At 71.6% G+C, this 114,884-nt stretch carries 100 protein-coding genes (2 of these 100 cut by a window edge); 41 read left to right on the top strand and 59 right to left on the bottom strand.

Annotation, left to right across the window (positions count from 1 at the left end):
* The 18 genes from KUA19_RS15785 to KUA19_RS15700 all read right to left on the bottom strand — a co-directional run.
* A protein-coding gene (locus tag KUA19_RS15785; RefSeq protein ID WP_217396749.1) for a GntR family transcriptional regulator crosses the window boundary here: on the bottom strand, positions 1-461 show its 5' portion. The gene continues 226 nt to the left of window position 1, outside the view; the window shows 461 of its 687 coding nt (coding positions 1-461); its start codon is at positions 459-461; its stop codon lies beyond the left edge, outside the window.
* Between the two features lie 30 nt (positions 462-491).
* Complete coding sequence (locus KUA19_RS15780; RefSeq protein WP_217396748.1) at positions 492-1,802, bottom strand: enolase C-terminal domain-like protein; 1,311 nt, start codon at positions 1,800-1,802, stop codon at positions 492-494.
* Positions 1,799-3,313, bottom strand: a complete 1,515-nt coding sequence (locus KUA19_RS15775) for a sugar ABC transporter ATP-binding protein (protein ID WP_217396747.1) — start codon at positions 3,311-3,313, stop codon at positions 1,799-1,801. Before KUA19_RS15775 ends, KUA19_RS15780 begins: the two co-directional genes overlap by 4 nt.
* Positions 3,310-4,332 carry an ABC transporter permease gene (locus KUA19_RS15770; RefSeq protein ID WP_217396746.1) on the bottom strand — a complete coding sequence of 341 codons (1,023 nt, stop codon included), beginning with the start codon at positions 4,330-4,332 and terminating at the stop codon, positions 3,310-3,312. Before KUA19_RS15770 ends, KUA19_RS15775 begins: the two co-directional genes overlap by 4 nt.
* Positions 4,329-5,372: an ABC transporter permease gene (locus tag KUA19_RS15765; protein WP_217396745.1), complete on the bottom strand. Its 1,044-nt coding sequence runs from the start codon at positions 5,370-5,372 to the stop codon at positions 4,329-4,331. The genes KUA19_RS15770 and KUA19_RS15765 overlap by 4 nt, the downstream gene beginning before the upstream one ends.
* A 143-nt stretch (positions 5,373-5,515) precedes the next feature.
* Positions 5,516-6,562 carry a sugar ABC transporter substrate-binding protein gene (locus tag KUA19_RS15760; RefSeq protein WP_217396744.1) on the bottom strand — a complete coding sequence of 349 codons (1,047 nt, stop codon included), beginning with the start codon at positions 6,560-6,562 and terminating at the stop codon, positions 5,516-5,518.
* Between the two features lie 216 nt (positions 6,563-6,778).
* Positions 6,779-8,224, bottom strand: a complete 1,446-nt coding sequence (locus KUA19_RS15755) for a glycoside hydrolase family 99 protein (protein WP_217396743.1) — start codon at positions 8,222-8,224, stop codon at positions 6,779-6,781.
* 13 nt (positions 8,225-8,237) lie between these two features.
* Positions 8,238-11,057, bottom strand: a complete 2,820-nt coding sequence (locus tag KUA19_RS15750; RefSeq protein WP_217396742.1) for a PQQ-dependent sugar dehydrogenase — start codon at positions 11,055-11,057, stop codon at positions 8,238-8,240.
* Positions 11,058-11,132: 75 nt separating this feature from the next.
* Positions 11,133-13,247, bottom strand: coding sequence for a ThuA domain-containing protein (locus KUA19_RS15745; RefSeq protein WP_217396741.1), 2,115 nt, complete (start codon positions 13,245-13,247; stop codon positions 11,133-11,135).
* Positions 13,248-13,304: 57 nt separating this feature from the next.
* Positions 13,305-16,565 carry a galactose-binding domain-containing protein gene (locus tag KUA19_RS15740; RefSeq protein WP_217396740.1) on the bottom strand — a complete coding sequence of 1,087 codons (3,261 nt, stop codon included), beginning with the start codon at positions 16,563-16,565 and terminating at the stop codon, positions 13,305-13,307.
* A 332-nt stretch (positions 16,566-16,897) separates the two neighbouring features.
* The gene (locus KUA19_RS15735) at positions 16,898-20,032 is read right to left on the bottom strand and encodes a fascin domain-containing protein (protein ID WP_254549442.1); all 3,135 of its coding nucleotides are present in this window, start codon (positions 20,030-20,032) and stop codon (positions 16,898-16,900) included.
* A gap of 131 nt (positions 20,033-20,163) precedes the next feature.
* Entirely contained in the window at positions 20,164-21,492 is a 1,329-nt protein-coding gene (locus KUA19_RS15730) for a polyprenyl synthetase family protein (protein WP_217396739.1), read from the bottom strand.
* Positions 21,489-22,865, bottom strand: coding sequence for an alkaline phosphatase family protein (locus KUA19_RS15725; RefSeq protein WP_217396738.1), 1,377 nt, complete (start codon positions 22,863-22,865; stop codon positions 21,489-21,491). The genes KUA19_RS15730 and KUA19_RS15725 overlap by 4 nt, the downstream gene beginning before the upstream one ends.
* Before the next feature lies 1 nt (position 22,866).
* Complete coding sequence (gene eboE, locus KUA19_RS15720) at positions 22,867-23,985, bottom strand: metabolite traffic protein EboE (protein WP_217396737.1); 1,119 nt, start codon at positions 23,983-23,985, stop codon at positions 22,867-22,869.
* Positions 23,985-24,833, bottom strand: a complete 849-nt coding sequence (locus KUA19_RS15715) for a TatD family hydrolase (protein WP_217396736.1) — start codon at positions 24,831-24,833, stop codon at positions 23,985-23,987. The genes eboE and KUA19_RS15715 overlap by 1 nt, the downstream gene beginning before the upstream one ends.
* Positions 24,833-26,152 carry a TIM barrel protein gene (locus KUA19_RS15710; protein WP_217396735.1) on the bottom strand — a complete coding sequence of 440 codons (1,320 nt, stop codon included), beginning with the start codon at positions 26,150-26,152 and terminating at the stop codon, positions 24,833-24,835. The genes KUA19_RS15715 and KUA19_RS15710 overlap by 1 nt, the downstream gene beginning before the upstream one ends.
* A complete protein-coding gene (locus KUA19_RS15705) occupies positions 26,149-26,988 on the bottom strand; it encodes an SCO3242 family prenyltransferase (RefSeq protein WP_217396734.1) in 840 nt (279 codons plus the stop codon). Before KUA19_RS15705 ends, KUA19_RS15710 begins: the two co-directional genes overlap by 4 nt.
* Positions 26,975-28,114: an inositol-3-phosphate synthase gene (locus KUA19_RS15700; RefSeq protein WP_217396733.1), complete on the bottom strand. Its 1,140-nt coding sequence runs from the start codon at positions 28,112-28,114 to the stop codon at positions 26,975-26,977. Before KUA19_RS15700 ends, KUA19_RS15705 begins: the two co-directional genes overlap by 14 nt.
* 444 nt (positions 28,115-28,558) lie before the next feature.
* Here KUA19_RS15700 and KUA19_RS15695 point away from each other — a divergent pair, with 444 nt between their 5' ends.
* The 11 genes from KUA19_RS15695 (at position 28,559) to KUA19_RS15645 (ending at position 43,047) form a co-directional block, all read left to right on the top strand.
* Positions 28,559-29,731, top strand: coding sequence for a ThuA domain-containing protein (locus KUA19_RS15695; RefSeq protein ID WP_217396732.1), 1,173 nt, complete (start codon positions 28,559-28,561; stop codon positions 29,729-29,731).
* Positions 29,732-29,861: 130 nt separating this feature from the next.
* Complete coding sequence (locus KUA19_RS15690; RefSeq protein ID WP_217396731.1) at positions 29,862-30,353, top strand: SigE family RNA polymerase sigma factor; 492 nt, start codon at positions 29,862-29,864, stop codon at positions 30,351-30,353.
* Complete coding sequence (locus KUA19_RS15685; RefSeq protein WP_217396730.1) at positions 30,350-31,387, top strand: hypothetical protein; 1,038 nt, start codon at positions 30,350-30,352, stop codon at positions 31,385-31,387. The genes KUA19_RS15690 and KUA19_RS15685 overlap by 4 nt, the downstream gene beginning before the upstream one ends.
* A gap of 191 nt (positions 31,388-31,578) precedes the next feature.
* Positions 31,579-32,271, top strand: coding sequence for a class I SAM-dependent methyltransferase (locus KUA19_RS15680; protein WP_217396729.1), 693 nt, complete (start codon positions 31,579-31,581; stop codon positions 32,269-32,271).
* A gap of 488 nt (positions 32,272-32,759) precedes the next feature.
* Complete coding sequence (locus KUA19_RS15675) at positions 32,760-34,511, top strand: ATP-binding protein (protein ID WP_308167462.1); 1,752 nt, start codon at positions 32,760-32,762, stop codon at positions 34,509-34,511.
* A gap of 10 nt (positions 34,512-34,521) precedes the next feature.
* The gene (locus KUA19_RS15670; protein ID WP_217396728.1) at positions 34,522-35,682 is read left to right on the top strand and encodes an exonuclease SbcCD subunit D; all 1,161 of its coding nucleotides are present in this window, start codon (positions 34,522-34,524) and stop codon (positions 35,680-35,682) included.
* 64 nt (positions 35,683-35,746) lie between these two features.
* Entirely contained in the window at positions 35,747-38,224 is a 2,478-nt protein-coding gene (locus KUA19_RS15665) for an AAA family ATPase (protein WP_217396727.1), read from the top strand.
* A 24-nt stretch (positions 38,225-38,248) separates the two neighbouring features.
* Positions 38,249-39,202, top strand: a complete 954-nt coding sequence (locus tag KUA19_RS15660) for a hypothetical protein (protein ID WP_217396726.1) — start codon at positions 38,249-38,251, stop codon at positions 39,200-39,202.
* 144 nt (positions 39,203-39,346) lie between these two features.
* On the top strand, positions 39,347-40,246 hold the full coding sequence (locus KUA19_RS15655) for a DNA-3-methyladenine glycosylase family protein (RefSeq protein ID WP_217396725.1): 900 nt from the start codon (positions 39,347-39,349) through the stop codon (positions 40,244-40,246).
* Positions 40,247-40,324: 78 nt separating this feature from the next.
* Positions 40,325-41,629, top strand: coding sequence for an MFS transporter (locus KUA19_RS15650; protein ID WP_217396724.1), 1,305 nt, complete (start codon positions 40,325-40,327; stop codon positions 41,627-41,629).
* Positions 41,630-41,727: 98 nt separating this feature from the next.
* The gene (locus tag KUA19_RS15645; protein ID WP_217396723.1) at positions 41,728-43,047 is read left to right on the top strand and encodes an MFS transporter; all 1,320 of its coding nucleotides are present in this window, start codon (positions 41,728-41,730) and stop codon (positions 43,045-43,047) included.
* 24 nt (positions 43,048-43,071) lie between these two features.
* Here KUA19_RS15645 and KUA19_RS15640 read toward each other — a convergent pair whose 3' ends face one another.
* Complete coding sequence (locus KUA19_RS15640) at positions 43,072-43,608, bottom strand: P-loop nucleotide/nucleoside kinase family protein (protein WP_217396722.1); 537 nt, start codon at positions 43,606-43,608, stop codon at positions 43,072-43,074.
* Between the two features lie 616 nt (positions 43,609-44,224).
* Here KUA19_RS15640 and KUA19_RS15635 point away from each other — a divergent pair.
* Positions 44,225-44,662, top strand: coding sequence for a hypothetical protein (locus tag KUA19_RS15635; RefSeq protein WP_217396721.1), 438 nt, complete (start codon positions 44,225-44,227; stop codon positions 44,660-44,662).
* 45 nt (positions 44,663-44,707) lie between these two features.
* Here KUA19_RS15635 and asnB read toward each other — a convergent pair whose 3' ends face one another.
* The gene (asnB, locus tag KUA19_RS15630) at positions 44,708-46,576 is read right to left on the bottom strand and encodes an asparagine synthase (glutamine-hydrolyzing) (protein WP_217396720.1); all 1,869 of its coding nucleotides are present in this window, start codon (positions 46,574-46,576) and stop codon (positions 44,708-44,710) included.
* A gap of 190 nt (positions 46,577-46,766) precedes the next feature.
* Here asnB and KUA19_RS15625 point away from each other — a divergent pair, with 190 nt between their 5' ends.
* The 4 genes from KUA19_RS15625 (at position 46,767) to KUA19_RS15610 (ending at position 51,931) form a co-directional block, all read left to right on the top strand.
* A complete protein-coding gene (locus KUA19_RS15625; RefSeq protein WP_308167461.1) occupies positions 46,767-47,459 on the top strand; it encodes a response regulator transcription factor in 693 nt (230 codons plus the stop codon).
* On the top strand, positions 47,456-49,147 hold the full coding sequence (locus KUA19_RS44560; RefSeq protein WP_217396718.1) for a sensor histidine kinase: 1,692 nt from the start codon (positions 47,456-47,458) through the stop codon (positions 49,145-49,147). The genes KUA19_RS15625 and KUA19_RS44560 overlap by 4 nt, the downstream gene beginning before the upstream one ends.
* Before the next feature lie 150 nt (positions 49,148-49,297).
* The gene (locus tag KUA19_RS15615; RefSeq protein WP_217396717.1) at positions 49,298-50,362 is read left to right on the top strand and encodes an ATP-dependent DNA ligase; all 1,065 of its coding nucleotides are present in this window, start codon (positions 49,298-49,300) and stop codon (positions 50,360-50,362) included.
* Positions 50,363-50,398: 36 nt separating this feature from the next.
* A complete protein-coding gene (locus KUA19_RS15610) occupies positions 50,399-51,931 on the top strand; it encodes an alpha/beta hydrolase (RefSeq protein ID WP_217396716.1) in 1,533 nt (510 codons plus the stop codon).
* Positions 51,932-51,983: 52 nt separating this feature from the next.
* Here the strand turns inward: KUA19_RS15610 and ligD are convergent, their stop codons facing one another.
* Positions 51,984-53,012, bottom strand: coding sequence for a non-homologous end-joining DNA ligase (gene ligD, locus KUA19_RS15605; protein WP_217396715.1), 1,029 nt, complete (start codon positions 53,010-53,012; stop codon positions 51,984-51,986).
* A gap of 29 nt (positions 53,013-53,041) precedes the next feature.
* On the opposite strand from ligD, the gene msrB reads away from it, so the two are divergent.
* From msrB to KUA19_RS15590, 3 genes are all read left to right on the top strand, one after another.
* Positions 53,042-53,455, top strand: coding sequence for a peptide-methionine (R)-S-oxide reductase MsrB (gene msrB, locus KUA19_RS15600; RefSeq protein ID WP_217396714.1), 414 nt, complete (start codon positions 53,042-53,044; stop codon positions 53,453-53,455).
* A 55-nt stretch (positions 53,456-53,510) separates the two neighbouring features.
* Complete coding sequence (locus KUA19_RS15595; RefSeq protein WP_217396713.1) at positions 53,511-53,675, top strand: hypothetical protein; 165 nt, start codon at positions 53,511-53,513, stop codon at positions 53,673-53,675.
* Between the two features lie 78 nt (positions 53,676-53,753).
* Positions 53,754-54,236, top strand: coding sequence for a DUF4231 domain-containing protein (locus tag KUA19_RS15590; protein WP_217396712.1), 483 nt, complete (start codon positions 53,754-53,756; stop codon positions 54,234-54,236).
* Here the strand turns inward: KUA19_RS15590 and KUA19_RS15585 are convergent.
* On the bottom strand, positions 54,233-54,598 hold the full coding sequence (locus KUA19_RS15585) for an ArsC/Spx/MgsR family protein (RefSeq protein ID WP_254549500.1): 366 nt from the start codon (positions 54,596-54,598) through the stop codon (positions 54,233-54,235). The two genes, KUA19_RS15590 and KUA19_RS15585, sit on opposite strands and share 4 nt — an antisense overlap.
* A 108-nt stretch (positions 54,599-54,706) precedes the next feature.
* Between KUA19_RS15585 and KUA19_RS15580 the strand changes: the two genes are divergently transcribed.
* From KUA19_RS15580 to KUA19_RS15565, 4 genes are all read left to right on the top strand, one after another.
* Positions 54,707-56,131 carry a SigE family RNA polymerase sigma factor gene (locus tag KUA19_RS15580; protein WP_217396710.1) on the top strand — a complete coding sequence of 475 codons (1,425 nt, stop codon included), beginning with the start codon at positions 54,707-54,709 and terminating at the stop codon, positions 56,129-56,131.
* Between the two features lie 74 nt (positions 56,132-56,205).
* Positions 56,206-56,790: a DinB family protein gene (locus KUA19_RS15575; RefSeq protein ID WP_217396709.1), complete on the top strand. Its 585-nt coding sequence runs from the start codon at positions 56,206-56,208 to the stop codon at positions 56,788-56,790.
* A gap of 22 nt (positions 56,791-56,812) precedes the next feature.
* On the top strand, positions 56,813-57,229 hold the full coding sequence (locus tag KUA19_RS15570; RefSeq protein WP_217396708.1) for a hypothetical protein: 417 nt from the start codon (positions 56,813-56,815) through the stop codon (positions 57,227-57,229).
* A 56-nt stretch (positions 57,230-57,285) separates the two neighbouring features.
* Positions 57,286-58,059, top strand: coding sequence for a class I SAM-dependent methyltransferase (locus tag KUA19_RS15565; protein ID WP_217396707.1), 774 nt, complete (start codon positions 57,286-57,288; stop codon positions 58,057-58,059).
* Between the two features lie 7 nt (positions 58,060-58,066).
* Here KUA19_RS15565 and KUA19_RS15560 read toward each other — a convergent pair whose 3' ends face one another.
* From KUA19_RS15560 to KUA19_RS15545, 4 genes are all read right to left on the bottom strand, one after another.
* Positions 58,067-58,360, bottom strand: a complete 294-nt coding sequence (locus KUA19_RS15560) for a hypothetical protein (protein WP_217396706.1) — start codon at positions 58,358-58,360, stop codon at positions 58,067-58,069.
* A gap of 85 nt (positions 58,361-58,445) precedes the next feature.
* Positions 58,446-58,718 carry a hypothetical protein gene (locus KUA19_RS15555; protein ID WP_217396705.1) on the bottom strand — a complete coding sequence of 91 codons (273 nt, stop codon included), beginning with the start codon at positions 58,716-58,718 and terminating at the stop codon, positions 58,446-58,448.
* 81 nt (positions 58,719-58,799) lie between these two features.
* Positions 58,800-59,762 (bottom strand): phosphotransferase, encoded by a 963-nt coding sequence (locus tag KUA19_RS15550; RefSeq protein ID WP_217396704.1) that lies wholly within the window; start codon positions 59,760-59,762, stop codon positions 58,800-58,802.
* A 40-nt stretch (positions 59,763-59,802) separates the two neighbouring features.
* Positions 59,803-60,009 (bottom strand): hypothetical protein, encoded by a 207-nt coding sequence (locus KUA19_RS15545; RefSeq protein WP_217396703.1) that lies wholly within the window; start codon positions 60,007-60,009, stop codon positions 59,803-59,805.
* 219 nt (positions 60,010-60,228) lie between these two features.
* On the opposite strand from KUA19_RS15545, the gene KUA19_RS15540 reads away from it, so the two are divergent.
* On the top strand, positions 60,229-62,064 hold the full coding sequence (locus KUA19_RS15540) for a glycoside hydrolase family 3 protein (protein WP_217396702.1): 1,836 nt from the start codon (positions 60,229-60,231) through the stop codon (positions 62,062-62,064).
* A 100-nt stretch (positions 62,065-62,164) separates the two neighbouring features.
* Positions 62,165-62,668 (top strand): hypothetical protein, encoded by a 504-nt coding sequence (locus KUA19_RS15535; RefSeq protein WP_217396701.1) that lies wholly within the window; start codon positions 62,165-62,167, stop codon positions 62,666-62,668.
* A gap of 71 nt (positions 62,669-62,739) precedes the next feature.
* Here KUA19_RS15535 and KUA19_RS15530 read toward each other — a convergent pair whose 3' ends face one another.
* Complete coding sequence (locus KUA19_RS15530; RefSeq protein ID WP_217396700.1) at positions 62,740-63,393, bottom strand: MBL fold metallo-hydrolase; 654 nt, start codon at positions 63,391-63,393, stop codon at positions 62,740-62,742.
* Between the two features lie 63 nt (positions 63,394-63,456).
* Between KUA19_RS15530 and KUA19_RS15525 the strand changes: the two genes are divergently transcribed.
* From KUA19_RS15525 to KUA19_RS15515, 3 genes are read left to right on the top strand one after another with little or no spacing between them, the layout of a single operon-like run.
* A complete protein-coding gene (locus KUA19_RS15525; protein ID WP_217396699.1) occupies positions 63,457-64,287 on the top strand; it encodes an alpha/beta fold hydrolase in 831 nt (276 codons plus the stop codon).
* Positions 64,280-64,846: a TetR-like C-terminal domain-containing protein gene (locus KUA19_RS15520; protein ID WP_217396698.1), complete on the top strand. Its 567-nt coding sequence runs from the start codon at positions 64,280-64,282 to the stop codon at positions 64,844-64,846. Before KUA19_RS15525 ends, KUA19_RS15520 begins: the two co-directional genes overlap by 8 nt.
* A gap of 40 nt (positions 64,847-64,886) precedes the next feature.
* Positions 64,887-65,384: a methyltransferase family protein gene (locus KUA19_RS15515; protein ID WP_217396697.1), complete on the top strand. Its 498-nt coding sequence runs from the start codon at positions 64,887-64,889 to the stop codon at positions 65,382-65,384.
* On the opposite strand, the gene KUA19_RS15510 is transcribed toward KUA19_RS15515, so the two are convergent.
* A complete protein-coding gene (locus KUA19_RS15510) occupies positions 65,381-66,034 on the bottom strand; it encodes a GntR family transcriptional regulator (RefSeq protein ID WP_217396696.1) in 654 nt (217 codons plus the stop codon). The two genes, KUA19_RS15515 and KUA19_RS15510, sit on opposite strands and share 4 nt — an antisense overlap.
* 385 nt (positions 66,035-66,419) lie before the next feature.
* On the opposite strand from KUA19_RS15510, the gene KUA19_RS15505 reads away from it, so the two are divergent.
* Both KUA19_RS15505 and KUA19_RS15500 read left to right on the top strand, forming a co-directional pair.
* A complete protein-coding gene (locus KUA19_RS15505; protein ID WP_217396695.1) occupies positions 66,420-67,478 on the top strand; it encodes a 3-deoxy-7-phosphoheptulonate synthase in 1,059 nt (352 codons plus the stop codon).
* 51 nt (positions 67,479-67,529) lie between these two features.
* A complete protein-coding gene (locus KUA19_RS15500) occupies positions 67,530-67,901 on the top strand; it encodes a VOC family protein (protein ID WP_217396694.1) in 372 nt (123 codons plus the stop codon).
* A gap of 117 nt (positions 67,902-68,018) precedes the next feature.
* Here the strand turns inward: KUA19_RS15500 and KUA19_RS15495 are convergent, their stop codons facing one another.
* Together KUA19_RS15495 and KUA19_RS15490 are read right to left on the bottom strand one after the other, a co-directional pair.
* Positions 68,019-68,267 carry an SCO4848 family membrane protein gene (locus KUA19_RS15495; RefSeq protein ID WP_217396693.1) on the bottom strand — a complete coding sequence of 83 codons (249 nt, stop codon included), beginning with the start codon at positions 68,265-68,267 and terminating at the stop codon, positions 68,019-68,021.
* Positions 68,268-68,299: 32 nt separating this feature from the next.
* The gene (locus KUA19_RS15490; RefSeq protein ID WP_217396967.1) at positions 68,300-69,490 is read right to left on the bottom strand and encodes an FAD-dependent oxidoreductase; all 1,191 of its coding nucleotides are present in this window, start codon (positions 69,488-69,490) and stop codon (positions 68,300-68,302) included.
* A gap of 91 nt (positions 69,491-69,581) precedes the next feature.
* Between KUA19_RS15490 and KUA19_RS42825 the strand changes: the two genes are divergently transcribed.
* Positions 69,582-70,061, top strand: a complete 480-nt coding sequence (locus KUA19_RS42825) for a MarR family transcriptional regulator (RefSeq protein WP_217396692.1) — start codon at positions 69,582-69,584, stop codon at positions 70,059-70,061.
* 75 nt (positions 70,062-70,136) lie between these two features.
* Positions 70,137-70,685 carry a hypothetical protein gene (locus KUA19_RS15480; protein WP_217396691.1) on the top strand — a complete coding sequence of 183 codons (549 nt, stop codon included), beginning with the start codon at positions 70,137-70,139 and terminating at the stop codon, positions 70,683-70,685.
* Between the two features lie 99 nt (positions 70,686-70,784).
* On the opposite strand, the gene KUA19_RS15475 is transcribed toward KUA19_RS15480, so the two are convergent.
* Genes KUA19_RS15475 through KUA19_RS15465 form a run of 3 tightly spaced genes read right to left on the bottom strand, consistent with a single transcriptional unit; the run spans position 70,785 to position 74,320 of the window.
* Positions 70,785-71,381: a TetR/AcrR family transcriptional regulator gene (locus KUA19_RS15475; RefSeq protein ID WP_308167460.1), complete on the bottom strand. Its 597-nt coding sequence runs from the start codon at positions 71,379-71,381 to the stop codon at positions 70,785-70,787.
* A 34-nt stretch (positions 71,382-71,415) separates the two neighbouring features.
* Positions 71,416-73,563: a YhgE/Pip family protein gene (locus KUA19_RS15470; protein WP_217396690.1), complete on the bottom strand. Its 2,148-nt coding sequence runs from the start codon at positions 73,561-73,563 to the stop codon at positions 71,416-71,418.
* 40 nt (positions 73,564-73,603) lie between these two features.
* Positions 73,604-74,320, bottom strand: coding sequence for an ATP-binding cassette domain-containing protein (locus KUA19_RS15465; RefSeq protein ID WP_217396689.1), 717 nt, complete (start codon positions 74,318-74,320; stop codon positions 73,604-73,606).
* A 121-nt stretch (positions 74,321-74,441) separates the two neighbouring features.
* Here KUA19_RS15465 and KUA19_RS15460 point away from each other — a divergent pair, with 121 nt between their 5' ends.
* On the top strand, positions 74,442-74,885 hold the full coding sequence (locus tag KUA19_RS15460) for a GNAT family N-acetyltransferase (RefSeq protein WP_217396688.1): 444 nt from the start codon (positions 74,442-74,444) through the stop codon (positions 74,883-74,885).
* 159 nt (positions 74,886-75,044) lie between these two features.
* Here KUA19_RS15460 and KUA19_RS15455 read toward each other — a convergent pair whose 3' ends face one another.
* The 10 genes from KUA19_RS15455 to hemE all read right to left on the bottom strand — a co-directional run bounded on the left by KUA19_RS15455 (position 75,045) and on the right by hemE (position 87,924).
* Positions 75,045-76,037 (bottom strand): LacI family DNA-binding transcriptional regulator, encoded by a 993-nt coding sequence (locus KUA19_RS15455; protein ID WP_217396687.1) that lies wholly within the window; start codon positions 76,035-76,037, stop codon positions 75,045-75,047.
* 27 nt (positions 76,038-76,064) lie between these two features.
* Positions 76,065-77,855 carry a glycosyl hydrolase family 28-related protein gene (locus KUA19_RS15450; protein ID WP_217396686.1) on the bottom strand — a complete coding sequence of 597 codons (1,791 nt, stop codon included), beginning with the start codon at positions 77,853-77,855 and terminating at the stop codon, positions 76,065-76,067.
* Positions 77,856-78,022: 167 nt separating this feature from the next.
* Complete coding sequence (locus KUA19_RS15445) at positions 78,023-79,648, bottom strand: glycoside hydrolase family 13 protein (RefSeq protein ID WP_217396685.1); 1,626 nt, start codon at positions 79,646-79,648, stop codon at positions 78,023-78,025.
* A gap of 86 nt (positions 79,649-79,734) precedes the next feature.
* Positions 79,735-80,622: a carbohydrate ABC transporter permease gene (locus KUA19_RS15440; RefSeq protein ID WP_217396684.1), complete on the bottom strand. Its 888-nt coding sequence runs from the start codon at positions 80,620-80,622 to the stop codon at positions 79,735-79,737.
* Positions 80,623-80,633: 11 nt separating this feature from the next.
* Positions 80,634-81,572: a carbohydrate ABC transporter permease gene (locus tag KUA19_RS15435; RefSeq protein ID WP_217396683.1), complete on the bottom strand. Its 939-nt coding sequence runs from the start codon at positions 81,570-81,572 to the stop codon at positions 80,634-80,636.
* A gap of 86 nt (positions 81,573-81,658) precedes the next feature.
* On the bottom strand, positions 81,659-83,011 hold the full coding sequence (locus KUA19_RS15430; protein WP_217396682.1) for an ABC transporter substrate-binding protein: 1,353 nt from the start codon (positions 83,009-83,011) through the stop codon (positions 81,659-81,661).
* Positions 83,012-83,537: 526 nt separating this feature from the next.
* Positions 83,538-84,596, bottom strand: a complete 1,059-nt coding sequence (locus KUA19_RS15425; RefSeq protein ID WP_217396681.1) for a LacI family DNA-binding transcriptional regulator — start codon at positions 84,594-84,596, stop codon at positions 83,538-83,540.
* Positions 84,597-84,724: 128 nt separating this feature from the next.
* Positions 84,725-85,429 (bottom strand): hydrogen peroxide-dependent heme synthase, encoded by a 705-nt coding sequence (hemQ, locus tag KUA19_RS15420; protein WP_217396680.1) that lies wholly within the window; start codon positions 85,427-85,429, stop codon positions 84,725-84,727.
* Between the two features lie 18 nt (positions 85,430-85,447).
* Positions 85,448-86,857: a protoporphyrinogen oxidase gene (gene hemG / locus KUA19_RS15415; protein WP_217396679.1), complete on the bottom strand. Its 1,410-nt coding sequence runs from the start codon at positions 86,855-86,857 to the stop codon at positions 85,448-85,450.
* The gene (gene hemE, locus KUA19_RS15410) at positions 86,854-87,924 is read right to left on the bottom strand and encodes a uroporphyrinogen decarboxylase (RefSeq protein ID WP_217396678.1); all 1,071 of its coding nucleotides are present in this window, start codon (positions 87,922-87,924) and stop codon (positions 86,854-86,856) included. The genes hemG and hemE overlap by 4 nt, the downstream gene beginning before the upstream one ends.
* Positions 87,925-88,028: 104 nt before the next feature.
* On the opposite strand from hemE, the gene KUA19_RS15405 reads away from it, so the two are divergent.
* Positions 88,029-88,592, top strand: coding sequence for a DUF3000 domain-containing protein (locus KUA19_RS15405; protein WP_217396677.1), 564 nt, complete (start codon positions 88,029-88,031; stop codon positions 88,590-88,592).
* 139 nt (positions 88,593-88,731) lie between these two features.
* Positions 88,732-90,093: a ribonuclease D gene (locus KUA19_RS15400; protein WP_217396676.1), complete on the top strand. Its 1,362-nt coding sequence runs from the start codon at positions 88,732-88,734 to the stop codon at positions 90,091-90,093.
* Here KUA19_RS15400 and KUA19_RS15395 read toward each other — a convergent pair.
* Together KUA19_RS15395 and KUA19_RS15390 are read right to left on the bottom strand one after the other, a co-directional pair.
* Complete coding sequence (locus tag KUA19_RS15395) at positions 90,000-91,025, bottom strand: hypothetical protein (protein ID WP_217396675.1); 1,026 nt, start codon at positions 91,023-91,025, stop codon at positions 90,000-90,002. The genes KUA19_RS15400 and KUA19_RS15395 overlap by 94 nt on opposite strands.
* Positions 91,022-91,348, bottom strand: coding sequence for a PadR family transcriptional regulator (locus KUA19_RS15390; RefSeq protein WP_217396674.1), 327 nt, complete (start codon positions 91,346-91,348; stop codon positions 91,022-91,024). The genes KUA19_RS15395 and KUA19_RS15390 overlap by 4 nt, the downstream gene beginning before the upstream one ends.
* Positions 91,349-91,519: 171 nt before the next feature.
* On the opposite strand from KUA19_RS15390, the gene KUA19_RS15385 reads away from it, so the two are divergent.
* The 3 genes from KUA19_RS15385 to KUA19_RS15375 all read left to right on the top strand — a co-directional run bounded on the left by KUA19_RS15385 (position 91,520) and on the right by KUA19_RS15375 (position 95,850).
* Complete coding sequence (locus tag KUA19_RS15385) at positions 91,520-92,716, top strand: thiolase family protein (RefSeq protein WP_217396673.1); 1,197 nt, start codon at positions 91,520-91,522, stop codon at positions 92,714-92,716.
* Complete coding sequence (locus tag KUA19_RS15380) at positions 92,713-94,740, top strand: 3-hydroxyacyl-CoA dehydrogenase NAD-binding domain-containing protein (RefSeq protein WP_217396672.1); 2,028 nt, start codon at positions 92,713-92,715, stop codon at positions 94,738-94,740. The genes KUA19_RS15385 and KUA19_RS15380 overlap by 4 nt, the downstream gene beginning before the upstream one ends.
* A gap of 714 nt (positions 94,741-95,454) precedes the next feature.
* Positions 95,455-95,850: a VOC family protein gene (locus KUA19_RS15375; RefSeq protein ID WP_217396965.1), complete on the top strand. Its 396-nt coding sequence runs from the start codon at positions 95,455-95,457 to the stop codon at positions 95,848-95,850.
* 2 nt (positions 95,851-95,852) lie between these two features.
* Here the strand turns inward: KUA19_RS15375 and KUA19_RS15370 are convergent, their stop codons facing one another.
* From KUA19_RS15370 to KUA19_RS15315, 12 genes are all read right to left on the bottom strand, one after another.
* Positions 95,853-96,257, bottom strand: a complete 405-nt coding sequence (locus KUA19_RS15370; protein WP_217396671.1) for a VOC family protein — start codon at positions 96,255-96,257, stop codon at positions 95,853-95,855.
* On the bottom strand, positions 96,254-97,396 hold the full coding sequence (locus KUA19_RS15365) for a HAMP domain-containing sensor histidine kinase (protein WP_217396964.1): 1,143 nt from the start codon (positions 97,394-97,396) through the stop codon (positions 96,254-96,256). Before KUA19_RS15365 ends, KUA19_RS15370 begins: the two co-directional genes overlap by 4 nt.
* A 20-nt stretch (positions 97,397-97,416) precedes the next feature.
* Positions 97,417-98,097, bottom strand: a complete 681-nt coding sequence (locus KUA19_RS15360; protein ID WP_217396963.1) for a response regulator transcription factor — start codon at positions 98,095-98,097, stop codon at positions 97,417-97,419.
* Between the two features lie 96 nt (positions 98,098-98,193).
* Positions 98,194-99,486 carry a PQQ-binding-like beta-propeller repeat protein gene (locus tag KUA19_RS15355; protein ID WP_217396670.1) on the bottom strand — a complete coding sequence of 431 codons (1,293 nt, stop codon included), beginning with the start codon at positions 99,484-99,486 and terminating at the stop codon, positions 98,194-98,196.
* 22 nt (positions 99,487-99,508) lie between these two features.
* On the bottom strand, positions 99,509-100,795 hold the full coding sequence (locus KUA19_RS15350; RefSeq protein WP_217396669.1) for a PQQ-binding-like beta-propeller repeat protein: 1,287 nt from the start codon (positions 100,793-100,795) through the stop codon (positions 99,509-99,511).
* Positions 100,792-102,111 (bottom strand): outer membrane protein assembly factor BamB family protein, encoded by a 1,320-nt coding sequence (locus tag KUA19_RS15345; protein WP_217396668.1) that lies wholly within the window; start codon positions 102,109-102,111, stop codon positions 100,792-100,794. The genes KUA19_RS15350 and KUA19_RS15345 overlap by 4 nt, the downstream gene beginning before the upstream one ends.
* A gap of 1 nt (position 102,112) precedes the next feature.
* Complete coding sequence (locus tag KUA19_RS15340) at positions 102,113-103,432, bottom strand: outer membrane protein assembly factor BamB family protein (RefSeq protein WP_217396667.1); 1,320 nt, start codon at positions 103,430-103,432, stop codon at positions 102,113-102,115.
* A 43-nt stretch (positions 103,433-103,475) separates the two neighbouring features.
* Positions 103,476-104,792, bottom strand: a complete 1,317-nt coding sequence (locus tag KUA19_RS15335; RefSeq protein WP_217396666.1) for a PQQ-binding-like beta-propeller repeat protein — start codon at positions 104,790-104,792, stop codon at positions 103,476-103,478.
* Between the two features lie 46 nt (positions 104,793-104,838).
* Positions 104,839-106,197 carry a PQQ-binding-like beta-propeller repeat protein gene (locus KUA19_RS15330; RefSeq protein WP_217396665.1) on the bottom strand — a complete coding sequence of 453 codons (1,359 nt, stop codon included), beginning with the start codon at positions 106,195-106,197 and terminating at the stop codon, positions 104,839-104,841.
* 121 nt (positions 106,198-106,318) lie between these two features.
* Positions 106,319-108,256 (bottom strand): 1-deoxy-D-xylulose-5-phosphate synthase, encoded by a 1,938-nt coding sequence (dxs, locus tag KUA19_RS15325; protein ID WP_217396664.1) that lies wholly within the window; start codon positions 108,254-108,256, stop codon positions 106,319-106,321.
* Between the two features lie 92 nt (positions 108,257-108,348).
* Positions 108,349-109,575: a class I SAM-dependent RNA methyltransferase gene (locus tag KUA19_RS15320; RefSeq protein WP_217396663.1), complete on the bottom strand. Its 1,227-nt coding sequence runs from the start codon at positions 109,573-109,575 to the stop codon at positions 108,349-108,351.
* Positions 109,568-111,589 carry an APC family permease gene (locus KUA19_RS15315; RefSeq protein ID WP_217396662.1) on the bottom strand — a complete coding sequence of 674 codons (2,022 nt, stop codon included), beginning with the start codon at positions 111,587-111,589 and terminating at the stop codon, positions 109,568-109,570. The genes KUA19_RS15320 and KUA19_RS15315 overlap by 8 nt, the downstream gene beginning before the upstream one ends.
* A 108-nt stretch (positions 111,590-111,697) precedes the next feature.
* On the opposite strand from KUA19_RS15315, the gene KUA19_RS15310 reads away from it, so the two are divergent.
* From KUA19_RS15310 to KUA19_RS15300, 3 genes are all read left to right on the top strand, one after another.
* Positions 111,698-112,363 (top strand): potassium channel family protein, encoded by a 666-nt coding sequence (locus KUA19_RS15310; RefSeq protein WP_217396661.1) that lies wholly within the window; start codon positions 111,698-111,700, stop codon positions 112,361-112,363.
* Positions 112,364-112,376: 13 nt separating this feature from the next.
* The gene (locus KUA19_RS15305) at positions 112,377-113,069 is read left to right on the top strand and encodes a potassium channel family protein (RefSeq protein ID WP_217396660.1); all 693 of its coding nucleotides are present in this window, start codon (positions 112,377-112,379) and stop codon (positions 113,067-113,069) included.
* A gap of 142 nt (positions 113,070-113,211) precedes the next feature.
* Positions 113,212-113,739, top strand: a complete 528-nt coding sequence (locus KUA19_RS15300) for a hypothetical protein (RefSeq protein WP_217396659.1) — start codon at positions 113,212-113,214, stop codon at positions 113,737-113,739.
* 72 nt (positions 113,740-113,811) lie between these two features.
* On the opposite strand, the gene KUA19_RS15295 is transcribed toward KUA19_RS15300, so the two are convergent.
* Together KUA19_RS15295 and KUA19_RS15290 are read right to left on the bottom strand one after the other, a co-directional pair.
* On the bottom strand, positions 113,812-114,504 hold the full coding sequence (locus tag KUA19_RS15295; protein WP_217396658.1) for a DUF3159 domain-containing protein: 693 nt from the start codon (positions 114,502-114,504) through the stop codon (positions 113,812-113,814).
* Positions 114,501-114,884, bottom strand: the 3' portion of a protein-coding gene (locus KUA19_RS15290) for an OB-fold nucleic acid binding domain-containing protein (RefSeq protein WP_217396657.1). The gene runs 6 nt beyond the window's last position; only the last 384 of its 390 coding nucleotides appear in the window; its start codon lies beyond the right edge, outside the window; the stop codon is at positions 114,501-114,503. The genes KUA19_RS15295 and KUA19_RS15290 overlap by 4 nt, the downstream gene beginning before the upstream one ends.

The following is a 114,884-nucleotide window of genomic DNA, read 5'->3' as shown; positions in this document are numbered from 1 at the left end:
GCCTGCGCGATCAGGTCATGGAACGCGGCGTCCAGCTTGGTGAACGCGGCGTGCGCCCGCCACGCGTCGGAGTCGGGTGCGGCGGGGGCGGCCTCGGGCGCCGCGTCGTGGACGATGCGGTCCCGGGCGTCGCCGGTGGCCCGCTGCGCGGCCCAGCGGGCGGCGGCCGACTCCAGCAGGATGCGCATGTCGAACATGTCCATGAACTCCTGCCGGGTCAGCAGCGGCGACACCGTGTACCCGGCGAGCGCGCGCTTGCGGACCAGGCCGTCGGATTCGAGCCGAGCCAGGGCCTCGCGCACCGGGGTGGCCGAGACCTCCAGTTGCCGGGCCAGCGCGTCGATGTTGATGCGGTCGCCGGGGGCGAGGGTGTGCTCCATGATCAGTGCGGTCATGGTCTCGTAGACGTCGTCGCCCAGGGTCGATCGGCGCAGGCGCGGGATCGGAGCGGGTTGGGCCATGGGAAACATCCTAGGTTCGTCCATCCACGATCATGAGAGTGCGCGACCGCGCCAGGCGACGCCGTCGGGGTACGCGAACCGGGCGAGCGTCTCCGGGCGCAGCTGCGCCGAGAAACCCGGCGTGAGCGGGACCCGGTACACGCCCCGGTGCACCACGGCCGGGTCGACGAAGTGCTCGTGCAGGTGGTCGACGTACTCGATGGCGCGGTCGGTGAGGTCGGCGGAGACGGCCACATAGTCGAAGATCGCCAAGTGCTGGACCAGTTCGCACAGGCCCACTCCCCCGGCGTGCGGGCAGACGGGGCGGTCGTAGGCCGCGGCCAGCAGCAGGATCGCCACGTTCTCGTTGACGCCGCCGACCCGGCACGCGTCCAGCTGCACCACGTCGACGGCGTCGGCGCGCAGCAGTTGCTTGAACATGACCCGGTTGGCGACGTGCTCGCCGGTGGCGACCCGGATCGGGGTGCCGCCGGGTCCGGCGGTGCCCAGGGCGCGGCGGATGTCGGCGTGGCCGAGGATGTCGTCCGGGCTGGTCGGCTCCTCGATCCACCAGGGGTCGTACGGGGCGAGCGCGGTCATCCAGGCGACCGCCTCGTCGACGTCCCAGCGCTGGTTGGCGTCGACGGCGATGCGGACGTCGGCCCCGACCGCCTTTCGCATCAGCGCGAACCGGCGGAGGTCGTCGTCGAGGTCGGCGCCGACCTTGAGCTTGAGCTGGCTGTACCCGTCGGCGACAGCCTCCTGCGCCAACCGCGTGATCTTCGCGTCGTCATAGCCGAGCCACCCGGCCGAGGTGTTGTACGCCGGATACCCGCTCGCGATGATCGCCCTGGTCCGCTCGGCCCGCCCCGGCTCGGCCGCGGCGAGGATGTCGGCGGCCCGCGCGCGGGGCAGCGCGTCGGACAGGTAGCGCCAGTCGACCAGGTCCAGCAGCTGGTCGGAGGGCATCTCCGACAGCAGCCGCCACACCGGCTTGCGGGCGAACCGGGCGGCCAGGTCCCACGCCGCGTTGATCAGCGCGGCGGCGGCCAGGTGCACCACGCCCTTCTCCGGGCCCAGCCACCGGGTCTGCGAGTCGTGGGTGAGCCGCCGGGCGAACTCGCCCAGGTCGTCCACGCCCTGCCCGATCACCAGCGGGGCCAGCGACTCGATCGCGGCGCGGCAGATCTCGTTGCCGCGACCGATGGTGAAGGTGAACCCGTGGCCCTCCAGGTCGGTGTCGGTGGACAGCACCACGTACGCGGCGGAGTAGTCGGGGTCGGGGTTCATCGCGTCGGAACCGTCCAGATCCCGGGAGGTCGGGAAGCGGATGTCGTGGGTCTCGACGGCCCGGATCCTCATCGGACCTCCTGCGGCAGCGGCGCGTGGACGAGGCGGATGATGCGCTGCGACATCTCGTCGTAGGCGCGGGTGTTGGGCAGCGTGCCCCGGATGCGGCGATCGGCCATGACCGCGATCCGGTCGGCCAGCGTCACGATCTCGGGCAGGTCGGAGGAGATCAGCAGGATCGCCTTGCCCTCGGCGGCCAGGCCCGCCAGCAGCTCGTGGAAGGCGGCCTTGGTGCGTACGTCGATGCCGACGGTGGGCTCGTCGACGATGAGGATGTCGCAGTCGGCCGCCAACCACTTGGCCAGGCTGACCTTCTGCTGGTTGCCGCCGGACAGCTGCCCGGCGAGCTGGCGCGGCGAGGCGAGGCGGATGCCGAGCAGGTCGGTGTAGCGGGCGACGAGGTCGCGTTCGGCGCGGTCGGCCAGCAGCCCGGCCCGGGACAGGCGTCGCCACACGGTCACGCCGACGTTGCGGGTGATCGGCTGCTCCAGGAACAGGCCTTCGCCCTTGCGGTCCTCGGGGACGTAACCGATGCGGTGCTCACGCAGGGCCTGTCCGACGTTGGTGATGCGGGCGGGCACGCCGTGCACGGCCACCTCGCCGGAGGTGATCGTGTCCAGGCCGAGCAGAGCGCGGGCCAGTTCGGTGCGGCCCGCGCCGACCAGGCCGTACAGTCCCACGATCTCGCCCTTGGCGACGGTCAGGTCGAGGTCGCGGTGGCCGTGGCCGGTGCTGACGCCGGTCAGCGCCAGCGCGGGCACGGCGTCGCGGTCCACGCTGCGGCCGCCGAGCTCGACCGCGGCGTGCGCCCGGCCGACCATCAGGTCGACGATCTGGTCGCGGGTGTAGTCGGCCAGCGGCTGCCCCTCGGCGACGCTGTGGCCGTCGCGCAGCACGGTGACCGTGTCGGCGACCGCGAACACCTCTTCGAGTTTGTGGCTGACCAGCACGACCGCGTGGCCGGTGGCGGTCAGCCGGGCCACGATGCGGTAGAGGCGGTCGGCCTCGTCGCCGGTGAGCGAGGCGGTCGGCTCGTCCAGCAGCAGCACCCGATTGTCCACCGACAGCGCCTTGGCGATCTCGACCAGCTGCGCCTGCGCCACCGACAGGTCCCCGACCCGGGTGTCCGGGTCGAGGTCCAGGTCGAGCAGGTCCAGGCAGCGCCGGGCCTCGGCGCGCATCCGGCCCCGGTCCACCATGCCCAGCCTGCGGGGCAGGTGCTGCAGGGCGATGTTCTCGGCGACGGAGAACTCCGGCACCAGGTTGCGTTCCTGGTGCACGACGCCGATCCCGGCGCGCAGCGCCTCCAGCGGGCTGCCGAAGCGCACCGGGACGCCGTCGAGCAGGACCCGTCCGGCGTCGGGGCGGTACACCCCGGTCAGGATCTTTACCAGGGTGCTCTTGCCCGCGCCGTTCTCGCCCAGCAGCGCGTGCACGCTGCCGGGCCGCACGGACAGGGTGGCGCCGGACAGGGCCCGTACGCCAGGAAAGGACTTGGTCAGGCCCTCGGCCAGCAGCGTCACGACGACCTCCGGGAGAGTTTCTGGCGTACGGCGCCGACCAGCACCGCACCGAGCACCACCGCCCCGACGATCAGGTCGACCCAGCGCCGGTTGATGCCGAACTGGGCCTGGGTCACGTCGACCAGTCGCACGATGAACGCGGCGACGCTGGTCCCGAGCACGCTGACCACGCCCCCGGCCAGCGCGACGCCGCCGATGATCGGAGCGGCGAAGCTGGGCAGCAGCAGGTCGTCGCCGATGGTGGCGTTGACCGAGCCCGACTGGGCCAGGGTGAGCACCGCGGCGACCCCGGCGAGCAGGCCGGAGACGGTGTGCGCGACCAGGATCGACCGGTCGTTGGAGACGCCGGACAGCCGGGCCGCGAACGGGCTGCCGCCGCTGGCCAGCAGGTGCCGCCCGGCGACGGTACGCGCGAAGAACAGCCACACGCCCACCGCCACCAGCACGGCGATTCCGAACACCACCGGCATGCCGAGCACGGACTGCTGCCCGAACCGCTGCAGGCCGGGCGAGTAGTCCTGGTAGGTGCCGGGCCCGTGCACGCCGTAGCGCAGCCCGTCGACGATGGTCATGGTGGCCAGGGTGACGATGAAGGCGTTGATCCTGGTGCGTACCACCAGGATGCCGTTGATCAAGCCGACCAGCGCGCCCAGCAGGAGCGCGCCTGGCACCGCCAGCACCGCGGGCCACCCCGCCTCCAGCATGAGCCAGGCCGACACCATGGCGCAGAAGCCGGTGAGCACGCCCACCGACAGGTTCATCTGCCCGATCGCCAGCACTGTCATCTGGGCCAGCCCGATCACCATGGGCACCGCCAGGAAGCGGAAGAACGCGGCGAGCGTGCCGGCGGTGAGCATGTTGCCGTCGGTGGCGATGGTCAGTGCCACGAACCCGATCAGCGCGATCGTCACCAGGGTGAACTCGGAGCCGCGCACGGCACGCCGCCAGCCGCGCCGGGGCGCGGGCGCCGCGGTGGGCTCGGCGGCGTTCTGCGCGGCCAGGGTCTCGGCGGCGGTCATGCCGGAACTCCCCGCTTCTCGGCCACCACGTGGCGCACCCGGTCCAGCGACAGCGCGAGCAGCAGGATCAGGCCGATGTAGAGCTTCAGCTCGTCGACCTGGAACTGCAGCAGGTTCAGCCCCTTGTAGATGACCTGCACGATCGCGGTGCCCAGCACCGTGCCCAGCACGCTGACCGCGCCGCCGACCAGCAGCGTGCCGCCCAGCACCGGGGCCAGGAACGACGGCAGCAGGAAGCCGTCGCCGATGCTGGCGGAGAAGGCGCCGTTGTTGGCGGCGAGCAGGAACCCGGCCAGGCCCGCGAGCACGCCGGACAGCGCGTGCGCCTGGATGATCCGGGCCCGCACCGGGATGCCGGACAGCTTCGCGGCCTTCTCGTTGGCGCCGGTCATCAGCACCTCGCGGCCGACTCGCGACCACCGGAACACCAGGCCGACCAGCAGCACCGCGACCAGCGCGTACGGGACCTGCAGCGGGATCGGCGGGCCGCACACGTCACCCACGCAGTAGTCGGCGAAGGTGTCGCTGCGCATCTGCGCCATCCCGGCGGGTTGGCCCGCGAAGGCGACGCCCGGGGTGAAGGTGGCGTACAGCAGGGAGACCAGGCCGATCAGGGCGAAGTCCAGGGCGAGGGTCACCACGAAGGAGTTGACGCCGGTGGCGGTGATGATCAGACCCGCCAGCGCGCCGAGCAGACCCGCCGCGGCCATCCCGGCCAGCAGCGCGACCGGCAGTGACACGTCGAACCGGTCGTGCGCGAGCCCGGCGGCGAACGCGCTGAACGCGGCCATCCGGCCCACGGCCATGTTCATGTGCCCCAGCGACAGCACCGACAGTTGGGCCAGGCCGACGACGACGTACACGCTGATGTCGGCCTGCAGCGGCACCAGGGTCAGGTAGGTGTTGAGGAAGCCCGGTCGCAGCGTCGAGAAGAGCGCGACGAGGGCAACCAGGAGCACGACCAGGCCGATGCGGGGGTTGGCCCACAGCGGCAGTGATCGGGGCGGCGCGGCTGGTGCGGGTGGGGCGGCGTCGGTCACGGCGGTCTCCGGAAGGGGTCGGCGACGGCGCGGCGCCGTCGTTGATCGTCCAAGTTGCCGGGCGATCGGGCGTATCTTGCGAGGTCATTCGCCCGATTGCCCGGCAACTTGTGACCAGGCGGCGGCGCCGCGCCGGGGTGGGGCTACTTGCAGGTGAGGTACTTGGTGTCGAAGTCCTGCTTCAGGGAGTCCGTCTTGGTCTGGCGGTCGGCGTCGTAGGTGCCGACGTTGGCCGTGGTGACCACGAAGGATCCCGAGTCGATGATGACGCCGGGGGTGGTCATGGTGCAGCCTCCGGCGAGCTTCTCCAGCGCGTACGAGCCGACGTAGCCCTGCCCGAGCGGGTTCTGCAGCACGGTCGCCGCGACCGAGCCGTCCTTGATCCCGGCGATGATGGTCGGGTCGTCGTCGATCGCGATCACCTTGATCGGCAGTTTGGCCTGCTTCACGCCGCCCGCGGCGGCCACCGCCGGGTTGTACGCCGTGGTGACGATGCCGTTGACCTGGGTGCCCTTGGCCGCGAGCAGGTCGGCGACGGCCTTCTGCGCGGTCTGCAGGTCCTTGTCGATGTCGGTGATGGTGTCGAGCAGCTTGACCTTGCCGCCAGTCTCGTCGACGGCCTTCTGCACGCCCGCGATGCGGCGCTGGGTGTTGGAGTCGACCTTGTTGCCGGTGAGGTGGACCAGGTTGCCCTGGCCGCCCATGGCCTCGATCGCCGCCTTGGCCGCCTTGTACGCCGCCTCCTGCACGTCGGTCGACAGGCAGAAGTCGGCCTCGTTCTTGTCCCCGGCCGGGCAGCTCGCCAGCGAGGCGACGTGGAAGCCCTTGCCCTTGAGGTTGGTGAAGGTGGCGTTGATGTTCTCCGGGGCGACGCCGAAGATGCCGAACGCGTTGTAGCCCTGCGCGGCCAGCGAGGTCAGCACGTCGTTCTGCTTGGTCTGGTCCCAGCCGGCGGTCTCGTTGTAGGTGACGTCGCCGAGGCCGAAGTCGGCCTTGGCCTTGTCACCGGCGGTCTTCCACGGCTGGAAGTAGGGGTGCGCCCCGCCGGGCACGAGCGCGACCTTGACCTGGGTGGGGGTGAGCGCGGAGGAGCCCTTGCCCGGGTCGTCCGCCTTCTTGGTGCACGCGGCGGCGACGGTGAGCAGCATCGCGACGCCGATGGTGGAGCCCAGTCGAACCAACGGTCTCATGACCGGTTCCTCCCTGGTGAATGATCGGGTTTCGGAGATTGGGCAGCTTTGGAAATCCACGATCCTATAGGATATTTCCTAGATGTTTACTCGGTCATACTCACGGCGTCAACCCTTCACGGGCGCGCAATTGTCGATGATCACTTGCATAGCCTCCGAACAGCACGAACGCCCGGACCAACCGATGTGGTCGGTCCGGGCGCTTCCGGCGTTAGGTCAGCTCGTGGCCAGGTCGAACTTTTCCCAGGTGCCGATGGCGGTGCGGTTGGCGATCAGCGGGCTGGCCCCCGCGTTCTCGGCGGTGACGTAGCGGCCGTTGACCTGCGCACGCAGGCTGAAGCTGCCGTCACCGTTGTTGACCAGGGCGAACGTCTCCCACGGGCCGACCGCGGTGCGGTTGGCGATCAGCGGGCTCGCCCCGGCGTTGTCGGCCGTGACGATCAGGCCGTTGGCCTTGGAGCGGAGTGCGATGTTGCCGCCGCCGAGGGTGAGCTGGTCGTACTGCTCCCACAGGCCGATGGTGGTGCCCTTGGCGATCAGCGGGCTCGCACCGGCGTTGTCGGCCGTCACGAACCTGCTGTTCGCCCTGGCCCGCAGCGCGAGGAAGGACTGCTGCGGGGGCGGGCTGAACCGGCCCACCCAGTAGCGGGTGCGGTCCAGGTACGCCGTCTGCGACGCGGTGCCCGTGGTGCCGTAGGCGCCGACGTACGTCAGGTAGCCCTGGCCGCCGGGCGGGGTGGCGCTGGCGGGCTCGATGACCGAGCCCTCGTGCCACTCGTTGAACGAGGTGATCGAGACCCAGGTGGGTGGTCCGCCGTTGGCCGTGGCCAGGGCGTTGCCCCACTCGCGGTCGTAGGTCACCCCGTTGTCCCGGTTCAGGGTCGGGGTGGTGTTGCCCGGCACGGCCCGGTCGTCGAGGTACCCGGGTCCGACCGAGGGCGCCCAGACCAGGCCGTTGGCCTTGCAGAACGCCGAGGCGTTCGCCCAGCCCGGCGCGGACGCCCCGGCGATCGCGTCGTACGTGTACATCCCGCCGAACCCGGCCACCTTCGAGGTGTCCGTGGTCTGCGCCAGGATGATGTTGCCGCTCTTGAGCGGGGCGATCGCCGACCAGTCGGTGATGCGCAGGCTCTCGAACACGTAGAACGCGGGCCGGTTGCCGTGCGCGGCGTCGCGGTAGTACGCCGCGTGGCCGCCGTAGCGGGAGTTCAGGTAGTTGACGTCGGAGACGGTCGAGGCCGCGGTGCGCCCCGAGTACGGCTCCAGGTGCCAGGCCACCTTGATCCCCTGCCGGTTGGCGGCGTCGAGCACCATGGGGACCAGCCCGTCCTCATAGGAGCCCTGGCCCCACCAGCTGTAGACGATCACGCCGACCCCGGCCTGGGCGATCCAGGCCATGTGCTGGTCGACGGCCGCGACCGCGCCCGAGTCGTACGCCCCGAGCACCGGGTACAGGTTCGCCCCGAGGTCGTTCGGCGGGGTGTGCCCACCCTGCTGCCAGTGCCGGTACGACCCGTTCACCGTCGGGCTGCCGTACCAGGAGTAGTAGAAGATGTGCACGTTCGGCGAGACGGGCAGCGCTGCCTGCGCCGGGGCGGGCAGGCCCACCGCGAAGCCCAGCAGCAGCGCGCACGCCGCGAGTAATCGGAACAGTTGCTTCATGGCGCGGCCCTCCTCACGAGGTGACCAGGTCGAACTTCTCCCACGCGCCGATCGCGGCGCGGTTGGCGATCAGCGGGTTGGCCCCGCTGTTCTCTGCCGTGACGTACTGGTTGTTGGCCTGGGCGCGCAGGCTGACGCTGCCGTCGCTGTTGGTGATCAGCGCGAACGTCTCCCACGGCCCGACCGCGGTGCGGTTGGCGATCAGCGGGTTGGCCCCGGCGTTGTCGGCGCAGACGTACATCCCGTTGACCTTGGCGCGCAGCGCGATGTTGCCACCACCGAGGTTGACCAGGTCGTACTGCTGCGCCAGCGCCACCGTCGTCGCGTTCGCGATCAGCGCGGTGCTGCCCGCGGTGACGTACTTGCTGTTCACCCGGGCCTTCCAGGTGGTCACCGGGCCGGCGCCGCCGGTGGTGAACGTGATCGCGTCGACGTCGAACAGGTTGCCCGCGCCGCCCTTGAACACCAGGTACAGCGAGGTGGCTCCGCCCGGGGCGCCGGACAGGCTGGCGGTGACGTTGGTGAACGTCTCCCAGCTGCCGGTCACCGGCACGGTCACCGTGCCCAGCAGCGTGCCGGTGGCCGAACCGGTGCGCACCTCGATGGTGCCGCCCGCGCCCGCCGAGGCGGCCCGGACGGTGATCGAGGTGGCGTTGGACAGGTTGTACGGCGTGTACGCGATCCAGTCGCCGTTCTCGATGAATCCGGCGGTGCGTCCGCCCTCGGCCGCCGCGTGGTCGGCCAGCTGCACGCCCGACTGCGAGCTGAAGTGCTCGCCCTGCCGGTGCTTGGGCTGCAGGGTGCGGATGCTGTGCGAGACCAGCCCGCCGTTGTCGGTGTAGCTGGCGTCGAAGACCCCGAAGATGTTGGCGGCCGCGTCGTGCTCGCCGTCCACCGGGACGGTGATCGAGCCGGTGCAGCCGGTCTTCGAGGTGATCTGGTGCGCGTGGCTGTCGTGGCCAAGCGAGTAGGTGACCGTCACCCGAGCACAGTTGATCGTGCCGTCCTCCGGGTCGGAGGCGCTGACCTGGAACGGGATGGTGTCACCGAAGTTGAACAGCTGCCCGTCGCCGGGAAGCTGCAGGTTGACCGTGGGTGCGGTGTTGCCGACCGTGATGACCAGGCTGGCCGTGCCGGACAGGCCGCCCGGGTCGGTGACCTTCAGCGTCGGGGTGTACGTGCCGTTGGCGCTGTAGGTCTTGCTCGGGTTGGCCGCCGTCGAGGTGGTGCCGTCGCCGAACGTCCACAGGTAGCTCAGCGCCCCGCCCTCGGGGTCGGAGCTGCCCGCCGAGGAGAAGTTGACGGTCAGCGGCGCCGGGCCCGAGGTCTTGTTCGCCGAGGCGACCGCGACCGGGTTGCGGTTGGCGCCCGCGATGTACTCGACCCGGAACAGGCCCGCGTTGTTGGAGCCGGTGCCGTAGTCGAGCACGTACAGGGCGCCGTCCGGGCCGAAGGCCATGTCCATGACCTGGGTGCCGGTCCACGGGAAGGCCGAGATCTCGCCGGGGGTGCCGTCGGTGTTGACCGCGATCGCCTTGATCCACTTGCGGCCGTACTCGCCCGCGAAGTAGCGGCCGTCCAGCGACTGCGGGAACTTCACGGTCGAGGTCGACGAGGCGTTGTAGCGGTAGACCGGGCCGCCCATCGGCGACTCCGAGCCGGTGCCAAACTCCGGCGGGGTGCCCGCGTCACCGGCGTACCGGATCCAGGCGGACTTGGCCGCGGGCAGGGTGCCCAGACCGGTGTTGCGGAACGAGTTGTTGGTCGGGCCGCCGGCGCAGTTGTACTTGGCGCCGGTGCTGTTGGTGGCGAAGTTCCACTCGTTGTACGTCTCGGTGGTGGTGTTCGTGCCGGTGCAGTACGGCCAGCCGTAGTTGCCCGGCGCGGTGATCCGGTCGAACTCCACCTGCCCCTGCGGACCCCGGTTGGCGTCGGTGGTGCCCGCGTCCGGCCCGTAGTCGCCGAGGTAGACGATGCCGGTGGCCTTGTCCACGCTCATCCGGAACGGGTTGCGGAAGCCCATCGCGTAGATCTCGGCCCGGGTGTTGGCCGTGCCCGGCGCGAACAGGTTCCCGGACGGGACCGTGTACGTCCCGTCGGCCTGCGGCTTGATCCGCAGCACCTTGCCGCGCAGGTCGTTGGTGTTGCCCGCCGAGCGCTGGGCGTCGAACTGCGGGTTGCGGTTGGTCCGCTCGTCGATCGGGGCGTACCCGGCCGAGTCGAACGGGTTGGTGTCGTCGCCGGTGGTCAGGTACAGGTTCCCGGCCGCGTCGAAGTCGATGTCACCGCCCACGTGGCAGCACTGGCCACGGTCGTTGTCGACGGTCAGCACCACCTTCTCACTGCCGAAGTTGAGCGTGTCGTCGGCGTTCAGGGTGAACCGGGACAGGTTCAGGTGGCCCTTCCACGCGTTGAAGTCGGTCGCGGTGCCGGTGGTCGGCGCGTCCCCGGCCGGGGTGCTCAACGGCGGGGAGTAGTACAGCCAGACGTAGCGGTTGGTGGCGAAGCCGGGGTCGACCGCGACGCCCTGCAGGCCCTCCTCGTCGTGGGTGTACACGCTGAGCTTGCCCGCGACCTTGGTGTTGCCGTTGACGTCGGTGACCCGGACTGTGCCGTCGCGGGCCGTGTGGATGACCGACCGGTTCGGCATCACGGCCAGCGACATCGGTTCGCCGAGCTCGGCCGAACCGGTGGCCAGTGACACCTGCTGGTAGTCGGCGGCCGGAATGGGCGCGGCCTGCGCGGTGGTCGGCGCACCGGCCGACACGACCACGGTGGCCGCGAACGTGGCGACGGCGGTGAACCACAGCCGCCGCCGAGGGATGTGCCTCATGCGGTTCCTTCCGGTGGGGGTGGCCCCGGTGCGATCGGGCTCGCGCCGGGGCCGGGGGTTGGGAAAGGACGGGAGCTAGCTGCCGTAGACCTCGAGCTCCCAGAGGGAGTAGCCGTACTGGGTGAGGGCGCGCTGGGTGCCGTAGACGCGCACGTAGCGGCCGGTGCCGGTGAGGGTGACGTCGTCGACGCCACCGTCACCGGTCGTGGTGCTGTAGACGGTGGTCCAGGTGGCGTTGTCGGGCGACGTCTGGAGCTGGTACGCCTTGGCGTACGCCGCCTCCCAGGTCAGCCGCACCCGCTGGACGCTCTTGCTCGCGCCCAGGTCCACCGAGATCCACTGCGGATCGGCGTAGGCGCTGCCCCAGCGGGTGGTGGTGCTGCCGTCGACGGCGTTCGCGCCGACCAGCACGTTGCCGTTCTCGACGCTGGAGACGGCGGTGGGCCGGTTGCGCGAGAGCAACTGCGCACCGGTGACGGGGGTGCCGTAGACGTTGAGGTCGTACAGCGAGTAGCCCCAGGCGGTGGCGCGCTGGGTGCCGTACATCCGCACGTAGCGGCCGGTGCCGGTGAGCGTGATGTCGTCCACGCCGCCGTCGCTGCTCGTGGTGCTGTAGACGGTGGTCCAGGCGGCGTTGTCGGGCGACGTCTGGAGCTGGTACGCCTTGCCGTAGGCCGCCTCCCAGTTCAGCCGCACCCGGTTCAGCGCGTAGGTCGCCCCGAGGTCGACCGAGATCCACTGCGGATCGGCGTACAGGCTGCCCCAGCGGGTGGCCCCGTTGCCGTCGACGGCGTTCGCGCCGACCAGCACGTTGCCGCTCTCCACACTGGACGTAGCGGTCGGCTTGCCCTGCGCCACGTCGGTGGGCTGCGGCTGCGTGCCACCGGCCTTGATCCGGATGTTGCGGTAGTTGATGTCGGCACCGGCGCCGTCGTTCTGCACGCCGATGTACCCGTTGGCGATGGCCCGGGTGCTGGTGTAGTCGTTGATCTTCACGCCGTTGAGCCAGATCTCGACCCGCTGGCCGTGCACGCCGATCTCGTACGTGTTCCACTGCCCCGGCGGGTTGAGCGCCGCCGCGCGGGCCGTGGTGTCAGGCGCCTTGAAGCTGTACACGCTGCCCGTGGTCCGGGTGACGTCGGCGTCGGTGGCGTCGATCTGGATCTCGTGACCCTGGTTGACCGCGTTCCACGGGTCACCCAGCGGATCGGGGAAACCGATGAAGACGCCGCCGTTGTCGTCGCCCGGCATCATCCAGTCGAGCTTCAGCGAGTAGTCGCTGAACGTGCGGACCGGATACCACAGCAGACCCATCCCGCCGAAGGAGGTGAGCGTGCCGTCGGCCAGGGTGAACCCGCCCGGACCGGCCATCCGCCACTGGTTGAAGCTGTTCTGCGTACCATCGAACAGCGCCGTGTAGCCGGTCTCCGGGCGGCAGTCGGCGGGCTTGGCCCCGGCCGCGATCTGGATGCCGCCCAGCAGCATGGTCCGGAACAGCGGGTCGGCGTAGGTCTCCTCGGTGTGGCCGAGGCCGGTGTACCAGGAGCGGCCGCCGCCGTAGTTCTGGCACCAGGTGATCGGGTGGTCGCCCATGGTGCCGCCCGAGTACGACGACTCGACCAGGCTGGCCAGCACCTTCGCGTTGGCGCGCGGATTGGTGCGGTAGTTGTACCACTCGTCGGTGCGGGTCCAGGTGCTCGGCAGGTGCGAGGTCGAGATGTTCGCGCGGTCCTCGACCGCGATCGTCGCCTGCTGCGTGGCCGGGTGCGAGGCGAACCAGGCCCCGACCAGGCCGCCGTACCAGGGCCAGTCGTACTCGGTGTCGGCGGCGGCGTGCACGCCGACGTAGCCGCCGCCCGCGGCGATGTAGTTCTGGAACGCGGTCTGCTGCGTCGCGTCCAGCACGTCGCCGGTGGTCGACAGCCACACCACCGCCTGGTACTGGGCCAGGTTCGCGGCGGTGAACTGGGTCGCGTCCTCGGTCGCGGTGACCGAGAACCCGTTGGCCGCGCCCAGTGCCTGGATCGCGGCGATGCCGTTCGGAATGGACGAGTGCCGGAACCCGGCGGTCTTCGAGAACACCAGCACCTTCGTCAGCGGCGCGGCCGAGGCCGTGGTGGCCGGAGCCGCCGCGGCCAGGCCCGCCACCAGCGCGGCGCCGGTGAGCAGGGACAAGATTCGCCTCTTCATACCTTCTCCTCGGGAGGTGGGCAGGCGGCTCGGGCGGCCGCCTCCCCGGGTGCGGTTTCAGGAGCCGTAGACGTCGAACTCCCACAGCGAGTAGCCCCACTGGGTGCCGCGCTGGGTGCCGTAGACGCGCACGTAGCGGCCGGAGCCGGACAGCGTGATGTCGTCGCTGCCACCGTCACCGGTGGTGGTGCTGTAGACCGTGGTCCAGGTGGCGTTGTCGGGCGAGGTCTGGAGCTGGTACGCCCGCCCGAAGGCGGTCTCCCAGCTCAGCACCACCCGGCTCAGCGACCGGGTCGAACCCAGGTCCACCGAGATCCACTGCGGGTCGCTGTACGCGCTGCTCCAGCGCGTCGTGGCGTTGCCGTCCACCGCACTGCCGCCTACCGTGCCGTCGGCGACGCTGGAGACGGCGGTGGGCCTACCGCGCGACAGCAGCGTCGACGTGCTGGTCGGAGTGCCGTAGACGTTGAGGTCCCACAGCGAGTAGCCGTACTGGGTCAGCCCGCGCTGGGTGCCGTACACCCGCACGTAGCGGCCGGTCCCGGTGACGGTCAGGTCGTCGACTCCCCCGTCGCCGGTGGTGGTCGACCAGACCGTGGTCCAGGTGCTGTTGTCGGGCGAGATCTGCACCTGGTACGCCTTGCCGTACGCCGCCTCCCAGTTGATCCGCACCCGGTTCACCGCGTGGCTCGCGCCCAGGTCCACGGAGATCCACTGCGGGTCGGCCGCGTACACGCTGCTCCAGCGGGTGGCGGAGTTGCCGTCGACCGCGTTGGCGGCCACGTTGGTGCCCGCCTCGGTGCTGGACACCGTCACCGGGCGACCCTGGGCGCGATCCGGGTTCGTGTCCGGGGTGCCGACACCCGCGCCGGTGAACGTGTAGCTGTCCACGTCGAACAGCGCGCCCGTGCCCGTGCCGGAGAAGACCAGGTACAGGTCGTGCGTGCCGTCGTCGGGGCGGGTGACCGTGCCGCTGACCTCGGTGTAGCTGTCCCAGCCGCCGGTGCCGGGCACGGTCAGCCGGGCGACCTCGGGGCCGGTCGGCGAGTCGTACCGGAACGACAGCGTGCCCCCGGCGGCGGCCGAGCTCACCCGGGCCTTGACCCCGGTGATGCCCTTCAGGCTGACCGCGTGGTGGCGGACGTTCTCACCGTTCTGGATGTCGCCGAGCCGCTTGCCGCCCTCGGCCGCCGCCTGGTCGACCACCTTCGGCCCGTTCAGGGTCACGAAGTGCTCGGCCTGCCACTGCTTGGGCCACAGCGTCAGCTGCTTCTCGCCGGTCAGCGCGACGGTGCCGCTCGCGCCGCGATCGGTGTAGCTGCCGCGCAGCACGAAGAACAGCACCGAGTCCGGTCCGGCGTGCACCGGGCCGGTGTTGACGGTGAAGCCACAGCCGGTGCCCTGGCCCTCCTCGTGCGCGTGCTCCTGGTGCCCGAGCGCGGCTCGGAGCACCACGTTGGCGCAGGCGATGGTGCCGTCCTGCGGGTCGGTGGCGCCCGCGGTCGAGGTGAGGTTCTCGCCCCAGTTGAACAGGCCGCCGTCCGGCACCCCGCCGACGGTCACGGTCGGCCGGTCGTTGCCGACCACGATCGGGACCAGGGTGGTGCCGGAGCGGCCGGTGCCGCCGTTGACGGTCAGCCGGGCCCGCTTGTCGCCGACCGTGGGGTACGTGTAGCTCGGGTTGGCGGCGGTGGCGTCGGTGGTGCCGTTGTTGTCGAAGTCCCAGGCATAGGTCAGCGGGTCGCCGTCGGGATCGGAGCTACCGGCGCCGTTGAACTGCACCGTCAGCGGGGCCAGGCCGTTGTCCCGGTTGACCGTGGCCACGGCCAGCGGCGAGCGCCCGCCCGCCACGTAGTTGATTTTGTACAGGCCCGCCGCGGCGTCGCCGGAGAAGTAGCCGTTGCCGTACTCGAGCACGTACAGCGAGCCGTCCGGGCCGAACTCCATGTCGATCGGGTGCACCAGCGGCATGCCGGAGACCACGGGCTCGATCACGGTCGGGTTGCCGGTGGCCGGGTTGCCGTTGTCGAACTGGACCTCCTTGATCCAGCTCCGGCAGTACTCCGTGATGATCAGCTTGTTGTCGTAGTAGGCGGGCCACTTGTACGGCGAGTTCAGGCCCGCGTTGTAGTGGTAGACCTCGGCGTGGTTGGGCGAGCCGCAGCCGCCCGGGTTGTCCAGCGCGGGCCACTCCCGGCTGCCGCCGTGCTGCTCCCACACCAGGGCGCTCCGGGTCGGCGGGAGCTGCTGCAGACCGGTGTTGCGCGGCGAGTTGTTGACCGGGCCGGTGGCCCCGCCGCACGGGAACCAGCCGCGCGGGGCGTTGGCGGCGAAGTCCCAGTCGTTGTAGGCGACGTTCGGGCCGCCGCAGTACGGCCAGCCGTAGTTGCCGGGGCTGGTGGCCCGGTTGTACTCGTCGTAGGCGGCCGGGCCCCGGTTGGCGATGGTGGTGCCCGCGTCCGGCCCGACCTCGCCCCAGTACAGGGTGTTGCCCGCCTGCTTGTCGACCCAGATCCGGTACGGGTTCCGGTTGCCCATGGTGTAGATCTCGGGCCGGGTCTGCGCCGTGCCGACCGGGAACAGGTTGCCCGCCGGGATGGTGTAGGTCCCGTTGCTCTCCGGGTGGATCCGGTTGATCTTTCCGCGCAGGTCGTTGGTGTTGCCCGCGGTGCGCTGGGCGTCGTACTGCGCGTCGCGGTCGGTGCGCTCGTCGATCGGGGCCATGCCCGCCGAGTCGCCGCCGGAGTTGGTGTTGTCGCCGACGGCGAAGTACAGGTTGCCGTTGGTGTCCCAGGTCATCGACCCGGCCGAGTGGCAGCACAGCCGCCGCTCGGTCGGCCACTCGATCAGCTTGGTCTCGCTGGCCGCGTCCAGCACCAGCGTCGAGGTGTTGAAGGTGAACCGGGAGATCCGGTTGACCAGCGGGGTGACCGCCGGGGAGTAGAACAGGTAGACCCAGTGGTTGCTGCTGAACTGCGGGTGCAGCGTGATGCCGATCAGGCCGTCCTCGAAGCGGGCGTCCAACGCCAGCGTCAGGGCCACGGTCGTGGTCGCGGTGGTCGGGTTGTACAGCCGCACCTGGCCGCCGCCGGAGCTGGTGCCCCGGTTGATGTACAGGACCTTGCCGTCGGGCAGCACGGACAGCTCGATCGGCTCGCCCATCGACAGGCCGCCGTCGAGCTTGACCTTCTCGAAGCTGGTGGTGGCGGGTGGCGCGGCGACCGCCGGTTCAGGGTCGGCGGTGACGGCGACGGCGAGCGCTGCGATCAGCAACGCGGCCGCACCCGCGGCCAAGCCCCGGTTTGGACTTCGGACCATGGGAACACTCCGGTGGGGTGGGGGTGGGGTGGTCGTGCGTGCCGAGGACGCACGGACCACCCGCACCCCTGAGCCGGAAGACCGGCGGGGTCCGGAGCGACGGCGACCAGGCGGATGGCATTCGCGATCCCTCGGTACGTCCGGGGTCGACCCGGGTGCGGCAAGTCCTGCCTGCACCCGGGGCGGGTCCCGGCCTCGGAGCCTGGTCGCCGAAGACCGCTCCGAGAGTCGTTGACGCGTGGGCCGGTCGGCCCCGCGAGCTGGGGGTCAAGTTGCCTGGCAATCGGGCGAATCAAGCACCCGCATTCGCCCGATTGCCAGGCAACTTCGTGCTACTGGGTGATCATGTCGAACTTCTCCCAGGGGCCGATGGCGGTGCGGTTGGCGATCAGGGCGGCCGCGCCGCCGTTCTCCGCCGTCACGTACCGGTTGTTGACCTGTGCGAGGAAGCTGACCGTGCCGTCGGAGTTGCGGACCAGCGTGAACGTCTCCCAGGCACCGGCCGAGGCCCGGTTGGCCAGCAGCGGGTTGGCCCCGGCGTTCTCGGCGCAGACGTACTGGCCGTTGGCGCGTGCGCGCAGCCAGACCGAACCGCCGCCCCGGTCGACCACCTCGAACTGCTCGGTGGTGCCGACCGTGGTCTTGTTGGCGATGAGCGCGGTGGTGGCGTTGGGCGCGGACACCCACTGCCCGTTGGCCTGTGCTTTCAGGCCGACGTACGTGGTGCCCGGCGGCGTGCCGCCGGTGGTGACCCGCAGCGCGTCCACGATCGCCACCGAGGTGGCCTTGTTCACGATGCGGATGGTGTGCTGCCCGTTGGTCAGGCCGGTCTTGGACCAGACCACCTGCTGCACCTGGCGGGCACCGCTGACGTTCAGGTTGACGTTGGCCTGGAACACGTTGTCCAGGTACACGTCGACGTTGCCCATGTCGCTGAACCGCTCGGACAGGTACTCGATCCCGGTGCCGGTGAACGTGTACGACGCCGCCGCGTTGACCGTGGTCGTGTGGTGGGTGTCGTCGTTGTAGTCGCCGTAGCCCCGGTTCGTGGTCTGGAACCAGCCCGCGTCGTAGGTCAGTACCGTGTCGTTGACCAGCCCACCGGCCGCGCCGCCGGGAATGCCCAGCGTCGAGGCGGTGTTGCGCAGCGACTTGACGTCGTTGTTGGGGCTGCCGGTGAGCGTGGTGGCACTGTAGTCGGTCAGCGGCTTGGCGGTGCGCTCCAGCACGTACACCGTGTTGGCGGCAGTGCTGAAGGTGACCTCGGCGGCCGCGGACGTGGTGATGATCGCGTTGTCGGAGGTGCGGCGCACCCGGACCTGCTGGGTGCCCCACGGGTTGACCACCCGCGCGTCCTTGCCGAACTGGCTCTTCAGGCCGACGTACTTGATGTCACCGGCCTCGCGCTCCGAGCTGACCAGGAAGCCGTCCTGGGCCAGCAGCGTGAACTTGGTGACCATCGAGGAGTCGGTCGGCACCGCCGGGAACACCCGGATCTTGCCGTTGTAGCTCTGCAGCAGCGACTCGTTCATCGCCACCAGGTGGATGCCCAGGTATTCGAAGACCCCGTTGGTGTTGTTGGTCATGCCGTTGGGGTAGTTCTGGTAGCGCTGCAGCATCAGGCGCATGCCGCTGAGCACCTGGTCGCCCAGGCCCAGCCGGGCCGCCTGCGCGTGGTCGTTGGCCCACACGTTGCTGTACGGGTTGGGCCGCACGTTCCACGTGTTCAGCGCGGTGTTGTAGTCGGCGGCACCGATGCCGGTGCGGTCGTAGGGCCAGATCAGCTCAGCCGACACGTTCTCGCCGTTGCGCTGCTGCGCCGTCGGCGGGTCGTGCGGCAGCCAGGCGTTGTTGCTCACCTGGTACGGCCACAGGTTGTCGACCAGGTTCTGCCAGCCCGCGCGCAGCCCCGAGTCCAGCCCGAGCTGGGTGCTGACCTGGATGGTCAGCGGCGCCAGCAGCCGCACCGCGGCCAGGTCGGTGATCGCGTTGTGCACGTCCCAGTAGGTCTCGTGCGCGTTCGACGTCGGCATCTGGTACTTGCCGCCGCTGAGCTGGAACCGGTTCTGGTAGAACCGCAGCGCCTCCCGCATGTACGGGTACGCGACGTCACGCAGGTAGGTGAGGTCGTTGGTGTACTTGTACTGCAGGTACATGTTGTACGCGGCCTCGGTGCCGGTGGAGTAGATGTCGTTGACGTAGTCGCTGCCGACGGTGCCGCGGGCGTTGCCGTCCCAGCCCATCGTCTCGGGCACCCAGAGCGAGTCGGTGCCGTAGCGCGTCTGCGTGTACGCCTTCAGCGCGTTGAAGTTCCTGCTGTAGAGCCGGTTGAACCCGGCCATCAGGTCGGCGTGGTTGCCGGCGAAGAACGAGTTGTAGACGTCGCGCTGGTTCCAGTACCAGTAGCCGTTGCTCCACTTCGTCTGGTCGCCGGTGGCCCGGAACACGCCGTTGATGAAGTGGTACGGGTAGTTGCCGTACCCGCCCGCCGCGATCATGTACGTGGCCAGGTAGTACACGTTCTCCAGGTAGTCGGCGTCGCCGGCGGAGTTCGAGTACTGCACGAACGACTTCTGCCAGAACGAGTGCCAGAAGTTCTTGTAGTTGGTGAGCGTCGTGCCGTAGCCGGTCGACTTGACCGAGGCCAGCTGGTTCTTGGCCTGGGCGACCGAGTCGAGGTTGGGCGAGTTGATCCGGCTGGCGGCGGTGAACCAGACGGTGTAGCTGCTGCTGGGGGTGATGCTCAGCCGCACCCGGGTGCCGTTGACCACCGATGTCGAGTACGACGCCCCCTCGACCGTGGCGGCGAAGGTGTAGCCGAAGTTGTTCGGGTCGGCCTGACCCCGGCTGAACCAGGCGGCGCTGGTGTCCGAGCCGGTCTGCACCGTGCGCCAGGTGGTCAGGTTGGGCACGTCGGCGCTGTTGGAGACCCCGTTCGGGTCCCACAGGCTCAGTTCGAGCGTGGCGCTGGAGACGCCGCCGCGCGAGTCGTCGACGTGGATGCCCATCACCTCGGAGTTGGGCGCCCCCAGCACGGTGACGGTGCGGTTGCCGTCGTACTTCGTGGTCAGCGTGCCGTCGTAGAGCGACAGGCGCTGCTGGTAGGTGGTGTAGCCGGAGTCGAGCGACGGGCTGGTGTTGAAGTTCAGGTTGCCCGCCGCGAACGCCGACTGCTGCGACAGGTCGACGCCGGAGACCTGCATGGTCAGGCCGTTGGCCGACCAGGCCATGGCACCGGTGCGGCCGTTGCCGACGGTCAGGCCGTAGAGCGGGTTGGTGTTGGGCTTGTTGTAGACGAGGTCGTGCTTGGACAGGTAACCGGCATAGTCGACGTTCAGGGCGCCGGTGCCGGAGTTGAAGGCGGCGTCGGTGGGCGAGGCGGCGGCCGGGCTGGCCGGGACCGCGGTGAGCAGGCCCGCAGCCAGCACGGCTGCCGCGGCCAGACGCGCGGCGGTGCGTGGGCGCATGAGCTGGACCTCCCGGGGACGGGATCGGGTGAGGGTGTCAGCTGTGTTTCCGGAATCACATCTATGAAATATCCTATAGGATCTACAGTCGTGATCGGAAGTAACTTGAAACACCGTGAAATTTCGGCCTATCAACGGGATCGGTGTACCGCGGCGTCCGCCAGCCCCGACAGCTCCCGCCGTGCCTGTTCCGTCAACTCCCACGCCGCCAACGCGTACCGGGCCCGTCGGTGCGCCGAGCCAATCCGCCGCTCCACCGCCGCCAACGCCCCGCACCCCGTCATCACCTCCCGCACCCGGGCCGCCCCCGCCTCATCCAGCTCCGGCTCCCCCACATGCGTACGCAGCACCTCCCGGTCGGCCCCCACCGCCCGTGCCCATGCCTCGGCCAGCAGCATCGTGGGCTTGGCCTGCCGCAGATCGTCCAACACCGACTTGCCCGTCTCGGCGGGCTCACCGAACACCCCCAACACGTCGTCACGCAGCTGAAACGCCCGCCCCAGCGGCTCCCCGAACGCGGCGCACGCCACCAGGTCCGGCTCCCCCGCCCCCGCGAGGACCGCCCCGATCTGCAGCGGCCGCACGATCGAGTAGCGCGCCGTCTTCAGCCGCACCACCCGCAAAATCCGCCGCCCGTCCGGCCCGCCCTCCCACGCCCCACAGCCCGCTTCAAGTTGCCGGGCAATCGGGGGAATGCGGGGCGCTGATTCCCCCGATTGCCCGGCAACTTGAGCGGCGGACCGTGGCCCGGCGGTGGTTGGGCCGGGTTCGGCCGGTGGGCGGTGGCCGGTGGCGGTGCCGAGCAGGTCCAGGTACTCCCCCGCCATCGCCTCGGCGCGCATCAGCGCGAACAGCGACTGGGCCGCGCGCAGCCGATCGGCCGGGGCACCGCAGGCCGCCAGCAGCTCCTCGGCCCACATCGCGCACAGGTCGCCGCAGAGCATGGCCGCACCCCGCCCGAACGCCGCCGCGTCACCGCCCCAGCCGCGCCCGGCGTGCCGCTGCGCGAACTCCTCGTGCAGCGACGGGCGGCCGCGGCGGAAACTGCTGGCGTCGATGATGTCGTCGTGGATCAGCGCGAAGCAGTGGAACAGCTCCAGCGCCGCCCCGGCGACCACGGCCTGCTCGTCCTCGCCCGAGGCACCGGTGCCCGACTCCGCGCCGAGCCGACCCGGCTCGGCCAGGCCCGCCAGTACAGCCGCGGCGTCGAATCCGCCCGGTCCCGGGACGTCCATGCCCGCACCGCGCGCCGATCCGCTCGCGCCGCCGGTGCCGTGCCAGGCCCAGTAGCACAGGGCCGGGCGTAGGCGTTTGCCGCCGTGCAGCACGAATCGGCGGGTGGTGGCGAGCAGGTCGCGCAGGTCGTCGTCGCGGCCGAACACCGCGCGGGCGGTGAGGAACCGGGCCAGCGCCGCGTCCACCCGTGCGGGCAGCGTCGGCACGGCCGGGGCCAGCGTCATGACTCCATCACCCCCGCCAGCCGTAGCAGCAGCGCCTTGACCTCGGTCGCGGCGATGCGGTCGACCGCCCCGGCGGGCTCGGAGCACAGCAGCAGCGGCGCGTCCTGGTCGGACGGTGGCAGCAGGCCGTGTGAGCCGCGCACCGCGTGCGCTCCGGCGTCGAGGCCGATGACGTTCATGCGGTAGCGGAAGCCGAGCTTCTTGCGTACCAGCGCCTTGGCGGCACGGGCCTTGGCCGCGCCCGGGTTGGCCGGGTCGAAGAACAGCTCGGCGGGGTCGTAGCCGGGCTTGCGATGGATCTCGACGTGGGTGGCGAAGTCGGGGGCGCGGGCGTCGTCGAGCCAGTAGTAGTACGTGAACCAGGCGTCCGGTTCGGCCAGCAGCACCAGCTCACCACTGCGCTCGTGGGCCAGCCCGTGCTCGGCCTTGCCCGCCTCGTCGAGCACCTGCGCCACGCCGGGCAGCCCGGCGCAGAGCTTGGCGACCTCGGCGGCGTCGGCGGGGTCCCGGACGTACACGTGGGCGAGCTGGTGGTCGGCGACGGCGAAGGCACGGCAGGTCCAGGGGTCGAGGTACTCCATGCCGTCCTGGGTGTGCACCTTCAGCAGGCCTGCCTCGCGCAGAGCGCGGTTTACGTGCACCGGGCGCGAGACGTCGGTGATGGCGTACTCGGACAGGGCCACGATCGCGGCGCCCCGGGCGGCCGCCGCGTCCAGCAGCGGGCCGAGCACCTCGTCCAGCTCGGCGGCGGCCTTGGCCGCCTGCGGCCCGGACGGGCCGAAGCGCTGCAGGTCGTAGTCGAGGTGGGGGAGGTAGACCAGGGTCAGGTCGGGGCTGCGGGTCTGCATGACGTGTACGGCCGCCGCCGCGATCCACGCCGACGACGCGATCCCCGCCCCCGGCCCCCAGTAGCTGAACAGCGGGAACTCCGGCAGCTCGTCGTGCAGCTCAGCGGGGACGGTGTAGCAGTCGGGGTCCTTGCGACCGTCGGCGCGGTAGATCGGCCGGGGCGTGATGGTCCAGTCCACGTCGGCGCCCATGGCGTACCACCAGCAGATGTTGGCCACGGTGTAGCCGGGGCGCTCGCGCCGGATCGCGTCCCACACCCGCTCGCCCTGGACCAGCGCGTGGTGCTGGCGCCACAGCAGCACGTCGCCGAGGTCGCGGAAGTACCAGCCGTTGCCGACGATGCCGTGGTCGGTCGGGGCCAGCCCGGTGATGAAACTGGCCTGGACGCTGCAGGTCACGGCGGGCAGCACCGGGTCGAGCCGGGCGGTGAAGCCCGTCGCGAACGCCGCGCGCAGCCGGGGCATGTGCGCCAGCAGGCGCGGGCTGAGCCCGACCACGTCGAGCACCACCACGGGACGGTCCATCTCAGTTCACCCCACAGGTCGACATCTGGGCACGGGCGAACGCGAGCTCGGCGGCGATGCCCGCGGCGAGTCCGGCGTCGTCGGTCGGGCGGGCCGCCTTCGGCAGCACCTCCCAGGTGTACGTCTCCACCTCGAAGTGGTCGCACGAGCTGCCCGCCAGCAGCGCCGCCAGCCCCTCGGTGAGCACCGGTGTGCTCGCGGCCAGCGGGGCGGGCGGGGCGGCGTGCAGCGGCGCGTGGAAGTGCACCCGCCACGGGCCGACCGCCGAGGAGGCCAGCGCCTGCGGCAGGTCGTCGAAGACGGCCCCGCCCGCGCTGCGGGTCTGGTGCAGGAACCGGGGTTCGGCGTACGTCGCGAGCACCTCGGCCGCGTTCTGCGGGTCGTCGACCTCCAGGGCCGCCGACACCTGCACCTTCACCACGGGCACCCCGGCCGCTTCGAGCTTGGCCACCGCGTCGCGCGGGTCCTCCCAGGCGCAGGCGAGGTGGGCCAGGTCGACGCAGATGCCGATGCGGTCGCTGCCGACCCCCGACAGCGCCGCCACGGCCTGGTCGATGTTCTCCACCACGCAGCCCGGCTCGGGCTCCAGCGCCACCCGGATCTCGCGCTCACTCGCCGCCAGGGCCTGCCCGAGCGCCCGCAGCTGCGCCCGCGCGGCCTGCCAGCGGGGCCGGTCCCACGGCTCGCGCCAGGCCAGCGGCAGCGTCGAGATCGAGCCGCGCGCCGCGTCGTCGGGCAGCAGGTCGGCCAGCACGATCGCGAGATCCTGGGTGTAGCGCAGACGGCGCGGATCGGTCCAGTCCGGATGGTAGACGTCGTGCTTGACCACCGGCGCGTGGAACGCCTGGTACGGGAAGCCGTTGAGGGTCACCGTCTCCAGCCCGCGCGCGGCCAGTTCGGCGCGCACCTTGCGCCGCAGCGCCACGTCGGCGGCGAGCGCGGCGGCCACCGGTGCGGCCAGCCACAGGCCCAGCCCCAGCAGGTCGGCGCCGAGGTGCTCGCGTACCGGGACCGCGAAGCGGTCCAGCTGCGCCAGCACCCCGGGCAGGTCGTCGGCCGGATGCACGTTCGTGCAGTACGCCAGGTGCACGGTCGAGCCGTCGGCTCTGCGCAGCCGCATCACGACCCCCCGCGAAGGATCGAGTTGCCCGCGTACGTCGCCCCGTCGGTGAGCCCGTCGAGGTCCAGCCGCTTGGACTGCCCGTAGAACTCGACCGGGTTGCGCCACAGCACCCGGTCCACGTCGTCGTCGCTGAACCCCGCCGCCAGCATCGCCTCGCCGGTGCGCAGCGTCAGCAGCGGATCGGACTTGCCCCAGTCGGCGGCCGAGTTGACCAGCATCCGCTCCAGGCCGTGCTCGCGCAGGATGGCGACCATGCGGTCCGGCGACATCTTGGTGTCGGGGTAGATGGAGAAGCCCATCCAGCAGCCGGAGGCGGCCACCTCGGCGACGGTCAGCTCGTTGAGGTGGTCCAGCACCACCCGGCCGGGTTCGATGCCGGACTCCTTGACGACGTCGATGCTGCGCCGGGTGCCGACGAGCTTGTCCCGGTGCGGGGTGTGCACCAGCGCGGGCAGGTCGGCCTCCAGCGCCATGGCCAGCTGGGCGGCGAAGACCTCGTCCTCGTCGGCGGTCATCGAGTCGTACCCGATCTCGCCGACCGCGACGACCCGGTCCTTGGCCAGGTAGCGCGGCAGCAGCGGCAGCACCTCGCGGCAGCGCGGGTCGTTGGCCTCCTTCGGGTTCAGCGCGATGGTGCAGTGGTGCCGGATGCCGAACTGGCTCGCCCGGAACGGCTCCCAGCCCAGCAGCGCGTCGAAGTAGTCGGTGAACGAGCCCGGGTTGGTGCGCGGCTGGCCCAGCCAGAACGCGGGCTCGACCAGGGCGAGCACGCCCGCCGCGGCCATCGCCGCGTAGTCGTCGGTGGTGCGTGAGGTCATGTGGATGTGCGGGTCGAAGATGCGCATCACAGCAGCCTTTCCAGCAGGCGTACGGCGTCGGCGGGCATGGTCCGGCCGGCGGCTTCGCGCTCGCGCCGCAGGCCGTCGAGCATCCGGCCGAGCTCGGCGTCGGCCCGGCGGTCGAGGTCGTGCACCTGCGCCAGCGGCAGGCCCATGAAGACGCTCTTCAGCACGGCCTGACGCCACTCGGCGTCGGTGAGCAGCTGCGCGCCCTGGCCGAGCGCGGCGGCGACCAGCCGGGTGTCGTTGCTGCGCAGCGCGTCGCGCAGCAGCTCGGCCGAAGGCCAGGCGCGCAGCACGGCCCGCTTCTCGTCGTTGTCGCCGTAGCGGTACAGGTCCATGGCCTGCTCGGGCGAGAGCAGGGTGGCCTGCAGCAACCGGATCCGGGCGTCCTCGGCGCCGTCGCCGCCGACGTGGCGGCGGGTGGCGGGCAGCAGCACGGCCAGTGCGGCCGGGTCACGGCGCACCCTGGCCAGCGCGTCGCCAAGCCACTGCGCCGCGCGTAGGAACGTGATCGACCGGGCGGCGACGTCAGGGGCGGCGTGCGAGTGCCGGGCCAGCTCGACCGCGACGAGCCCGCCGTAGCCGGTGTCGGCCAGGGCCCGCAGCACCGGCGGGAAGTCGATCTCACCCTCGCCGAACTCCAGGTGCTCGTGCACGCCCCGGACCATGTCGTCGATCTGCACGTTGACCAGGTGCGGTCCGGCCTGCCGGACGCACTCGGGCACGTCGGCGGGCTCGTTGGCCCGGCAGTGGCCGATGTCGAGGGTCAGCCCGAGCCCGTCGCCGACCCGGTCGCGCAGCTCGCGCCAGGTGGCCAGGGTGTCGACGAGCATGCCCGGTTCGGGCTCGAACCCGACTACGACCTGCCGCTGCCCGGCGTAGGCGAGGACCTGGGCGCAGCCGTCGGCCAGCCGGTCCCAGGCCACGGCCTCGGGGACGTGCGCGGGGCGCACGCCCGACCAGCAGGACATCGCCTGGGCGCCGAGGTCGGCGGCGATGTCGACGGCCCGCTTCAGGAAGTCGATCCGGGGGGCCGGGTCGTCGTGCAGGAAAGTGGGGCTGTGCTTGCGCCGGGGGTCGAGCAGGTAGCGGGCGCCGGTCTCGATGACGACGGTCAGGCCCAGCTCGGCCAGCCGGTGCGCGGTCCGGTCGACCTGGGCGCGCAGGTCGGGGGCGTACGGGTCGAGGTGGCCGTGGTCCAGCGTCAGCGCCACGCCCTGGTAGCCGAGTTCGGCGATGATCGCGAGGGCGTCGTCGAGGCGGTGGTTGGCGAAGCCGTTGGTGCCGTAGCCGAAGCGGACACTGTCGAAGCGGATGCTCATGTCGGCGACACCGCCTTGGCCAGCCGCGCCCCGGCCGGGGCACCGGCCGCGACCAGCGCCCCGGTCAGCGGCCGCCCCGACGCGGCGATCAGCGCGCCCTGCAGCGCGGGCAGCGAGGTTATCCCCGCGCCGACCGCGGCGCGCACGCGTCCGGCGGCGGGATCGCGTAGCACGTCGCGCTGCGCCCGTCCGAATCTGAGCGCGTACCAGGCGGCCAGGCCGACCGGGGCCCAGCCGCGCCGACCGGTCGCGGCGTACGCGACGGCGGCGGTCCCGGCCAGCGTCAGCGCGGGCAGCGACCGGTCGGCTCCGGTGACCTCACGCCGCGACAGCGCGGTCACCGCGTAGGTGTGCGCGGCGACGGTCAGCGCCGGGCGCACCGCGTGGCGCATCCGGCCGGTGCTGGCGCCCAGCAGCACGTCCAGGCCCCGGCACACGGCCATGGCGGCGGGACCGGCCGCGGTGTTCTTGGCCTTCACGTCGTACGCCCAGACCGCCGCCGCCAGCGCGGTGGCCGTGCCCAGCGTGCGGCGCCCGCCCGCCGCGGCGGCCAGCGCCAGCCCGGCCGCGGTCAGCCCGCCCGCGATCGCCAGCGCGGTGTTCGGCGCGATCCGCCCGGACGGAATCGGCCGCTCGGGGCGCTCGATCGCGTCGAGGTCCCGGTCGGCCCAGTCGTTGGCGGCCATCCCGGCCCAGTACAGGCACACCGACGCGGCGGCCACGCCCGCCGTACGCCCGTCGAGGCTGTTCGCGGCGGCGGCGCCGGCGACCGCGTCGCCGGGCACCGACAGCGCGGCGGGCGCCCGGACCAGTTCGGCCAGATCACGCAGCCGCATCCCAGCCCCCCACCCATTCGCACAGGTCGCGCCACTGGTCGGCCAGCCCGTGCGGGACGTCGCCGAGCGGGTCCTTGAAGAAGAAGGCGAGCTGCGGCAGCGGGCCGGACAGCCCGTGCGCGTGCGCGGCCGCGGTCAGCCGAGCCAGGTCCAGCACCAGCGGCGCGGCCAGGGCCGAGTCGCAGCCGTGCCAGGTGAACTCCAGCCGCATCCGGCTGCCCAGGAACCCGCTGAACGTGATCAGGTCCCAGGCGGTCTTGAGGTCGCCGATGTCGGGCACATAGTCGATGCGGGTGTGGCCCTCCGGCTCGTAGCCCAGCGTCTCCTTGAGCACCCGCTGCTTGCTGGCGACCTTCGCCGCGTTGGCGTCGGGCCGGGCCAGGTTGGCGCCGTCGCCGCCGCCGAGCAGGTTGGTCCCGGACCAGGAGCGCACGTGCAGGTTGCGCAGCGCGAACATGGGCGCCAGCACCGACTTGAGCAGCGTCTCGCCGGTCTTGCCGTCGTGCCCGGCGTAGGCCACCCCGGCCCGCAGCGCCAGTTCGTGCAGCGCGGGCAGCCGCGCCCCGGTCGACGGCGTGAAGTCGACGTACGAGCACCCGGCGGCGAACGCCGCGTACGCGTACAGCGAGCTGGGCGGGAGCACCTGCTCGGTGTGCAGCGCGGCGGCGAGGGTGTCGGGGTCGGCGTGCGCGGGGTGCGGCACCGCCGCCGCCTCGGTCGAGGCGACGTTGACCACCACCACGTGCGCCAGTCCGTGCCTGCCGCGGAACTCGGCCAGGTCGGCGGTGATGCGCTGGGCCGTCTCGTGCTGGGTGGCGCCGTGCGGGGCGCAGCGCACCTCGGCCTCCACGACGGCCAGCTCGTCGGCGACGGCGGCGACCACGGACGCGGGGAGCACCCCGGCCGCGACCAGCGCCTGCGCCTTCTTGTCGAGGCCGAGCTCGACGACGTCGTGGCCACCGATGACGAGGTCGGCCAGGGTGGGCAGCGCGGCGTCGCGCAGCGGGGGCAGTTCCGTCACGCAGCCGGTGGGTTCGGCCAGGCCCGCGCGGACGGCGAGCGCGCCCACGATGCCGGTCACCGCCACGGCACCACGCGCTCCGATGAGCCAAAGTCCAGTACGCACAGGGCCTCCTGTTACGCCTAAGTAGCGGTCATGTTAGATCGGTCCAGGTAAAAGTTTCTAGATAGAGAACCGTACTTTTTCACGATCTAGCAAAAGTTGGCCTCAGGCTGGCAATACTGTGCCCCTGGACGACAGAAGAACTGGTTAAACTGGGGCATAACTTCGCGATCGACTCCGGCGGGACGACGATCCCGCTCTTCCCATCGCGACCAAGATCCCTATAGGATGTTTCACGGATGTCAATGTCCACTTGGAGCCTCGGATCGGCGACCCGGCTCCGGTTCGCGGGTGACCGCCCGCGAACGGCATGAAGGATGCTCCGTGTCTGAGTCGCCGCGTACCCCTTTGCACGGCCCTGTCCGCGGCCGCCAGACCGTCGCGTCCCCCTCCCGTCGCGGACGGCGCCCGGCCGACCGCGGCACTTCCGCGCGAAGGAGCGGGCACATGCGCAAACGCCTTCTGTCCCTGGCCGCAGCCCTCGTCGCCATGGTCGCGACGATGCTGGTCGGCCCGGCGACCCCGGCAGCGGCGGCGCCGCTGACCAAGGTCCTGGTCTTCTCCAAGACCGCCGGTTTCCGGCACTCGTCCATCCCCAACGGCATCGCCGCGATCCAGGCGCTGGGCTCGGCCAACGGGTTCACCGTCACGGCCACCGAGGACGCCGCCCAGTTCAACGCCGCCAACCTGGCCCAGTACCAGGTCGTCGTCTGGCTGATGACCACCGGCGACGTCCTCGACGCCACCCAGCAGACCGCCTTCCAGAACTACATCGCCGCCGGTGGCGGCTACGTGGGCGTGCACGCCGCCGCCGACACCGAGTACGACTGGCCCTGGTACGGCGGCCTCGTCGGCGCCTGGTTCTCCTCCCACCCGGCGATCCAGAACGCCCAGGTGCGCGTCGAGACCCCGGTCAACGTGTCGACGGCGCACCTGCCGTCGGTGTGGACGCGCTCGGACGAGTGGTACAACTACCGCACCAACCCGCGCCCCAACGTGCGGGTGCTGATGAACCTCAACGAGGCGTCGTACACCGGCGGCACCATGGGCGACCACCCGATCACCTGGTGCCAGAACTACGGCGGCGGCCGCGCCTGGTACACCGGCCTCGGCCACACCGAGGCCAGCTACACCGACACCAACTTCACGAAGATGCTGCTCGGCGGCATCCAGATCGCCGCGGGCTCGGTCGCCGCCGACTGCACGCCCACCTCGCAGCCCCCGGTCACCGGCGCGACCCTCAAGGCCCGCGCCAACAGCAAGTTCGTCACCGCGCCCGGCGGCGGCACCGGCAACCTCATCGCCAGTGCCACCACCGCGGCCACCCTGTCCGAGCGGTACGACGTCATCGACCTGGGCAGCGGCAACGTGGCGCTGAAGTCCCGGGCCAACGGCAAGTACGTCTGCGCCGACAACGCCGGGGCCAACCCGCTGATCGCCAACCGCACCGCCGTCGGCCCGTGGGAGACCTTCGCCCTCATCCGCAACAGCGACGGCACGATCAGTTTGCGGGCCCAGGCGAACGGCAAGTACGTGGTGGCGGAGAACGCGGGAGCGGCCGCGCTCATCGCCAACCGCACCGCGATCGGTACCTGGGAGAAGTTCGACCAGGGCAGCTGAGCGCGGAAAGTCCACCGCCCGGGGCCGGCGTCCCAGCATCCGCCGGCCCCGGGCGGTGCCGTGCCCGCACCGGGCAACCCGGGGACCCGGCCGACTGGTATTACCGGCGACCTATCCATTGGGAGGACCGGTGACGCGCAGCGACACCTTCGCGGACTTCGTGACGACCCGCTCGCCACGCCTGCTCCGCACCGCCTACCTGCTCACCCACGACTGGGGACTCGCCGAGGACCTGCTGCAGACCAGCCTGGCCAAGGCGTGGAGCGCGTGGCGCCGGGTCGACGCCGACCCGGCGCACGTGCGGCGCATTCTGATCAACACGTACTCGACCTGGTGGCGCCGCCGCTGGCACGGCGAGCAGCCGACCGACCGGCTGTCCGAGGGGGCGACCGCCGACCCCGGCGACGAGGTCGCCGCCCGCGACGAGGTGTGGCGGGCCCTGGGCCGCCTGCCCCGTCGCCAGCGCGCGGTACTGGTGCTGCGCTACTTCGACGACCTCAGCGAGGCACAGATCGCCGAGGTCATGGGCGTGTCCGTGGGCACCGTCAAGAGCCAGCACGCCAAAGCCCTGTCCAAACTGCGTGTGGACGCCTCGCTGATGTTGGAGGGAGCGTCGCGATGATCGATCTCAAGGAACTGCTCGACGAGCGGTCGACCCCACCCGCCGACCTCGCCCAGCACCTGCGCCTGGGCACCGTACGCCAGCGGATCACCGCCCGGCGCCGGCAGCGGATCGGCGCCCTCGCCGCCGTCGTGCTCGCGCTCGGCGCCATCGGGTACGGCATCAGCCCCGCCCTGCGCGACGGCGGCCCGGCCCAGCCCGCGGGCCCCGGCGCCGGGTTCCCGCAGTACCTCGGCGGCACCCGGCTCATCGCCGCCACCCGCTCCCGGCCCGGAATCAACAGCCTCACGCTCACCTTCACCCCGCCCGGTCTGAGCGAGTTCAAGGTGTTCACCGACTGCACCGGCGCACCCGGCGTGCACCTGCAAGGTGAGCTGGAGGTCGACGGCCAGGCTGGGGCGAGCGGCGACTGCGGCGACGGCCTGACCATGAGCTGGCAGGTCCAGCCGGAGAAGCAGGGACGGCAGGTGAGCGTAAGACTCCGGGTCTTCGCGACCGACCGTGACACCCACAGAAACGCCGCTTTCCCCGACGGGGCGACGATCGCCATGGCGGTCGGAGTGCCGGTGCCCTTCGACGCCTATCCGCTACCCGACCGGCCCGCGGTGCTGGGTGCGCCCGCCGACGCCAAGCTGCTGCTCGACGCCTGGCAACCCCCGGGTGCCCCCGACGCCACGCCGACCGACAACGTTCTCGACTCCCTACTGTGGCTGCGCGGCGACCTGCAGAATCCGCTCCGTCCGCAGACCGTCACCGTGCACTCTCGTGACGGCTACTCGTTCATCAGCCAGTCGCTGACCCCCGGGTCGCTGCGCATCCAGGTCGACGGGGCGGACGTCCAGTCGGAGCAGTGGTGGGACTACGACGCCGACCTGCACCTGTTCAACCTCGACCTGACCAGCCCGCCCTACGACGCGGGCAGGCCCGGCGGCGTCACGATCACGGTGACCCCCGAGCACGTCACCGGTGACTGGCAACTGCTGGTCCAGGCCGACACCCCGCTCCCGCCACCGCCTCTGCCGCCTCGCCAATGAACCGGTCGGGCGCCTCCGCGAGGGGCGCCCGGCCTTGTCTAGACTCCGCCTCCCGAGACCTTGGAGGCGTGATGAGCACCCCGTTCGACGAGTACGAACGACGTCTGTGAATCGGCCGTGCCGCCGCCTACCAGCAGTCCTTCGCCGCCCTCTGCGCCCACCCGGCAGCCGATCTGCTCGACGCCGCCGAGGTGACCGCCGCGACCCGACTGCTCGACGTCGGCACCGGCACGGGAACCGTCGCCGCGCTGGCCATCGGGCGCGGCGCGACCGTCACCGCTGTCGACGCCGAGCCCAGCATGGTCGCCGCTGCCCGCGACAACATCCCCGCCGCCGAGGTGGTCCACGGCGTCCTACCCCGGCTGCCGTTCGGCGACGGAGCCTTCGACGCGGTCGTGGCCAACTTCGTCGTCAACCACGTCGGCGACCCCGCCGCTGCCGTCGCCGAGCTGCGCAGGCTGGTCCGCTTCGGCGGGCGGGTCGCGGTGACGGTCTGGCCGCACCCGCAGCCGCCGCTGCAGCGGCTGTGGGCCGACATCGCGGCGGCGACCGGTCTCGCCCGTCCCGCCTCGGCCCCGACGGTCGCCGCCGACCGCAACTTCGAACGCACTCCGGCCGGGCTCGCCGGGCTGCTGGCCGACAGCGGCCTGACCAGGGTCGAGTGCCGTCGCGTGGAGTGGATCCACCGGGCCGACCCCGAGGACTGGTGGGCTGGTCCCGCCGCCGGTCTCGGCTCGCTGGGCGCGATGCTCACCGTTCTCAGCCCGGCCGAACTCGGCGAGGTCCGCGCCGCCTACGACCGCCTGACCGCACCCCACCTCGACGCCGCGGGCCGCCTCGCCCTCCCCACCAGCGCCCTGCTGGCCACCGCCACCGCTTCCTGAGCCTCCCCAGCGACACCGCGGATGACCCCTGACGCGCGGCGCGCTCCGCGGGGCGCGCGGCCTGGGCGCGCGCGGGAACGCGGCGCGCGGGCGCGGGCGCGGGGCGCAGGGCACGCTGCGCGGGCGCGGGGCGCGGATGGCTCGCTGCGCGGGCGCGGGGCGCGGATGGCTGCAGTTTCGGGGAAAGTGCGGGAATGGAGGCCGCGATTCGTGCAGTTTCCCCGGAAGTGCGGCTTGGGCCTGGCGGGTGGACGGCGCGGGGGACCTCGGGGGATCTCGGGGGCGAGTGGAGTTCGCATGATCGCTATTGCCGGTCAGAAAGTGTGGCCAAAGAGCACTTTTTGACCGCTGGTAGCGATCTTGATGCGTGGTGGCGGTCTCGGAGGTGGCGGCGGTTGGGTCGGAGGGGCGACAGATTCGGCGGTCCTGGTCACTGACGCGGGGCTTCGAGGCTGGCTTTGTCGCCGGTGACCGCTAGGGTCGTGCGGGTGAGTGGACAGCAGCCGGGCACACCCGTCGGACGGGTGCTGGGTACCGAGGACGCGAGCCCGCTGACCTTCTGGGTCGCGGTCGCCGACGGGTCATACCTGCAGCTCGACGATGTGGTGGTGACCCAGCGGTCGCTGCCGGACCAGGGCATGGTCACCATCGCCGGGGTGGTGACGAGCGTGCGCGCCCGCCACGAGGGCGCCAGCTTCGACTCCGACGTCTTCGCCATCGCCGACGGCATGCTCCCGGCGCAGGTGCAGGAGGCGGCCGAGGTCACCGTGACCCGGGTCGACCCGGAGGTGTACGTGCCTCCGCTGCCCGGCTCCGTGGCCTACCGGGCCGAGGGCGAGGCGCGTGACGGGGCGCTGTCGTTCGACCGGATGCAGCGCCGCCTGCCGATCGGCACCGGCCGCGACGGGATGCCGGTCTACCTCAACGCCGACTTCCTCGACGGCAGCCGGGGCGCGCACGTGTCCATCTCCGGCATCTCCGGCGTCGCCACCAAGACGAGCTTCGCCACGTTCCTGCTCTACTCGGTGTTCCGGTCCGGGGTGTTCGGCGGGGACGCGGTCAACACCAAGGCGCTGATCTTCAACGTGAAGGGCGAGGACCTGCTGTTCCTCGACCACCAGAACACCCGGCTGGACGAGAAGACCCGCGCGGCGTACCACAAGCTGGGGTTGGAGGCCGGGCCGTTCCCGCAGGTCAGCGTGTTCGCGCCGGCGCGGGCCGGGGACCCGTCGGGCAGCCCGGACGTGGCCAGCCGCCTCACCGGCGTCGACCCGTTCTACTGGACGCTGGCCCAGTTCTGCACCGACCGGCTGCTGCCGTACGTGTTCGCCGACGCCGACGACGAGCGCCAGCAGTACACGATGGTGGTCCACTCGGTGACCGCGCAGCTGGCCAAGCACGCGGTGCCCACCGACGGCGGCATCTCGCTGGACGGCTCGCGCCTGTCCAGCTACGAGCAGCTCGTCGACCACCTGGTGGAGCAGCTCAACGACGAGGACACCCGCGGCATGTGGGCGGGCAGCTCGGTGGGTGTGGGCACGATCAACGCGTTCGCCCGGCGCCTGATCAACAGCAAGCGCGACCTGGCCCGGCTGATCCGCGGCGACCTGCCCGAGCGCCGCGCGCACAACATCTCGACCGCCGAGAGCGCCCAGGTCACCGTGGTCGACCTGCACAACCTGCCGGACCGGGCGCAGCGGTTCGTGGTCGGTGTCACGCTCAAGACCGAGTTCGAGCGCAAGGAGAAGGCGGGCTCGGCCAAGCCGCTGCTGTTCGTGGTGCTCGACGAGCTGAACAAGTACGCCCCGCGCGACGGCTCCAGCCCGATCAAGGACGTGCTGCTCGACATCGCCGAGCGCGGCCGCTCGCTGGGCGTGGTGCTCATCGGCGCCCAGCAGACCGCCTCGGAGGTGGAGCGGCGCATCGTGGGCAACTCGGCGATCCGCGTCGTCGGACGGCTCGACCCGGCCGAGGCGGGCCGCCCGGAGTACGGCTTCCTGCCCCCGGCCCAGCGCCAGCGGGTGCTGCTGGCCAAGCCCGGCACCATGTTCGTCGGCCAGCCGGAGATCCCGGTGCCGCTGGCGGTGGAGTTCCCCTTCCCGGCCTGGGCCACCCGACCCAGCGAGGCCGGTCCCGCACCCCGCGCCACCATGGCCAGCCTGGTCAGCGCCACCGACCCGTTCGCGGTGGTCGGCTCCGGCGCTCGCAACGGCATGTCCGACGACGAGATCCCGTTCTGAGAGGCGCCGAGTGAAGATCCTGCACACCTCCGACTGGCATGTCGGCAAGGTGCTCAAGGGGCGCTCGCGAGTGTCCGAGCAGATCGCCGCGCTATACGCGGTGGTCCAGGTCGCCCAGACCGAGCGTCCCGACCTGATCATCGTGGCCGGTGACCTGTTCGACGTGGCCGCGCCCTCGCCCGAGGCGACGAAGGTGGTGACCCGGGCGCTGAGCGCGCTGCGCGGCACCGGCGCCGAGGTGCTCGCGATCGCGGGCAACCACGACAACGGTGCCGCCCTGGACGCGCTGCGCTCCTGGGCCGACGCGGCCGGGATCATCCTGCGCGGCCGGATCAGCGAGCACCCCGCCGACCACATCGTCTCCGGCACCACCTCGAGCGGCGAGAAGTGGCGCTGCGTGGCCCTGCCCTTCCTGTCCCAGCGGTACGCGATCCGCGCGCTGGAGATGTTCTCGCTGACCGAGGCCGAGGCCCAGGCGACGTACGCCGATCATCTGGCGCGGCTGCTGGGGCGGCTGGCACAGGAGGCGTTCATCGAGCCGGACACGGTCAACCTGGTCACCGCCCACCTGACCGTCACCGGCGGCACCATGGGTGGCGGCGAGCGCGACGCCCACTGCATCCTCGGCTACTCGGTGCCCGCGACGGTGTTCCCGTCCAACGCCCACTACGTGGCGCTCGGGCACCTGCACCGGGCGCAGCTGCTGCCCGGCCCGTGCCCGGTGCGCTACAGCGGCTCGCCGATCGCGGTCGACTTCGGCGAGGAGGAGAACCGGCCCAGCGTGACGATCGTCGAGGTCACCGCACAGACCTCGGCCAAGGCGCGCACGGTGCCGCTGGGCGACGCGGTCCCGCTGCGTACGCTGCGCGGCACGCTCGCCGACCTGGCGGTCATGTCCGAGCAGCTCGACGACGAGCCCTGGCTGCGCGTATACGTCACCGAGCCGCCCCGCGCCGGGCTGCGCGAACAGGTGCAGGAGCTGTTCCCGCGCGCGCTGGAGATCCGGGTGGACACCTCGATGCTGCCGGACGCGGCCACCCGCAACGCCCGCCCCAGGCACACCGGCCGCAGCGCGCCGGAGCTGTTCGCCGACTACCTGAAGCACCGCGGCCACGCCGACGAGGCCACCCGCGCGCTGTTCGAGCGGCTGTACACGGAGGTGAGCGCGTGACCGAGCGTAACGAGGGAACCGCGGGGCCACGTGCTCGTCGGGCCGACCGACGGGAGGACCGGCGATGAGGCCGCTGCGGCTGGATCTGCGCGGCTTCACGGTGTTCCGGGAGCCGACCACGGTCGACCTGACCGACTGCGACTTCTTCGCCCTGGTCGGCCCGACCGGTTCGGGCAAGTCGACGCTGCTGGACGCGATCTGCTTCGCGCTGTACGGCACCGCCCCGCGCTGGGGCGGCGGCAAGAGCGTCGCGCACGCGCTGGCCCCGTCGGCGTCGGAGGCGGCGGTCCGGCTGATCTTCGAGGCGGGCGGCACCCGGTACGCGGCCACCCGGGTGGTCCGCCGCGACGGCAAGGGCCGCGTCGCCACCCGCGCCGCCGGTCTGCAGGCCCTGTCTCCCGGCTTCGACGCGTCCACCCTGGACGGCGACGACCTGCTCGACGAGCTGGGCGAGGCGCTGGCCGGGACCCCGGCCGAGCTCGATCATGCCGTCGCCGACGTGGTCGGCCTACCATACGACCAGTTCACCAAGTGCGTGGTGCTGCCGCAGGGCGACTTCGCCGCGTTCCTGCACGCCCGCCCGGCCGAGCGGCAGGAGATCCTGGTCCGCCTGCTGGGCCTGGACGTGTACGAGAAGGTCCGCGAACGCGCCGCCGCCCTGGTCACCGAGGCCAACGGCAAGCTCGCCGCGACCGAACCCGTGCTGGCCGAGCTGACCGCCGCCGCCTCCGACGAGGCCCTGGCCGCCGCCGAGCAGCGGGTGGATGCCGCCCGCAGACTGGCCGCCGACGTCGAGGCGGCCCTGCCCGCCCTGGCCCAGGCCCAGCGCGAGGTCGAGCTGGTCGCCGAGGCGACGACCGCGGCCGAGCGCCGGTTGACCGTGCTCACCTCGGTGGTCGCCCCCGCCGACGCGGCGACGCTGGCCGGTGCGGCCAAGTCCGCCGCGACGGCCGCCGCCGACGCGGCCGTGGCGGCGGGCACCGCCGAGGAGGCCGAGGACAAGCTGCGGACGCAGCTCGACGACGCGCCCGACCCGACCGTCCTGCGCAGCCTGCTGGAGGCGCACGTGCAGGCGGGACAGCTGTCGACGAAGCTCGCCGAGCTGGACGCGACCGCGCTGCAGGCCCGCGAGGTGCACGAGGCGGCGCTGGCCGCCCAGCGGGGCGCGACCGAGCGCGAGCAATCCGCCCAGGACGGCCTGGACCGCGCCCAGCAGGCGATGCTGGTGGCGCAGACCGCCGACCGGGCCGCCTGGCTGCGCCGCGACCTGGTGGCCGGGCACGAGTGCCCGGTGTGCACGCAGCCGGTGGCCACCGTCCCGGCGATGCCCGACCAGCCCGCGATGAACGCCGCGAAGAAGGTCGTCGCCGAGGCCGAGCAGGCCCTGACCACGGCTCGCAACGGCCGCGCCGAGCTGGACCGCCGGGTGCTGGAGGCGGCCAAGCGCCTGGACCAGGCCACGGTCCGCCGCGAGGAGCTGGCCCGGCGCGCGGCCGAGGTGGCCCGACTGCTGGAGGGCGCGGCGCCGGTGCCGACGCTGCGCGCCGACCTGGCCTCGGTGGAGGCGCTGCGCGGTGAGCTGGCCGAGGCGCGCGGTCGTCTGCGCGAGGCCCGTGAGGCCCAGCGCGCGGCGGCGGCCCGAGCCCAGCAGGCGACCGAGCGGATGGCCGCGGCGTGGCGGCACTTCGACGGGGTACGCGACACGGTCGCCGCGCTGACCCCGCCCCCGGCCGACCGCGACGACCTCGCCGCGGCCTGGTCCGCGCTGGCCGGTTGGGCCCGCGAGCAGGCCACCGCCGCCCAGGCCGAACGCGACGGCGAACGGGCCCGCCTGTCCGCCGCCCGCGCCCAGGCCGCCTCGGCGCAGTCGGTCCTCGACGAGCTGTTCACCGCCGCCGGGCTGCCCGTTCCCCGCCCCGGCGCGCACCAGCGCGACGCGGCGGTGGCCGTCGAGCGGGCCGTCAGCGGCCACGACGTGCTGCTGGAGCGCCGCGCCCAGGCCGAGGCGCTGCGGGCGCAGCGGGCGGCGGTCGAGGCCGACCGGCAGGTCGCCACGGCGCTGGCCAACCACCTGCGCGCCAACAACTTCGAGGCGTGGCTGCTGCAGGAGGCGCTGGACGCGCTGGTCGACGGCGCGTCGGCGATCCTGCGCGAGCTGTCCAGCGGGCAGTACGACCTGATCCACGACGACCGCGAGTTCTACGTGGTGGACCACCACGACGCGGGGCTGCGACGTACGGTGCGGACGCTGTCGGGCGGCGAGACATTCCAGGCGTCGCTGGCGCTGGCGTTGGCGCTGGCCGACCAGCTCGGCGGTCTGTCGCCGACGGCGAGTCTGGAGTCCATCATGCTCGACGAGGGCTTCGGCACCCTCGACGCGTCCACTCTGGACACGGTGGCCGCGACCCTGGAGAACCTCGCCGCCAGCGGCGACCGGATGGTGGGGGTGGTGACGCACGTGCAGGCCCTGGCAGAACGCATTCCGGTACGTTTCGAGATCACGAAGGATGCGCGAACAGCCCGTGTGGAAAGAATTGGATAGCAGGATTCTGGTACACAGACTGTCATGAAGTTCCATGTGGACGCCTGGGATCCGGGGTTCGGCACCAGCCTCGACGCGGCCGAACGCGGTCCGGCCGAGACCAGCTCCGCCAAGCTCGACGCCGAGATCGAGCTCCCGGCGGGGGCGTGGCGTCCCCTGGACCCCCCGCCCGGCGTCACCGCCCCGGAGAGCGTGCTGCTCGTCGACGGCGTACGCCGCACCGACGCCCGCCTGTGGATCGAGGACGCCGACGGGGTCACCCGCCCCGGCCTGGCCTGCTCATACGCGGCGGGCGTGGTGCGCTGTGAGCGCGCCGGGGCCAGCGTCACCGGCGTCAAGGTCGAGCGGACCCTGTTCACCGCCGCCGAGGCGGCCGCCGACGTGGACTGCGGCCAGGCCGCCCGCTACAAGGCCGAGTCCATCATCGGCGCGGACGAGGCCGACCTGTCCAACGGCGTGCAGCGGGCGCTGACCGAGCTGGAGATCTCGGTGTCGCGACAGCTGCGCACCGACGGCGACCTGCTGATCGTGGACGGACCGCTGCGCAGCCGCGACGCTCTGCCCCGCACCCTGGGCTACATCAAGACGCAGCAGAAGCAGTACCTGCCCGACCGGCTGATCAGCGTGGTCGCGGCGCTGCGCGCGGCGCAGCGTACCCCCGTCTTCCGGATCACCGGCGTATACGAGCGCCTGACCTGGTACCTGCGCCTGCCACACGCGGGCGGGTCGCCGTGGGCGGGCATCGTGCGGGTGGAGTGCTCGGCGGAGGTGCCCGAGCACGAGGCGATCACGCTGGCGGACCTGTCGACGGCGACGATCCCGCGGTTCGCGTCGCTGCCGTACAAGGATCCGAGGGCGCCGCAGAACCTCGTACCGATCGCGGGTCTGGAGCGCAAGCTGCGCCACCTGCTCGGCGACGGCAAACTCCTGCACCGCTCCCTGGTCATCGCCGCCCAGCGCACCACCCCCGCCGCCTGACGCCGCGCGCCCCGCGCGGCGGAACGTGCAGTTTCGGGGAAAGTGCACGAATCTTGCGCCGGATTCCTGCACTTTCCCCGAAACTGCGGCCGCCGACAGACCCCGACCTGCGGAAGGTCATCGCGGAGTGGCACATTCGAGGGCGTGACCGAGGAGTGGGAGCTGCCCGAGCGATACGACATCGCCGGTACGCTCGCGCAGCTCAGCCTCGGCCGCCATGACCCGTGCAGTCGCTGGGTCGACGGCGTCTACTGGTTGGCCGCGCGCACCCCGCAGGGTCCGGGCACGCTCGGCCTGCACAAGGCGGGCGGCAAGCTGATCACCACCGGGTACGGGCCGGGCGCCGCCTGGCTACTCGGGCGCGCCGACGCCATCGCCGGGCTACGCGATGACCTCACCGGCTTCAGCGACCTGGCCCAGGCGCATCCGCTGGTCGCCCGCCTGTCCCGCGACTACGCCGGGCTGCGCCTGCCCGCCACCGGTCTCGCCTTCTCCCGGCTGCTGCGCGCCGTCTGCGAGCAGAAGGTCACCGGCACCGAGGCCTACCGGGCATATGCGGCGATCGTGCGCCGGTTCAGCACTCCCGCCCCCGGGCCGGTGGAGCGGCTCTACCTGCCGCCCGACCCGGAGGTGATCGCGGCCGCAGCCTACTGGGAGTTCCATCCGCTGGGGCTGGAGCAGAAGCGGGCCGACACGCTGTGCCGCGTCGCCGCGCAGGCGGCACGGCTGGAGGCGTGCCCCGACAGCGCGTCGCTGACCGCACGGCTGCTGGCGATCCGGGGCATCGGCCCGTGGACGGCGGCCGAGGCGGCGGCGGTCGTGCACGGCGACCCCGACGCGGTCAGCGTCGGCGACTTCCACCTGCCCAACTTCGTCTGCTACGCGCTGGCCGGCGAGCCGCGCGGCACCGACGCCCGCATGCTGGAGCTGCTCGCACCGTACGCGGGGCAGCGCGGCCGCGTCTGCCACCTGATCGAGATGTCCGGCCTCGGCGCCCCGAAGTACGGCCCCCGCCTGCCGATCCGCGACTTCCGCTCCTTCTGACCCGTCCCGGCAGGGCGTGTTGCCGAACCGAGATATGTGGGGGCAGCACGGCAGCAGGCCATGGGCCAGCATTGACGCATGCGGTTGATCAATGGCAACTACCGTCGTCTGTGGATCGGACACCTCGTGTCCACCGTCGGAGACCAGATCTTCGACACGACCGTGCTGCTGTGGATCGGCTTCGTCCTGCTGCCCGGGGACCGGCTCGCCCCGCTGGCTGTCGGCGGTGTTCTCGCCGTACGCTCCGCCGCCACCGTCCTCGTCGGGCCTTTCGTGGGCGTCTTCGTCGACCGGTGGGACAAGCTGCGCACGATGCTGCGCACCGACCTGGTCCGCGCCGCGCTGATCGGCGTGCTGACCGTCGCCGCGTTCCTACCCGACGGCACCCTGCCCGTCGCGGCCATGCTCACGCTCGTCTATGTACTGATCTTCGCGGCCACGGTGGCCGCCCAGTTCTTCCTCCCGGCGCGGATGACGCTGATCCGTGACATCGTCGAAGGCGACGCCGACCGGGCCCGCGCCGCAGGCATCGGCCAGGCCACCGTCGCCACCGCCGGCATCCTGGGCCCGCCGCTGGCCGCACCGCTGCTGTTCGCCGTCGGCTTCCAATGGGCACTGTTGATCAACGCGCTGTCGTTCCTCGGGTCGTACGCGGTGCTGCGCACCATCCGGCCACCCGCGCTCGCCGACGATGCCGCGCTCCGTGAGCGGCCGGGCTTCCGCCAGGAGTTCGTCCGAGGTCTCGCATACGCGTGGCGCACCCGGTTCGTGCGGGCAGTGCTGGTCGCCGCGTTCATGGTGACAGCGGGCGGGGCCACGCTGAACACGCTCAACCCGTTCTTCTTCACCGAGAATCTGCACAGCCCCGCCAGCCGGTACGGCTTCGTCGGCGCCGCGATGGGCGCGGGCGTCATCGTCGGAGCGCTGCTGGCCGGGCGGATGACGCAACTGCTCGGCGGCGTCACCGTGTTCGCGGGCGGGATCGTCGCGGCCGGGATCGCGCTCGTGGCGTACGCGCACAGTCCGAGCCTGGCCGCGGCGCTGACTGTCATGGCCCTGTTCGGCCTCTTCGTCGGCGCACTCGACGCGTCGTTGGGCGCGCTGATGATGCGTACGGTCGACCGGGCGATGATGGGCCGGGTCATCGCCATCCTCAGCCCGCTGCAGCAGCTGTCCGGGCTGGTCGGGATCGGGGTGGCGGGCCTGCTCGCCGGGTCGCTCGCGGGCCTGCGACTGGAGGTCGGCCCGCTCACGTTCGGACGGCTCGACCTGCTCCTCACCGCGGCCGGACTGCTGGTGCTGTCCGGCGGGGTCTACGCGGGCCTCGCTCTGCGCGGCCACGCCCGGCACGCGCCCGCGACCCCCGCCGCGGAGGCGGCCTGACCCGAGCACCTGCCCGCCCCGCCGCCGGGGGCCGCATCGATAGCCAACCGTGACACCGAGGGCAGGCAGCACCGGCGGCCGTCGGCGAGGATCGGTGAATGCTGATCAATGGCAACTACCGGCGGCTATGGGCGGGCGATCTGATCTCCAGCATCGGCGATCAGATCTTCGACACGACCGTGCTGCTGTGGATCGGTTCCGTTCTCTTCCAGAAAGATGATCCGCTCGCGGCACTGGCCGCCGGCGGTGTGCTCGCCGTCAGCTCGATCGCCACTGTCGCGCTCGCGCCGGTCGCCGGAGTCTTCGTGGACCGGTGGAGCAAACTGCGCACGATGCTCACCGCGGACCTGATCCGCGCCGTCCTGGTCGGTGTGCTGGTCGTCGCCGTGTTCCTGCCTGCCGGCACCCTGCCCGTACCGGCCATCCTGACCCTGAGCTACGTGATGATCTTCGGCGTCAGCGTGGCGTCCCAGTTCTTCTACCCGTCCCGGATCACGCTGATCCGCGACATCGTCGAGGGCGACGCCGACCGGGCCCGGGCCATGGGCATCGGACAGGCGACAAACGCCACCGCGGCCCTCATCGGACCGCCGCTGGCCGCCCCGCTGCTGGTCACCGTGGGCTTCCAGTGGGGGCTGCTCATCAACGCGCTCTCGTTCGTCGGCTCGTACGCGGTGCTGCGCACCATCCGACCGCCCGCCCAGCACGAACCCGCCGCCCTGAGCGAGCACACCAGCTTCCGGCAGGAGTTCCGGCAGGGCCTCGCCTACTCGTGGCGCAACACGTTCGTACGGGTGGTGCTGGTCGCCGTCGTCATCGTCACCGTGGGCATGGGCGCGCTGAACACCGTCAACCAGTTCTTCCTCACCGAGAACCTGCACAGCCCGTACATCCGGTTCGGCTTCATCGGTACGGCGGTCGGCGCGGGCATCATCGTGGGGGCGCTGCTGTCCGGGCGGCTGACGCAGCGGTTCGGCCAGACCACGGTGTTCTCCGGCGGGATCGTCGCGGCGGGGCTCACGCTCCTGGCATACGCCCGCTCCACCAACCTGATCGCCGGACTGGCCACCATCTTCGTGCTCGGATTCACCCTCGGCGCGCTGAACTCGGCCTTCGGCGCGCTGCTGATGCGGGTGGTCGACCGGTCGATGCTGGGCCGGGTCATGGCCATCCTCGCCCCGGTACGCGAACTGTCCCAGCTGATCGGCATCGGGCTGGCGGGCCTGCTCGCCGGGTCGCTGATCGGGGTGAAGGTGGAGGCGGGGCCGTTGACGTTCGGCCGCTTCGACCTGATCCTCACCGGCGCCGGGGTGATGGTGCTGCTCGGCGGCGTGTACGCGTCGCTCGCGCTACGCGGGAAGACCGTCGACGCGCCGGTGTCCGAGCCTGCGCCCCAGCCCGTACCGGAGAACGCCTGACCCGCCGCTGCGGGGCCGACCCCCTCACGCGAAGGAGGTCGGCCAGCGCGCCGAGGCCCACGCGGCCCAGTCGGCGCAGCCCGCCGGGGGCGGCTCGACTCGCTCACCCGCCAGTTCCGCGCGGTCCGGGGCCTGGAACAGCCGCCGGTACTCGTCCAGGTCCTCGGGCGTGATGGGGAAGGTCGAGCCGGGGTCGGTGGCCTGGCGGGACTCGACGCGGGCGAGCTGCTCGGCCGGGTCGATCGGCAGGTAGACGAGGACACAGTCGGCACCGGCCTGGCCTGCGAGGTGGCGGAGGGCAGAGCGCTCGTCTTTGGACCATACGCCGAAGTCCAGGATCACGTTGGCGCCCAGGCGCAGGGCGCGCATGGCCAGCCAGATGAAGCGGCCTTCGAGCACGTCGCGGCGGCCGTCGGCCTCGGGTTCGCCGAACAGCGGGATCATCCACTCATCCGGGGTCAGCCGCAGGGCGGCGTGTTCGCGCTCCAGCTCGCGGGCCCTGGTCGTCTTACCCGCCCCGGGCAGGCCGATCAGGACATACAGGGTGGGTCGTTCTCTCATCTCGCCATCCTGCCCGGTCTCGGTCCGGGCACTTCGCGTGGTCAGGACGGCTGAGGTGCCCGGCCCGGCAAGCGGCCCAGGTCGACGATGCGGCGATCGAGGCGGGCCGACGTGATCGCTTCGACGTTGGCAACTGCCTGGCCCGCGTACCCGGTCGCCTCGCGGCGGTCACCCGTCACGGCGGACACCCGTCACGGCGGACACCTCGGCCAGGCTAACCAGGTCCAGGGTCCGGTTGCGGGCCTGTGCCACCCCATGCGTCGACTCTCGTTGGTGATCGGCGCTTGTGGGCGGAAAGTGGGTTTCGGTCGGCAGGCCGTGCAGTGTTGTGACCGGAGGCCGCGATCTTCGGGGTCGTTTCGGTCGATGATCTCGATGGTCGGTCAGAACCTGGACCTGCAGGCGACATAGTGACCGAGGACGGCAATCATCCAGCCGCCAACCGCCAGCCGCCAACCGCCAACCGCCAGCCGCCAACCGGCCAATCCGCCAACCGCCAGCCGCCAACCGGCCAACCCGCCAACCGCCAGCCGGGCGCCAGGTGCCGCGGCTGAGCCTGCGCTCGGGCGCCTACTCCCGGTTGTTCTTCTGGCCTGACCTACCCGAGGATCACCGCATGGACATCGGCGCGTGGGTCGAGCTCGCGGAGGAACTGGTACTCCGGCCGTACCCCGAGGTGCCGCCGCAAGTAGCGCCGGGCGACTTAGCACAGCCGGGCCTGTACGCCGTGAATCTGATGGTCAGCCGCGACTTCTGGGATCCCGAAGACCGTGACCTGTTCTGGGAGCAGACCTTGGACGAGTACGAAGCCGTCCGCGACCTGCTCGCCGCCGCGTTGACCGACCGCTGGGGCCAGCCGGAGGACGTCGACCTGCTGGCGCTGCGCAAGTCGATACCACCCGACGCATCGGAGCCACCGCTGGTCAGCCTGCTATCCCACTATTGGCGCGACGTCCGACTCTGGCACCGCTCCGGCCGCCACGTGTGCCTCGAGGTCGGCCAAGCCGACAAAGAACTCCCCTTCCAGCTCCTCCTGGCGGTCGGCGACATGTGATCAGGAAGCTGTGCCGCCGACACGCCGTCGAGCCGTGCCATAGGTTCATGATCGACGCAGTAGTGGGGTGGGGGTGGACTGGGTGATGAAGGTGTCGTGCCAGAGGCAGAACATCAGGACGGTCCAGACCTTGCGGGAGTTGTCGGCCTCGGAGCGCTGGTGGGCGATCAGGAGGCTGCGGGCGTATTCGAGGTCGAGGTGTTCGGACGCGGCGGAGGTGGACAGCAGCTCGTGGGCCCAGTCGCCGATGTCGCCGCGTAGCCATACCCGGGCGGGGGTGGCGAAGCCGACCTTGCGGCGTTGGGCGACCGGGGCGGGCAGCAGGTCGGCCACGGCCGCGCGGAGCAGCTTCTTGGTCTGCGTGGTGTCGGGCGAGACTCGCATGGCCGCCGGGATGCGGCTGGCGACCTCGTACACGCGCCGGTCCAGGAAGGGAACGCGCAGCTCCAGCGAGTGGGCCATGGACATGCGGTCAGCCTTGGTGAGGATGTCGCCGGGCAGCCAGGTGCGCAGGTCGATCAGTTGCATGCGGCTGACCGGGTCGAGGTCGGCGCTGCGGGCGTACACCTCGTCGGTTACGTCGGTGCGGGGTGCCGCCGCCCGGTCGCGCAGCAGCAGTGCCTTCTGGTCGGCGTCGAACATCCGGGCGTTGCCGTAGTAGCGCCGCTCCAGCGGCGTGGTCGCGCGGGCCAGGTAGCTCTTGCCGCGTACACCCTCGGGCATCGCGTCGGAGACGCGGCGCAGCGCGCCCTGCACGGAGCGGGGCAGCCGCTGCACCGGCGCGGTGGCGAACGGCTCGCGGTATATCTCGTACCCGCCGAACATCTCGTCGGCGCCCTCGCCCGACAGCACCACCCGCACCTGCTCGGAGGCGGTGCGCGCGAGGAAGTACAGCGGGATCAGCGACGGGTCGGCCAGCGGGTCGTCCAGATGCCAGACGATGCGGGGCAGCTCGCGCAGCACGTCCTCGGCGGTGACGACGGTGGGGGTGAACCGCAGCCCCAGCCCCCAGGCGGTGTCGCGGGCCAGCTCCAGTTCGGAGTAGCCGTTGACGTCGAACCCCGCCGAGAAGACCTGCAGGTCCGGCTTCACCTCGGCGGCCAGGGCGACGACCGCGCTGGAGTCGACCCCGCCGGACAGGAACGCCCCGACGGGCACGTCGGCCACCATGTGCGCGCGTACGCTGTCGCGCAGTGCCTCGCGCAGCTGCCCAGCCAGCACCTTCTCGTCGGCCCCCGTGGCCGCGGCAAAGGTCGGCTGGAAGTGGCGGTGCACCTGGACCGGACCGGCGGGCTCGTAGGTCAGCGAGCAGCCGGCGGGCAGCCGGCGCACGTCCACGCTCATCGTGTACGGCTCCGGCACGTACTGCATCGACACGTAGTGGGCCAGCGCGTCGGCGTCCAACGCCCCGCCGACCGGGATCGACTTGCGCTCGCTGGCCAGCCACAACCCGTCCGGGGTCAGCGTGTAGTACAGCGGCTTGATGCCGAACGGGTCCCGTCCGGCGTACAGGCGGCGTTCCTGCCGGTCCCACAGCACGTACGCGAACATCCCCCGCAGCCGCCGTACGGCCTCGGGACCCCAGTGGTGGAACGCCGCCGCCAGCACCTCGGCGTCACCGGCCGTGTCGAACACCGCACCGCATTCACGGACGAGCTCCGCGCGCAGCTCGCGGTAGTTGTAGATCTCGCCGTTGAAGCACAGGTCCCAGCGCTGCGCGTGGGTGAGCGGCTGGCGGCTGCCGTCGACGTCGATGATGGCCAGCCGCTGGAAACCCATGGTCAGTCCGGGCTGCGGGACCGTCACGACCGTGTCGTCGGGTCCGCGGTGCCGGATCAGGTCCAATCCCGCCGCCACCGCGTCGCACACCTCAACCTGGCCCGAGGCGCTGATGAAGACTACGAAGCCACACATCCTGGTGCCCTCCTCCCGTCGTAGGCAATCGATGGAAAGGTATGGAGCAACCTGTTAAGGCCTCATCAAGATGTGGTGTGGGAACGATGTCGCCCGATTCCGAGATGCCCTGGTGGAACCCGGTCGGGCCTTAACAGGTCCTTCACAGCAGTGCGGGCACAATGCCCGCAGATCGATGGGGAGGTGGGGCGTGACAGCTCGGATCCTGGTCGCGGAGGACGATCCCAAGCAGGCCAACGTCATTCGCATGTACCTGGAGCACGAAGGGCACAGCGTGCTGTCGGTGGCCGACGGACGCGCCGCGCTGGACCAGTGCCGGGCGCGTCGTCCCGACCTGGTGGTGCTGGACGTGATGATGCCGCTGGTCGACGGGCTGGACGTGTGCCACATCCTGCGCGCCGAGTCGGACGTGCCGATCATCCTGCTCACCGCCCGCAGCACCGAGAACGACATCCTGCTCGGGCTCGACGTCGGCGCCGACGACTACATCACCAAGCCGTACAGTCCGCGCCAGCTCGTCGCCCGGATCCGCGCGCTGCTGCGCCGCACAGGCGCCCTCGCCGCCGAGGCCAAGGCGCCCCTGATCGTCGGTGATCTGGTCGTCGACGCGGCGCGCTTCGAGGTGCGGGTGGACGGGCGCCCGGTCGCGCTGACCGCCAAGGAGTTCGGCATCCTGGAGGTGCTGGCGGCCGAGCCGGGCCGGGCGTTCACCCGGGCGCAGATCATCGATCGGGCCTTCGGCTTCGACCAGGACGTGCTGGAGCGCACCGTCGACGTGCACGTGATGAACCTGCGCCGCAAGATCGAGCAGGATCCGGCCGAGCCACGCTACGTGCAGACCGTGTACGGCCGGGGCTACCGCATGCCGCAGGCACCGGCGTGACCTTCAAGATCCGGGTCTTCGTCCTCGTCGCCCTGGTGGCGCTCGTGGCCATGGGCGTCAGCACCTACCTCACCCTGCGCTTCGCCGAGAGCGAGGTCGCCGCCTCCACCCAGACGCAGCAGCAGACCCTGCGCGAGATCTCCGACCGGATCACCGAGTACGGCCGTGACCATGGCACCTGGGAGCGGGTCGCGGACCTGGCCAGGCAGCTCGCGCAGCAGACCGGCAAGCGCATCCGGCTGGAGACGCAGCAGACCCGGGTGGTCATCGTCGACACGGCACTGCTGCTCCACCAGCCCGTCACGCCGGTGGCCGAGCTGACCGCCCCGATCGACGCCCGGCCGCAGTTCGAGTTGACCGACTCGGAGTGGGGCAAGGGCCGCACGCTCGTGCTGGAGTCGATGGAACGCTACCGGCAGGAGATCCGCTTCGCCGCGTGCCTGACCCGCAGCGGCGTCGACCCTGTCGCCATCTCCGTGTCCCGCGGCGTGCCGACCTTCTCCTATGTCGCCGCTCCGCCGGTGGTCGTCCAGGACTGCCAGGCGGGCCTGGTGAGCGTGCCGCGCGCGCTCACCGACGATGAGGCCCAGGTGGCGCAGTGCGACCCGACGGCACAGGCTGACAGCTCCGCCCAGGACCCCCGCCGCGCCAAGGCGACCGCCGCGGCAGGTGAGCAGACCTGCCTGCAGGAGGCGTTCCTGACCCGGATCAGCGGCACCGGCCCCGAGCCCCTGCAACTGGCGGTCGCCGCCGACACGACGGCGATCTCCGCCACCCCGATCGCGCTGGCGGTCAGTGTGGTCTCGGTGCCGATCATCATGTGCACCCTGCTGCTGAGCCGGCACGTGCTGCGCCCGATCCGCGAGCTGACGCTGGCCGCGCGCCGCTTCGGCCAGGGTGCCCTGGACCAGCGGGTCGCCGTCACGGGCGGCGGCGAGCTGGCGCAGCTGGCGCTGGACTTCAATCACATGGCCGATTCGCTGCAGCGCAGCGAGGAGCAGCAGCGCCGCATGATCGCGGATGTGGCGCACGAGCTGCGTACGCCGCTGTCCAACCTGCGCGCCTATCTGGAGGCACTGGAGGACGGGCTGGTCACCGCCGATGCCGCCCTGTTCCACTCGCTGCACGAGGAGGTGCTGCTGCAGCAGCGGATCGTCGACGATCTGCAGACGCTGGCGCTGGCCGAGGCCGGCCGGCTGCGCTACCACTGGTCGACGGTCAGCCTCGGCGAGCTGCTGGACAGCTGCCGTAGGGCGCATCTGTCGTCGGCGTCGACAGCCGCCATCGAGCTGGAGGTCGTCGCCCCCGATCCCGCGCTCTTCGTCCGGGCCGACGCGTACCGCCTGCGCCAGGCCCTGGGCAACCTCGTCACCAACGCGGTGCGGCACTCCCGCGCGGGCTCGACGGTCACCCTGTCGGCCACCCGGTCCGGGCAGAGCGCGCTGCTGACGGTGACCGACCGGGGCAGCGGCATCGCGGCCGCCGACCGGGCGCACGTCTTCGACCGGTTCTGGCGCGCGGACCGCGCGCGCAGCCGCAGCAGCGGCGGCAGCGGCCTCGGCCTGGCCATCACCCGCCAGATCGTGCTGGACCACCAGGGTGAGATCTCGCTGACCAGCGAGGTCGGCCAGGGCACCGCCTTCACCATCCGCCTGCCCGCCCACGACGGCCCCGACCCCGTCGACTGAAGGTGATCACGTTGGCGGGGGTGGGACACACCGTCGAGCACGTCCCAAGCTTCATGATCAACCTGTGTGGGGGCGGGGAGGAGGCGGGGAGAGAGCTGGGAAAATGGGTGGTTGTGCCCGGGGTGGGGGGTTTGCTGGTTGACTGGGGGTATGGATTTGCCCGTACTCCCCCCGCTGGAGCCGATGCTGGCCAAGCCGGTGTCGAAGCTGCCTGACGAACCGGGTATGACGTTCGAGCCCAAGTGGGACGGCTACCGCTGCATCATCTTCCGTGACGGCGACGAGGTCGAGCTCGCCAGCCGCGGCGGCAAGTCGCTGACCAGGTACTTTCCCGAGGTCGTCGAGCTGGTCAAGAAGCAGTTCCCGCCGCGGTCGGTGATCGACTGCGAGATCGTGGTGATCCGGCGCGACGAAGGGCAGCTCCCCCGGCTGAACTTCGACCTGCTGGGCCAGCGCATCCACCCGGCTGCCTCGCGGGTGAAGAAGCTGTCGGTGGAGACGCCCGCCGACGTGATCGCGTTCGACCTGCTGGCACTGGACGACCGGCTGCTGATGGACGAGCCGTACTCGGTGCGCCGGGCGCTGCTGGCCGACGTGCTGAAGGGCGTGACGCCGCCGGTGCACCTGACGCCGGTGACCACCGACGCCGCCACCGCGCGCGAGTGGTTCACCGCGTTCGAGGGTGCCGGGCTGGACGGGCTGATCGCCAAGCCCGCCGACATGACGTATGTGCCCGGCAAGCGGCTGATGTTCAAGTTCAAGCATTCGCGTACCGCCGATGTCGTGGTCGCCGGGTTCCGCTACCACACCTCCGGCCCGATCGTCGGCTCGCTGCTGCTCGGCCTGTACGACGACGACGGCACCCTGCACCACGTCGGCGTCAGCTCGTCGTTCACCGCCGCGCGCCGCAAGGAGCTGCTGGACGAGCTGGAGCCGTACCGCAACCCGACCGAGCACCCGTGGGCCGTCGCGGGCGAGGGCCAGCGGGTGCCCGGCGCCCCCAGCCGCTGGAGCGGCACCAAGGACCTGTCGTTCGAGCCGCTGCGCCCCGAACTCGTGGTCGAGGTCGGCTACGACGCCATGGAGGGCGACCGGTTCCGCCATACCGCCCAGTTCCAGCGCTGGCGGCCCGACCGCGAACCGAAGTCCTGCCGCTACGACCAGCTTGACCGTCCAATCAGCCTCAACGTCGACGAGGTACTGGCTACCCCGTAGGCTCGGGCGAATCCACTGGGGGGAGTGAACACGCTCGTGCGTCTCAGGATCGATCACCGCGTGGTGCGGCTGTCCGTCGCGTTGGTGGCGACCGCCACCACCCTGACCGGGTGTGTGCTACCGCTGCCCGACTTCGGACGCCGCCCGGAAGCGGCCGCCAGCCCGGAACCGGGCTGGCGGCTGTGCCCCGAAGTGCCCGCCGAGCTGCTCGGCAAGGCACCGTCCGGATACACCTTCGAATGCCGAACGGTGCAGGTGCCGCAGGACTGGAGCAAGCCCGACGACGGCAACACCTTCGACATCGCGGTGATGCGCGCCCGCGCCACCGATCAGCGTGACCGCATCGGCTCACTGATGGTCAACCCCGGCGGCCCGGGAGCCTCGGGCATCGACCTGGCGTCGTACCTGACCCGGGGCCTGCCCGCCGAGGTCACCCGGCGGTTCGACATCGTCGGCTTCGACCCGCGCGGGGTGGGCCGCTCCGACCCGGTCGACTGCTTCTCCGACGCCGATCTCGACGCCACGTTCGGCGCCGACCCCGATCCGAAGACGCAGCCCGAGTTCGACCAGAACAAGGACCTCACCAAGCGGATGGTCGACGGCTGCGAGGCCAAGTACGGCGACCGCCTGAACAAGTTCTCCACCGAGCAGGCCGCCCGGGACATGGACAAGATCCGCCAGGATCTGGGCGAAGACAAGATCAACTACCTCGGCTACTCGTACGGCACACTGCTCGGCGCCGTCTACGCACAGCTGTTCCCGGACCGGATCCGCTCGATGGTCCTCGACGGGGCCGTCGACCCGACCCTGGACTCGACCGCCTCGGCACAGAGCCAGGCGATGGGCTTCGAGCGGGCCTTCGACAACTTCACCACCTGGTGCGACGACAACCACAGCCGCTGCCCCATCGACGGCAACGCCCGCGAGGTCGTCATGAAGCTGATGGAGGAGGCGCGCACCAAGCCCGTCGGCAACAGCGACGGCCGGTACGCCACCCCGGGCTGGATCTTCTGGGGCGTGGTGTCGGCGCTCTACACCAAGGCCCGCTGGCCCGACCTCGGGCAGGCCATCGGCGACCTGCAGGAGGGCAAGGCCGGGGCGATCATGTCGCTGGCCGACTCGTACGCCGACCGCGACGACAACGGCGTCTACACCAACCTGTTCGACGCCAACGCCGCCGTCAACTGCGCCGACGAGGCCAAGCCGGTGCCGGTCGAGCAGATCCGCAAGTACCAGGAGGAGTGGCGGCAGAAGTACCCGATGTTCGGGGCGCCGCTGGCCCTGGGCATGCTGACCTGCGCCGTGTGGCCGGGACCGCGTGACCCGTTCCCGACCGGCGAGGCGAAGGGCGCACCGCCGATCCTGGTCGTCGGCACCAAGGGCGACCCGGCCACACCCTACGAGCAGACCCAGAAGCTGGCCGACATGCTCGGCACCGGCGAGGTCCTGACCTGGGACGGCGAGGGGCACACGGCGTATCCGGAGACCCGGTGCATCAGCAGCGCCGTCAACCAGTACCTGATCGACCTGAAGGTCCCACCCGCCGGAACCGTCTGCCCCGCCCAGTAACAGAGCAAGAAGGGCCCCTTCTTATCGCTTTGCGAGGTGGAAGGGGCCCTTCTTAACCCTCGCTTCCGGAGTCCCTGGCGCGGCTGGGTTGGACCCGCATGGGTTCGCCGGGCATCTTGGGGTAGTCCGGCGGGTACGGCATCTCGCCGAGGCCGTTGTCGCGCTCGTCGCGCTCCCACCACTCCAGCAGCGTCGACAGGTCGTGCGCGACCTCGTCCATCCCCGCGTACGGATCCCCGACCTTCGCCAACCGGGCCGGAACCGTACGCAGGTCGAAGTCATCCGGCTCGACCGACCCCAGCTCCTCCCAGGTCACCGGCGTGCTCACGGTGGCCCGGGGATTCGCGCGCAGCGAGTACGGCGCCGCGATGGTCCGGTCCCGCGCCATCTGGTTGAAGTCGATGAACACCTTCTCGCCCCGCTCCTCCTTCCACCACGCCGTGGTGATCCGGTCGGGGTCGCGTCGCTCCAGTTCCCGCGCGAACGCGATGGCGGCATGCCGCGCGTCGATGAACGACCACCGCGGCTGAATACGCACGTAGATGTGGACGCCCCGCCCGCCGGAGGTCTTGGGATAACCGGTCAGACCGGCGTCGGCGAGCACCTCCCGCGCCAGCCCGGCCACGTGCACCGCGTCGCCGAAGTCGGTGCCCGGCTGCGGGTCGAGGTCGATGCGCAGCTCGTCGGGCAGCTCCGTCTCGGGCGCCCGCACCGGCCACGGGTGGAACACGACCGTGCCCATCTGGGCAGCCCAGAGCAGGGCGCCGGGCTCCTTCGGGCACAGCTCGTCAGCCTTGCGACCCGACGGGAACTTGATCTCGGCGGTGGTGATCCAGTCCGGCACGCCCCGGGTCGGGACGCGCTTCTGGTAGAACATCTCTCCCTCGATGCCCTCGGGGAAGCGCTGCAGCGCGGTGGGGCGGTCGCGCATGGCCCGCAGCATCGGCTCGGAGACGGCCAGGTAGTACTCGAACACGTCCCGCTTGGTGTAGCCGCGCTCGGGGAAGTAGATCTTGTCCGGGCTGCTGAGTCTTACCGATCGATTACCGACCTCGAACTCGAGCGCTTCCGCCTTGGGCATGGCACGAACCTACCGCGTACTGTGCGGGTATGGAGAACATCAGCCACCTGACCGAGGACGAGTGGCGCGTGCGCCTCAATCCTGAGGAGTTCCGGGTGCTGCGCCAAGCGGGGACCGAAGCACCGTGGACGGGCAAGTACGTCGATACCAAGACCCCGGGCACGTACAGCTGCCGCGCCTGCGGCGCGAAGCTCTTCGACAGCGTCACCAAGTTCGACAGCCACTGCGGCTGGCCGTCGTTCGACGAGGCCATTCCGGGCACCATCCGCTACATCGAGGACCGCTCGCACGGCATGGTGCGGGTCGAGGTCCGCTGCGCCAACTGCGACTCCCACCTCGGGCACCGCTTCGACGGCGAGGGCTTCACCCCCAAGAACGCCCGCTACTGCATCAACTCGATCAGCCTCGACCTGGAGCCGTCGTCGGACAGCCAGGTCGGTTGACCTGATCCCGCCCGCGTTTGGCACGGCTGTTGACACTCCGCTTACCTTGGGCGCCATGACACTGCTCGGGGGAACGGCGGCTCAGGCCGCGTCGGTGGTCGCGGACGGACCGTATCTGAATGTCTCGGGCGGCCCGGCCTGCTGCATCTGCCTGGTCGTACTCATCGCTTTCGGCTTCGGCGCCTACGCGCTCGGCCGTCGTAGCAACAACGACAGCTGATCGGTCCGCTGTGGACTGGTGCCGCGATGTGCGCCGTGCCACCATCATCGGGAATTCCTGGGACAGGAGGGACCGGCGGTGGCGGACGGCACGGCACACAGGCACTGGTGGCAGCAGCTGACCAGCCCCGGCGGCAGCAGCCTGCCGCTCAGCGTCACCGAGCGTCTGTCCTGGTACCAGCGCCAGGTCAGCAAGCAGCGCCGTGGCAACTACCTGCTGGAGGGCACCACGGTCGTGCTGGCCGCGGGCATCCCGGCCGCGGCCGCACTGGGTGCCGCGACCACCGTCACCGCCGTGCTGGGTGCGCTGGTGGCGATCCTGGCCGGGCTGCGCCAGCTGCTGCGGCCGGGTGAGAACTGGATCCGCAGCAGCGGCACCCTGATCGCCCTGCAGCGCGAGGCGGTGCTGTGGAGCGCGGGCAACGCGCCATACGACGGTAACCGCCCCGACGCCGCCCTGGTCGAGAACGTCGAGGCGCTGGTGGCCGACGAGGCGATGCGCTGGGCCGACCAGCGCAGCGCCCGCCGCGCCAACGCCGACGCCGAGCGCCAGCCCGCCTAGCTCTCCCCCGCGCGTTCGACTGCCGTACGCAGCGCCTCGGTGCTGCGGCCCACGACCGCGCCGCCGTCGTCGAGCAGGATGACCGGCCGCTGGATGAGCTGCGGGTGCGCGGCCATCGCGTCGATCCAGCGCGGCCTGCTCGCCTCGTCGCGGTCCCAGCCGTCCAGGCCGAGTTCGGCCGCGACCGGCTCGGCGAGGCGGCACACGTCCCACGGCTGCGCGCCCAAGCGGTCCAGCACCTCGACCAGCTCGGCGGCGGTCGGCGGCTGGGTCAGGTACGACCGCAGCCGCACCGGCACCCCGGCCAGCTCGAACGTCTCCCGTGCGGTCGCGCACTTCGAGCACGACGGGTTGTTCCACATCTCCACCCGCCCATCCTCGCCTACCGAAAATTCTTCGCCGCAGGGGCAACCGGGCAGGCCCCCGACCCGGTACGTCATCCTGTCCAACCGACGGGAGACGAGGCGGGGATGGCCGAGAAGGCGGAGTTCGACGAGTTCGTGCTGGCGAGGTCGCACGGGCTGCTGCGCACCGCGTACGCACTGACCAGGGACCACGGCCATGCCGAGGACCTGCTGCAGACCGCGCTGGTGCGGTCGTGGTCGGCGTGGCGGCGCATCGAGGGCGACCCGGAGCCGTACGTGCGGGCGATTCTCGCCAACACCTACAACTCCTGGTGGCGCCGCCGCTGGCACGGCGAGCGGCCGACCGAGGTGCTGCCCGAGACCGTCGGCGGTGCGCCGCAGGACCGGCTGGCCGAGCGCGACGGGGTGTGGCAGGCGCTGGGCCGCCTGTCCCGGCAGCAGCGGACCGTGCTGGTGCTGCGCTACTTCGAGGACCTGAGCGAGGCCGACATCGCGGCCGCGCTGGGCATCTCGGCGGGCGCGGTGAAGAGCCACGCGGCCAAGGGCCTGGCCCGGCTGCGGCTGGACCCGACGCTGCTGCCGGTGCCGATCGACGACGCCCCGGCCGGAAACGAGCGCCTGGCGGGGGTACGGGCGCGCGTCCGGCAGCGTCGCAACGGCCGCCTCGCGACCGCCGCGGCGGCGACGCTGGTGATCGCGGTGGTGCTGGGCCTGATGCTGATTCCGGGCGTACGGCGGCACTCCCTGCCCGACCCCGCGGTCTCCCGTTCGACCGGGGCACCCGACCGGGACGGGGCGGTATACGTCGACGGCAACCGGGTCGTGGCGCACGAGTCCCAGCCCTACGCCCTCGGCGACACCATGCGCTTCACCTGGACTCCCGCCGACGCCGACCCGGTGATCGTCTACGGCGCCTGCGACCACGCGCCCGCGGCGGACGCGCTGACGATGACCGCACGGGTCGACGGCGTGCAGGTGTTCCAGGTCAGGTGTACGACCGAGTCCTGGTCCGGCGCCTACAGCACCGATCGGGTGAAGCTGTCGTCGCTGACGCTGCGGCCGGGCGAGCCGGTCGAGGTGACGGTGAAACTGGTGCTCGAGAAGCCTTGGACGACGCTGGACCGGCTGGGAAAGATGGAGGTGGGCATCGGCGAGCCGGTGCCGTTCGAGCAGTATCCGCTGCCGTCCCGACCCCCGGCGCTGGAGCCGCTGATACGCGATCCCGCCGACGCTCCCCCGCAGGCGGTCATCCTGGACCAGGGCACGAATCGGCAGGTGAAGCTGCAGTGGACGGGCGGCCTGCAGATCATCGGCCGTTCGCAGACGCCCGGCGTGCTGCGGATCAGCGTCAACGGCGGGCCCGTGCAGGACATGAACTGGTGGGACTACGACCAGCGCACGCTCAGCTACTACGTCGGCGGGCCCAACGACTTCCCGTCCATCTCTCCGGAAGACCAGGTCACGGTATCGATTGAGCCGCTGCACACCACCGGGGACTGGTTCGTCGCGATCGTCCAGGCCTGGGGGTGACCGGTCGGCGCGGGTCCGCCTCGCGCCCGTTACGGTGGAATAAGATGATACATCCTTAAAGGGAGATATCGATCATGCCCGGACTCGTTCCGCCCGTCGCCGACGAGCGCGAAGGCCTGCTGGCCTACCTGGACCAGCAGCGGCAGGTGCTGAAGCTCGCCGCGTACGGCCTCACCGACGAGCAGGCCCGGCTGACCCCGACCGCGGGCTCGCTCAGCGTCGGCGGGCTGATCAAGCACTGCGCCGCGATGGAGACACAGTGGATCGACACCATGCTCCAGCGCCCTGGCCAGCCACTGGACTATGAGGCGAGCTTCCGCCTCGGGCTCGACGAGACCCTGGCCGGGGTGATCGAGCGCTACGACACTGTGGCCGTGGCGACGGCCGCCGCGGTCGCCCTGGTCACCGACCTGGGCGACCCGGTGCCGGTGCCCCAGGGGGTGCCGTGGTTCCCCAAGGACGTGGCCGCCTGGTCGGTGCGCTGGGTGCTGCTGCACGTGATCGAGGAGACGGCCCGGCATGCCGGGCACGCCGACATGGTGCGCGAGAGCATCGACGGCGCGACGGCGTTTCCGCTGATGGCGGCCGCCGAGGGCTGGCCGGAGACGCCGTGGCTGAAGCCGTGGCGGCCGCAGCAGCCGCCGGTGTCGACGCTCTGATCAACCGCGCTACTGTCATGCCGTGGACGAGCAGTGGCGGCAGCAGCGTGACCACGCCGTGGCGCAGCACGCCGCGGCCGACGAGCGCCGCCGCGCGGCCGAGGTCGCCAAGGCCAGAGTCATGATCGAGCGGTTCGTCACGCAGGCGCGCGAGCGCGGCCTGCGCACCACCGCGCTGACCGCGTTCGCGTACGACGGCGGCGGCCGCTACCGCACCGGCCTGCGCGGCTGGTACGTGCACCGCGGCCGGGGCCTGGCCGTGGACGTCGACGGCAACTACTACGTGCTCGGCGTCCCGTCCTCGCTGCGGGCGCGGCTGCTCGGCGCGCAGGTGGCACCGTCGGACCCACCGCTGGTCATCGGCGCGGGCGGCAAGGACGGCGAGTCGATGCCGCTGGAGGTCATGCTGCGGCGGCGCCTCGACGCCGGCGACGACTGATCCGTACGGGTTTCCCCGAATACCGCACGGATTCGGATGCCGCTAATCTCTGGCGCATGAGTGCAGCGCGCCCACAGGGTCTGGTGTTCGGGGAAGTCGCCGAGGAGTTCGACCGGATCCGGCCGGGTTACCCGGCGGCGCTGGTCGACGATGTGCTCGCCTACGCGGGTCCGGGCACCCGCGCGCTGGAGGTGGGCGCGGGCACCGGCAAGGCCACCACCGCGTTCGCCGTACGCGGGCTGGACATCACGGCGGTGGAGCCGGACCCGGCCATGGCGGCGCTGCTGGAGCAGCGGCTGGGCGAACGGTCCACGGTGCGCATCGTGGCGGCGCTGTTCGAGGGCTACACCCCGGACGCCCCGTTCGACCTGCTCTACTGCGCGCAGGCGTGGCAGTGGACGGACTCGGCGCAGCGTTGGGCGCGCGCGGCGGCGGCGTTGGCCCCCGGCGGCGCGCTGGCGCTGTTCTGGAACTTCGACCGGATCGCCGACGACGACCTGCGGGCGCTGGTGCGCCAGGTGCACGAGCCGTACGCGCCGCACGCGATGATCGATGAGGAGCCCGCCGACGGCACGGACCTGTCGCAGTACTGGCCGGGTCCCGACCTGGCCGCGCTGCCCGAGTTCGGCGACCTGACCGAGCGCATCTACCTGTGGGAGCGCACGCTGTCGACCGACGACTACGTGTCCTATCTGTCCACCCAGCCGACCTACCGGATGCTGCCCGAGGTCACCCGCGAGGCGCTGTTCGCCGCGCTGCTGCAGCAGCTGCCGGAGAAACTGACGCTGTCCGTGGAGACGCTGCTGTACCTGGGGCGGCGCACCGCCTGAGCCGGGCTCAGCCCTGCGCCGCGCCCGGCGGCGGCCCGACCTTGATGGCGCGGCGCAGGGAGTACGTCACCGAGTGCAGGCGGTGCGGGTCGGAGGCGAGGTAGACCGCGCCCCGGTCGTACACCTGCCAGCCGTCGCGACCCAGGCGGTTGAGGTGGCGCAGGTCGTCGAAGCGCTCGTCGGTGCCCCACCGCTCCACGCCGCGCGCGTGGTGGAAGGCGGCGTCCCAGTCCATGAACCGGTCGCCGCCGAGCGACCCCGCCGAGCGGTACTCGAACCGTGCGTATTCCCAGCGAACCATGGCGCCATTGTGCCCCACCGTCGGCGCCGACCGGCCACTGTGTCCAAAAACATCAGTCCGGGCACGACCGGACGAACCTCGACCGTCAGCCGAGTTCGACGGCGACCAGCAGGAACACGGACAGGCCCGCGACGAGCCCGATCACCATCGCCGGAACCAGCGCCACGTGGAAGAACGTCGCGGTGAAGGTGGAGAGGGCGCCGGGGACGGCGAAGAACGCCGCGGCCTGCACCGGCTTACGCCGTGAGTACTTGACGGCCGCGTTGGCCACGAACTTGACCACGATGGCGAGGAAGCCGATCACGGCCAGCACCGCCAGCGCGAGCAACGTCCACAGTACGGCCGACCCACCCGACACGGCACACCATCCCATCGACCCGCGTTGCCATCCTGGCGCCTCGAACCTAGTCCGTGGCCACCACCACGGTCACGTGAGGCTTCAGATCACGTCCGGGCCGAGCAGCTCCTCCAGCCACCCGTAGATGCCCTCGCCGTACTCGGCCAGGCTCTCCTCGGTGGCGTCGCACAGCGAACGCTGGTAGGACAGCGCTTTGCCGATCTTGGCGACCACGATCGCGTCCTGGCACAACTCGCGCAGTTCGGGCAGGTCGCGGCCGTCGGCCGTCCAGGCGGACAGGTAACGGTCGCGCAGCTCGTACAGCAGCGGATCCTGGTGTTCCACCTTGGCGTCGCGGTGCACCACCCGCAGCGCGACCAGCATCGACCCGAACGGGTGCGCCACGGTCGCGTCGCCGAAGTCGAAGAAGCGCAGGCCGCCGTCGGCGTCGGCGAAGACGTTGCTGGGGTGCATGTCGTCGTGCTGCACACTCGCCGCGATGCCGTCGGCGGCCAGTCGCTCGCACCGGCGCTCGATCCGGGGCAGCCACTCGACCAGTGCCGCGACCTTGTCCGCGTCGAGGTTGGCCAGCACGTACGGGTCGGCCAGCAGCTTCTCGTACTGCGCGGCGACGGTGTGCGGGCGGAAGTCGGGCACCCCGGCGGCCAGCATGTCAGCGGCGTGCGGGGCGGTCGCGCGCTGCAGTGCCGCGTACCGGCGCAGCAGTTCTTCCCAGCGGTCCCGGTCGAACGTGTCGGCGGTGATCTCGCGCAGCGTCGGGCCACCGTCGGGCAGCAGCATCCAGCCGCGCTCGGTGTCGACGGCCAGCGGTACCAGCATGTCGTGCGGCGCGATCGAGGCCAGCAGGCGCATCAGCGCGGACTCGTAGCGCGACCCGGCGTTGTTGTACTTGAACCACGCCTGGCCGCTCGCGATCGGCACCCGGGCGGTCGTCGACCAGGGGCGCACGCGGTCGACCACCGCGGGGCCGGTCGCCGGGGTGCCCCGCTCGGCCAGCGTCGCGGCGATCCAGTCCTGGGCCAGCACCCATTCGTCAGCACGCATCGGCCCAGGCTAGGGGCATGAACGACCCGGATGCGAACGGTTATCGGACACAGCGATGAAAGCCGACACCCCGCACCGTGCGCAGCGCGCCGCTCGGCGACTGGACGTGCAGTGTGCCGTCGTCGAACCAGTGCCGCTGTCCGGGACGGATCATGACGGTCTCGGCGAGCTCCACCAGCCACTCACCGGCGGCCACGACATCGACCAGCAGCAGCCGGTCGGCGGTGGCGGGCTCGGTGGTGACCATGAGAAGACCTCGTCATCGGGGGTACGGACCGCCAAGCTAACCGACACATCGCCCCCGAAGGAAGAGCCCGCGGTCGCTTGGTGCGCAGTGACACAGCAGCTCAGCGGCACCGCGACCGATCCGCGACAGGCGCATCCGGCGATCGGCCCGTGCCCCCGCCCGCCGACCGGGCGGACGATATAGGGATCTGTCGAACTCCTACCGTCCCTGGGAGAACGCATGAACCACGTAACGCGCCGCCGGCTTTGCCGAGCGGCGGCACTCCTACCACTGCTCGCCGCGCTGCTCGTCCCGGTGCCCCCGGCCGCGGCGGCGGTGCTGCCGTACCAGGATCCGGCGCTGCCGGTGGCGACCCGCGTCAGCGACCTGCTGTCGCGGATGAGCCTGGACGAGAAGCTGGGCCAGATGACCCAGGCCGAGCGGGGCTCGGCGACCCCGGCCGACGTGACCGCCTACCGCCTCGGCTCGATCCTGTCCGGCGGCGGCTCGGCCCCCACCCCGAACACCGCCACGAGCTGGGCCGACATGTACGACAACCTCCAGCGCGCCGCCCTGGCCACCCCGCTGGCGATCCCCATGATCTACGGGGTGGACGCGGTGCACGGCCACAACAACGTGGTCGGCGCGACGATCTTCCCGCACAACATCGGCCTGGGCGCCACCGGTGACCCCGCACTGGTGCAGCAGATCGGCCGGGCGGTCGCCGAGGAGGTGTCCGGGACCGGCATCGACTGGGACTTCGCGCCCTGCCTGTGCGTGGCCCGCGACGACCGGTGGGGCCGGACCTACGAGTCGTTCGGGGAGACCCCCGACATCCCGTCCTCGCTGACGACGATCATCACCGGCCTGCAGGGCACGGCGCTGGGCGGCCCGGCTTCGGTGCTGGCCACCGCCAAGCACTACCTCGGCGACGGCGGCACCACCGCCGGCGACGACCAGGGCAACACCCAGCTCACCGAGGCCCAGTTGCGGGCGATCCACCTGCCACCGTTCCAGGCCGCGGTGGCGCGCGGGGTCGGCTCGGTGATGATCTCGTACAGCAGCTGGAACGGCGTCAAGCTGCACGGCAACCAATACCTGATCACGAACGTGCTGAAGGGCGAGCTGGGCTTCTCCGGTTTCGTCGTCTCCGACTGGAACGGCATCGACCAGATCGACGGGCAGTCCGGGTTCACCGCGGCCGAGGTGACCGCCTCGATCAACGCCGGCATCGACATGGTGATGGTCCCGACCGCGTGGAAGAACTTCCTCACTCTGCTCAAGGCCGAGGTGCAGAACGGTCACATCACCCCGGCCCGAGTCGACGACGCCAACCGCCGCATCCTGACCAAGAAGTTCGAGCTGGGGCTGTTCGAACGGCCGCTGACCGACCGGTCGTACACGCCGACGGTCGGCAGCGCCGCGCACCGGGCCCTGGCCCGGCAGGCGGTCAGCCGGTCGATGGTGCTGCTCAAGAACTCCGGCAACGTGCTGCCGCTCGCTCGCGACGGCGGCAAGATCTTCGTGGCGGGCAAGAGCGCCGACAACATCGGCTACCAGTCGGGCGGCTGGACCATCTCCTGGCAGGGCGGCTCCGGCGCCATCACCCCCGGCACCACCATCCTGCAGGGCATCCGCGCCGCGGTCGGGTCGAGCACGACAGTCACCTACAACCAGCGCGGCACCGGCGTCGACGGCAGCTATCGGGCTGCCATCGCGGTCGTCGGCGAGACCCCGTACGCCGAGGGTCAGGGCGACCGGACCACCAGCATGAGCCTGGACCGCGACGACCTGCGCACCCTGGACACCCTGCGCAAGGCCGGCGTGCCGGTGGTCGTGGTGCTGGTCTCCGGACGTCCACTGGACGTCGCCACCCAGGTGTCGGGCTGGAACGCGCTGGTGGCGGCCTGGCTGCCCGGCACCGAAGGCGCGGGCGTCGCCGACGTGCTGTTCGGCGCCGTCGCGCCCACCGGCAAGACGCCGATGACCTGGATGACGTCGCTGTCCCAGCAGCCGATCAACGCCGGGGACGGCAAGACGCCGCTGTTCCCCCAGGGCTTCGGCCTGACCTACTGACGATCTCCGGCCGGGTCGGTGGCCTTCTGCATCGGTCGCCGACCCGGTACGGTCTACCCACCCGCCGAGATCGTGATCGGCGACACACCAGGGGGTACGGGTGGATCGACGGCAACGCCTGCTGGCGGCCCTGCTCGCCCTGACCGCCGCCGGTGCCGCCGCCGTCGTCACGAGCTGCATCAGCGCACCCGGGTCGACCCCGGCGCAGCAGCCGCAGCAGGTGGTGCCGGACAACGCGGCCGTCATCGTCGAAACGCCGATGCGTGGCGGCCGGATGCTGCTCTGGACCGACCCGGCCGAGAACTCCTGCTGGCACCTCACCGTGCTCCCGAAGAGCGGCGCGGCCAACACCGTCCGCACCTGCGGCGACGGAACCACCCCTCAGGCCACCCGCCTGTACGGCGTGATCGTGGTGCTCGGCGGGTGCGAGACGGGCGAGGCGCTGGTGCGCACGGCACCCGACGCCGAACCGGTGCGCTACGTCGCCCGGGACTCGCTGTTCCTGATGACCCAGCCCGTCTCCGGCGAGATCGGTGAAAGCTTCGACCTGGCCTGCGCCGCCACCCCCGCCACCTTCCGCCCCATCCTCGTCACGGGCGCCTGACCCCGCCCGGACGCGGCCCCTTCGCCCCACGTCGGGCGAACGTCGCGCGCGGGTGACGGGGTGCGGATAGGTCACCAGCCTCGGGCGTGCCATTCCGGGAGGGAGGGGCGTTCGCGGCCGAGGGTGCTGTCCTTGCCGTGGCCCGGGTAGAACCACGTGTCGTCGGGCAGCCGGTCGAAGATCTTCGTCTCCACGTCGCGGATCAGCGACGCGAACGCGGCCGGGTCGCCCCAGGTGTTGCCCACCCCACCCGGGAACAGCGAATCCCCGGTGAACAGGTGCGGATGCCCGTGCGGGTCGCGGTAGAGCAGCGCGATCGAGCCCGGCGTGTGCCCGACCAGGTGGATGACCTCCAGCTCGACCTCGCCGACGCGTACCGTCTGTCCTTCCTCGACGGTCTCGGCCTTGACCGGCAGCTCGCCCGCGTCGGCCGGGTGCGCGACCGCGGTGGCTCCGGTCGCCGCGACCACTTCGGCCAGCGCCTGCCAGTGGTCGCCGTGCCGGTGGGTGGTCACCACGGTGGCCAGGCCCGCGTCCCCGGCGAGCGCGATGAGGGTGTCCGCGTCGTTGGCCGCGTCGACGAGCAGCTGCTCGCCCGTCTTACGGCAGCGCAGCAGGTACGCGTTGTTGTCGTGCGGCCCGACCGACACCTTGCCGATGGTCAGCTCGTCCAGTTCCCGCACGTCGGTGCCGCTGCCGCGGCTCACATCTCCGGTGTATGCCACGCCCCTCAGCCTAGTCAGCGGGCGGTCTTGACAGTTGTGGCTATTGCTATTAGCTTTTAGGCTATGAGCATTAGCCAGAGCGAGACGCTGTTCCTCGACGTCCCCGGCGGACGCCTGTCCTACGACCTCACCGGCCCCGCCGACGGGCCGCTGGTCGTCTGCCTGCCCGGCATGGGCGACCTGCGCGCGGCCTACCGCCACACCACCGCCCGGCTGGTCTCGGCCGGTCACCGCGTCGCCCAGCTCGACGTGCGCGGCCACGGCGACTCCAGCACCGGCTGGGACCGCTACGGCAGCGACGCCTGCGCGCAGGACGCCCTCGCCCTCATCGCGCATCTCGGCGGCCCGGCCGTCGTGGTCGGACACTCGGCCACCACCGCCTCGGCGATCCGCGTGGCCGCGACCGCACCGGACGCCGTCACCGCGATCGTGCTCATCGCGGGCTTCCTCCACGACGTCGAGCTGAACCCGGTCATGAAGCTGGCCGCCGCGGCGGTCACCCGCAGCGCCCTGCTGTGGACGCGCGGCTTCTACGCCGGGCTCTACAAGGCGGCCAAACCCGAGGACTTCCCGGCGTACCTGCGTGGACTCCAGGCGAACCTGGGGGAGCCGGGCCGACTGGCGGCGCTGCGCGGGCTGATGGCCAACGCCCGGGAGGGCAACGCGGCCATCCCGGGGGTGACCTGCCCTACCCTGATCGTCATGGGCACCGCCGACCCCGACTTCCCCGACCCGGCCGCCGAGGCGCACGCGCAGGAGCAGGCGCTCGGGCAGTACGCGAGCGCGGTGCGGGTGCGGCTGCTCGACGGCGCCGGGCACTACCCACACGCCGAACTGCCCGAACAGACCGCCGCCGCGATCACCGGCTTCCTCGCCGAGGTGGTTCGTGCCTAGGGCCGGGCTGTCCACGGCCGCGGTGGTCGAGGCCGCACTCGCGCTGGTGGACGAGCAGGGTGCCGCCGCGCTGACGCTGGCCGCGGTCGCCGCGCGCACGGGGGTCGCCACGCCGTCGCTGTACAAGCACGTGCGCAGCCTGGACGCGTTGCAGCAGCTGGTTTCGGCGGCGGTGACCGAGCAGTTCGCGGGGGTGCTGGAGCGGGCGGCGGCAGGCCGGGCGGGCGCGGACGCGCTGCGGGCCGTGGCGGCGGCCTATCGCGCGTACGCCCGCGATCTTCCCGGCCGCTACCCGTTCGCCCAGCGGGTGCCCGACCCGACCGATCCGGCGCACGTCACGGCCGGTGAGCGCGCGGTCGGCGCGATCTTCGCGGTGCTGCGCGGTTACGGTGTCGAGGGTGAGGCGGCCGTGGACGCGACCCGGATGCTGCGCAGCACGCTGCACGGGTTCGTGAGTCTGGAGCTGGCGGGCGGGTTCGGGCTGCCCCGGTCGGTGGACCGCTCGTTCGACCGGCTCGTCGACGGGGCCGACGCCGCGCTGCGTGCCTGGCCGACCTGACGGGGCAACCCGGGTGCGGTGGATACGCGAGACTGTCCACATGCGGCGGTCGACGGCGGTGCTCGGTAGTGTCCTGTTCTTCGTGGTCGCCCCGTGCACGGTCGCGGGCCTGGTCCCGTGGTTGCTGACGGGCTGGCACGCGGGCGGAAGCTGGTGGCCGCCGGTGCGCGTGGTGGGCGTGGTGCTGGTCGCGGTCGGTGCGGCGGTGCTGCTGCACTCGTTCGCCCGGTTCGTGACCGAGGGCCTGGGCACGCCCGCCCCGGTGGCCGAGCCGGAGCACCTGGTCGTGGGCGGGCTGTTCCGATACGTACGCAACCCGATGTATGTCGCGGTCACCGCCGTGGTCACCGGCCAGGCGCTGCTGCTGTGCCGCTGGGACCTGCTCGGCTACGCGGCGGTCGCGCTGGCGGTGATGGTCGCCTTCGTCAGGCTGTACGAGGAGCCGCATCTGCGCGCCCGTTTCGGCGCCGAGTACGACGTCTACCGCCGCGAGGTGCCCGGCTGGTGGCCCAGGTTGCGACCCGCGCGCAGGCGCTAGAACATCCGCTCCAGGATCAGCTTCAGCGCGTCCTCGGCGTGCCGCCGGGAGATCTCCGCGGCCCGGTCCCCGTCCCGCTCCAGCAGGCTCGCCACCAGCGCGACGTGCTCGTCCTGCGACGTCTGCACATCCTTGGCCGCGTAGTGCTCGGCGACCTGGCTGTTGAAGAAGTACAGGTGGTTCTGCTCGATGGTGCGGGCCAGCCGCGGATTGTGCGCGGCGTCCACGATCAGGCTGTGGAACCGGTCGTTGAAGACCACGAAGTCGAAGCCGCCGGTGCCGCCGGTGCCGCCGGTCCAGCTGGCGCACAGCCCCTCGATGGCCGCCAGCTCCGCGTCGGTGGCGCGCTGGCAGGCGAACCGGGCCGCGAACGACTCCAGCGCCATGCGCACCTCGTAGATGGCGACGATCTCGTCGCGGTCGTGCTGGCGCACGATCCAGCGGCGGCGGTGCGACACGATCAGTCCGTCGGCGGCGAGCCGCTGCATGCTCTCCCGAATGGGCGTACGGCTGACCTGCAGTTTCTCCGCGATCGCGGCCTCGACCAGCGGCTCGTTCGGGCCGAGCTTGCCCAGCACGATCTGGTCGCGCAGCCAGCGGTACACGTTGTCCGACAACGTGCGGGTGGCATGCATGGGCGCGGTCGACACATGCCCTCCTCTCCGTACGGACTCCGGACGGCCCAGCGTATGCGCACACCCCGGCACCCGGCCATGAGTCGATCCCCACAACGGCACGCTTGTGCCCGTTCGTCCCTATCCCAGAGTGCGGAAAGTGTCGCGGCCCACGCAGTGTCATCGATGTCCGGGCCTTCCCAAGCGTCCTCGATCGGGTAGACTCGCTGCCGTGGTACGTCGGTATTGGCGCTTTACGCTGGCTCTGGGTAGAGCCGGCGGTCCTTTGCGCTGACCGCGACCATACCCAGAGCCAGCAGGGCGGAGACGGCTCGTCTTCGCCCTTTGCCATGTCATGGACGGGCTGGCCTGGATGACCAGATTGCGGGGCCCGTCCCCAGCCGATCGGGAGACGACTCCAATGACCCAGACCAACGACGTGCACGTGGTCTCGTTCGAGCCGCTGCAGCCACCGCGTGAACTGCTGAGCGCCCTGCCGCTGGGCGACGGCCGGGCCGCCCTGGTCGAACGCAGCCGCCACGACGTCCGCGAGGTGCTGACCGGCCGCGACGACCGCCTGCTGGTGGTGGTCGGGCCGTGCTCGGTGCACGACACCGAGGCCGCACTCGACTACGCCCGGCGCCTGGCGCACGCCGCGGGTCGGCTGAGCAGCGAGCTGTGCCTGGTGATGCGGGTGTACTTCGAGAAGCCGCGCACCACGATCGGCTGGAAGGGCCTCATCAACGACCCCGGCCTCGACGGGACGTACGACGTGCAGCGCGGTCTGCGCACCGCCCGCACCCTGCTGCTGGACATCCTCGACCTGGGCGTGCCGGTGGGCTGCGAGTTCCTCGACCCGACCAGCCCGCAGTACATCGCCGACGCGGTGACCTGGGGTGCCATCGGCGCGCGTACCACCGAGAGCCAGGTGCACCGGCAGCTCGCCTCCGGCCTGTCCATGCCGATCGGCTTCAAGAACACCACCGACGGCGACATCCAGGGCGCCATCGACGCCTGCCAGGTCGGCCGCAACAGCCACGTCTTCTTCGGCGCCGACCCCGACGGCCGCGCCGCGGTGGTCACCACCACCGGCAACGAGGACTGCCACGTGATCCTGCGCGGCGGCCGCGGCGGCCCGAACTACGGCTCCGACTCGGTCGCGTCGACGCTCGGCATGATCGAGAAGGCGGGCCTGAAGCACAAGCTCGTCATCGACGCCAGCCACGGCAACAGCGGCAAGAGCCACGAGCGGCAGGCGGTCGTCTCCGACGAGATCGCGGCCCAGATCGCGGCCGGGCAGACCGGCATCGGCGGCGTCATGCTGGAGAGCTTCATCGTCGCGGGGCGCCAGGATCTCGACTCCGGCCAGCCGCTGACCTACGGGCAGAGCGTCACCGACGCGTGCATGAGCTGGGAGACCACCGAGCAGACGCTGCAGACGCTGGCCCAGGCTGTCATCGCCCGGCGGCGCGCCCTCTGACGCGGAGGCCGGGATGGGACGCGCCATCCCATCCCGGCACTACGTGGGGCCATGCTCGATCACTTGTCGATCCAGGCCGCCGATCCCACCGCGGCCGCTGAGTTCTACGAAACCGTGCTGGCCCCGCTGGGCGGCAGGCGCCTGCTCCGGTTCGGCGACGTCGTCGGGTTCGGCAAAGCCCGCCCGGAGTTCTGGCTCGGGCCGGTAACCACACAGGGCACCCCGCGCGAGGTGCACATCGCGTTCACCGCACCCGATCGTTCGTCGGTCGATGCCTTCTTCGCGGCCGCGGTCGACGCCGGGGCCGAGGTGCTGCACGAACCGCGGGAGTGGCCGGAGTACCACGCCGACTACTACGGCGCTTTCGTACGCGACCGCGACGGCAACAACGTCGAAGCGGTCTGCCACTCCTCCCCCGCCTGAGCCGCGCCCGATCGCCAGGCGCGCAGGTCAAGAGTCAAGAAGGCACCTTCTACCGCACAGAGCGAGCAGAGAATCTGCTCGTCTCGCCGACGCGAGCCGAGGAAGGTGCCCTTCCTTTTACTCGGGCTGGCGGGTGGCGCGCCAGGCGCGTATGCCCAGGATGCCGACGGTGGTGCCGATCGCCAGCGACGCGGCGATGAGCAGGGCGTGCACCCACAGGAAGCTGGTGGGTGCCCCCTGCCCGACGACGCCGCCCGCCCAGGCCCGCGGATCGTTCCAGATCGCCACGGCGAACCGGGGCCAGATGACCCAGGTCCACACCCCGACCAGGGTCAGGAAGATCGACCAGCCGCGCGTCAGCCTCATAACCGGCGAGTATGCCAGCCGCGGCCGGCGCCTCAGCCGACCGGCACCGGCGCCACATGGTGGTCGAACAGCCACGACATCCGCGCCATGGCCTCCGGGCTGCCGCTGCGGCGGAACACCAGCGGCAGCACCATGTCCCGCACCGCGCGCGCCACCGGACCGGCCTGCTTGGCCGAACTCATCGACGCGCCCCAGGCGACCACCCGCTCCACCCGCGCCCGACGGCGCCGCTCGTACTCCTCCAGCGCGGCGGGGACGCCGGGGACCTCGCGCAGGCAGTGGGCCAGGGTCACGGCGTCCTCGGCGGCCAGCGACGCGCCCTGGCCCGAGGCCGGGGAGACGGCGTGCGCGGCGTCGCCGATGACCACCATCGAGCGGCTGTGCCAGCGCGGGACGGTGGGCAGGTCGTACTGGTTGGTGATGCGCAGCTCGTGGGGGGTGCCCGCGACGATGCGCGTGGCGGGGCCGCGGTCGACCGACAGCAGCTCGGCCAGCTCGGCGCGTACCTGCGCGTCGGTCATCGCGCCGAGTTCGGTACGCGGGCGCTCGGCGCGGCTGGGCGGGTTGGCGAACCACCACACCTCGCCGTCCGGGCTCACCGTGTACCCGAAGAAGCACCGCTTGCCCCAGATCATGGCGTACCGGGCGCCGAGCGCCGCCACGTCGTCCACCTGCGCGAACCCGCCGACGTTGCCCAGCCCCGTGTAGCGGGGACCGGGCGCGGCCGGGTCGATGGCGGTGCGGGTGGCCGAGTGGATGCCGTCGGCACCGACGAGCAGGTCGCCCTCGGCGTGGGTGCCGTCGGCGAACTCGACCCGCACTCCCCCGCCGGGCAGCTCCCGGGCCGAGGTCATCCGCTTGCCGTGCTCGATCGGCACGCCGCGGCGCACCGCCTCGTCGTAGAGGCCTCCGTACAGGTCGGCACGGCGGATGGTGTTCGTGGTGGTGCCGTCGGACAGGACCGGTCCCAGCGGGATCGCGCCCAGGCGGCGGCCGGTGCCGCTGAAGAAGTCGATCGAGTTCGTCGGGAAACCGGCGGCGAGCACCGGGTGGTGGGCGTCGACGGCGCGCAGAGCGTCCAGGCCGTTGACGGCGACAGTGAGGTAGACGCCGTGCGCCAGGCCCGCGCTCGCGTCGTAGGCCTCGTACACGACGGGGTCGTATCCGGCCTGCTTGAGCGCGATGCCCGCGACCGTACCGGCCACGCCCGCCCCCATGATCATGATTCGCACGACTGTCCTCCCATATATTTCGTTCGCCCGAACGAAATATATGGTGCGCCGAACCTTCTCCGCAAGTTGCTAACCTCATCGCGTGCCCGAACCCGATGCGTCCGCCGCCCGCGCGGCACTCGTCGAGCGCCTGCACCTCGCCGGACGCGAGATCAGCGCCGCCGCCGTGATGTTCCACACCGCGCTCGCGGCCCGGCACGGCCTCAGCGCCACCGAGGAGAAGGCCCTCGACCTGCTCGACCGGCACGGCCCGATGACCCCACGCGAGCTGGGCACCGCCTCCGGCCTGGCCCCGGCCTCGGTGACCGGGCTGATCGACCGACTGGAACGCAAGGGCTTCGCCCGCCGCGCACCGCATCCGCAGGACCGCCGCAGCGTGCTGGTCGAGGTCGCGCTCGACCGCGCGGGCGATCTAGGCCCGCTGTTCGAGGACTGGGTACGCTCCCTCGACGAGCTGCTGGCTCGTTACAGCGACGCCGAACTGGCCGTCATCATCGACTTCCTCAGCGAGTCGGCCGCCCGGCAGCGCGCGGCGACCACCCGTCTCTCCCAGCAAGATTGAGGCTCGCGCACAGGCCCCTCTCCGGTTGGCTGTGGCACAATCGCGCCACGCCTTGATTCGGGGAAGGGGGCGCCGATGAAGCGCATCGACCACGTACGGCGCCACCTGCGGGTGCTCGCGCACAGCACGGCCACCCTGTTCGCCGGGGCGCTGATGCTCGGCACCGGCTTCGCCGGGACCGCCGTGGCCGCGCCCGCGTCCGCCCCCGCCGCCGTGGGCTCGGCCCGCACCGGCAACCGCATCGACCTGGCCCACGACCTTCCGCGCGTACCGGCCGAGGCGGGTTGGCAGCCGGTGCCCGGCCGCTCCCGTGCCGCCGGTGAGCAGGGGCTCGTCTACACCCGCCCCGGCGGACCCGACCTGGACTTCCACGCGTTCGTGATGGCCGAGCCCGTCGATCCCGACGCCACCGACGCCCCGGTCGCCCGGGTCCGGCTCGGCTCCCGGCTCGGCTACGTCTACCAGGTCCCCGGCCACGCCGTGGCGTACGGCCGCACCTACTGGCACGAGGTCCGCTGGCGGGTAGGAGACGTCCTCTACAGCCTCGTCGCCATCCCCGGCCGCGGCCAGTCCCTGGAGCTGGACACCTTCCGCAGCCTCCTCAACCTCCTCCGCTGGCCCTGACCCCACCGCCGCAGTGTGCTGGGTGCAGTTTCGGGGAAACTGCGCGAATCTTGGGACGGATTCCAGCACTTTCCCCGAAGCTGCAGCAACGCCGACAGGTCAGGGGTTGACGGCGGCGCGGCCGCGCACGATCGCGAGCACCGCCGCCTCGACCTCTTCGATGGGGCGCTCGGGGGTGAACACGAGCCAGTCCAAGGCAGTCACCAGGCACACTCCGAACAGCGCCGACGCCGACAGCCGTACGTCCAGGTCGGCGGCGAAGTCGCCGCCGTCCACCCCCGCCTGCAGCACGCCCGCGATGACGGCGATCGCGTCCTCGCGCAGCAGCCGCAGCGTCTGCTGCCAGTCGCGCTGGGTGCGCCACATCTCCGACAGCAGCAGCTGCGCGAACGACCGGTACCGCTGGATGAACCCCAGCTGCGCCCGGATCAGCGCCGCGACGGCGTCGGCCGGCTCCCGGTCGCGCACCGCCGTCTCGAACTCGGCCTTGAGCAGGCCGACGCCGTAGCGCAGCAGCTCCTCGAACAGCGTGCTCTTGGAGGCGAAGTTGTAGTAGACGGTGCCCTTGGCGACCCCGGCCCGCTCTGCGATCTGGTCGACCGTGGTGTCGCTGAAGCCCTGCTCGGCGATGAGCTCCATGGTCGCCTCGAACAGCTTCTGCCTGGTGGCGTCGCGCCGCGCGGTCCGTCCGTCCACGTCCCCGTCCTTTCCGCACGGCGCGATCGCCGGGCTACATCGTCAGCGCGGGGTGCAGCCGATCCGGGGTGAGCCGCCGGGTGCGCGCCGCGGTGCGTACGGTCAGCGCCAGCGCGACCGCGGCCGTGCCGAGCAGCACCGCCGCCCCCGTGAGCACCGTACCGCTCGACCCGCCGAGCACGAGCTGCCGCAGCCCGTCGACCACGTACGTCATCGGCAGGTACGGATGCAGCGCCTGGAAGAAGCCGGGGCTGGTCACCACCGGGTAGGTGCCGCCGGAGCCGGTGAGCTGGAGCATAAGCAGGATCAGCGAGACGACCCGGCCGGAGGGCCCCAGCGCCGCCCCGAGCAGTTGCAGCACGGCGGTGAAGGCGAGCACGGTCAGCAGCAGGTACCCGTACATGCCCCAGGGGTGCACCGGGGACAGCCCCAGGGCCAGGATGAGCACGGCGTACAGGAAGGTGGCCTGGGCGGTGCCGACGAGCACGGCCGGTTTCCAGCCCGCCAGCGCCACCCGCCACGCGGGTGCGCCGGTGAGCAGGTGCCTGCGGTTCAGCGGCCGCAGCAGCATGTACGTCAGCATCGCCCCCACCCACAGCGCCAGCGACAGGAAGTAGGGCGCGAACCCGACCCCGTACACGGCGGCGGCATGGCGGACGTCGCGGTCCAGGGTGACCGGGTCGGCCAGCACCCCGGCGCGCTGGGCGCGGGTGTCGGCGTCGTACCCGGGCACCCGCGCGGCACCGTCGCCCAGCCCGACGGCCAGCTCTTGCGCACCAGAGTCGAGCTTGGCCAGGCCGGAAGCCAGGTCACCGGCGCCGCCGGACAGGCGCGCCAGGCCGCTGTCAAGCTGGCGGGCGCCCGTGGCCAGCCGGTATATGCCGCCGTGCAGGCTCGCCGCGCCGTCGGCGGCCGAGGCGATGCCGCCGTGCAGCCGGTCGGCCCCGGCGGACAGCTCGGCCAGGCCGATGGCCAGCTCGTCCACACTGGCCCGCGCGGCCGCCACGTCGTCGGCCAGGTGCGGAGCGGCCTGCGCCACCTCACGTGCGGTCGCGGCGACCGCCAGCAGCTTCGCCCGTACCTCCGGCAGGCCGGACTCGTCGAGGCGGTGCGACAGCTCGACCGCGCTCGCGGCCGCCCGCGCCGCCGCCGCGCGGGCGGCGACGAACGCCGGGTCGTCGGCGAGTTCGGGATGCTGCGCGGCCAGCGCGTCCAGGGCGTCCACCACCGCCTGGGTACGCTGCACCGCCTGCTGCGCCAGCCTCGGCAGCGTGTCGACGCCCTCGGCCAGCGTCTGCGCCGCCGCGGCGATCGCGTCGGCGGCGTGCTCGATGGCGGTGGCGTGCTCGCGCAGCACCGGCTCGACCTTCCCGGTCACCGCGTCGACCTTGTCGGCGAGCTGTCGCCCACCGGCCGCCGCCCGCGCCGCGCCATCGGCCAGCTGCGCCGACCCGGCCTCCAGCGTGGCCAGCCCGGTGGCCAGCTCCCGGGACCCGGACTCGGCCTGCGCCAGCCCGGCGGCGAGCGTGCCCGCGCCCGCCGCGGCGCTGTCCGCTCCGCCCGCGAGCGCGTCCGCGCCGTCATGCGCCTGCCCGGCCCCGGTCGCGAGCTGCCCGGCCCCGTCCGCGGCGTCGGCCAGCGCCGTCTTCAGGTCGGTGAACCCGACCAGCATGCCGTCGAAGTACTTCGCCGCCGCCGACTCGGCCGCCGCCGCCCGGATCTCGCTGAACGCGCTGCGGGCCAGCATGCCGGAGATGTAGTTGACCGCGTCGTCGCTGACCACGGTGAGCTGCCCGGCGCTCGGCGCGGCGGCCGGGTCGGGGCCGGTCACCAGCGCGGCCGAGAATCCGGCCGGGATGCGCAGGATCAGCTGGTACGACCCGTCGCGCATGCCCTGCTCGGCGGCGGCCTCGTCGACCCGCTGCCAGCCGAACACCTGCCGCTGGGCCAGTTCGTCGGCCAGGTCCCGGCCCGCGTGGACCTGGTTGCCGTCGGGGTCGGCGGCGGGCTGGTCCTCCAGCACCAGCGCGACCGGGATCCGGTGCATGTTGCCGTACGGGTCCCAGAAGGCCCACAGGTACAGCGCCCCGTACAGCAGCGGGACCAGGGTCAGCACCGCCAGTGCCGCCCGGGTCATCCGGTGCCGCCGGAACCGGCGCAGCTCCAACCGTCCGAGGCTCATGCCCTCTCCTCGCTTCGCTCGTGGGACCCGGTTCGCTCGCTCACTGCCTCACCTCGACGTGTGTGACGGCACCCAGGCTCGGCAGCAGCGCGGGCAGGGTCCGGGCGACGGCGACCACCGCGCGTCCGGTGGCGGCGAAGTCGCTCAGCAACTCGGCCGACTCGGCCGGGGTCAGCCCGACGTCGATGTCGTCGACGAGCAGCACATCCGGCTCCTCCAGCAGCGCCAGCGCCAGCATCAGCCGATGCCGCTCCACCGGCGCCAGGTCCCGCACCAACCGCCCGTCCTCCGCCCACGCACCCTCCGCGCGCCCAGCCGTTGCTGGTCCGAGTTGCCGGGCAATCGGGCGTATCTTGGCCACTCTTTCGCCCGGTTGCCTGGCAACTTGAGTGGGCGTGGGGCGGTGGACGCCGCGGGGGCGGCGGTGGCCGAGCAGGCGACGGCGCTCGGTGAGGTGCTCGGCGACGGTGAGGGCGGGATCGGGGTCGTTGACGCCGGGGACCAGGGCGAACGCCGTACGCCCGAAGGCCTCGCGGCTGCCCGTGCCGGTCTGGAATCGGTCCCCCAGCGCGAGCAGCGCGCTGGTCCGTCCGCCGCCCGCCGGGCCGGTCAACGCGACCAGCTCGCCCGGCCGCACCGCCAGGTCCAGCTCCCGGAACACCCAGCCGCGCCGGGTACGCAGGCCCAGCCCGCGCGCCCGCAGCAGGGGCCTGTCCTCGTCCGGCTGGTCGAGCGGGGTCGCCGCCTCGGTCGCCACGGCCGCCTCCACCTTTTGAACTGACCGGTCAGTTCAAAAACATACTCACGACGCGTCAGGTGCGAAAGTGAGGGTGAGCCGTTTCACGGACTAGGATTCAGCGGTGATCTCGGCAGATCCCATGATCTTCAGAACCGCGTCGTTTCAGGACCTGGACGCCGCCACCCTCTACCAGCTGCTGAAACTGCGCGTGGACGTGTTCATCGTCGAACAGGAGTGCGCCTACCCCGAGCTGGACGGACGTGACCTCGAGCCCGGCACCCGCCACCTGTGGTACGAGGTGGACCGCCGCCCGGTGGCGTACCTGCGCATGCTCGTCGACACCGATACCGACACGGGGGCGAGGGTGCACCGGATCGGGCGGGTGGCGACCGCACCGGAGGCGCGCGGCGGTGGCCTGGCCGGGCAGCTGCTCACCGCGGCGCTGGCCGCGATCGGAGAGGAGCCGGCGGTGCTGGACGCCCAGTCCCATCTGGCGGGCTTCTACGCGAAGTACGGCTTCGCCCCCACCGGCCCCGAGTTTCTGGACGACGGCATCCCGCACATTCCCATGCGCCGCGGCTGACCCGGGCTCCCACCGGTCAATCCGGCACCCACTCACCCCGTTAAGCGTTGACGCCGGCCTATCCGGAAGACGAATCCTCGTCTTCCGGATAGGCCAGCGTCGGTTGAAAGCGGGTGCCCCTTCCGAGCGGTAGGGCGGGTGCCTCTTCCGGGCGGTAGGTCAGCTGGCGACGACCGCGGTCGAGCCGCGGACGACCAGCTCGGTGTCGAAGAGGTACTCGTCCGGGGTGACCTCTCCCCCGTCGACCTGCGCCACCAGCATCGCGACCGCCGCCTGCCCCATCGCGCCGATCGGCTGGCGCACCGTGGTCAGCGGCGGGTCGGTGCACGCCATGAACAGCGAGTCGTCGTACCCGACCACCGACACGTCCTGCGGCACACTGAGCCCGAGCCGCCGCGCGGCCCGGATCGCCCCGAGCGCGAACACGTCGGAGGCGCAGATCAGCCCGGTGACCCCGTCCTTGAACAGCCGCACCGCCGCGGCCTGCGCCGCCTCCATCGAGTAGATGGTGCGCGAGACCGCCGGGTCCTCCTGCCGGGTGCGGGCCTTGAACGCGGCCAGCTTGCGCGCCGACGGCACGTGGTCGACCGGGCCGAGCAGCAGGCCGATGCGGGTGTGCCCGAGCGAGGACAGGTGGCTGTACGCCTGGTCGACCGCGACCGCGTCGTCCGCGGTGACGATCGGGAAGCCGAGCCCGTCGATGGCCGCGTTGACCAGCACCACGGGCAGGCCGCGCTGGCGCAGCCGGTGGTAGTGGTCGTGCTCGGCGTCGGCCTGGGCGTAGAGGCCGCCCGCGAAGATCACGCCCGACACCTGCTGCTCCAGCATGATGTCCACGTACGCGGACTCGGCCACGCCCTCCTCGGTGCGGGTGCACAGCACGGGCGTGAACCCGCGCTGGGCCAGCGCCCCGGCGACGATCTCGGCGAACGCCGGGAAGATCGGGTTGGAAAGTTCGGGCAGCACGAGGCCGACCAGCCGGGCGCGTTCGCCCCGCAGCTTGGTCGGCCGTTCGTAGCCGAGCACGTCGAGCGCGGTCAGTACGGCCGTTCGGGTCGCCTCGGAGATGCCGGGCTTGCCGTTGAGCACGCGGCTGACCGTCGCCTCGCTCACCCCCACGTACTTCGCCACTTCGGCGAGTCTGCGCGTCACGCCGGTTACTGTAACCGGCGTGACGACTCAGGCGTGCCGGGCGAACCGGTAAACCGGATCAGGCAGTGGTCCGCAGTACGTGTCCGCCAGGCCGGTGCTGTCCGTGGCCGTCAGGGTGAAGGTGATTCCGTCGGGGCAGGTGTAGAGGCCCGCCTTACCCGGATTGACCACGGTGACCTGCGACAGCTTGGCCTCACCCATCGACAGCAGCGCCACCCCGAAGGTGCCGGGGCTGTCGACCAGCAGCTTGTCGACGGTGACGCCCCGGATCGTCGAAGCGAAGAACATCAGGCCGCCGTATGTGCTGTCGAGCAGTTCGTTGTCGGTGATCCGGATGTCGGCGTCGATCGGGCCGTCCTTGGCGTAGAGCCATACCGCCGCGATCTGGGCCTGGAGGCCCTCGAAGCGGCCACCGGCCCGCAGGGTGGTGTTGCGGGTGAGGGTGGTGGTGCCGGACAGGAAGACGGTGCCGCCGAACCGGTTCGCCACGTGCAGGCCGCCGCCCTCGACCAGGGTGTCGGCCACGACGTTGTCGCTGACCGTGTTGTCGTGCCCACCGTAGATCGCGATCCCGTTGGCCAGCATTGGCAGCAGCACGGTGTTGAACCGGATCGTGTTGTGGTGGTCGGGGAACTCGTCGGCCCAGGTCGCGATGCCGTCGTCGCCGGTGTTGCGGATGACGTTGTGCTCGATCACGGTGTTGCTGACGCCGCGGTGCAGGTTGATGCCGTCGGCGGTCTGGTCGTAGATCCGGTTGCCACTGATGGTCAGCCCGTCGAACGGGCCGTCCAGCCACATGCCGACCTTGGTGTGCTGGATCCACAGGTTCTGCACCTTGGAACCGCCGCCCAGCGCCCCGCCGACGCCGTTGACCTGGGCGTTGTCGTCGCGTTCGCCGGTCTCGCCGATGATCGAGAAGTCGCTGAGGGTGACGCCCTCGCTGGGCTTGGGCGCGTAGTTGCCGTACAGGCCGACGTCCTTGCCGTGCAGCACGCTGTGCCACATGCCCGCGCCGAGCAGGGTCACCTGGTCGACGATCAGGTGCTGGTTGACCTGGAAGGTGCCCGGCGGCAGCCAGACCGGCCGCTTCTTGGCCTTGCCCTCGGCCAGGGCGGCGGTGATGGCGGCGGCGGAGTCGGCCTTGCCGGTCGGGTCGGCGCCGAAGTCGACCACGTTCAGGGCGCCGTCGGGCGCGGTCGCCGGGGGCGCGACCTGCTCGAAGTCGGCCAGATCGATCGTGTACGAGGCAGCCGTGTCGGCCGCGTCCTTGATGATCCGGACCTTGGCCCCGGCGGGGATCTCCCGGTCGAACAGGGTGCGCGCGTGGTCGTAGAAGTGGTGGCCGGAGCCGTCGGCCGGGTTGTTGGTGAACGGGAACCCGCCGTAGAACCAGCCGTACCGGGAGGTGACCGGCACGTCGAGGGTGTCGGCGCCGTCCACGTGCACCGACAGGGTCGCGTCGGCGCCCGCGCCGTCGGCCGAGTCCGGGACGCTGTAGCGCAGGGTGAGCGCGTTGGCAGGCTTGGCCAGCGTGAACTCGACGTAGTCGCCGGTCGCGGACAGGGTCACGGCCTGCCGTCCGGACGCCTCGGCGGCCAGCGTCTTGGCGGTCCGGTCCGGCTCGACCAGCTTGCCCTGGTAGGCGGCTGCTTCGGCCTCGTACTCGGTGAACGGGACGGTGGCGCCGCGGCCGGTGATCGCGAACGGCGACAGCGCGGGCGGGGGCGGCGGGGCGGGCTTGGGCTCGTCCTCCGAGCAGCCTGCCGCCGCGGCGGTCAGCAGCAGCACCGCCGCCAGCACTCCGGTCCGCTTGCGCATGTTCTCCGCCCTCCCGAGCAGCTCAGATCAAAAGCGTCAGGAAGGGCCCCTTCCACATCGGATTTCGAGCCGAGTTGCGGCTCGTCTGGCTGGCGCCAGCCGACGAAGGTGCCCTTCCTTACTTCAAAGGCCGGTGGGGAGGGCCGCTCACCCTCCCCACCGGGGTCTCAGGGGCGCAGCCAGACGGTGGTGTCGGACGGCAGGGTGTCGCCGTCGAGCGGGCCGCTGGCGACCAGGACCGCGCTGTGGGCGGGGAGCTTCGCGGACTCGGTGGACAGGTTCGCCACGCAGATCACGTCGGGGTTGCCGGGGCGGCGGAAGGCCAGCACCTGCGGGGCGCTGTCGAGCCAGACCATCTCGCCGTCGCCGAGCGCGGGCTCGGCATGCCGGGTGTGCAGCGCCTTGCGGTACAGCTCCAGCATCGAGGCCGGGTCACCGGTCTGCGCCTGCGCGGTGTACGCCTTCCACGCCGCGGGCTGCGGCAGCCACGGCTTGGCGGCCGCGCCGTCGGGGCTGAACCCGAACGGCGCCTCGTCACCGGACCAGGGCAGCGGCACCCGGCAGCCGTCGCGGCCCGGGTCGACCCCGGCGGTGCGGTGCCACATCGGGTCCTGCTTGAGCGCGTCCGGGATGTCCTCGACCTCCCACAGACCCAGCTCCTCGCCCTGGTAGAGGTAGGACGAGCCGGGCAGGGCGAGCGAGAGCAGGATCGCGGCGCGGGCGCGCTGGGTGCCCAGCTCCAGGCTGAACGGCGTCGCGAAGTCACGGCCCTTGAAGCTGAACGAGGTGTCCTCGCGGCCGTACCGGCTGATGTGCCGGGTGACATCGTGGTTGGACAGCACCCAGGTGGCCGGGGCCTGCACGGGCGCGTGCGAGCTCAGCGTCTCGTCGATGACCTCGCGCAGCTTGTCGGCGTCCCACGGGGCACACAGGTAGTTCAGGTTGAACGCCGTGTGCATCTCGTCGGGGCGCAGGTAGTTGGTGAAGCGCTGCACGTCGGGCATCCACACCTCGCCGATCAGCGCGCGGCCGCCGTACTCCTCGGCGATGCGCCGCCAGGCCCGGTAGACCTCGTGCACGTCGTCGCGGTCCTCGAACGGGTGCTTCTCGACGGTGCCGACCTCGGGCAGGGTCGCGTCCTTGGTCAGCAGCGCGGCCGAGTCGATCCGGATGCCGTCGGCGCCCCGGTCGAACCAGAACCGCAGCACGTCCTCGAACTCCTGCCGCACGTCCGGGTGGTCCCAGTTGAAGTCCGGCTGGGCGCCGTCGAACAGGTGCAGGTACCACTCGCCGGGCGTGCCGTCCGGCTCGGTCACCCGGGTCCAGGTGCCGCCGCCGAAGTTCGACGTCCAGTTGGTGGGGGGCAGCTCGCCGTGCTCGCCCTTGCCGGGCCGGAACCAGAACCGCTCGCGCTCGGGCGAGCCAGGCCCGGCCGCCAGCGCCGCCTGGAACCACGGGGTCTGGTCCGAGCAGTGGTTGGGCACGACGTCGACGATGACCCGGATGCCCAGCGCGTGCGCCTCGGCGATCAGCTGCTCGGCCTCGGCCAGCGAGCCGAACAGCGGGTCGATCTCGCGGTAGTCGGTGACGTCGTAACCGCCGTCTGCCTGCGGCGAGACATACCAGGGGTTGAACCAGATGGCGTCGATCCCCAGGTCCTTCAGGTACGGAAGGCGCGCCCGGACTCCGGCCAGGTCGCCCACACCGTCGCCGTTGCCGTCGGCGAAGCTGCGGACATAGACCTGGTAGATGGCAGCGTCACGCCACCATGCGCGAGTGTCTGGCTGAGACACGGGAGCCTGCTTTCTTGTGCGGGTAGTGCGAACGAGGTCAAGCGGCCTTGCGAGAACCACGCCCGTGGGCCGGAAAGATCAACAGATCAACCCTTGAGACTGCCTGCCTGCAGGCCGCCGAGGATGCTGCGCTGGAAGACCATGAAGACGACGATCATCGGGATACTGGCGATGACCAGGCCGGCCAGCATCTCGGTGAGCGGCACCTGGTTGGTGCCGGACAGCCGGCTCAGCGCCACGCTCAGCGTCTGCACCTCCGGGTCCTGCAGCACCAGCAGCGGCCAGAGGAAGTCCTTCCACATGCCGATCACCGCGAAGATGGAGACCACCGCGAGCACCGGCCGCGACAGCGGCAGGACGATGTGCCACAGCACCCGCACCCGGCCCGCGCCGTCCATGGAGGCCGAGTCGAGCAGGTCGTTGGGGATCTGGTCGAAGAACCGCTTGAGCACGTAGATGTTGAACGCGTTGGCCGCGCCCGGCAGCCACAGCGCCCACGGCGAGTTCAGCAGGTTCCAGCCGAAGATCGGCACATCGGTGACGGTCAGGTACGCCGGGACCAGCAGCGCGGCGGCGGGCAGCATCAGGCTGGCGAGCATGCCACCGAGGACGAGCTTGCCGCCGACCGGGCGCAGCTTCGACAGCGCGTACGCCGCGGTCACGTCGACCAGCAGCTGCACGAACCAGCCGCCGATCGCGTAGTACAGCGTGTTCAGGAAGAAGTGGGCAATGTTGAGCTGGTCCCAGGCGAGCTTGTAGGTGTCCCAGTGCCACGACTCCGGGATGAAGGTCGGCGTCGGGCGCACCAGCTCGGCCGGGTGCTTCACCGCGCCGGTGACCATCCAGTAGAAGGGGAAGAAGAACACCACGACGAACGTGATCATCAGTACGGTGAGGACCGTGTAGTAGATCACCTTGTTGCGCCGCCGGTTGAGGTCGGTGCCGGAGATCAGGGTCCGGGTGTCGGAGGTCATCGCGGGCTCCCTCAGTCCTGGTCGCGCGTCAGACGCAGGTAGACGGCGGAGAAGACGCCCAGCACGATGAAGAGCAGCACGCTCATCGCGGCGGCCAGGCCGAAGTCGTTGTTGACGGTGAAGGCGTACCGGTAGATCAGCACCATCACCGTGATGGTGTCGGGGTTCGTGGTGCCGGTCAGCTGGTACGGCTCGATGAACACCTGCATGGTGGCCACGATCTGCAGCAGCAGCAGGACCAGCATGATGAAGCGCATCTGCGGGATGGTGATGTGCCGCAGCCGCTGCCAGATGCTGGCGCCCTCCAGCTCGGCGGCCTCGTACAGCTCGCCGGGGATGTTCTGCAGCGCGGCCAGGTACATGATCGTGGCGCCGCCCATGTTGGCCCAGGTGGAGACCAGCACCAGCGAGATCATCGACATCTTCGGCGACTGGGTCCAGTCCGAGGTGGGCAGGTGCAGGAAGCTCAGCACGGTGTTGAACAGGCCGTTGCCCGGGTCGTAGAAGAACTTCCACAGCAGCACGACCACGATCGGCGGCAGCATCACCGGCAGGTAGACCGCGATCCGGAAGAAGCCCTTGAAGTGCCGGATCTCGTTGAGGATCACCGCGATGGCGAACGGCACCAGGTAGCCCAGGATCAGCGCCAGGAAGGTGAACTTGAGGGTGTTCCACCACGCCGTGTAGAACAGCGGGTCGTCGAAGATCGCCTTGAAGTTGTCGAACCCGACCCAGATCGGGTCGGTGACGAAGTTGACCTGCTGGAAGCTCAGGATGACCCCGCGCACCAGCGGATACCAGGAGAAGAGTGCGAAGCACGCGATGCCCGCGGCCATGAACAGGTAACCGAGCGCGTTGTCGCCCAGCTTGCGGCGCAGCTTGTCGCGCCGGGACGCGGGACTCCCGCCACCGGGGAGCGGCTTGCGCACCTTCGGCCGCTCGCTCGTCATAACCGCCATCGCAGGTGACCTTCCTTGGGGTACCAGTCAGTCGAGTGGGCCGCCGGCGCGAGGCCGGCGGCCCATCGGGTGTTGCTTTACTTGACCGCGGCCAGGATCGTGTTGACCTGCTTCTCCGCGTCGGCGAGCAGGGCGGCGACGTCCGCGTTCTTGTCGGTCAGCACCTTCAGCATCGCCGTGTCGAGCACCGCGTAGATCTGCTGAGCCTGCGGCGGCTCGAGCTTCAGCGGGACGCTGGCGGTGGCGGCCACGAACGGCGCGTAGTTCTCCGTCGGGACGTTGGCAAGCGCCTTGGAGGAAGCGGCCTGCTTGTCGGCGGCGGCACCGGTCCAGATCAGCGGCTCGGGCAGACCCACCGGCTGCTTGGCGTCAGCGGCGGTCTTGTTCTGCTCCTCGATCCGGTCCGGGTTGGTGTAGCGGAAGGTCAGCCACTTCAGGCCGGCACGGATCTTCTCCGGGGTGGCCTTGGCGTTGAACATGAAGCCCTCGCCACCGGCCAGGGTGCCGGCACCGCCGGGAATCGGACCGAGGCCGTACTCCTTGAAGTCGCCCTTGAACTGGTTGACGATCGTGGGGATGTTGTCGCCGGTGGCGACGTACATGCCCAGCTTGCCCGACGCCATCATCTGCAGCAGGTCAGCCCACTCGAGCTGCTGACGCGCGCCCATGGTGTTGTCGGTCCAGCGCATGTCCTTCAGCTGCTGCAGGACCTGCTTGCCCTTGTCGCTGTTGAAGGCGGCCTTCCAGGTGTCGCCGTCCTTGACCGCGATGTCCCCGCCGAGCGAGTAGATCTCGGCGGTGAAGTGCCAGCCACCGGTGTTGCTCTTGCTGTAGTCGCCGTAGCCGACCGTGCCGCCGCCCAGCGCCGCGATCTTCTGGGCCGCCGCGCGGACGTCCTCCCAGGTCTTCGGCGGGCTGTTGGGGTCGAGACCGGCCTTGGTGAACAGCGTCCGGTTGTACAGCAGGCCCATCGAGTAGTTCTTCGTCGGCACGCCGTAGACCTTGCCGTCCGCGCCCGAGTAGACCTTCAGCAGGTCGGGGCGGATCTGCGCGATCGCCGGGAACTCACCGGTGTACGCGGAGATGTCCGCGACCTGGCGCTTGGCGATCAGGTTGGCCGGGTCGGTGAAGTAGGTGTAGAACACGTCCTCCAGCTGCCCGCCCGCGAGCTTGGTGGCGAACGTCTGGGGGTCCATGAACCCCTCTTTGGCGTCGATCTTGATGTTCGCGTTCGCCGCCTCGAAGGCCTTCACGTCGTCGAGGAACGACTTGCGGTTGACCGGGTCGGACTCCGGCGGGAGGCCGTTGACCGTGATGGTCACCGGGCCGCTGGGCTTCTCCGGCTCCTTCGAGGAGCAGGCGGCGGGGAGCACGGCAACAGTCGCGGTCAGCAGCAGGCCGAACGCCTTGCCGAACCTTCTTCTGTCCATAGGATTGGAGGTCCTTCCTTGCGGAGGCATGCGGGGCGGTGACCCTGGACAAGTTCCGCCCCGCACGGGGGTTCTTTTATTCAGTTCGGCGGTGCACTGGACCGCTGCCGCGCGGCACGCGCGCTCACGGCCCCGATTTCGTCTTTGTTTCCACGTCGTCGCCTTGGGGTTTCCCCCGACGACGTTGTGGAGCAGCGTAGGCCCGGAGTACGCAAGAAGTCTATAGTCCTTTGCAAGAACGTAATGATCCACTATTCCGTCCCAGCTCAACGGTGCGCAAGGCAGGGACGCAAGGTCGGCATGACGCGTACGAGCAACCGTCGAGCGAACCGTCGCCAAGGTCGGCCACGCGGGCTGGACCTGCTGAAACGGTCTTGTCACAGCCCCAGGTACGCAACGTTGCAGCCGTCCCCGGCGAAACTCGCGCGCAAAACGGCCCACAGTTCATCGCGTTGTTGACCACAAACACGCAGAAAGCCGCCGGTGTCCGTGGACACCGGCGGCGATCAAGATCGGTGAAGCTGAGCTAGACGGCGCGGGCCGCCTGGGCGGGGACCTGGCGCGACGGGACGGCGGCGCCGGAGCCCGTCGAGCCGCGCACCACCAGTTCGGTCTCGAACAGCAGCTCGTCGGCGGGCACGGTGTTGCCCGCGATCTCGCTGATGAGCAGGGCCACCGCCGCCTGGCCCATGGCCTCGATGGGCTGACGCACGGTGGTCAGCGGCGGATCGGTGCACGCCATGACCGACGAGTCGTCGTACCCGACGATGGAGACGTCGCCGGGCACCCCCAGGCCCAGTCGGCGCACCCCGCGCACCGCGCCCAGGGCAAGCACGTCGCTGGCGCACACCAGGCCGGTCACGCCACGGCCGATCAGCCGGGCGGCGGCGGCGTGGCCGCCCTCCATCGAGAAGATGGTGCGTTCGATCAGATCCTCGGGATCGATGCCCGCCGGAGCGCCGTCGACCGCGAGCCGGGTCAGGAAGGCGCTGTGCTTGCGCGAGGAGGGCACGTGGTCGGGCGGGCCGAGAATCAGCCCGATCCGCTCGTGACCGAGGGAGGCCAGGTGGTTGTAGGCCTGCTCGACCGCGACGGCGTCGTCGGCGGAGACCCGGGGGAAGCCCAGATCCTCGATACCGGCGTTGACCAGTATCGCGGGCAGCCCCCGGTCGAGCAGGCGGCGGTAGTGCTCGTGCTCGGCGTCGGCCTGGGCGTAGTTGCCGCCCGCGAAGATCACGCCGGACACCTGCTGCTCCAGCAGCATGTCGACGTAGTCGGATTCGGCCACGCCGTCGGCGGTGCGGGTGCACAGCACCGGCGTGAAGCCCCGCTTCGCCAGCGCCCCGGCGACCACCTCGGCGAAGGCGGGGAAGATCGGGTTCTGCAGTTCGGGCAGGACCAGCCCGACCAGACGCGCCCGCTCCCCGCGCAGCTTGGTGGGGCGCTCGTAGCCGAGCACGTCCAGGGCGGTGAGCACGGCCGTCCGGGTGGCCTCGGAGATGCCCGGCCGACCGTTGAGCACCCTGCTCACGGTGGCCGTGCTAACCCCCACGTACTTCGCCACTTCGGCGAGTCTGCGCGTCATGGTACGCAAGTGTAGAGCACAATCGTGCAAATGAGTTGCACGGGTTGGCTGACGTTTTGCAGACCGAACGCATGAGTCCCCGCAAGCGGTTAACGGCAAGCCGATCTGTGACGCTTTCCGTCCCTTTGTCAGGGCAGCGTGGCGACGATTTCCTCCACCGAGCGGCGGCGGCCGGTGTAGAAGGGCACCTCTTCGCGTACGTGCCGCCGGGCCGAGGACGCCCGCAGGTCACGCATCAGGTCGACGATGCGGTGGAGCTCGTCGGCCTCGAACGCCAGCATCCACTCGTAGTCGCCCAGCGCGAACGAGGCCACCGTGTTGGCCCGCACGTCCGGGTAGCCGCGCGCCATCCGGCCGTGCTCGGCCAGCATCTCGCGCCGCTGCTCGTCCGGCAGCAGATACCACTCGTACGAGCGCACGAACGGGTACACGCAGACGTAGGCGCGGGCCTCCTCGCCGGCCAGGAACGCCGGGATGTGGCTCTTGTTGAACTCGGCCGGGCGGTGCAGCGCCAGCTGCGACCAGACCGGGGTCAGGCACTTGCCCAGCGCGGTGCGGCGGAACCGGCTGTAGGCGTCCTGCAGGGCGTCGGAGGAGCTCGAGTGCCACCAGATGAGGACGTCGGCGTCGGCACGCAGACCGGCCACGTCGTACACGCCGCGGATGGTGACGTCCTTCTCCGCGAGCTGCCCGAAGAGCTGGTCGACCTCCCCGGCGACCTCGGAGCGGATCGACGGCAGCGGGCCGGTGGCCCGGAACACCGACCACATGGTGTACCGGATGGTGTCGTTGAGCTCGCGCAGCCGGGCGGCGTTGGTCTGGTCGGCCGTCATCTTGATCTCCCCATTCGCTTAGCTCCATCCTCGCAGGAGCAGGTCGGCGGCCAGCTCGGCCGAGTTGACGCAGGCAGGGATGCCCACGCCGTCGAAGGCGGCGCCCACCAGCACCAGCGGCAGCTCGGCCAGCAGCTCGCGGGCGTGCGCGACGCGATCGACGTGGCCGGGCGCGTACTGCGGCAATGCCCCACCCCAGCGGGTCACCGTCGCCGAGGTCGGCTCGGGCAGCGTCGTGCCGAGCACCGCCGACAGGTCGGCGCGGACCGCGGCGACGATCTCGGCGTCGGGGCGCTGCAAAATCGCGTGGTCGCCGTGGCGGCCGACGCTGGCGCGCAGCAGCACCGAACCGTCGGTCCGGCGGTGGTGCGCCCACTTGGTGCTGAAGAACGTCGCGGCCTTGATGGTCAGGCCCTGGTCGGCCGGGACCAGGAAGCCGCTCAGCGCGGGCAGGTCGACCGCGGGCAGGGTCAGCGTGACCAGCCCGATGTTGGCGTACTCCAGCTCCCCGAGCTGCTCGGCGGCCTCCGGCGCGGTCGGGGCGAGCAGGCGCGCGGCGGGCCGGGCGGGCACCGCCAGCACCACCGCGTCGGCGTCCAGCCGCCACGGGCGGGCCGACACCGGCGCGTCCTCGGTGGCCGCGCCGACGGTCAGGGTCCAGCCGGTGCCGGTGCGGACCAGGTCGCGTACGGGCATGCCGAGGTGGATCTCGACACCGCGCCGCTCCAGCTCGGCGCGGGCCGCCTCGACCAGCGTGCCCAGGCCGCCGCGCAGGGTGCCGAAGACCGGCGTGCCCGGCTGGTGCGCCCGGCTGGTCCCGGCGGCCCGCTGCACCGCCGCGCGCAGCGTGTGCTCCCGGCCGAGGAAGCGATGCAGCACCGGCATCGTCGCCGCCAGCGACAGCCCATCGGCGCGACCGGCGTAGACGCCGCCCAGCAGCGGGTCGACCAGGTGGGTGACCACCTCGTCGCCCAGCCGCTCGCGCACCAGGTCACCGACGGAGCGGTCCTGACGGGGGGCCAGCACCGGCTCGCCCCGGTCGATGTCGCCGTCGGCCAGCGTGGCCACGCCGACCAGGTCGGTGTCCGGGCCGGGCACGCCCATCACGGTGCCGGTCGGCAGCGGGCGCAGCGCCCCGGCCACCCACAGCCCGGCGCCGCCCGCGATCGGGTGCTCCAGCAGATGCTCCAGCTTCAGCGCCGAGACCAGGCGCATGGCGCCGCTCGGGCCCCAGGCCGGGTCGCGCATCAGGAACTGCTCCGCGCCCAGCTCCACGCCGTCGGCGCGGGTGGCGAGCTTGCCACCGAGCCGGGTGGCCTGCTCGATGACGGTCACGTGCACGCCCGACTCGGACAGCCGCAGCGCGGCGGCCAGGCCCGAGATCCCGCCGCCGATCACGGCGACCTGCCGGTTCAGCGGTCCGCTCATCGGGCGCTGACCTCGTGCACCAGCTCGACCACGCGGGTGAGCACGGTCGGGTCGGTCTCCGGCAGCACGCCGTGGCCGAGGTTGAACACGTGGCCCGGCGCGGCGCGGCCCTCGGCCAGGATCCGGCGCACCTCGCGCTCGATCACCTCCCACGGCGCGAACAGCACCGCGGGGTCGAGGTTGCCCTGCACGGACTTGCCGGGCACCTGCTTGGCGGCGGCGTCCAGCGGGGTGCGCCAGTCGACGCCGACCACGTCCGCACCGGCCTCGGCCATCGCGGGCAGCAGCAGGCCGGTGCCGACCCCGAAGTGGATCCGCGGGATGCCCGCGTCGGCCAGACCGGACAGCACCTGCCGCGAGTGCGGCAGGACGTACTGGCGGTAGTCGGCCTCCGACAGGGCGCCGACCCAGGAGTCGAACAGCTGGACCGCCGCCACCCCGGCATCGATCTGCACCTTGAGGAAGGTCAGCGTGATCTCGGCGAGGCGTGCCAGCAGGGCGTGCCACAGCTCGGGATCGCCGTGCATCAGCGCCTTGGTCTTGGTGTGGTTGCGCGACGGGCCGCCCTCGACCAGGTAGCTGGCCAGCGTGAACGGGGCGCCCGCGAAGCCGATCAGCGGGGTGGCCTTCAGCTCGCGCAGCAGCAGCCCGACGGCGTCGCCGACGTACGACACGGCGCCGGGGTCCAGCGGGCGCACCCGGTCCAGGTCGGCCATGGTGCGCACCGGCTCGGCCACCACCGGCCCGGTGCCCGCGACGATGTCCAGGTCGACCCCGGCCGCGTCGAGCGGGACCATGATGTCGCTGAACAGGATCGCCGCGTCGACGCCGTGGCGACGGACGGGCTGCATGGTGATCTCGGCGACCAGGTCGGGGCGGCGGCACGACTCGAGCATGCGCACCCCGGCCCGCAGTTCGCGGTACTCGGGCAGGGACCGGCCCGCCTGGCGCATGAACCATACGGGCGTGTGCGGCACGACCTGCCCGCGACAGGCGCGTACGAACGTCGATCCGGCCAAGGTGAGGCGGTTGAGGCCGCCCGTGGCTGCAGTGTTCATCGTCGCCATCGTGCCACTGGACGAGGGTGGTCCGCCGCAAGGGTGGTGCGGATGTGAGCCGCATCGGCGCGCCGTGCCACCAACCGGAGGCGCGGGCGGACTAGGTTACGGCTATGGCGCTGACGACCGTACTCCCCGAGACGTTCACGCGCGCCGTCACCGCGCTGCGCTCGGTCCACCCCCGCGACGAGATCGCCCTGGAAGAGGTGCCCGCCCCCGGCAAGCTCGCCCCGTACGCGTTCGCGCTGGGCGCGTCGGTGCTGCGCCGCGGCGAGGAGGTCACCACGGGACGGCTGATCCTGCTGCACGACCCGGCCGGGCACGAGGCCTGGCAGGGCGACACCCGGCTGGTCACGTACGTCACCGCGGAGCTGGAACCCGAGCTGGCCACCGACCCGCTGCTGCCCCAGGTGGGCTGGAGCTGGCTGGTGGACGCGCTCGACGCGCACACCTCCGGTTACGCCGCCATCGGCGGCACCGTGACCCAGACCATCTCCAGCCGGTTCGGCGCCCTGGCCGCCGACGGGCCGCCCACCACCGATCTGGAGCTGCGGGCTTCCTGGACGCCGTTGGACCTGAACCTGGGCGCCCACGTGACGGCCTGGTGCGCCGCGCTGGCCTCGACCGCGGGTCTGCCGCCGGTCGGGGTGTCGGCGCTGCCGCTGCGCCACTCGTGAGGGTACTCGGGCAACTCGGTTGATCAGGTACAGATCGGGCGCGAGAAACCGGGGAAGCCTCATTTTTGGCCGGATCGTTACGACGCGCCACGGGACCGGGTGCGGCGACGACCCCGGCCATGCACGTACGGTGTGATCCATGACCGACGAGGACGCAGTGCTGCGCCGTCGGACCCGCCACCGCACGGGCGACGGCACGCCGGACGCAGCCACGCAAGGCACCACGCATGGCGACGGCCCGACGCTGTTGACCGAGCCCGCAGGCGGCACGCCCGCCCCCGTGGAGACGCCCGACGAGCTGGCCGAGGTGCTGACCCGCTTCGCCGCGGGCACGGGCCCGGTGGCCGTGGACGCCGAACGCGCGTCCGGCTTCCGCTACAGCCAGCGGGCCTACCTGGTGCAGCTGCGCCGACGCGGCGCGGGTACCGCGCTGATCGACCCGGTGCCGCTGGGCGACCTGTCCGCGCTCGACGACGTGCTCGCCGACACCGAGTGGGTGCTGCACGCCGCCAGCCAGGACCTGCCCTGCCTGGCCGAGCTCGGGCTGCGCCCGCGAAAGCTGTTCGACACCGAGCTGGCCGCGCGGCTGGCCGACTTCGAGCGGGTGGGCCTGGCCGCGCTGACCGAGCAACTGCTCGGCCGGACGCTGGAGAAGCACCATTCCGCGGCCGACTGGTCCACCCGGCCGCTGCCGGAGGACTGGCTGACCTACGCCGCGCTCGACGTGGAGCTGCTGGTCGAGCTGCGCGACGCGCTGGAGGCCGAGCTGGCCCGGCAGGGCAAGACCAAGTGGGCCGAGCAGGAGTTCGCGTCGCTGGTCACCAACGGCGCCCGGCCGCCCAAGCCGCGGGTCGACCCGTGGCGGCGCACCTCGGGCATGCACCGGGTGCGCGGCGCGCGGGCCCAGTCGCGGGTGCGGGCGCTGTGGTATGCCCGCGACACCATCGCCGCCCGCCGCGACACCGCGCCCGGCCGGGTGCTGCCCGACGCCGCGATCGTCGCCGCCGCCGAGATGAACCCGAAGACCGAACGCGATCTGCTGCTGCTGCCCGGGTTCGGTGGCCGCTCGGTGCGCCGCCTGGCCACGACCTGGTTGGACGCGCTGGAGGAGGCGCGCAACCTGCCCGACGACGCGCTGCCCACCTCACCCCAGTTCGAGGGGCCGCCCCCGCCGCACCGCTGGGCCGACAAGGACCCGGTGGCGGCGGCCCGGCTGGCCCGCTGCCGCGAGGTGGTCACCAAGACCGCCGAGCAGCACCATCTGCCGCCGGAAAATTTGATCACGCCGGACTTCGTGCGCCGCCTGGCGTGGGAGCCGCCCGCGGCCGACACCGCCGCGGTGGCGGCGGTGCTGGCCGGGTTCGGCGCTCGGGCGTGGCAGTGCGACCTGCTCGCGGCCGAGCTGGCTCAGGCGCTGATCGAGCCGGAGCCGGAGCCGGAGCCGACCGACGCGGTGGTTGGGGAGTCCGGCGACGGCGGCACGGAGTCGGCGGCGGCCTGAACCGGCTCGCCGCGCCCGGCTCCGATCGCGTACGCCAGCAGGTAAGCCCCGAAGACCAGGTAGACGTATGGAGTGAACTCGGTCGCGTCGCCGACCTGGGCCACCTCCCAGGAGGTCGGCCCCGGCAGGCCGTGCATCCCGCCGGTGTACATGGTCGGCAGCCACAGCGGCGCCCAGACGCGGCTCACTCCGTCGTAGACACCCTGGCCGTAGTCGAGGGGGATGTACTCGGGCGGCCCGGTGTGGCCGAACACGGTGATCGCGATGGCCACGTCGGCTACCAGGAACGCGCCAAGCACACCCACCCACCAGGCCGCGGTCACGCGGCCCCGAGCGGCGAGGCTGCCCGCCGCCCACAGCACCGCGACCATCCCGGCACTCCACCAGAGCAGCTCCGGCACCACCCGCACGACCTTCTCCGCGCTGCCGAGCAGATTGATCACGAGCACGATGGCCACCACCGACGGCAGCACCAGCGCGACCGCCAGCCGCACCCGGCCGCGTAGCGCGGTGCGCGCACCCCGCCGTGTCGCCAACAGGCCCAGCAGCACTCCGACGATGCAGCAGAGCGCCGTGAACAGCGGACTCATCTGCTCGCCGGCCGGTCCGCGCCAGCCGAGCGCGGCAGCGACGAGGTTCGCCCCGATCGCCGTGACGATCAGCACGGCGAAGCAGAGCACGGGCATCAGCAGCACGGTGGCCGCGGTGGCCCAGAAACGCTTGGTCATGCGGCTCCGATCGAGGAGAGGGTCGGCGGCCGGGCGGGAGACGGCGAGGCTGAACGCGTACCCGACCATGCGGGCGGGTCTGCCCTCGTCGGCCAGCACGTGCAGTTCGGCCGACCATTCGCGGTGCATGTCGTCGCGCAGGCCGACGGGCCAGCGCCGCGCTGCCAGCGCGAGCAGCGCGGCGGCGAGCCGCGGGCCGATCACGCGGGCCCCGGTTCGGTGCGGGGGCGCAGTGGCGACGTGCCGGGGCGGGTAGCCGCGTGCAGTTCGGCCAGCGCCTGGCGGGCGTCGGTCACGCCGAGCGGGGTGAGGCGGTAGTAGCGGCGGGCCGGGCGGCCCTGCGCCACCGGGTCGATCTGCTCCCACTCCGCCACGAGCCAGCCAGCCCCCGTGAGCCGCTGGAGGATCGGATAGAGGGTGCCGCTGGGCAGCCCGGTCAGGTTCATCAGGTCCAGGCCGTATCGCTCGGCGTCCGGCTCGGCCAGCAGCGCGGCCAGAACCTTCGCCACCGGAACGGTGATACGCATGAACCGCACTCTATGCCGTTGCTCTACATAGGGACAAGGCCGGTTTCCTACATAGGGGTACGGACGTCTTGGTGGGTGCCGATTGTGAGTCAGACCATAGCGGGTCGCTACCCCTCGGTAGTTACCCACGAGTAGCATCCGGATCGGCTCCCTACTGCAAGGAGGCAGACCGTGCCCCGTGAAGTCCGCGACGTCGTCTTCGTCGACGGCGTACGCACCCCGTTCGGCAAGGCGAACGGAGGCATCTACGCCAACACCCGCGCCGACGACCTGGTCGTGCGCTGCATCCGCGAACTCCTGCGCCGCAATCCTCAGCTGCCGCCGGAGCGCGTCGACGAGGTGGCCATCGCCGCCACCACCCAGATCGGCGACCAGGGCCTGACCATCGGCCGCACCGCCGCGCTGCTGGCCGGGCTGCCCAAGACCGTGCCCGGGTACGCCATCGACCGCATGTGCGCCGGGGCGATGACCGCGGTCACCACGGTCGCCTCCGGCATCGCCGTGGGCGCGTACGACGTGGCGATCGCGGGCGGGGTCGAGCACATGGGCCGCCACCCGATGGGTGAGGGCGTCGACCCGAACCCGCGCTTCCTCGCCGAGAAGATCGTCGACCCGTCCGCGCTGGTCATGGGCGCGACCGCGGAGAACCTGCACGACCGCTACCCGCAGCTGACCAAGGAGCGGGCCGACGCGTTCGGCCTGCACAGCCAGCGCAAGACCGCCGCCGCGTACGCCGCGGGCAAGCTGCAGGGCGACCTGGTCACCGTCGCCACCCGCGACCCGGAGACCGGCTGGGGCCTGGCCTCGGTCGACGAGGCGCCCCGCGAGACCAGCATGGAGAAGCTGGCCGGGCTGAAGACCCCGTTCCGCCCGCACGGCAAGGTCACCGCGGGCAACGCCGCCGGTCTCAACGACGGGGCCACCAGCTGCCTGCTCGCCGCCGAGGACGTGGCCCGCGAGCTGGGCCTGCCCATCGGCATGCGGCTGGTCTCCTTCGGCTTCGTCGGCGTCGAGCCCGAGGTCATGGGCGTCGGCCCGATCCCCTCGACCGAGCGGGCGCTGCGGATGGCCGGGTTGACCATCGAGGACATCGGCCTGTTCGAGCTGAACGAGGCGTTCGCGGTGCAGGTGCTGGCGTTCCTGGACCACTTCGGCATCGCCGACGACGACCCGCGGGTCAACCCGTGGGGCGGCGCGATCGCCGTCGGCCACCCGCTGGCCTCGTCCGGCGTACGGCTGATGACGCAGCTGTCGCGTCAGTTCGCCGAGCACCCCGAGGTGCGCTACGGCCTGACCGCCATGTGCATCGGCATCGGCATGGGCGGCACGGTCATCTGGGAGAACCCGAACTGGAAGGGCGAGAAGTGAGCGAGATCGTCACCCACGCCAAGCTGCGGTTGGTCGCCGTACCCGGGCTGGACCGGCCCGCCGCGATCATCACGCTCGACAACGGCCTGGACCACACCAAGCCCAACACCTTCGGCCCCGGTGGCCTGACCTCGCTGTCGCAGGCGATCGACGAGGCGCAGGCGGCGAACCCGTCCTTCATCGCGGTCACCGGCAAGCCGTACATCTTCTGCGTCGGCGCCGACCTGACCGGCTTCGCCTCGCTGACCTCGCGCGACCAGGTCGTCGAGATCGGCCGCCTCGGCCACGCGACCTTCGCCAAGCTGCGCGAGAGCAGCGTGCCCACGTTCGCGTTCGTCAACGGCGCGGCCATGGGCGGCGGCCTGGAGGTGGCGCTGCACTGCCACTACCGGACCCTGTCGTCGGGCGCCGCCGCGCTGGCCCTGCCCGAGGTCTCGCTGGGCCTCATCCCGGGCTGGGGCGGCTCGCAGCTGCTGCCGAACATCATCGGCGTCGTCCCGGCCGCCCAGGTGGTCGTGCAGAACCCGCTGATGCAGAACAAGATGCTCAAGCCCGCCCAGGCGGCCGAACTGGGCATCGCCGACGTGCTGCTGGAGCCCGCCGACTTCCTGGAGCGCTCGCTGGAGTGGGCCGCGGGCGTCGTCAACGGCACGATCACCGTGGACCGGCCCGAGGTCGACCGTTCGGAGATGTGGGACGCCGTCATCGGCTTCGCGCGTACCGAGCTGGACAAGCGGCTGCACGGGGCGGTCCCGTCCGCCAGCCGTGCGCTGGACCTGCTGCTGCTGGCCAAGAACGGCGTCACCGCCGAGGGGATCGAGACCGAGATCCAGGCATTGGCCGACCTCGCGGTCACCCCGGAGCTGCGCAGTGGCCTGTACGCGTTCGACCTGGTGCAGCGGCGGGCCAAGCGCCCGGCCGGGGCGCCGGACAAGTCGTTGGCCCGCAGCGTCACCAAGGTCGGCATCGTCGGCGCGGGTCTGATGGCGTCGCAGCTGGCGCTGCTGTTCGCCAAGCGCCTCGAGGTGCCGGTGGTGCTCACCGACCTCGACCAGGCCCGGGTGGACAAGGGCGTCGGCTACGTGCACGCGGAGCTGGACAAGGCCGTGGCCAAGGGCCGCATGTCCGCGGGCAAGGCGGCCAAGCTGCGCGGCCTGGTCAGCGGCTCGGTCGACAAGTCCGTCTTCGCCGACGCCGACTTCGTCATCGAGGCCGTCTTCGAGGAGCTGTCGGTCAAGAAGAAGGTCTGGGCCGAGCTGGAGACGATCGTCAAGCCCGAGGCGGTGCTGGCCACCAACACCTCGTCGCTGTCGGTCACCGAGATGGCCGCGGAGCTGGCCCACCCCGAGCGGGTGGTCGGCTTCCACTTCTTCAACCCGGTCGCGCTGATGCCGCTGCTGGAGATCGTGCGCGGCGAGCGGACCGACGACGCCGCGCTGGCGACCGCGTTCGCCGTCGGCAAGACGCTGAAGAAGAGCTGCGTGCTGGTCAAGGACGCCCCGGCGTTCGTGGTCAACCGGGTCCTCACCCGCCTGTTCGGCGAGATCTGGAACGCCGTCGACGCGGGCACCCAGCTCAAGACCGCCGACCGGGCGCTGGACCCGCTGGGCCTGCCCATGCGGCCGCTGGCGCTGCTGCAGCTGGTCGGCCCGGCCGTGGCCGCGCACGTCGGCGGCACCCTGCACGGGGCCTTCCCGGACAGGTTCCCGGCCAGCGCGAGCCTGGCCGCGATCGCGCGCTCCGGCGTGCCGCTGATGGTCGACGACCGGCTCAACCCCGAGGTCGAGGGCTTGCTGGTACAGGGCGACAGCCCGCTGACCGGCGAGGAGGTGCGGGAGCGGGCGCTGGCCGCGCTGGCGCAGGAGATCCGGCTGATGCTGGACGAGGGTGTGGTGGCCGAGGCCGCCGACATCGACCTGTGCATGATCATGGGCGCCGGCTGGCCGTTCCACCTGGGCGGCATCACGCCGTACCTGGACCGCTCGGGCGTGTCCGAGCGGGTCACCGGCCGCACGTTCGCCTGACCCGGCGCGAAGTTCTCAGATGATCGCTGTCTGCGGTCGCGAGGTGGGCTGACACCCCACCTTCCGGCCCCAGACAGCGATCATCACCGTTTGCGCGCGCGACAGAGCCCTACTGGTCGCGCCGACTGCGGTGATGCGCCTCGGGATCCGCGACCATCGGAACGTCCGCGGTCGCCTCAAGCAGCGCTCGCAGGTCTTGACGGTGAGACCGGCCGCGCATCGTGGTGTCGCCGCCATCCGCCGTCGCCGGGTCGGCGTGGACCCGCCATCGCGGTCGATCACGATCCACGATCTGCCTCCGGGAAGATTCAACGCTTCCGAGGACAGGGTGATTGCTTGAGCGCACATTTGCTCTGCACCCAATGCCTTGCTCTGCACCCGACGGCTTGCTCTGCACCCAACAGCTTGCTCTGCACCCAATAGCTTGCTCTGCACCCGACGGCTTGCTCTGCACCCAACAGCTTGCTCTGCACCCGACGGCTTGCTCTGCACCCGAATGCGCAACGTGTGCGCCGATGGGTGCAGAGCAAGGCCGGGTAAGCAGAGCAAAGTCGTTCGACCCGAGATCTGCCGTCACCGACGGATGCCACCGACTGCCATCGGATGCCACCGGCTGCCGTTACCGCCTCCGGCACGTCGTGCACAGCTCTTGAGACCCCGCGCGAGGGCCGCAATCCGCTCGACCATCTCCACGTGGCCTGCGACGATGCCCAGGTGACTTCGTTCATCTCCCATACCACCGTGGACAGTGCCGATGCTTATTCTCTGTCGCGGTGGTGGCAGGCCGTGCTGGACTACGTCGAGGACCCCGACGACCCGAACGAGCCGGGACACGAGGAGTGCATGATCTTCTCGCGCGACGGGAAGCATCGCCTGCTGTTCATCGACGTGCCGGACGCGAAGCAGGTCAAGAACCGGATCCACCTCGACCTACGCCCGGTCGAAGGCTCTCGCGACGCCGAACTGGCCCGGCTGGTCGAGCTGGGGGCGACCACCGTCGACGATCGCCGCAACCCCGACGGGACCGGCTGGGTCGTGCTCGCCGATCCCGAGGGGAACGAGTTCTGCATCCTTCGCAGCGAGGCGGAGGTCGCCGCCGGCCGAGCCTGACCTCAGATCACGGCGGCGCGCTCGGCAGGGCTGCGCTCGACGCAGAACTCGTTGCCCTCCGGGTCTGCCAGCACCACCCAGCCGGTGCCGTCGGCCTTGCGATGATCGCCGACCAGGATCGCCCCGAGGCCCAGCAGCCGCTCGACCTCCTCGTCACGGGTCCGGTCGGTCGGCATCACGTCCAGGTGGAAACGGTGATGGCTGGTTCGCGGCGCGCCGTGCCGCTCCTCGGACACTGCCATGAACAGCAGGTCGGGGCTGTCATCCTCGGCGGACATCAGTAGCGCCGCCGGGTCGTCGGGCCGGTCGTCGGGGTGGTTCGGGTAGCCGGTGACCGCACTCCAGAAGCCCGACAGGGCGTACGGGTCGAGACAGTCCACGGTGATGTGCCGGATGCGGGATGTCATTGCTGTGATGCTAGGGGCAGCGCGATGGTGACTTCCATCCCGCCGCCCTTGAGCGCGACGGCTCCCACGGTGCCGCCGTGTGCCTGACACACCGCCCGCACGATGGACAACCCGAGCCCGGAACCCCGCGCGCCGGTGCGCTCCCGGCCACCGCGCCGGAACGGTTCGAACAGTCCGGCCACGTCGGCCTGGTCGACCTCGAAGCCGGTGTTGCCCACCATCAGCCGCGCGTACCCGCCGTCGATACCGCTGCTGACCCAGATCCGGCCGCCCAGGTGGTTGTAGCGGACCGCGTTCTCGATCAGGTTGCCCGCGAGCCGGTCCAGCAGGCTGGGGTCGCCGATGACCGGGGCCGGGCCGAGGTCGGTGCTGACATTGATCTTGATGCGTTGCACCTCGCGGTCCATCGCCGACAGCGCGCCGCGTACCCCCATGCCCAGGTCCAGCGGTTCGGCGCGCAAGCCGGTGCGCCCCTCGCTGCGGGCCAGCATCAGCAGCGCGTCGACCAGCGCGTTGGCCCGCTCGGAGGCGTCGCGGACCACGTTGGCCATCCGCTTGAGCTCGGCGGTGTCGACCTGCGGGTCCGACATCGTCACATCGATCTCGGTGCGCATCACCGCCAGCGGCGTACGCAGCTCGTGCGAGGCGTTGGCGACGAACCGCTGCTGCGCCGTGAACGCCGCGCCGAGCCGGTCCAGCATCTCGTCGAACGTGTCGGCGAGCTCGGCCACCTCGTCGTCGGCGCCGGCGTAGTTGATGCGCTGGTCCATGGTCTCGCCGCCGAGCTTCTGCGCGGTGGCGGTGACCTGGTGCAGCGGCCGCAGCGCGCGGCCGACCACGGCGTACGCGCCGAGCACGCCGACCACGCTGATCGCCGCGACGGCGGCCGCGCCCTTGGCGAACAGCTCGGTCTGCGCGGTGGCCAGCAGCGAGTCCTGCCACTGCTGGGCCTCCATCACCTGACCGTCGGCCAGGGTCACGGTCGTGCCCGGTGGCAGCGAGTCGGCCGGGTTCAGCAGGTCGGCGGTGATCAGCCAGGCCATCAGCAGCAGCAGCGCCCCGGCGCCGACCAGCAGCACCGCGTTGAGCAGGGTCAGCCGCAGCCGCAGGGTGGGACGCAGCCGGCGTTTGGGCCGCACCCGTTGCGTACGCTGCCGGATCATGCCTCCGGCTCCTGCCCCGCCAGCGGGATGCGGTAACCGGCCCCGACCAGCGTCTCGATCAGCGCCGGCAGGCCGATCTTCATGCGCAGCGTGCGCATGGTGACCCGCACTATGGTGGTGAACGGGTCGGTGTTGGCGTCCCAGACCCGCTCCAGCAGCTCCTCGGTGGAGACGACGCCGCCGCGTGCCCGCAGCAACTCCTCCAGCACGCCGAACTCCTTGTTGGTCAGGTCGATCAACGTCCCGGCGCGGGTCACGGTGCGCTTGGCGGGGTCGAGTTCCAGGTCGGCCGCGCGCAGCACCGGCGGGGTGACCGGAGTCGCCCGGCGGCCCAGCGCGTGCACCCGCGCCACCAGCTCGTCGAAGGCGAACGGCTTGGGCAGGTAGTCGTCGGCGCCCAGGCTCAGACCCTCGACCCGCTCGGCGACGCTTCCGCTGGCGGTCAGCATCAGCACCCGCGTCAACTGCCCGGAGCGGACCAGTTCGGCGCAGAGCTGGTCGCCGTGCATGCCGGGCAGGTCACGGTCGAGCACGACCACGTCGTATCGCGTGACGAAGGCCATCTCGTGGCCCGTGTTCCCGTCGTACGCGACGTCGACGGCCAGGCCCTGGCGCCGCAGCCCGCGCGCGATCGCGTCGGCCAGATGCCGCTCGTCCTCCACCACCAGCACCCGCACGCCCAGCACTCTCCCTCCGCCGCCTCACCCCGTCGCCAACGAAGATAGAGGGCCACTGCCAGGACGTGAAATCTCGTCCACGTTCGGTGACGCCGATCAGGGCTGGTAGCGGTAGACGTCCAGCCCGCCGAGCAGGGCCCGGCAGGCCAGCGTGCCCTGGGTCAGCCAGCAGCGGTCCAGGGTCGGGCCGCCCGCGCCGAGCACCCGCACCGGGCCCGGATGGGCCGGGTCGAAGGTGCCGAACCAGGTGCGCCGGTCCTGCTGGTTCGACAGCAGCAGCAGGCTGCCGTCGTAGCCGACGACCTGCCAGTCGCGCAGCCGCATCAGCACTTCGCCGGTGCCGGAGTCGCGCAGCAGGCTGTAACCGGGAGTGTCGTGCAGGCCCGCGTTGAGCACCCCGGGCGCGGCCGGGAAGAAGCCGTCCATGCGGCCGTACCAGCGGACCTTGCCGGTGGCCGCGTCGAGCAGCCACAGCAGGTCGCCGTCGTTGACGCAGACCGAGGGGCGGCAGTCGGAGACGTAGACCGAGCTGCGCGGGGCGGGGTTGGGCACGTTCCAGCCCGGTTCGAGGTCGGGCAGGCGCAGCGAGGTGATCCGGTGCATGCCGTCGTGCTCGTACGACACCAGCAGCGCCCCGTCGGCCTGCTGCACCGCGTCGGTGCCCTCGGGCAGGTCCTGTTCCGCCTGGGTCGTCCCGTCGACCCCGACCAGCCGCACCCGGCGCCGAGCGCCCATGTCGACCAGCACGAACCCGGCGATCCGGCCACCTACCTCGTAGAGGCTCCAGTCCTGGCCGGTGGTGTAGGAGACGCGCCACAGCTCGCGGCCGGTGCGGATGTCGCGGCTGACGAACCAGTCCGCCTTCGGGTCGACGCCCACCATCAGCGTGACCGGCTGCCCGCCGTCGATCCGGGTGCCCACCGCGATCGACCGGTCCTGCCAGTAGAGCACCCCGGTCAGCCGGTCCACGGCGTACGTCGACCACGCCTGCTCCGCCGACGAGCCGTCGATCACCGACACCAGCAGCACCCCGTCGGCGGCCCAGGCCGCGTAGACCTCGGGCGACCCGCCCGCCAGCGGTATCCGCCAGCGTTGGCTGCCGTCACCGGTGTCCACCGCGGCCAGGTCGCGGGTCCCGTCCTCCCGACGGCGGGCCATCAGCAGCAGGTCGTCGACGAGCGCCACCGAGCCGACGACGGCGTCCTGGACGTGCACCGGACCCCGCAGTGGCCCCGGCGGCACCCGTTCGGCGGCGATCGACGTCACCAGCAGCGCCACGCAGACGGCCAGGGCGGTCCCGCGCCGCTGCCACAGGGACAGGCGCGGCGCGCCGGGCGGGTCGTCGTCGGCGGGAGCGTGCTCCTCGCCGAGGTCGATGAGAGCAGTCATCGCGACCTCCTGCCTGCCGGCGTCAGCCGGTCAACCGCCACAGCGCGATCCGGTCGTCGACGTCGTGACACGCCAGCACTCCGGACAGGTACTGACACCGTCGCACACGGGGCGGCAGTTCGGCCAGTACCCGGACTGCTCCGTCGGCGTCGAGTCGTCCGATCTGGACGTGATCCCCCGACTCGCGCAGCAGCGTTCCGCTGGTATCGAGCGCGGCCACCTCCCAACCCGTCAGGATCTGCCGAGTCTGGCCGGTGACCGGGTCGATCAGTGCCTCGGCGGCACTGCCGAACCGCGTCGTGCCCAGCGCCAGCACCAGGAACCCGGCGGACGTCTCCCGCAACTCCCGGCGCGGCACCTCGTACTGCAGCGCGCCCGTGCGCGGGTCGCGTACCTGCGCGACGAGGGACCCATCGGCCGGGCGGCTGACGCACCGCAGCGAGGCGCACGGCCGCGAGTCGATCAGCTCGGGCACGGTCGGCACGGCGGCGAAGGTGGTGGTGTCGTACGACACCACGTCGTAGCGGTTCTCCCCGGTCTCCCAGTCCGAGGTGACCGGGGTGAGCCGACCCTGCTCGATGATCAGGCCGGTCGGCACGTCACGCAGCCGCGGCACGTATCCGCTGCGCACCAGCGTCCCGTCGGCCAGTCGGTATGCCCGCACCCGGCCATCGGCGTCCGCCGTCCACAGCAGTGGGTCCGGGTCGTCGGACACGCCCCGCACCACGTCCTCCGGCGCGGACCACCGCACCGCACCGGTGGCCAGGTCGATCACCTCGCGCTGGAAAGGCTCCAGGTAGAAGGGCAAGACCAGCGCATACGCGTAGCCGAGACCGCCAGTGACGAGCATCCGCGTCGCTCGGTGCCACACCTGCCGACCGGTGGCGATCTCGTACGCGGTGATCCGCGGCGCGTCACCGGCCGGGTCGTTCTCGCGGAGCAGCACGACACCCAGCCCCGACGGCACCTCCAGCGTGATCTGCTCACCGTGGTCCTGGCGCGCCGCCGACCAGCGCAGTGTGCCGTCGCGCAGGTCGAACGCGGCCAGCGCACCGCGCTCGGCGACCAGCAGCGAATCGCCCACCACCGCCAGCGCGTCGTCGCCGGCGGGCACCACCCGCAACGACGCCAGCGCGGCGACCGGCTCGACCGGTGCCGCCGCCGCGCCACACGCCAGTGCCAGGAGCCCGACCAGCACCAGCGCACCGGGCCGCAGCCAGCCGGCGAACCGCTCGGGGTGCCACAGCGGCGCGGGCTCCGGGTCGTGGGGGTGGGTCCAGCCGCTGCCGAGTTCGATCTCGCCGGTCATGGTCGGCGGCCCTCCGGCACGGCGATCCGCCACATGGTCAGCTGGGTGCCGGTGTGATCGCAGGCAAGCCAGTCGTCGCGGTAGCGGCACTGCCGCACCCGGTGCTTCAGCAGGCCCAGCAGCTGGACCTCGCCGTCCACCACCGTGCCGATCAGGGTCTGCCCGCCGGCGTCGCGCAGCAGCAGGTAGCCGCCGCTGGCGTCTTCGGCGGGCAGCACCTCCCAGCCGGTGAGGTCGAGCAGCACCCGGCCGGTGGCCTGGTCGATGAGCTGGGTGACGGCCAGCCCGGTGCCCGGCGACCCGTGCAGGTCGACGGTGGCGAACCAGTCCCCCACCGCCATCACCTGGATGCGGCTGCCGAGCTGGTAACGGGCCGCGCCGGTGTCGCGGTCGCGCACGGTGACGTGGAAGTCGTCGCTGTCCGGCACCGGCTCGACCGAGCAGCGGAACCGGCCGCACGGGTAGCTCATGTCGCTCTCCTCCCGGCGCACGCGCAGCGTCGCGAGGTCGTAGCGGATCTCCGTCACGGCGTCCTCCGGCCCGACCGCGCTCAACGTGATCTGGTCGTCGCCGTAGACGTGCGCGCCGTAGGGGCGGCCCGGCGGGAAGGCGAGCGTGCCGGTGCGCAGTACGAGTCCGTCGCGGATGCCGTACACGGTGAAGGCGCCGGTGGTCGTCACCGTCCACACCTCGCCGCGGGCCGCCACGACCGACGCGTACGGCACACCGGGCACCGTCCACAGCACCCGGCCGGTACGCAGGTCGTAGCCGGTCGCCTCCTCCCGCTCCGCGCCCGACTGCTCGTCCACGTACGGTTTGCCGTCCGGGCCCACGAACACCGGGTTCTGGACCCCGTACACACCGACGCCGCCGACCGCGAGGAGAGGCACCGGCACGGACCACAGCCTGGTGCCATAGTCGCTGTCGAGCACCGTGGTCGTCCCGCCGCCGGAGAGCAGCACCAGCCCCTCGGCGGCCTGCGCCGTGACGTCGGTGGACGCGCGGGGGTCGAGCGGCACGCTCCACCGCAGCGTCCCGTCGCTGGGCCGGTACGCCGACAGCCTGCCGCCACCCCACACCAGCAGCAGGTCGTCGCCCGAGACGGCACCACCGTCGACGAACTCCGACACCCCAGGCATCGTGTACGTGGCCAGCTCGGTGATCCGCCGCTGCGGCGCCGCACCGGCACCGAGCGCTCCGACCAGCAGCAATGCCAGCGCCAGCAGGACCGCGCGGCTGGGCGGCAGCGGCGGCGCGCCGGGATCCTCCCGGGGCCGGGTCCACTCGTCGCCCAGCTCGATCAGCTCGACCGCCACGTCAGCGTCCCCCTTGCTCGTCCACCCGCCAGATGACCAGCCGGCCCGGCCCCTCGCCGACGACGCAGCTCAGCCGGGCGGCGCGGTAGACGCACTGCTGGATCCGGTCCGGCAGCACACCCAGCATCCGGACCCCGCCGCCGACGATCCGGGCCACCTGGGTGCTCTGGCCGGCGTCGCGCACCAGCAGGTAGTCCTGGCTGCCGTCCTCGGCGCCCAGTATCAGCCACCCGGTCAGGTCCAGCAGCGTGCGGCCGCTGTCCGGGTCGACCAGCCGATCGGCGTAGTTGGCGTATCTGCCGTACGAGCGGGTGGCGTCCACGACGATGAACCCGGCGGCGATCGGCACCAGGCTCGTGTTCGGTCCGGGTTGCCAGCGCACCGCCCTGGTCTGCGGATCCACTACGGTGACCCGGATGTTTCCGCTCGTCTGGTCGACGTGCTCCTCGCAGCGGTACCGCCCGCACGGGTAGCCGAAGTCGGCGTCCGTGGGCAGCGGCCGCAGGGTCGTCAGGTCGTAGCCGAGGTAGCTGAGCCCGCCGCCGGCCGGGTCGGCGGAGGCCAGTCGCAGCACGCCGGAGTAGGCGGAGAGGTACATCGGCCGCCCGGCGGGGAACTTCGCCTCGCCCCGGCGCAGCGGCCGCCCGTCCCGTGCGTCGTACACCGCGATCGCGCCGTCGGCCGTGGCGGTGACCGTCAGCCGCCGCTCGTGGTCGACGGTCGCGTACGGCGTGCCCAGCACCGTCCACAGCGTCCGGCCGGTGCGCAGGTCGAACCCGGTCACCGTGTCCGGCCCGGGTGCCGGGCCGCCCGGCGACTGTTCCCACACGGTCGCGTTGTTGATGAGTTCCACGCCGATGTCGCCGACGGGATACACGCCGCGCTGTCTGGACCACAGCGTGGCGCCGGTCTCCGCGTCGAACGCGGTCGTCTGGGCGCTGTCGGCGAGCAGCACCACCCCGTTCGCGCCCATCACCATGCCGTGCTCGGACTCGGCGCTCGAGTGCGGAACGCGCCAGCGCAGCGTGCCGTCGGTGATCCGGTACGCGGACACGGCCACGTCGCCCTGCACGACCAGCAGGTCGCCCGCGGACTGCACCGTGTCTCCGCCCGACCGGGTCGACGCCCCGACCAGGTCGAACCGGCCCAGCTCGGCGATCTCCCGCACCGGCGCCGCGGCGGCGCCCAGCGTCCCGGCCAGCAGCAGCACCAGCGCGCACGCCACGCGCCGACGCAGCTCCGGCACCCGCCTGGGCGGCAGGACGACCTCATCCTCGGCGCCCCAGCCGTCGCCGAGGTCAATCACGTCGGTCCGCATCATCGGCCCCACTGTCCCAGGTGCCGTGGCACCGCCGGGCACCCGATCACTTCGTACCGGCCTCGATGCGCCACATGCCCAGATGGTTGGCGTCCAGGGTGCAGACGAGCCGCACGTCCAGGTAGAGGCAGCGCCGTACGCGATGCGGCAGAGCGCCGATCACCATCAGCCCATCGTCGCTCACCCGCGCCAGCTGAGTGGTGCCGCCGACCTCGCGCAGCAGCAGCACGCCGTTGCCGTCGTCGCGCTCGACCAGCACCGACCAGCCCGTCAGGTCCCGCAGCTTTCGGCCGCTGGCCTGGTCCACCAGCGTCTGGGCCGCCCCGCCGAGTTCACCGCCGCTCTCACGGACCGCGACCGTGACGAACACGTCGTCGACCGGCACCGGATTGAGGTTCTCGTCGAGCAGGTAGAGCACCTCGGCAGAGCCTGGACGCCGGACGCTGATCCGCCAGCCGGTGCGGCCCGATTCCTCGACGGTGCCGCACACGAACCGCCCGCACGGGTAGCCCTGCCCCTGCACGCCGAGCTCAAGCTCGGCCGGTCGCAGCGTTACCGCGTCGTAGGTGAAGGTCTGGGCTCTGCCATCGGTGCCCACCGAGGTCAGCTCGATCGTCCCCGGGAACGCCGCGACGTCCACCGGCCTGCCGGGCGGGAACTCGAGCCTGCCCGTCCGCAGCACCCGCTCGTCCGCGGCGGTGCGGACCGTGAACTCGCCCGCGGACGTGAGCGTCCACACCTGCCCGTTCGCGGGGTCGATCGCGGCGAACGGCGTGCCCGTCACCGTCCACAACGACCGGCCGGTCCGCAGGTCGTAGCCGAACGCCTGGTCGGGGGCGGTGGTGTCGGCGCCGGAGACCGGTATGCCGTCCGCGCCGAGCACGAGCTGGGTGTCGGTCGAGGCGACTCCGACGTCGCCGATCGGCCGGATCCAGCGTGGCACCGTCCACAGCCGCGCACCGGTGTCGCGGTCGAACGCGGTGGTCGCGGCGTCCTCCATCGCCAGCAGGACACCGGCGGAGGACGCCAGGTAGGTCGCGTCAGGCTGGGCGGCCCGGTACGGCGCACGCCAGCGCAGCGCCCCGTCACCCGATCCGAACGCCGCGAGCGAGTCGGTGCCCTGCGCGATCAGCAGGTCGTCCAGCGCCGTCACCACCGCCGCGGACCGCGACACGCCGGGCAGCTCGTACTCGCCGAGCATGGTGACCTGTCGGACCGGTACGGCCGAGGCGGCCAGCGCACCCGCCAGCGCCAGCACCGCCGCCAGCAGCACGGGTCTGCGCTGACGCGACAGCGGTGCGGCGGCGGGCTCCGGCTGCGGCCGGGTCCACTCGTCACCCAGTTCGATCAGATCGGTCGGCATCGCCCGTCCCGCTGGTCCCGGTGCCGGGGCACCGTCTCGGTCATGGTCACCGCGGGCCGGCCTCGACACGCCAGATGCCGAACCGGTCGTCGGTGGTGCTGCAGATCAGCGCCTGCGGGGTGGACAGGCACTGCTTCAGCTCGTACGGGATCTCGCCGACCATCCGCAGCTCCCCGTCGGACCGCAGCGCCCCCAGGTACGTCGAGTCGGCGGCGCGACCAGGTCTGACCATATAGGACACGAAGCCGTTCTGGTCCTGTACCGCGTACCAGTCCCGGTAGGCCGGGCGCACCCCGCCGGTGTCCGGGTCGAACGTCCCGTCGAGCCGAGGGCCGAGCCACAGCGACGAGAACCCCACCGCCAGCGGTCCGGCAACGCTGGGCAGGAACCCCCGGTCGCCGCCGGCCAGGGTGACGATCGGCTTGCCGGTCGCGGCATCGATGATCCAGGTCCGCGGGCCGTCCGCGGCGGCGGTCATCGCGCAGGTGTAGCCGCCGCCGCAGTCCACCTGCCACGCCCAGCGGGGACCGGCCGGCGACGGGCGCAGCGTGGCCCGGTCGAACCACAGCTCGATCCGGGGCAGTGGCGGGTCGGCCGGGCTGCCGTCCGGGTTGACGGTGCCGTCGTCCGAGCTGACCAGCCCCACCATGTCATCGCCGTACGTCAGGTTCACCCGCTGGTCCGTGGGCAGCTTGACCTTGGTGGACCGGCGCACCGTGCCGTCGGCCAGGTCTTGCTCGACGAGTTCGCCCTCGGGTGACAGCCGCCACAGCGTCGCGGTCTGCTCGTCGACCGCGCTGGTCAGCGAGGGCGGTGTGCGCCACAGCAGCCGGTAGTCGCGGGGGTCGTGCGCCTCGACCTCCTCGGTGCGGTCCGGGTGTACGCGGTACGCCAGCAGCCAGCGGTCGCGGATGGGGCGCAGCACCCGGTCGGCGTACCAGCGGACTTTGCCGGTGCCCGCGTCGTACGCGGTGGTCTCGACGGGCGGATACTGGTATTCGTGCTCGGCCGGTGCGCCCGTGCCCTGGCTGACCACGAGCAGATCGGCGATGCCGAAGAAGGAGTAGATCTCCCCGCTGACCGGCACCTGCCAGCGCAGCGCCCCGTCGGACAGACCCCAGCCGGTGATCACCTCACGGCTCTGCACCGCGACCATGTCGGCGCCGAGCAGGGTCATGCTGCCGACGACCGCCTCCCGCAACGCGAGCTGCCGCAGCCCCGCACCCTGCGGCCGGGCCGCCGCCGAGGCGCCGACCAGCACGATCAGCGCGGTGGCCGCGAGTGCGATCCGGCGCCGCCAGCCCAGGCCAGGTCTGGCGGGCAGGCTGACCTCTTCCTCGTCGCCCCAGCCGTCGCCGAGGTCGATGACGCCGATTCCGCCGCCGTCCACGCCCTGCTGTCGCATCCGCCCGCACCGCCTCACGATGTGTTCGCGTGAGGTGACGCGTCGACCCGGGTGATCGGTTGCAGACAGCGCAGGGCCGCCCGGTGCCGGGCGGCCCTGCGCTACTGACGGCTCGGTCGGATCAGCCGCGAACCGAGCTGCTCAGCGGCTGCTCGGCCGGGGCCGCGACGGCCGAGGCCCACTTGGTGACCTTCTCGGTGATCTCCGGCGCGGTCAGGCCGATCTCGGCCAGGATCTCCGCGCGGGTGCCGTGGTCCAGCCACTGCGAGGGCACGCCCAGGTCCCGTACCGGAACATCCAGCTCGTTGTCGCGCAGCAGCTTGGACACCGCGTCGCCGACGCCGCCCGCGCGCACGCCGTCCTCGATCGTGACCACGAGCTTGTGCTCACGGGCCAGCCCGACGATCTCGACGGGCACCGGCCGCACCCAGCGCGGGTCGACCACGGTCACGCCGAAGCCGCGCTCGGCCAGCTTGCCCGCCACCTGTACGGCCAGGTGCGCGAACGCGCCCACGGCCACCAGCAGCACGTCCTTGCGCTCGGCCTCGGCCAGCACGTCGACGCCGCCCAGCCCGTCGGTGCCGCCGAGGCGGCGCAGCGCGGGCAGCGCCGCGGGCACCGAGCCGGTCGGGAACCGGACGATGGTGGGCCCGTCGTTGATCTCGACGGCCTCGCGCAGCTCCTCGCGCAGCGTCTCGGCGTCGCGCGGCGCGGCCACCCGCAGGCCGGGGACCACGCCGAACACCGACATGTCCCAGATGCCGTAGTGGCTGGGGCCGTCGGGGCCGGTGATGCCCGCCCGGTCCAGCACGAACGTCACCGGCAGCCGGTGCAGGGCCACGTCGAGCAGCACCTGGTCGAACGCGCGGTTGAGGAACGTGGCGTACACCGCGACGACCGGGTGCAGCCCGGCCAGGGCCAGGCCGGCCGCCGAGGTGGTGGCGTGCTGCTCGGCGATGCCGACGTCGAAGGCGCGCTGCGGGAACGCGGCGGCCAGCTTGTCGATGCCGGTCGACTCGGGCATCGCGGCGGTGATGCCGACCACGTCGGGCCGCTGCGCGGCGATGGTGACCAGCTCGTCGGCGAAGACGCTGGTCCACTTGAGGCTCGGCGCGGCCAGCAGGCGGCCGGTCTGCGGGTCGAACGCGCCCGGCGCGTGGAACCGGTCGGCCTCGTCGTCCAGGGCCGGCTGGTAGCCGTAGCCCTTGGCGGTGACCGCGTGCACGATGACCGGCCCGCTGAACTTCTTCGCCCGCGCCAGCGCCGACTCCAGCGCGGCCTGGTCGTGCCCGTCCACCGGCCCGATGTACTTCAGGCCCAGATCCTCGAACATCGCCTGCGGCGCGACGGCGTCCTTGATGCCCTTCTTGACCGCGTGCAGGGCGTCGAACAGCGGCTTGCCGACCAGCGGGGTCTTCTCCAGCGCGTCCTTGACCAGGTCGAGAACCTTCTCGTAGCCCGGGTTCAGGCGCAGCGTGGCCAGGTGGTCGGCCAGGCCGCCGATGGTCGGGGCGTACGAGCGCCCGTTGTCGTTCACGATGATCACGAGCCGGTTGTCGGTGGCGGCGATGTTGTTCAGCGCCTCCCAGCACATGCCGCCCGTGAGCGCCCCGTCGCCGACCACGGCGACCACGTGGCGCTTCTCACCGCGCAGCGTGTACGCCTTGGCGATGCCGTCGGCGTAGGACAGGGCGGTCGAGGCGTGGCAGTTCTCGACCAGGTCGTGCTCGCTCTCGGCCTGGCTCGGGTAGCCGGTCAGGCCGCCGCGCTGGCGCAGCAGGTCGAACCCGTCCTGGCGACCAGTGACGATCTTGTGTACGTACGCCTGGTGGCCGGTGTCGAAGACGAACCGGTCGACCGGCGAATCGAACACCCGGTGCATGGCCAGGGTGAGCTCTACCACACCGAGGTTCGGGCCGAGGTGACCGCCGGTGCGCGCCACCTTGGCGATCAGGAAGTCGCGGATCTCGGCCGCCAGCCCCGTCAGCTGGTCCGGAGTCAGGGCCTTCAGGTCCTGTGGCCCCTGAACCGTGCTCAGCAGGCTCGTGCGCTCGTTCACACCGACACCTCAATCCGCTCGCTCATGGTCTGGGCAGTCTATCGGCAGGCCGCACCGGGTCTCACATGCTCCGGTACCCCTACACAGAAGCTTCACGCCTGCGTGGGAGTCAACAGCGCCACGCACTCGACGTGGTGGGTCTGCGGGAAGCAGTCGAAGGCCCGCAGCCGGACCAGCCGCCAGCCCGCCTCACGGAAGGTGCGCACGTCGCGGGCGAACGCGGCCGGGTCGCAGGCCACGTACGCCACCGCGCGCGGTCCGGCCCCGATCACGCCGCGGACCACCGCCGCTCCGGCGCCCGTGCGGGGCGGGTCCAGCACCACCACGTCCGGCCGGGGCAGCCGCTGCTGCGGCCGCCGGTCGCGGTGCAGGGCCTTCTCCACCGGCGCGGTGATCACGGTGACCGGCTGCCCGGCCAGGTTGGCCCGCGCGGCGACGGCTCCCTCGCGGGCCGACTCGACCAGAGTCACGTGGCCGGTGACGCCGACGCGGTCGGCCAGCGCGGCGGCGAACAGCCCGGCGCCGCCGTACAGGTCCCAGGCGTGCTCGCCCGGTCGCGGGTCCAGCTGCTCCAGCACGGCCTGGACCAGGGTGTCCGCGGCGGCCGGATGCACCTGCCAGAAGCCCCCGGCCGAGATCCGGAAATCGTGCCCGGCCGCCCGCTCGGTGATCTCCTGCGGTGGCTCCTGCACCAACTGGGCCGGGCCGCCCGCCGGGCGCACCACGTCCAGGACGTCGGTGTCCGGCCAGCGGCGTGACAGCACGTCCAGGGCCTGGATGTCCGGGTGCGCGATCCGGCAGCGGTCGATCGCCACCACCTCGTTGGAGCGGTGCTTGAGCAAGCCCGGCCGTCCGGCCGCATCGGCGCGGTAACGCACCCGGGTGCGCCAGCCCTCGTCGCCGCCCGGCAGCGCCTCCACCCGCACGTCCAGCGCGGCGACCTCGTCCTCGGCCAGCTTGCCCAACCGGACCAGCTGCTCGCGGACGACCGCGGCCTTCCAGTCCAGCTGCGCGGGCGGGGCCACGTGCTGCAGGTCACAGCCGCCGCAGCCGTTCGCATGGGCGTACGGGCAGCGCGGGGTGATCCGGTCCGGCGAGGCTGTCAGCACCTCGACCGCGTCGCCGCGCAGGTACGCCTTGTGTACCTCGGTGATCTCGGTCACCACGCGTTCGCCGGGCAGGGCGTGCCGGACGAAGATCACCTGTCCGGCATGCCGGGCCACGCAGTGACCGCCGTGCGCGATCGGCCCGACGGTCACCTCGACCCGGTCGCCCTCGTACAGCTCCTCGGGCGCGACGGCGACAGCGGTGTCAGTCATGCGTCTTCACGTACCCATCCTCCCCCGGGCGGGGGCCGCGAGCCGGTGTGCGCGCCAGGCTGCGGTCGAGCCGGTCGAGGTTGGTGGTGCTGGTGGAGTCGAGCTGCCAGGGCACGCTGACGACCATCACACCGGCCTCGTACAGCAGCCGCCCCTTGATCCGCAGCGCGGACTGGTTGTGCAGCAGGTGCTCCCACCAGCGCCCGACGACGTACTCGGGGATGAAGACGGTGACCACGTCACGCGGCGACGACCGGCGCAGCGACTTGACGTAGTCGATGATGGGCCGCGAGATCTCTCGGTACGGCGAGTCGACCACGGTCAGCGGCACACTGATGCCGCGCCGCTCCCACTCGGCCTGGATGGCCCGGGTGTCGGCCGTGTCGACGTTGACCGTCAGCGCCGTCAGCGTGTCCGGCCGGGTCGCCTTGGCGTACGCCAGCGCCCGCATGGTCGGCAGGTGCACCTTGCTGACCAGCACCACCGCGTGGTTGCGCGCGGGCAGCACCGGCCGCTCCTCCGACGGCACCAGCTCCCGGGCCACCGTGTCGTAGTGCTTACGGATCGCCACCATCACCGCATAGATCACCGCCATCGCCGCCAGCGAGATCCAGGCACCGTGGGTGAACTTGGTCAGCAGCACCAGGATGAGCACGAACCCGGTCATCACGGCGCCGAAGCCGTTGATCGCCTTCGAGCGGTTCATCCGCCGCCGCGCCACCGGGTCGCGCTCGGTGCGCAGCAGCCGGTTCCAGTGCCGCAGCATGCCGATCTGCGACAGCGTGAACGACACGAACACGCCCACGATGTAGAGCTGGATCAGCCGCGTGGTCTGCGCCTGGAACGCGATGACCAGCACCGCCGCGAACGCGGCCAGGAACATGATGCCGTTGGAGAAGGCCAGCCGGTCACCGCGGGTGTGCAGCTGGCGGGGCAGGTAGCGGTCCTGGGCCAGGATCGAGCCCAGCACCGGGAAGCCGTTGAAGGCCGTGTTCGCCGCGAGCACCAGGATCAGCGCGGTCACCCCGATGACCAGGTAGAAGCCCGGCGGGAAGTGGTTGAAGACCGCCTCGGCGAGCTGCGCGATGACGGTGGGCTGCTTGTAATTGGCCGGCGCGCCGACGATCTGGTCCGTGCTCTCGACGTACTGCAGGCCGGTCATCAGGCTCAGCGCCACGATGCCGAGCATCATCGCGATCGAGATGGTGCCCAGCAGCAGCAGCGTGGTGGCGGCGTTCTTGCTCTTGGGGGACTTGAACGCGGGCACGCCGTTGGAGATCGCCTCGACGCCGGTCAGCGCGGCACAGCCGGAGGAGAACGCCCGCACCAGCAGGAACCCGAACGCCAAGCTGGTGGCCACGCTCATGCCGTGCTCGGGCAGGATGGTCAGGCTCGCGCTGGAGGCCTGCAGGTTCTCGTCCAGCACCAGGATGCGGAAGAAGCCCCAGCCCACCAGCCCCACGATGGCGAACATGAACAGGTAGGTCGGGATGGCGAAGAGCAGGCCCGACTCCTTGAGCCCGCGCAGGTTGAGCGCGGCCAGGATCGCGATCAGCAGCACCGCCGAGGTCACCTTGTGCTGGCCGATCAGCGGGATCGCGTCGCCGAGGCTGTCCACGCCGGACGAGATCGACACGGCCACGGTGAGCACATAGTCGACCAGCAGTGCGCTGGCCACGCCCAGGCCCGCCTTCGGGCCGAGGTTGACCGTGGCGACCTCGTAGTCGCCACCGCCGGACGGGTACGCGTGCACGTTCTGGCGGTAGCTCGCGACCACGGTGAGCATCACCACCACGACCGCCAACGCCACCCACGGGGAGTACGCGTAGGCGGCGGCACCCGCCACCGACAGGGTCAGCAGGATCTCGCCGGGCGCGTACGCGACGCTGGAGAGCGCGTCCGAGGCGAAGATGGGCAGGGCGATCCGCTTGGGCAGCAGTGTGTGCTGCATATGGTCGGATCGGAAGGGCCTGCCGAGCAGCAGTCGCTTCAGCAGGGAGGTAGGGCTCGCCACAGGAGGGAGCCTACGACGCGCCCGCCTTTCCCGCCGTGGCACTCTGATGTCGCGCGAGCCCTCCGGTCATGGCAGGCTGGGGGCGAAGCAGGCTCGAAAGGCGGCGACGTGCACGTTGTGATCATGGGATGCGGCCGGGTCGGCTCGACGCTGGCGCACAGCCTGGAGGCGCGCGGGCACTCGGTCTCGATCATCGATCAGGACGCCGACGCGTTCCGGCGCCTGTCCCCCGACTTCGCCGGCACCACCGTCACCGGGGTCGGCTTCGACCGCGAGGTGCTGGTCCAGGCCGGGGTGGAGCGCGCCGACGCGTTCGCCGCGGTCTCCAGCGGCGACAACTCCAACATCATTTCCGCGCGACTGGCCCGGGAGACGTTCGGCGTGCAGCGCGTCGTCGCCCGCATCTACGACCAGCGCCGCGCCGAGGTATACGAGCGACTGGGCATTCCCACCGTCGCGACCGTGCGCTGGACCGCGGACCGGATCGTGCGCCACCTCGTGCCCGAGGGCGCCACCGAGCTGTACCGCGACCCGACCAGCACGGTCGCCATCATCGAGACGCCGATCAACCCGGCCTGGGTCGGGCACCCGCTGCGGGAGCTGGAGGAGGCGACCGGCACCCGGGCCGCCTTCCTCATGCGGTTCGGGCTCGGCACGCTGACCACCGACTCCACCGTGCTGCAGGACGGGGACCAGGTGTTCATGCTGGTCACCGACGAGATCGCCGGTACGGTCACCAAGATCGCAGCCGCCGCGCCGACCACCGCCGCCTAGAAGGAGCAGGACCATGCGTGTCGCCATCGCCGGTGCCGGCAACGTCGGGCGCTCCATCGCCCAGGAACTGATCGAGAACGGCCACCAGGTCATGCTCCTGGAGCGGCAGCCCCGGATGCTGCGCCCGGAGCGGGTGCCCGCCGCCGACTGGGTGCTCGCCGACGCGTGCGAGCTGTCCAGCCTGCAGGAGGTCAACCTGGCCGCCTGCGACGTGGTGGTGGCCGCCACCGGCGACGACAAGGTCAACCTGGTGGTGTCGCTGCTGGCCAAGACCGAGTTCGCGGTGCCGCGGGTGGTCGCCCGGGTCAACCGCGCCGAGAACGAGTGGCTGTTCACCGAGCAGTGGGGCGTCGACGTGTCGGTCAGCAAGCCGCGCCTGATGGCGGCGCTGGTCGAGGAGGCGGTCACCGTCGGCGACCTGGTCCGGCTGATGACGTTCCGCCAGGGCGAGGCGAACCTGGTCGAGATCACCCTGCCGCAGGACGCGCCGCACGTCGGCCAGCCGGTCCGTGACATCCCGCTGCCGCACGACAGCGCCCTGGTCGCCATCGTGCGTGGGCGCCGGGTGCTCACCCCCAGCCCCGACGACCCGGTCGAGGCCGGCGACGAGCTGGTGTTCGTCTGCACGGTCGAGGTCGAGGAGCAGGTTCGTTCGGTCATGCTCGGCGCCGACAGCGTCGAGCGCACCCGCTCCCGCCGCCGCTGACCTCGCCCGGCGGCCCTACGCTCAGCCTCGCCGTCGGTGGCCCACGGCCAACCTGCTGACCGCGGCCAACGATCACGGGCTGGTGCTTGACGGCGGGCTCTACACTCCGGGACTTCAGTTGATCATCCGGAGGAAGAACCCCATGAAGCGCACCATCCCTGTCGCGGCACTCGGCCTCGTACTGCTGAGCCTGGCCGCCTGTGCGCAGGACGATCCGGCCCCGCAGGCGGCCGCGACCACTCCCGCGGCGGCGACCACCCCGGCGCCCGCGGCCAGCCCCACGGCGGCGGCCGCCACCTCCGCCGCGGCCCAGGTCACGGGGGACGTCACCGCGGCCTGCACCACCATCAAGGCGGCCAACCGGGCGATGTTCGACATGCCCGCCACCGTGCTGCTGGTCGACGAGACGTCGACGGCGGCCGAGGCCAAGGAGGCAGCCGCCGCGCTGAAGAAGTCCTTCGCCGAGAACCGCACCGCGCTGACCAAGGCCGCCGGGCAGACCAAGGACTCTGAGCTGCTCGCCGCCATCGACGCACTGGTCCAGGCCCGTACCGCCGGGATCGCGGCACTCGAGGCGGCCGGCAGTGACGGCGCGAAGGTGGCCGAGGCCCGGGTGTCGGACGACGCGCGCGCCGGCGAGCGGGCGGTGCTCGGCATCTGCAACCGCTGAGCACACCTCAACCGAGACGACAGCAGGGCCCGTGCCGAAGCACGGGCCCTGCTCGTCGCGGGTGGGTGCGGGTCAGGCCGGCAGGGCCGCCTGGTCGCGGCGGACCCGGCGGACCGCCCAGATGCTGACGGCCAGCAGCAGCGCGTATGGCGGATAGCCGAGCACGATGCGGGCCACGCCCAGCGCGGTCGCCTGGTCGGCGAGGTAGAGCAGGCTCTGCACGGCCGCCTTGAGCAGGTAGATCGCCGCCCACAGCCCGGTGAGCCAACTGAACGTGCGCACCATGCGCTGGTCCTCACGCCAGTCGCTGAGGCCGCCGTTGGCCACCACGGTCCAGATCCAGCCGACCAGCGGTTGCCGCAACGCGATCGAGGCGATCATCGCGACGCCGTACACCACGCTGAGGATGATGCCGGGCAGGTAGAAGTCGCGGGCGTCACCGGAGTTCCAGGCCAGCCACGCGCCCAGCGCGATGCCGAACAGTCCGTTGATGGCGTGCCGCACCGGACGCCGCTGCGCCAGCCGGATCACGGCGATGCCAAGCGCGGTGGCCACGGCGGCCCCGACCGCCCACTTGAGCGCCAGCTGACCCGTCGGCCACTTCAGCCCCAGCAGCACGTTCGCCAGCACGAACACGATCACCGGGATGCTGGACTCGAACAGACCCCGCCAACCGCCGAGCTGCTGCGCCATCTGCACCGCGAACGGCGGCAGCTCCTGCTCCTGCTCGTCCGTCTCGACCTGGTATCGATTGCGTTCGCTCATGCCGCCGCTTCCAGCTCGTAGTACGGATTGAAGATGACCTTGCGTCCGTCCCGCAGGGCCACCCGGCCACGCACGTGCACACCCCGGCCGGGTTCGATGCCGTTGATGTGCCGTCGGCCGAGGAAGACCAGCGTGATCAGGTCGGTGCCGTCGTAGAGGTCGGCCTCGAGTGTGGGCAGATTGGTGCGCGGGGTGTACACGACGGTGCGCAGGCGGCCCGTGACGTTGACGAGGTCGCCGCGACCTACGGTGTCGGCGCAGACGCAGCCGGCCCGCTCGCTGTCGCGACGCAGCTCCTCGGACTCCAGCTCCTGGTCGGAGGCGGTGAGGCGGTGGAGCATCCCTCGCAGGCCGCGCGGACGTTGTCGTGGTTCGTCGGT

Origin of the sequence: Catellatospora tritici, from assembly GCF_019083965.1 — a bacterium.
GTDB lineage: Bacteria > Actinomycetota > Actinomycetes > Mycobacteriales > Micromonosporaceae > Catellatospora > Catellatospora tritici.
This window is presented reverse-complemented; position numbering and strand designations above follow the sequence as displayed.

What these genes read in the sequence shown, in the direction of transcription:
- KUA19_RS15430 (WP_217396682.1), bottom strand. Translation starts at nt 83,011, where the DNA reads ATGGACAGAAGAAGGTTCGGCAAGGCGTTCGGCCTGCTGCTGACCGCG.
- KUA19_RS15650 (WP_217396724.1), top strand. Translation starts at nt 40,325, where the DNA reads ATGCGGTTGATCAATGGCAACTACCGTCGTCTGTGGATCGGACACCTC.
- KUA19_RS15730 (WP_217396739.1), bottom strand. Translation starts at nt 21,492, where the DNA reads ATGACGCTGGCCCCGGCCGTGCCGACGCTGCCCGCACGGGTGGACGCG.
- KUA19_RS15440 (WP_217396684.1), bottom strand. Translation starts at nt 80,622, where the DNA reads ATGACCTCCGACACCCGGACCCTGATCTCCGGCACCGACCTCAACCGG.
- KUA19_RS15305 (WP_217396660.1), top strand. Translation starts at nt 112,377, where the DNA reads ATGCGTGTCGCCATCGCCGGTGCCGGCAACGTCGGGCGCTCCATCGCC.
- KUA19_RS15710 (WP_217396735.1), bottom strand. Translation starts at nt 26,152, where the DNA reads ATGAGCATCCGCTTCGACAGTGTCCGCTTCGGCTACGGCACCAACGGC.
- msrB (WP_217396714.1), top strand. Translation starts at nt 53,042, where the DNA reads ATGGAGAACATCAGCCACCTGACCGAGGACGAGTGGCGCGTGCGCCTC.
- KUA19_RS15545 (WP_217396703.1), bottom strand. Translation starts at nt 60,009, where the DNA reads ATGGTCACCACCGAGCCCGCCACCGCCGACCGGCTGCTGCTGGTCGAT.
- KUA19_RS15355 (WP_217396670.1), bottom strand. Translation starts at nt 99,486, where the DNA reads ATGACTGCTCTCATCGACCTCGGCGAGGAGCACGCTCCCGCCGACGAC.
- KUA19_RS15320 (WP_217396663.1), bottom strand. Translation starts at nt 109,575, where the DNA reads ATGACTGACACCGCTGTCGCCGTCGCGCCCGAGGAGCTGTACGAGGGC.
- KUA19_RS15450 (WP_217396686.1), bottom strand. Translation starts at nt 77,855, where the DNA reads ATGCGCAAGCGGACCGGAGTGCTGGCGGCGGTGCTGCTGCTGACCGCC.
- KUA19_RS15660 (WP_217396726.1), top strand. Translation starts at nt 38,249, where the DNA reads ATGAAGTTCCATGTGGACGCCTGGGATCCGGGGTTCGGCACCAGCCTC.
- KUA19_RS15460 (WP_217396688.1), top strand. Translation starts at nt 74,442, where the DNA reads ATGATCTTCAGAACCGCGTCGTTTCAGGACCTGGACGCCGCCACCCTC.
- KUA19_RS15540 (WP_217396702.1), top strand. Translation starts at nt 60,229, where the DNA reads ATGAACCACGTAACGCGCCGCCGGCTTTGCCGAGCGGCGGCACTCCTA.
- KUA19_RS15575 (WP_217396709.1), top strand. Translation starts at nt 56,206, where the DNA reads ATGCCCGGACTCGTTCCGCCCGTCGCCGACGAGCGCGAAGGCCTGCTG.
- KUA19_RS15435 (WP_217396683.1), bottom strand. Translation starts at nt 81,572, where the DNA reads ATGACGAGCGAGCGGCCGAAGGTGCGCAAGCCGCTCCCCGGTGGCGGG.
- KUA19_RS15760 (WP_217396744.1), bottom strand. Translation starts at nt 6,562, where the DNA reads ATGAGACCGTTGGTTCGACTGGGCTCCACCATCGGCGTCGCGATGCTG.
- hemG (WP_217396679.1), bottom strand. Translation starts at nt 86,857, where the DNA reads ATGAGCGGACCGCTGAACCGGCAGGTCGCCGTGATCGGCGGCGGGATC.
- KUA19_RS15495 (WP_217396693.1), bottom strand. Translation starts at nt 68,267, where the DNA reads ATGAGGCTGACGCGCGGCTGGTCGATCTTCCTGACCCTGGTCGGGGTG.
- KUA19_RS15665 (WP_217396727.1), top strand. Translation starts at nt 35,747, where the DNA reads ATGAGGCCGCTGCGGCTGGATCTGCGCGGCTTCACGGTGTTCCGGGAG.
- KUA19_RS15370 (WP_217396671.1), bottom strand. Translation starts at nt 96,257, where the DNA reads ATGACATCCCGCATCCGGCACATCACCGTGGACTGTCTCGACCCGTAC.
- KUA19_RS15745 (WP_217396741.1), bottom strand. Translation starts at nt 13,247, where the DNA reads ATGAAGAGGCGAATCTTGTCCCTGCTCACCGGCGCCGCGCTGGTGGCG.
- KUA19_RS15470 (WP_217396690.1), bottom strand. Translation starts at nt 73,563, where the DNA reads ATGAGCCTCGGACGGTTGGAGCTGCGCCGGTTCCGGCGGCACCGGATG.
- KUA19_RS15615 (WP_217396717.1), top strand. Translation starts at nt 49,298, where the DNA reads ATGGATTTGCCCGTACTCCCCCCGCTGGAGCCGATGCTGGCCAAGCCG.
- KUA19_RS15340 (WP_217396667.1), bottom strand. Translation starts at nt 103,432, where the DNA reads ATGATGCGGACCGACGTGATTGACCTCGGCGACGGCTGGGGCGCCGAG.
- KUA19_RS15565 (WP_217396707.1), top strand. Translation starts at nt 57,286, where the DNA reads ATGAGTGCAGCGCGCCCACAGGGTCTGGTGTTCGGGGAAGTCGCCGAG.
- KUA19_RS15490 (WP_217396967.1), bottom strand. Translation starts at nt 69,490, where the DNA reads ATGATCATGGGGGCGGGCGTGGCCGGTACGGTCGCGGGCATCGCGCTC.
- hemQ (WP_217396680.1), bottom strand. Translation starts at nt 85,429, where the DNA reads ATGACGGCCGACCAGACCAACGCCGCCCGGCTGCGCGAGCTCAACGAC.
- KUA19_RS15770 (WP_217396746.1), bottom strand. Translation starts at nt 4,332, where the DNA reads ATGACCGCCGCCGAGACCCTGGCCGCGCAGAACGCCGCCGAGCCCACC.
- KUA19_RS15735 (WP_254549442.1), bottom strand. Translation starts at nt 20,032, where the DNA reads ATGCGCCCACGCACCGCCGCGCGTCTGGCCGCGGCAGCCGTGCTGGCT.
- KUA19_RS15515 (WP_217396697.1), top strand. Translation starts at nt 64,887, where the DNA reads ATGCGGCGGTCGACGGCGGTGCTCGGTAGTGTCCTGTTCTTCGTGGTC.
- KUA19_RS15755 (WP_217396743.1), bottom strand. Translation starts at nt 8,224, where the DNA reads ATGAAGCAACTGTTCCGATTACTCGCGGCGTGCGCGCTGCTGCTGGGC.
- KUA19_RS15595 (WP_217396713.1), top strand. Translation starts at nt 53,511, where the DNA reads ATGACACTGCTCGGGGGAACGGCGGCTCAGGCCGCGTCGGTGGTCGCG.
- KUA19_RS15390 (WP_217396674.1), bottom strand. Translation starts at nt 91,348, where the DNA reads ATGCGTATCACCGTTCCGGTGGCGAAGGTTCTGGCCGCGCTGCTGGCC.
- KUA19_RS15635 (WP_217396721.1), top strand. Translation starts at nt 44,225, where the DNA reads ATGGACATCGGCGCGTGGGTCGAGCTCGCGGAGGAACTGGTACTCCGG.
- KUA19_RS15580 (WP_217396710.1), top strand. Translation starts at nt 54,707, where the DNA reads ATGGCCGAGAAGGCGGAGTTCGACGAGTTCGTGCTGGCGAGGTCGCAC.
- KUA19_RS15335 (WP_217396666.1), bottom strand. Translation starts at nt 104,792, where the DNA reads ATGCCGACCGATCTGATCGAACTGGGTGACGAGTGGACCCGGCCGCAG.
- KUA19_RS15715 (WP_217396736.1), bottom strand. Translation starts at nt 24,833, where the DNA reads ATGCGCATCTTCGACCCGCACATCCACATGACCTCACGCACCACCGAC.
- KUA19_RS15725 (WP_217396738.1), bottom strand. Translation starts at nt 22,865, where the DNA reads ATGGACCGTCCCGTGGTGGTGCTCGACGTGGTCGGGCTCAGCCCGCGC.
- hemE (WP_217396678.1), bottom strand. Translation starts at nt 87,924, where the DNA reads ATGGCGACGATGAACACTGCAGCCACGGGCGGCCTCAACCGCCTCACC.
- KUA19_RS15300 (WP_217396659.1), top strand. Translation starts at nt 113,212, where the DNA reads ATGAAGCGCACCATCCCTGTCGCGGCACTCGGCCTCGTACTGCTGAGC.
- KUA19_RS15425 (WP_217396681.1), bottom strand. Translation starts at nt 84,596, where the DNA reads ATGACGCGCAGACTCGCCGAAGTGGCGAAGTACGTGGGGGTTAGCACG.
- KUA19_RS15750 (WP_217396742.1), bottom strand. Translation starts at nt 11,057, where the DNA reads ATGAGGCACATCCCTCGGCGGCGGCTGTGGTTCACCGCCGTCGCCACG.
- KUA19_RS15350 (WP_217396669.1), bottom strand. Translation starts at nt 100,795, where the DNA reads ATGACCGGCGAGATCGAACTCGGCAGCGGCTGGACCCACCCCCACGAC.
- KUA19_RS15505 (WP_217396695.1), top strand. Translation starts at nt 66,420, where the DNA reads ATGACCCAGACCAACGACGTGCACGTGGTCTCGTTCGAGCCGCTGCAG.
- KUA19_RS15480 (WP_217396691.1), top strand. Translation starts at nt 70,137, where the DNA reads ATGAAGCGCATCGACCACGTACGGCGCCACCTGCGGGTGCTCGCGCAC.
- KUA19_RS15295 (WP_217396658.1), bottom strand. Translation starts at nt 114,504, where the DNA reads ATGAGCGAACGCAATCGATACCAGGTCGAGACGGACGAGCAGGAGCAG.
- KUA19_RS15695 (WP_217396732.1), top strand. Translation starts at nt 28,559, where the DNA reads ATGCGCAAACGCCTTCTGTCCCTGGCCGCAGCCCTCGTCGCCATGGTC.
- KUA19_RS15640 (WP_217396722.1), bottom strand. Translation starts at nt 43,608, where the DNA reads ATGAGAGAACGACCCACCCTGTATGTCCTGATCGGCCTGCCCGGGGCG.
- eboE (WP_217396737.1), bottom strand. Translation starts at nt 23,985, where the DNA reads ATGCGGCTGCGCAGAGCCGACGGCTCGACCGTGCACCTGGCGTACTGC.
- KUA19_RS15560 (WP_217396706.1), bottom strand. Translation starts at nt 58,360, where the DNA reads ATGGTTCGCTGGGAATACGCACGGTTCGAGTACCGCTCGGCGGGGTCG.
- KUA19_RS15585 (WP_254549500.1), bottom strand. Translation starts at nt 54,598, where the DNA reads ATGTGGAACAACCCGTCGTGCTCGAAGTGCGCGACCGCACGGGAGACG.
- KUA19_RS15645 (WP_217396723.1), top strand. Translation starts at nt 41,728, where the DNA reads ATGCTGATCAATGGCAACTACCGGCGGCTATGGGCGGGCGATCTGATC.
- asnB (WP_217396720.1), bottom strand. Translation starts at nt 46,576, where the DNA reads ATGTGTGGCTTCGTAGTCTTCATCAGCGCCTCGGGCCAGGTTGAGGTG.
- KUA19_RS15780 (WP_217396748.1), bottom strand. Translation starts at nt 1,802, where the DNA reads ATGAGGATCCGGGCCGTCGAGACCCACGACATCCGCTTCCCGACCTCC.
- KUA19_RS15705 (WP_217396734.1), bottom strand. Translation starts at nt 26,988, where the DNA reads ATGCGGCTGCGTGATCTGGCCGAACTGGTCCGGGCGCCCGCCGCGCTG.
- ligD (WP_217396715.1), bottom strand. Translation starts at nt 53,012, where the DNA reads ATGCCCAAGGCGGAAGCGCTCGAGTTCGAGGTCGGTAATCGATCGGTA.
- KUA19_RS15685 (WP_217396730.1), top strand. Translation starts at nt 30,350, where the DNA reads ATGATCGATCTCAAGGAACTGCTCGACGAGCGGTCGACCCCACCCGCC.
- KUA19_RS15330 (WP_217396665.1), bottom strand. Translation starts at nt 106,197, where the DNA reads ATGCGACAGCAGGGCGTGGACGGCGGCGGAATCGGCGTCATCGACCTC.
- KUA19_RS15500 (WP_217396694.1), top strand. Translation starts at nt 67,530, where the DNA reads ATGCTCGATCACTTGTCGATCCAGGCCGCCGATCCCACCGCGGCCGCT.
- KUA19_RS15400 (WP_217396676.1), top strand. Translation starts at nt 88,732, where the DNA reads ATGACCGACGAGGACGCAGTGCTGCGCCGTCGGACCCGCCACCGCACG.
- KUA19_RS15405 (WP_217396677.1), top strand. Translation starts at nt 88,029, where the DNA reads ATGGCGCTGACGACCGTACTCCCCGAGACGTTCACGCGCGCCGTCACC.
- KUA19_RS15525 (WP_217396699.1), top strand. Translation starts at nt 63,457, where the DNA reads ATGAGCATTAGCCAGAGCGAGACGCTGTTCCTCGACGTCCCCGGCGGA.
- KUA19_RS15550 (WP_217396704.1), bottom strand. Translation starts at nt 59,762, where the DNA reads ATGCGTGCTGACGAATGGGTGCTGGCCCAGGACTGGATCGCCGCGACG.
- KUA19_RS15740 (WP_217396740.1), bottom strand. Translation starts at nt 16,565, where the DNA reads ATGGTCCGAAGTCCAAACCGGGGCTTGGCCGCGGGTGCGGCCGCGTTG.